Origin of the sequence: Desulfopila inferna (assembly GCF_016919005.1) — a bacterium.
Taxonomy (GTDB): domain Bacteria; phylum Desulfobacterota; class Desulfobulbia; order Desulfobulbales; family Desulfocapsaceae; genus Desulfopila_A; species Desulfopila_A inferna.
Genome location: NZ_JAFFQE010000010.1, coordinates 1 through 115343 on the forward strand (window position 1 = coordinate 1; position 115343 = coordinate 115343).

The following is a 115343-nucleotide window of genomic DNA, read 5'->3' on the forward strand; positions in this document are numbered from 1 at the left end:
GATTAATTTCCCCGGGGTCACTCAGCCCAATATTCTGGTGTGCCTGACCCAGGAGGCCTACAACTCCTTTTCGCCGATCATCAGGCCGGGCGGCACCCTGCTCACCGACTCCCGCTACGTGCAGCAGACCAAAAAGGTCGACGCCAAGCAGCTCGAGCTGCCGATGTACGAGCAGGTCATGGAGCAGATCGGCAAGCCGATTGTCTTCAACATCTGCGTACTCGGGGCTCTGATCGGCCTGACCGGCCTGCTCAGGCCGGCATCCCTGCTGGCCACCATCAAGGATCGGGTACCTCCCGGCTTTATCGACATGAACACCCGGGCCTTTGAACTGGGCATGGATATGGGTGCCGAATATTCGATGCGCTGATGACTCATAAACAATTAAAGCATGTACAAATCCCATACGGCAGCAGGACGTTTGAGGCCCTATTGCCGTATACTGCCACCGTACTCGATATTATCGAGCCGGAACAGCGCATGTCGATTAAATATTTTGCCGGAGCTCTCAGGGATCAGCTGCAGTATAATACTCTCGAGCTCGACGATACCATCATTATCGTTGCCGACAAAACACGGACATGCGGCTATTCAACCTACCTGCCGGTGCTTATCGGCGTCCTCAAGGAATATGGCATGCGGGGCGATCGACTGCGCTTCATCATTGCCTACGGCACCCACCCGAGGCAGAGCGATGCCGAGTGCCGGGCAAGTTATGGCGAAACCTACAGCAAATACCCCTTCATCCACCACGACTGTACCGCCAGCAATACCTTTGCCGATTATGGAGTAACCTCGCGAGGAGTACCGATACGGCTGCGCCGGGACATCGTGCAGGCTGGCTGCGTCATAACCATGGGGCCCATATGTCATCATTATTTTGCGGGTTACGGCGGAGGCAGAAAACTGATTTTTCCCGGTTGCGGAGAACGTGAGGCTATTTACGCCAATCACAGTCTCTACCTCGACAAGCCGAACAATCGTCTTTCTCCGGGATGCCGGCCGGGGGTTCTCGCCGACAACCCACTGGCCGACGATCTTTTCGAGATTGCGCAGAAAAAGGAGGCGGACCTGGCTATCCACGCCATCATGAATTCCCGAGGCGAGGTCTGTGATATCCGTCTCGGCTCAGACAGAACAAGCTACCTGGAAGCATGCGAAATCCATGGCAGGCTCTGTGAATCATCCTCCGCCCCCTTTGCCGTGGTGGTAGCTTCCTGCGGCGGCTATCCCAAAGATATCAATTTCATCCAGAGCCATAAAGCCATACACAACGCCGCGATGTTCGTCCGCGACGGCGGCACGCTTCTGCTTTTCGCCGAATGCCGGGATGGTATAGGTTCAAAAACCTTTTTACCGTGGTATGAGAAGGGCGGATTCGACGAAGCCTTCCGGCATCTCTGCCGCGACTATGAGGGAAATGGCGGAACCGCTCTGGCCATGATGGCCAAGACCCGACGCATCCGAATTGCAGTGGTCACCGAACTGGAAGAGGAAATCTGTATCAAAATAGATGTTGAAAAGTGGAGCAGCAGCCAGGCTCTGAGCTTCATACATGATCTCGAAGAACCGGCAGGCTTCATTGCCAATGCCGGACTGCTTGTGCGTAAGGTGCAGTAGATAATCTTGAAAAACAGAAGCTGTCCGAGAACCCTTTCGGAGTCTTCGCTTACCACCTATCTCTCCGTTATTCCATAAAAAATAATACTCACAGATAAGCGCAGACTCCGATATCAAATATATGGCTGTGCTTTTTTTATGAAATGCCTCGGAGTCTCACAATTTCGCTTACCTGACCTGAGAAAAAATGACTATTCTCGGACAACCTTCTCAGGTCAGCCCCTTTTCCGCCTGGGCCTGAATGGCGGTGATGGCGATGGTATTGACGATATCCGTTATCTGACAGCCGCGGCTAAGATCATTTACCGGCTTGTTGAGTCCCTGCATAATCGGACCGATGGCTACGGCCCCGGCGGAACGCTGCACGGCCTTATAGGTATTGTTGCCGGTATTCAAATCCGGAAAGATAAACACTGTAGCCTTACCGGCGACCCTGCTCTCGGGCATTTTCGTCTTCGCCACCGCCGCATCGACGGCGGCATCGTATTGGATCGGACCTTCAAGCAGCAGATTTGGAGCTTTTTGCTGGGCAATGATAGTGGCCCGTTTCACTTTTTCTACTTCTTCGCCGATACCCGACTCACCTGAAGAATAGGACAGCATCGCCACCAGTGGCTGGATCCCGAAAAGCTCCGCGGTTCGGGCAGATTCAATGGCTATTTCAGCGAGCTGCTCGGCACTTGGCCGCGGATTGACCGCACAATCGCCATAGACCAGCACCCTGTCCCCGAGACACATGAAAATGACCGATGACATGATGGTGCTATCCGGCTTGGTCTTGACGAACTCAAGAGAAGGACGGACGGTATTGAGGGTGGAATGAATGGCCCCTGATACCATGCCATCTGCATGCCCTTTGTACACCATCATCGTGCCGAAATAATTCACCCCGGACATCACATCCCTGGCATTATCCGGGGTAATGCCTTTGTGCTTGCGCAGCTGGAAGTAGGTTTCGGCATAGTCATCGAAACGCTCCGAGTGCTCGGGTTCTATTATGCGAACATTATCAAGAGCAAGTCCCAGGGCGCCGATCTTTTTTTTGATCATTTCTTCTCTGCCCAGCAGAATAATCTCCGCGGCATCACGATGAATGACTATCTCCGCAGCCTGGAGAATGCGGTCTTCCTCACCCTCCGGCAGGACAATGACCTGTTTATGCATCCGGGCCCGCTTAATCAGGCCGAACTCAAACATTTTGGGAGAGGTGAAGAGCATCTTGTGACGAATAATCCGTCTTCGCAATTCCGTCGTATCGACGTTTGATTCAAAAAGCCCCAGCGCCGCAGCAACCTTACGTTTCGATTCCGGGGATATACTGTTGTCGATACCCTGTATTTTGGTGGCTGTGGTAAAGGTATCCTCCTCCACCTTGATTATCGGGACCAGATCCTGGATTCCGTGAAGAAGGTTGCGCAGCAGTTCATCCGGTTCCAGATACCCGGTGAGGACAAATCCGCCGATATTCGGCATATTGCTGGAGCGATAGGCGGCCAGGGTCCCCAGAATGATATCCAGACGATCAATGGGCGTTATCACCAGATTGTCATCGCTCAGTCTGGGCAGATAATTTCTCAGATTCATGGCCGCAACCACAAACCGGGAAATCGGCCGGTTGAGCTGTTTTGTGCCATAGATGACTTTGGCGTCCAGGGCCTTGACGATTTCCGCCATGGTCAACCTGTCGAGTGTCTGCTCATAGGGAATGGAATAGATCAGATCCACTTTGTCCCGCAGATTTTCCCGAAGCGCCTGCAGAACCTGAGCTTGCAGCTCCTCAGGTGTCTTATTGACAATGACCGAAAAAACATTGCTGCCTCTCTCCCCAAAGGACTCCACGGCGAAGCGACAGCTTCTCACCACACTGTCCACGGAACCATTATGGCCATTGGATATTACCAGGACGGGGCAGGAAAGATTATTGGCAATCTCGACATTGAGTTCAAATTCCAGAGCAGACGAGTCACTCTCAAGATCCGTTCCCAGGCAGAGCACAAAATCATGCTCGTTTTCCAGTTCCTTATACCGGTCGAGTACCCCCTCAAGCAACTTGTCGTGTTTTCCCTCAGAGACCAAAAGCTTAGCCTCATCCACCGTATAGGCGTACATCGATCTATAGGGTGTTTCGAGATTGTAATGAATCGAGATGAGATCGATGATTTTATCTTTTCCGTCGACCGTATTTTCATCACTGATCAGCGGACGGAAGAATGCAACCTTGTCCAGATTACGTACCAGAAATTCCATGACCCCCAATGCAATCAAGGATTTTCCGCTTTTGTGTCCCAGGGCGGTTATATAGAGATTCTTAGACATACGAAAAGCGCCTCGTTGCTGATTATTGATGGACTTGTCCATCCTGGTGAGACGGACTCAGACATATCCTGCGGGACAAACTCAGGGCCACCGGTAAAATTCAGTTCTCTCCCGCCAAAGCCTCTTTTATGAGGTCCAGGATATGAACGGCCTTCACTTTAAGACCGGCATGATTGATGCTGTCCTGGAGTTGCATGATACACCCCGGGCAGGCTGTGGCTATCATTTCCGCACCGCTGTCCTTTAATCCCGGGATCTTTTTGGCGCCGATGGCCTTGCTGCTCTCATAGTGGTGAACGGAAAAGGTACCACCCAGACCGCAGCAGAGCGCACTGTTTTCCATCTCAACAAAATCGACATTAGGCAAGGCCCGGAGCAAGCTCCTTGGCTCCGCAGTAATGCCCTGATTCTTCAGGTGACAGGGATCATGATAGGTCACCCTGCGACGTTTCTCCCACCGTTTTCTCCCGGCAAGTTCTTCAATCATGCCGGTTTCTTTGAGAAAGACGGTAAAGTCAACTACCTTATCGGTAAACCCCTGATCATTGCCCTCCATGGTGGCATAATATTCGCCGATGCCGCCGTAGCAAGAGGCACAGGCGGTGATGATACTCACCTCGTCATATTTACCGAAAGCCGCTGTATTGGCGGCGGCTAGCTCTTCAACTACCGTGCCGGCACCAGAGGATAGAGCAGGTATGCCGCAGCACTGCTGGGATCTTGGGGTATGAATGGAATATCCAATTTCTTTAAGGATGGTGATCATGGAGACCCCTATATCGGGATAGATATAGGTGATGGAGCAGCCTGCAAAAAACCCGATAACCGGCTTGTCGTCATCGCCCCGGATAAACTCGGGGACTCTGTCGAAAAGATTGCGAACGGGAAGATGCGGCAGGGTGCGCTCCTTCATTAAAGGAAAGGGAAAGCGAAGCCGCAGACCACTTGAGCCCGGAACTTTTTTCAGCATCAAGGGGGACAGCAGGGCGCCGCCCCGGGCAAGGGCCTTCATCAGGGCTTTCGAGCTGATCACGGTCGAGACCGATTTCCCGAGACGCGAAAGCCCCTTATTATCGGTTATCTCCCGGCGCATAGCTCCGACAATCTCAGCCGTCGGTACCTTGTTCGGGCATTTCGCCGTACAGGAACCACACATCAGACACATGCTGATATCCTCTTGAAGTCGCTCTTCCAGAGTTATTTTGCCATCCAGAAGAGATGCTGCCAGGGCTATCTTGCCCCGGGCCACATCGCCTTCCTTGCGGTTCTCTCTATATGCAGGACAATGGGCCTGGCAGACGCCGCACTTGACACACTGGTTAATCTGTTCCTCAAGGTCCTGAAGTTTCTTATTTGTGCTCATCCTGCCTTTCCTGGATCGGTAATAACTCCGGTTCGATGAAGATTTTCCCGGGATTCAAAATATTGTTTGGATCAAAGGCATGTTTCACTGCACGCATATAGGCAATGGTTGACGGGTCAAGCTCCATGCCGAGATAGCGGGCCTTTGATGTTCCTATTCCATGTTCCCCACTGAGCGAGCCTTTCAAGGCAACTGCCGCAGCAAAAATATGCTCCATCACCTCGTGAACTTTCTCTTCCATGCCCGTTTCACGTAAATCCACCATTACATTCACATGAATATTGCCGTCTCCTGCATGCCCGAAATTTACAATGGGGACAGCATAATCCTGTGAAATCTTCTCCAGCGCACGTATCATCTCGGGAACCTTGGAACGCGGCACCACAATATCCTCATTAAATTTATCCGGATTGATCTTGCGCAAACTGGGACTGACATTGCGGCGAACCTGCCATATCTCCTCCGCCTCTTCCCTGGTGGCAGCCACTCTGACATCAACAACACCGAGAGGACGTACTACCTCGAGGATCTTTGCGGCCTGCTTCTCAATCAGGTCGGGATCTCCGTCAACCTCGATAATCAACAGAGCGCTGCATTGCAGCGGCAACGGTATGGGGGAAATATCGCGGATGCAGCTGACGGTGGCGCCATCAAGAAACTCCAGGGTCGTGGGCACAATTTTTGCGCGTATTATTGCCGAAACCGCCTGTGCCGCTCCCTCAATGGTCTCGAACTGAACCAGCATGGTTTTATCGGCTTCAGGTTTCGGCAAAAGCTTCAGGGTTATTTCAGTGACGATACCCAGGGTGCCTTCGGAGCCGACCATGAGTTTGGTAAGATCATACCCCACTACATTTTTGAGGGTTTGCCCGCCGGTACGAATAACGTCGCCCTGCGCGGTGACGACCTCCAGACCTAAGACAAAATCCTTGGTCACCCCGTACTTAACGCATCTGGGTCCGCCTGCACACTCGGCGATATTACCCCCCAGAGTAGAAAACTCTTTGGAAGCCGGATCGGGAGGATAGAACAGCCCCTGCTTTTCCACCGCTCTCTGCAGATCGGCGGTGACCACGCCGGGCTCCACCACGGCAATCAGGTTGTCACTGTCAATCAGGCGGATTGTATTCATTCTGGTGAGTACCAGAACAATACCGCCGCGAATGGGAAGGCTGCCCCCGGTAAATCCCGAGCCCGCCCCCCGGGGCAGGATAGGCAATCTGTGGGTATTGGCCAGTAGGGCGATTTTCCTGACCTGTTCGGTGTTTTCTGCATAGACGACCACGTCCGGCAGAAACTCTTCCATGGTGGCATCGTAGGAATGGGTTATCCTGTCGCTTTCCGCCTTGGATACATTCGAGCTGCCGACGATATTTTTCAGCTCTGCGACTATTGCCTCGGTAATCATTCTTTGCAATGCCCTTTTTAATTGATGGCCCGTAAAAAGTTTTATAACAAAATTAACACATACCCAGCCCGAATATTCCAAACAAGGTGAAACAGAACAAACAAATATATATCTGATTCCGGTTTTTGCAACTGGTCCCGCCCCGGCCTGTCATTATACCGTATGCTGTATATCTTTTTTTCAGAACATACCATTTGACCATTCCCGCAATCTCCGGTACACTGATTTCGTGAGGTGTCGCCTCAACTCCGATATCAAAATAATCGGAGCGCGACCTAAAAGGGAATTCCGTGCAAATCGGAAACGGGCCCGCCGCTGTGACCGGGGACAGACCCTGCATATGCCACTGACATTAAGGTTGGGAAGGCGCAGGCAAAGGATGATCCGGAAGTCAGAAGACCTGCCGCACACTTACTGAACGGCCTCCGAGGATATGGGGCCGCACTGTTGCATCTGTGGAGAAAAAGGGACCCCGGATCAATGTACATTGGTTCGGGTTTTGTGCACTCCCGGACCTTCACTTTAAGCAACTGGAGGATGTGTATGCCGAAGAATGAAATCGCCTTTACCAAACAGGCACTTCTGGCCACCAGGGACTGGGATACTTTCCAGGCCCTTTTACGAAAATGCCTTACGAACCGCAAGACTCCCATAACTAGTTCCCATCCAGAAACGCCCCCCTAACTCTTCGTTGCACTAGCGGATTTAATCCTCGCAGGTAAGCGAAGACTCCGATATTAAGTATATGCTTCCGGTTAAATTTGCCAGTGCGCCTCGATTTAGTACAGAATACCTCGTTTCTGGGTGGACACTGAATAAAAAAACACTAAGCACAGGTATGCTCCCGGTCACAGCTCGACCGGGAGCGTCTTATCCTGACGGATTTCCCGGTCGTGGATGCCGATGAGGTACAGCAGACCGTCCAACCCTACACTGGAAATCGTACTGCCGGCCTTTTCCCTGACCATCGGTTTGGCATGAAAGGCCACTCCCAGGCCAGCCAGACTGATCATCGGCAGATCATTTGCACCATCTCCCACCGCTATGGTCTGCTCAAGGTTGATGTTTTCTTTTTCAGCTATCATTTTGAGGAGATCAGCCTTTTTCTCGCCATCAATAATTTCTCCGACTACCTCTCCGGTGACCCTGCCGTCGACAATATCAAGAGTGTTGGCATAAACATAATCAAAGCCCAGCTTTTTCTTGAGGTATTCTCCCACGAAAGTAAATCCGCCGGATAAAATACCCAGCTTGTACCCAAGGCCCTTGAGAGTTTGAGTTACTATTGCAGCACCTTCAGCCAGGGGCAACGATTCGGTTATGGAGGCAAGCTTCCCCTGCTCCAGTCCCTTGAGAAGAGCTACTCTTTGCCTGAAGCTCTCTTTGAAGTCGATTTCGCCGCGCATAGCCGAAGCGGTAATAGCCGAGACTTCCCTGCCTTTTCCGGCAAGAGCGGCCAGCTCATCTATGACTTCCACGGTGATCAGGGTAGAATCCATATCGAAAACCACCAACTTTCTGTTGCGTGTGTAGATATTGTCAACGTGAAAAGAAATATCAATGCCTGTTTCCTGGGATATTTCCATAAATCTGCGCCGCATATCCTGGACATCTTTAGGGGTGCCGCTGGCACTCAGCTGAATGCTCGCCCGGGGGTTTTCCTGGGGACAGGCCAGAGAAATCCGACCGGTCAGGCGGTAAATGGAATCAATATTAAGATCATTTTCATGGATCACGGAGGTCACTCCGGCAATCTGCTGAGCCGTCAGTTTCTTTCCGAGCAAGGTTATCTTGCGCCTCTCCTGCCCCTGTGCCCTGACCCAGGATTCATAGCGATCATGGTCGACGGACTGAATATCAACTGATAGTCCGAGATTATGCCCCTCATAGAGCATATCCTTATAGAGTGCGGGAAAATCATGTGATTCAGGAATTTCAACAAGAACTCCCAGTGAGATATGTTCATGGATCACCGACTGGCCGATGTCCAGCACATTCACATCATATTGCGCCAGAATCGAAGTGAATTTAGAATTGAGACCCTTCCGGTCTTTTCCGGTAATATTTATCAGTATTATTTCGCTCATATAACACTATCCTCAAACAGCTCTCTGCCGTTGGCAATTGTGGATAAAAAGTCGCCATCTCAATCTCAGACGGCTATCGAAAGTTCAATGCACAAAAATACACAGGGAGATCAGATTATTTCGGTACCGGCAAATGTTTATGGTTCTGTCGATGATCATTGCCAAGGAGCAATATTTGCTTACTTTTCTCTTTTTCGCAACATCCATCTGAGTCATCCCGGGAAGACGTGTAAAGCTGTCTGGCTTTTTCTCAACCTGGATCCATGCACGGCCCTGTTGGATACAGGGAAGGAGCGTATACGCAATTGCGATGCCGGCTTATACACCTACATCCTTTTTTAACTCTGTCTTTGGCTTACAGCTGACTCGAGCAGACTGAACATTTTTTTGCTCCCGCAAATATAACAGACTACTGAGTGCCACAATGTAACACCCTGCAAACGCTGAGTTTTTCCGACATTCCGACTTTTGGATCAATTTTCATTATCTATTTATTCAATATTTATGGTGTTTTCTTTTCGTATTTTCACTGTAGAAAGATGTTATCACTTCAGGAATTTCAGGGAAGTTGCAGAGTTTTAGCTCTTTTTCCAGCCCTGTTTAACCAAAAGTGATTATACTACAACGTAGAGCTTCCATAGGGAACTGTTCAAGCTCCACATCTCTGTCATATCAACAGGGCAATGGGGCGATGGAGGCGAATAGAACATTCCAGGATGGGAATAAGCGATATTCCCTTACCTGAGTACATTAATTAAGGAGCGGATTGTGAAGCGCAATTTTAATGATGACATTTCGACACCGGACAAATTTGTCGTGACCCTCGAACTGGTGCCAGGTCGGGAGATAACCGGCAGCAAAATCGACAAAATCAAAAATATCGCCAGAGATGCCTGCTCCGATGATCGCATCACGGCTGTATCGATAACCGATAATCCCGGTGGCAATCCGGCCCTCAGTCCCGACGCGCTGGGCCACGAAATGCAGAGTTACGGCATGGACGTAATCGTCCACTTCACCTGCAGGGACAGCAACAGAGTGGGCATGGAAAGCCGGGCATTGCAGCTTGCTCACATGGGTATGAAAAATATCCTGGCGCTGACCGGAGATTATTCCGGCAAGGGCTTCGGAGGCAGGGGCACTCCGGTTTTTGATTTTGATTCCGTCATCCTGACTTCCATGCTGAACGATCTCAACAACAGATTGATCAAGACAGGTCATTCGGAAATCTTCAAAACCGGCTGCGCCGTCTCTCCTTTCAAATTCACCGAAGGCGAGACCATGGTGCAGTACAGCAAACTCAAGAGAAAGATTGAAGCCGGGGCAACCTACGCCATTACTCAACTCGGCTATGATATCGATAAATACGAGGAGCTCCTGCTGTACAAGCGGGAGCACAATTTAGATATTCCCGTCCTCGCCTCCCTCTATCTGCTCGGCAAAGGACCCGCCCGCCCAATGAATGCCGGCAAGGTTCCCGGCGTTCATGTTTCCGACCGGTTGCTGCACAAGGTATTACAGGAGTACGAAAGCGGTGAAGGCAAAAAACAGGCAATGGAAAGGATCGCCAGATTAGGCGTGGTACTCAAGGGAATCGGCTACAACGGCATCCATATCGGCGGTATTCATGACAGCTATGAAACCGTGGCGCAGGTTCTCGACCGCATGGACGAGATTGAACATAACTGGCAGGACTACAGAGAAGAATTCCAGGAGAATGATCCCAACTGCTTCTATCTTTACAAACAACAGGGTCAGCCTGAAACGGTCAGGCCATACAAGGAGAAGATCAAGCTCAACGTCGGAGACAACTGCCATTATCTGTTCCTGCGTACTGCCCATGATTGGTTTTTCGATAAAAATGCTACCCTTGCTCCGGTCTATAAAAAGATTTCCAACTCTCTGGATAAATCCAAGACATCCTGGGCCTTGAAGCTTTTCCTGGAAGATCCCTTCAAAAAGCTGATGCTCTCCTGCCAAAGCTGCGGAGACTGCGGTATTCAGCATGTCGGCTTTCTCTGTCCGGAGTCGGGATGTCCTAAGCATACCAGAAACGGACCCTGCGGTGGAAGCAATCGCGGCTACTGCGAAGTCAATGAAGACAAATTATGCGTCTGGGTAAGAGCTTTTTATCGTATGAAGAGATACGGCGAAACCGACGAGCTCACCGGAGAATTCGTACCACCTCGTCTCTGGGAGCTCAAAGACACCTCGTCCTGGATCAATTTTCACCTCGACCGCGATCATCAGTCCAACAAGGCCGCCTGACCCTGTCTTCTTCGACAACACCTGCTCCCCTGGTTGCTCTGCCATATTTCCAACCAACCGGGGGAGATACTTTTCCTCGGCCAATCTGCTCACACCTACTACTCCAAGCATCAAGTATCAAGAATCACAAAAAAAAAGCCCCGCCTGAAAAGGCGGGGCTTTCTATCAGAATAGATTCAGATATCAGCTTTTAACGACATTCTCCGCTGCCGGGCCTTTGGCGCCTTCGACAACATTGAAAGTTACTCGTTCACCCTCCTCAAGAGTCTTGAACCCCTGAGCCTGGATAGCTGTATGATGTACAAAAACATCACTTCCGCCGTCCTGTTCGATGAAACCAAAACCTTTAGCATCGTTAAACCACTTTACTGTACCTTCAACCATAATGTTACTCCTTGTTCTTGTGCGTTTTTGTTCGCACGGTAGTGTTGGCCCTGAAATAGAACCTTTTGTAATTCGCTGATTATTAATCTAACCCAGCTGAGCCGTATTAATAAGTCAGCCATTCATATAAATGCAGGAAGCCTTATTTGCATCGTGCATTTAATCCAAAAACAGGGGCAGACGCCGAGGATCTGCTGGTACGTTTTCCTCTGCCTGACCTGTTGTTATTTGTTTTTGCCGAAGACGGCTCCCGCCTCTTTTGTACATAGGCAGGCCTTTCGATATCCTGGTGCAATTCAGAGTGCGGCAGTAAAACCGACTGCTTTTGCAGCTTTTTATTCATGGATTTTTCGATCATGCTGATGATCTTGCCATCCTCTGCAGTGGCAAAAAGAAAAGCCTCACCACTCAGAGTGGCTCTGCCGGTCCGGCCGGTTCGATGAATATATGCTTCCGCCGTATCCGGAGCATCGAAATTGATGACATGAGAGATACCGGCTACATCGATGCCACGAGCGGCTATATCGGTTGCTACCAGTATATTGAAGGTGCCGTCCTTAAAACCGGCAAGCGCCTCCTGTCTCCTGTTCTGCGAAAGATTACCCTGCAGCGAAGTGGCCTTAAACCCTGATTTTGCCAGTTTTGCGGCCAGATTTTTTGCTTTGTATTTCGTCCTGGTGAACACCAGCGCAGTACCGATACCACTCTCATTCTGCTTGAGCAAATGGAGAAGCAGTGCGGTTTTCTGGTTTTGCTGAACACTGTACAATGTATGGGCAACTGTATCCGCAGGTTGTATTCTGCTGATCTGCACGGCCACAGGCTTATGTAAAATCTCCTCCGCCAGCTTGCGGATCTCCCCGGGCATCGTTGCGGAAAAAACCAGAGTCTGTCGCTTGCGCGGCAAAAATCCGAGTATTCTTCTGATGTCGGGCAGGAAGCCCTGGTCGAACATATGATCGGCCTCATCAAGAATAAGGTGTTCAACACGATCCAGATTCATAGCGGAGTCCCGCAGAATATCCAGCAGACGCCCCGGACAGGCCACCACGATATCGACACCCTCTCTCAGTTTCCTGATCTGAGCCGGCTTGCTGACACCGCCGTATATAGCCATACTGCGCAGATGCGTGTTTTCAATCACTTCCTCTGCATAATCATGTATCTGTTCCGCCAGTTCTCTGGTTGGAGCGATAATCAAGGTACGTATATGTTTCTCTTTTTTTGCCAGCAGATGCTGCACCATCGGCAGAATAAATGCGGCGGTCTTGCCGGTACCTGTTTGTGCCAGTCCCAAAAGATCATGTCCTTCGAGAATTGGTCCCATTGCCTGTGCCTGAATAGGCGTCGGCTCAAGATAGCCGCTCTTTTTTACTGCACCCAGAATATGCGGGCCAAATTGAAAATCGTTAAAACTCATTAAAACTCCTGGAGATCATGACGGTTGAGATTGACGCGGCCCTGACTATTATCTGTTGCTCACAAAGGGCAGTGGAAAAAACTGTCTGATCTCGTAAAATTCACATAACTGTCGTTATTTGACAGGAATCATATATCCCTCAAGCCCATCGACTGCAGGGCAGTACGGTGTCTTGGTGACGGGATTGTATATAATTCAGTATTTGAGGAAAACCGAAGGCTGCAACAGGTCCTCGTCTTCCCCGGGTGTTCGTCGCACGACGGACACATAAAAAATAATTCAAAGCAAAAAAACTTCTAAGCCTGATATGGTTCCTGTATTGATGGGAAGTTTTAACAAGATTCAACAATTAAAGGTCTCACAGGTGTCATCATGAAATAATAGCGAGAGGTTTCCGGGGAAATCAAAGTGTCGAATAAGTCAGAAGATGTGGTGAAAAAAGACACGATACCAATAAAAAGTTTCAATACAGTTCTTATACAGCAAGCAACAACTTTTTAGGTATCGGTTCTAATGAATGATCACAGAGGATATCATGAAAAGATGCTTCAATTAATACAACAAAAGCTATTATAAGCGATCTGCCATCGTATTGCAAGGTGTTATTTGCGTATTCTACAATTATTTATCGCAACGGCCGGGAAATGGATATGGCCGCTGCGGATTTCCCCCGATCCCTTCTCTATGTGCCTGGGATCAGGGGGGAAAATTTCAGGTAGGCTCTTTCTCGACATTCACCGCACAGACCTTTGCCTCCATTATCTTGGAAATCGGATCGAGGGCATCACTTGTCAAAATATTTGCCGCCGCTTCCTTGTAGTGAAACGGAATAAAGACAACCTTTGGCGGAACAATATCGGATACCCTGGCCTTCAGCGATATTGATCCCCGGCGCGACGAGACGGTAAGCCTTTCTTTATCCTCGACGCCAAGCCGATGGGCATCCTCGGGATTGAGTTCGACGAAGGGTTCGGGCGCTACGGCATCAAGCCCGACGGAGCGTCTGGTCATGGTGCCCGTGTGATAATGGAAAAGCTGTCTTCCGGTGGTGAGAATGTAAGGGTACTGCTCGTCCGGCAGCTCATGGGAGAGCACATGCGGCACCTTGGTAAACAGAGCCCTTCCTCCTTTCCGGCTGAAACCATCCTTAAAGAGGTAGGGAGTTCCCGGATGATCCGCCGACGGGCAAGGCCACTGCAGGCTTTCCCGCTGCAGTCGCTCATAACTCATTCCCGCAAGTGCCGGCCAGAGCGAGGCCAATTCGGCAAAGACCTCATCGGCTTTCAGGCTTGGCCCGGGAACCGTGCTGATGCGCCGGTAGATTTCCTGAAATATATGAAGATCCTCCCGGGCCTGTCCAGGGGGATCGATAGCCTGACGGATCGGCTGCACTCGGCGCTCGGAAGAGGTAAAGGTTCCGGTTTTCTCGGCAAAGGATGCGCTGGGCAGCACCACATCGGCAAGCTCCGCCGTCTCGTTCATGAAAATATCCTGGACCACAAGAAAATCGAGACTCTCAAACCCCTTGATGGCATGAGTGGAATTGGGGTCAGAAGCTGCCGGATTCTCGCCGAAGATATACATCCCCCGCAATTTTCTGGAGATCATGGCGCCTGCCATCTCCGAGGCCGCGAGTCCCGGCTTGTCGGAAAGCGGTACTCCCCAGGCCTGCTCAAACTTCTCCCTGACCTGTTTATCGTCAACCTTCTGATAGCCTGGATACACATTGGGCAAACAGCCCATATCACAACAGCCCTGAACATTATTCTGCCCGCGCAGTGGATTGACACCGGCTGAGGGCTTACCGAGATTGCCGGTGAGCATGGCCAGATTGCCGACGGCATGCACGTTATGGGTGCCGAAAACATGTTGGGTTATACCCATGGCATAATATATACCGGCGCTGCCGGCGCTCCCGTAAATACGTGCCGCCCGGACAATATCCTGCGCCGGTACTCCGGTGACCTTTTCTGCGAATTCGGGGGTAAACTCATCCAGAGTGGCGCTGAATTCTTCGAAGCCTTCCGTACGATTGCTGATAAATTCCTTATCCTCCAACCCCTCCTTGAGGATCACATGCATAATGGCATTAAGCAGGACGGAGTCCGTTCCCGGTTTATGCCGCAGCCAGAGGGTGGCGAACTTCACCAGGGGAATCCGGCGGGGATCGGCAACGATCAACTGTGCACCATTGCGGACAGCCTCTTTCATCTTCAAAGCGATTATCGGATGGTTTTCCGTGGTATTGGAGCCGATAACAAACAGTGCCTCGGCACCGGCTATCTCGTCAACGGAGTTACTCATTGCACCAGAACCGAATTTTGCGGCCAGCCCGGCCACGGTTGCACTGTGTCAGTAGCGGGCACAGTGATCGAGGTTATTGGTGCCGAAACCGGCCCGGAAGAGTTTCTGGAATATATAGTTCTCTTCATTGGTACACCTGGCCGAGGCCAGGCCTGCCAGTGCATCGGCACCGTATTTTTCCTTGATTCCGCTGAATTTTGCAACTATCAGATCAAGAGCCTCGTCCCAGGAGGCAGTCTGCAGTTCCCCCCCCTTCTCCCTGCGAATCAGCGGCGTAGTCAACCTGTCGGGACTGTTTATGAATTCATAGCCGAAGCGTCCTTTGACGCAAAGCCAGCCACGATTATGATTGTCTGGGCGCGAGGTTATCCGGGACACCTCGTTGCCATGAGTATGGAGGGTAATATTGCAGCCGCAGCCACAATAGCCACAGGTCGTTTCCGTCTTCTCTACACCCTCATGGCGCGGACGACCAGCCCAGGCTTTACCGGAAAGCGCGCCAGTGGGACAGACGGAGATACACTGGCCGCAAAATTCACAGTCAAGATCGCGCTCGAAGGGAGAGCAGACTTTGGTTTCAAAACCACGACCGGCAAAACCAATAGCTCCAACTCCCTGGATTTCATCACAGACACGAACACAGAGGCCGCACATCACACATTTATTCTGCTCGCGCATAACAAAAGGATTTTCGTCGATTCGGTCATGATCACGCATTTCTCCCTTATATTTGCTTTCACGAATATTGTAGGTATAGGCGAGTTCCTGCAGCGTACAGTCCCCGGCACGGATACAGACCATGCAGTCGTTGGGATGATCGGAGAGCAGCAGTTCCACCACCCCCTTGCGCAAACGATAAAGCTTTTCACTCTCGGTGGAGACGTTCATGCCATCGACCGCCGGGGTGGTGCAGGAGGTCACCGGTTTGGGCATTCCTTCGATTTCAACGAGACAGAGTCTGCAGCCACCGTGCGGTTTCAAGCGGGGATCGTAACAAAGGGTCGGCACCTTCACCTTCAGCTTATGGGCGGCCTCGAGAATTGTCGTGCCCTCGGGGACTTCCACCGGATTATTGTTAATTGTCAGATTTACCATGGTTACTACTCCTTGAGCACCGCGTTGAACTTACACGCGTCAAAACACGACCCGCACTGGATGCACAGTTTATTATCTATCTTGTGCGCTTTCTTCTTTTCTCCGCTGATGGCATCGACCGGACAGGCCCGCAGGCACATACCGCAGCCGACGCAATGATCCTCCCGGATAAAAAAGGTTAACAGGGCACTGCACACTCCTGCCGGGCATTTCTTCTGGTTTATGTGCGCTTCATATTCATGGCGAAAATACTTCAAGGTGCTGATCACCGGATTTGGCGCCGACATGCCAAGGCCACAGAGACTCGAATCCCTGACGTCTTCGGCCAGAGTCTGGAGCAGCTCCAGATCCTCTTTTTTCCCCTCGCCCTCGGTAATCCGGGTGAGAATCTCGAGCAGTCTCTTGGTACCGACCCGGCATGGAGTGCACTTACCGCAGGATTCCTCCTTGGTGAATTGAAGAAAGAACTTGGCTATATTGACCATGCAGTCGGTCTCATCGAGCACGACCATGCCGCCGGAACCCATCATCGAACCAACGGAATGCAGTCCTTCATAGTCCACCGGCAAATCGATATGCTGCTGTGGAATGCAGCCTCCGGAGGGCCCCCCGGTCTGTACGGCCTTAAAAAGCCTGTCCTCTTCAATGCCGCCGCCAATGTCATAGACGATTTCCTTGAGAGTCATACCCATGGGAATCTCGATCAAACCGGTGTTGCGGATTTTGCCGGTCAAGGCAATTACCTTGGTTCCCTTGCTGGTTTCGGTGCCGATCCCAGCAAACCACTCCGGGCCCTTGTTGATTATCGGCGCAATCGTTGCCAGGGTCTCGACGTTGTTGATAATGGTTGGTTTTCCCCACAGCCCCTTATTGGCGGGAAAGGGCGGTTTGGCTCGCGGCATGCCGCGCTCTCCCTCGATAGAGGCGATCAGCGCGGTTTCCTCGCCGCAGACAAAAGCCCCCGCGCCGAGCTTGATTTTGAGTTCGAATTCAAAACCTGAACCGCAAATATTACTGCCCAGATAACCCTTCTCCTTCGCCTGGCTGATTGCTGTTTTCAAACGCTGTACCGCCAGGGGATATTCCGCCCGGATATAGATATATCCAAGGGTGGCGCCGATCGCATAGGCACCGATGATCATGCCTTCAATTACCGCATGCGGATTGCCTTCGATGATGGAGCGGTCCATAAAAGCCCCAGGATCACCTTCATCGGCGTTGCAGATGATATATTTCTGTTCGCTCTGGTTTGCGGCACAGAAACCCCATTTTACTCCGGTAAGAAAACCTGCCCCGCCTCTGCCCCGCAGACCGGCATCCCTGATAGTGTCGATAACACTCTGGGGCTGCATGGAACCAAGTACCTTTTTCAGTGCCTCATAGCCGTCAACCTGGAGATAGTCCTCGATTGATTCAGGATCGATTTTGCCGAGATCTGCCAGGACAATCTTTTCCTGTTTCTCATGAAAGGTATGGTAATCTTCACCGACAAGCCACTCCTCCACCGGTTTAGCTGCCAGGATATGCTCTGCCACCAGCCGCTTCACCATTTTTTCTTCGATATATTGGTAGGTGGAGGTCTGCTCACCGATGGTGATATCGACCAGCACATCCCTGGCGCAGAATCCGCGGCAGCCGACCTTATGGAGCTTGCAGTTTTTTTCTACCCTGGCATCGGCTATTCCCGCAGCCGAGAGCTCCTCCCGAAAGGCTTCCATTACCTGAACACCACCGGCTGCGATACCGCCGGTGCCCATGCATACATTGACGGTAATATTGCTGCTCACTTTGTTATTCCTTATATTTTTTGATGTTTTTTATCATTTTATCCGGAGACTGCTTACCGTAGACCTTCTCATTAACAAGCACCACCGGAGCAATACTGCAGGCTCCGACGCAGTTGACGTTTTCCACGCTGAACAGCATATCCTTAGTGGTCTGATCATCCCCCTTGAGCCTAAGTTCACTTTTCAGTTTTTCGATGATCCTCGGCGCCCCCTTGACATGACACACCGTACCGGAGCAGACAGTAACTATATTTTTGCCGCGGGGGTTGAGGTGAAACTGCGAATAAAAGGTGATCACCCCGTAGAATTTTGCGGCCGGAATATTAGAGCGTTTGGCAAACCACTCGACAGATTCCTCCTGGACATAGCCGAACTCATTTTGAATATCCTGCAGTATCGTTATTATATTATCTCCGCCGACGACTGATTTTTGATAAATAGACTCCAGCTTTTCTTCCTGTTTCTTCTCCATTGAAGATGTCTCCGTGCATGCGCTTGTCGTTACTTTGATTCATAGGCCGGTATATTCCCACCCGATTGGCAAAAGACACCCGAACCCATCATTTTTTATTATTTCCAGGAAAAAAGATAACAACGTTGCTCTCTGGTGTCATTAAAAAAACCACCACAGAGTGGTAGTTCCAAACATCATGCCTTTTCCGCATCCCTGAAATTCTCCTCTGTCCCGGATGAACCCCAATAAGAGCGAAGAATTGCGCAATTTATCTTTTTTTATTGTATATTGATGTGCACCCCGAACTGCAGGCAGACGCAGATCTGCCTGGCAACTTGCATCACCTCAGATAAGCAGACTGCACTTTCCCCTGGGGAACGGATAAGGTTGTAAGAAATGTCTGGAACAAATCGAATGTTCTCATTCTCCTGCAGAAATTTGATCCTTTTCTACCTTTAAAACTTGTGGACTGCGCCGCAAATCTCCGTTAAAAATTTCACTGTCTCCGGTGCTGCTGAAACGAACTCGACCCCATGAAAATTTTCATTGGAATTTTTTACCCTTACCTTCTCCTTCATGCTGAAATTTCTTCCCACCCGGCAACTAATAACCAGCAGATCATCGACGGCTATCTGCTGGTTTCCATATATTTTCAGACCTCCGCTAGCCAGATCGACAACAGTAACGATACCGGTTTTCATGGTGTTGGCGTTATAGCAATGTCCAATGATATTTTCGTCGAGAACCCGGTCGTGGCGAATCCGCTTATGCTGGCGCCTGTCGATTTCAGTGCTGTCAAAATCTTCAAACCTGTCAATGGGAAAGCTGATCCCTTCCGATTTTTTCTTTTTCAGTGTAGGAATATCACACTCTTTGATATGTTTAAGTAGCCAGTTCTCCAGAAATTCTCCGGGATCCACCTCAACCGCTCTATTATTTCTAAAGTCAACGGCGTATTCATGAAGCTGCTTGAGAAGTTGATAATGGAAATAACAGTGAGTGGAAAAACTGCTCTCCTCGCGAATCAAGTTTTCTTCGGTCTCAAAATGTTTAAAGGCATAGCTCATGATTACAGCAAACAAAGTATCGATAACCTGTTTGCTCATTCCCATATTCAAGGCGTTGTTCAGATCATTGGCTAGATCGAATAAGATCTTATGCTGGTCGTCGATAATTTCCACGTCAACATTCAGGTTTCTGTCCCATTTCATTGCTTTTTTCATCGTCTTTCCCAAGCGGTAAATTATATTTTGATCCTTCGTATCACTTTTTGTCATTAATAATCATTAACATCAAGAACACCACTCTTTTTCCAAACCCAGCTTAGCTGGGTAATGAACTTCAACAGACTATTTCAACAACATTAGGTTTTCTGACTGTCAGCTGTCCAATGCTCCACGAACGGCTTTGATAAAAGCTTCTTTCCCAAACGGCTTCTGCAGAAGTTCATGAATGTTATTCGGCCCTTCATCCAAAGGTCTGCCCTCCTGAGCTAATCCGGAACATAAAATCACAGGAATACCAGGACAAAGGTGCTCTGCTTCAGCAGCAAGTTCTTTTCCCGTCAAACCCGGCATGGCCAGATCAGTAACGATTGCATCAAACACACAGGGAGATTGCCGCATTACGGCAAGCGCATCCCTTGGGTGCTCGTATGCGGATACCCGATAACCATAGTGCTCGAGATAATGCTGCATCAGCTTGAGAACAGCAACTTCATCATCCACCACCATGATCTTTTCATTTCCCTCCAGAGAAGTAAGCTCTTCCAGGTCGTCCTGTTCCTGAAACTCCTCCTTGTATTCCGGGAAAAAGAGATCAAAGCGGGTGCCCTTGCCGGGCGTACTTTTTACTTTAATTTCTCCACCGACAGCCTTGACGATACCGTAGACCACCGAAAGCCCAAGCCCGGTTCCTCTATCCAATTCCTTGGTGGTAAAGTAAGGATCAAAAATTTTATCAATATGAGCAGGATTGATCCCGCTGCCATTATCGGTAACGGTCAAGCGAAGATAATCTCCCGGAGGCAGAGCAACATCGACATATTCCTGTTCTTTTTCTGTTATCTTGTGTGCAGCAAGAATTACTCGTATTTCTCCACCGCTATCCAGCATGGACTGATAAGAATTTGCACATAGATTCATTATGATGCGATGCATTTGACTGGGGTCGATTTCAATAAATTTATCAGTTTGGATGTCCTGATATATCTCGATGTGCGGAGGAATGGAGGAACGCAGCATTTTCACAGCTTCCTTGGCCACAAAAGAGACCTGAATAGGCTGTTTTTTCTCGTCTTTCTTGCGGCTGAAAGTAAGTATCTGGTTTACCAGATCATTAGCTCTTTCTCCCGCAGCGATGACCATCTTCAAATTTTCATATTCCCGGGATCCAGGCGGCAACTCTTCCATGGTTAGCTGACTGTATCCCAGGATAGCAGAAAGCAGGTTATTGAAGTCATGAGCGATACCACCAGCCAGCGTGCCGATGGACTCCATTCTCTGGGCCTGAAACACATGGGCCTCCATTTCCTTGTTGATTTGCTGTAATCTATTTTGTTCAGTTACATCCGTAACCAGTACCATCACAGCAGGTTTATCGTTCCAGTCAAGCATCACCGCATTTATCCGCAACCAGCGCACCTCCCTGTCCCGGTTGAGGATCCGCAGTTCCTTATCCCTGGGGAATTCTTTCCCTTCAGATAAAAGCGAAAAAAGAGATTTTATTGTGGCCTTGTCATCTTCATACACATTATCGAGATATGCGGTACTACGAATTTCGTCTTTACCATAGCCGGTTATCGCCAAAAGCTGAGAATTGCCGTAAACTATGCGTTCGTCTTGTATGACGGCGACGCCTTCATTGGCATTTTCCAAAAGGCTCCTATATTTTTCTTCTGATTTCTGAAGCTTGTTTTTGACCCGCTCCAGATCAGTTACATCAAATGCTGAAATCAGCACCCTGTCACAGATATCTTGGTGATCGGATAGAACCAGCCACCTGAGCACTAAAGCCCCCTTCCGCTCACGGCTTTGGAAGAAACTCAGCTGCATCTCAAATTGAGCCTTACCCTTGACGATGGCAATTATTTCCTGTTTCATAAAGGCAAAGGGATCAACAAACAGTTGGGACAAAGAGCCGTGCATTTCTTCCCGGTCCTGCAACCCCAGGACATTGAGAGCTGCTATATTGATTTCCAGAGTAACAACTCTGGTGAGACATGCCTGAATACATTCAGGATGAATTTCCAAATATTCTTCTATATCATCGACATTAAACAGGTCTGAATTATGCAAATACTCTTTAACGCGAGTGAGATCCTCTTCCCATAAGGGTCCGGGTGAGTTATGAAATGCGGTGCGATATCGTTTTTCACTCTCTTCTTTTCTGTCAACCGCATCCTGGATTTTCTGACAGTCGATTTTCAGAACGAAATAGAGCAATGTTGCTGTTACAGCAACAAATATCAGTCCTTTAAGGGTTTGCGCATAATCAGGAGAGAGACTAAAGACCACAAAAGAATCAATGGCCCGATCGGTGACTAGAATCCAGATACTCCCGAAAAGAAGGTATTTCACAACTACTTTTTTTGGATAATATCTTGTTATTTCAGACATAGTTCCTTAACCAGTATTATAACATTCGCTGAAGTAGATAAATCGCTTCAGCAGACCAAAATACATGTCTCGCCCCTCGAGAACAATCTGCTGCGGCGTACAGAGTTAACTTTTATGAAGATATCGACACATTCTAGCACTTCCAAAAAGAAATATCTAACCGGCTTCTGAAGAGTGCATTTTATCTGTTGGGGATTTTCACAGCACCGTCAATACCAGGATCTCTTGAAAATCATCGAAGTCCTTAAGATGAGCTCTGCGATAAGCGCAGGCGTCGAGAAAGTTCGATGGTCGGCGAAGTGTCTGAGATGGCAGGCAGTACATGTGTGGTACGGCGGATCGCCGCTTTCAGACGGAGATTAATCTCTTTACAAGTCCATGTAGGTCTTGGATGTCCTGCCTGAGAGGACCAAAGTCTTACACGACAGGACTATTGGACACTTTCTGGAAAGATTTCAATAGCGACGGCCCCATCGGGAGTACCCCGTTTATTCTGTCTCTTCCTGAATATTGAGGCTTGTTTCCTTATTGGACAGCTCATATTTTTTGAGGAGATCATACAGTCTGGAGCGGGAAAGACCTGCCGTCTGACAACAGAGTTTGATGTCGCCGTCGGTCAGTTCAAGCAACTGCTGCAGATACTTTCGTTCCTCTAGCTGAATCGCGCGGTCTCTGGCTTCCTTTATTGTTGGAATATTGGAGATTTCGACGATTTCGTTTTCCGCCTCAGCGGTTTCTGTTAAAGGTTTTTTCCCTCTATTGAGTTTCTTTTTTGTAACCGCCAGCCTGATGTTTAAGGGAAGATGGGTGGGATCAAGAATGGTACTGTCCTGGGCATCAGTTATGGAGCGCTCTACTGCCTGAAAAAGCTCCCGGACATTCCCTGGCCAGTCATACTGATTGAGAATCATTAAATAGTCAGGGGAGAGCTTTTTATTTTTCAGCTTATTCCGCTTGCAAAAAAGGGTGCGGTAATGATAGGCAAGTTCAGTGACATCTGTTGTCCTCCGACGTAATGATGGAAGTTCAAGCTGAAAGGTTTTGAGCCGGAAGAAGAGATCTTCCCGGAATGTTCCTTCCTCCACCATTAATTCAAGGTTTCTATTTGTTGCCGCGATCAGCCGAAAATTGCTCTCGATTTCCGTATTGCTGCCGACTGGGAGAAACTTACGTTCCTGAATAACCCGCAGTAATTTTTTCTGTATTTCAAGAGGCATCTCCCCGATTTCGTCAAGAAAAAGGGTCCCGCCATCGGCCTGTTTAATCAATCCCGTCTGGCTTTTATCCGCTCCGGTAAAGGACCCCTTGGCATGACCGAAAAGGATGCTTTCAACGAGCGTGGAAGGTAGGGCCGCACAATCCACAGTCGTCATATTCTTCCTTGCCCGGGGGCTGATATTGTGGATCGCTGAAGCAAAAAGCTCCTTCCCCGTGCCGGTTTCACCGGTGATGAGAACACTTGCGTCGGATTGAGCTACGCGCACCGTCAAGTTCACGCAGTTGCGGATAGCTTTGCTTCTGCCGATAATGCCGGTATCTTCTAACTGCTGCTGGATCTCCCGTTGCTTATCGACCGCATTTTGTCCTTTGTTGCGGCGATACCGCAGAACCCGCTTTAACAGGTCCGGTAACTTTTTGTGCGGAGAAGGGTCTATGATATAGTCCCACACCCCACCTTTGAGGGCATGCTCGGCATGTTCAGGATCGCCTACTGCAGTGTAGATGAGAATTTCAGGAGAGGGGTGCAGCGACTGATAATCTTCAATGGCATAACAGGAAGCACCATCGGGGAGGATATCCCTCATCAGAACAACAGCAAATCCTTCATTGCCTTTTGCCTGTATACCTTCCTGAAGAGTGGAGGCATTCCGGACCACTATACCAAGCTGATCCGAGACTTTACGCAGGGCTTCAGCTACTGTAGTTTCATTGTCGATTACAAGAACTTTCAGGTTTGTATCCGGCATAGTTATGAGTACCTTTACTGACTGATGTCTTGTGTTTTTTCGCAAGAAAACAAGACACCTGTAGCTCTTATACCCCTCAAGGGGGTACTGCAAAAAGTCCAGCTCAACTGGGTTAGAATAACAACGATAGGTTTACTTAAGCAGAAAGACAACTTTTCCTCCCAAACGTATTATGTAATATTTAATTAAAGAATATCAAGGCAGAAGAGTCGAAGGTGAAAGATATACGAACAGAGAGTTTGTTATTTATAGAAATCGATACGTTGCCGCCGAACGAAAGAAAGGGCGAAGAGCAAGGCATAACAAATTATCCGATATTCTATTTTACAGGAGCTTACTCTATATGTCGCTCATAGTTGGTGTCTACCCGGGAATTAGCAATTTCGATCTACGCACTTACTTACCTGGGGGCTCGATTGATTAACCGCAAGCATGTTTTTGATATCGGTGCCTTGCGCCTTTCCCCGGTAATTTAAATTTTGAAGGCAACCGGTAAACGATATCATGGGACTCCGACAAGTTAGGCCCAAGTGCCATTTTATTTGAATAGATTATTTTATAGCACAATACAGAAAAATAGTACAGTTCAACAAAATCAGCCTGGAAATTTTCTTTACTTTATGTTTGAGTATGAAATTTGCAGATAGACAGTCAACTCCAAGAGATATCAAACCAACACTTATTCACATTGGCACGGCTTATGGGCAAGATTAACATTCTCATTGTGGAAGATAATCCGGCGGATGTTCTCCTGATAAAAGAGTATCTGTCCGAAAACAAACACATTCGCCAGGATCTAGCAGAAGCTGAGACCCTTGAGTCTGCACTCGGTCTTCTATCTCATTATAATTTTGATGCAGTGCTGCTGGACCTGCGCCTTCCTGATTCCTCAGGTCTGGATACGGTCCGGAAAATAATTACACCGTATCCCGATACCGCTGTGATTGTTCTCTCGGGATTGCAGGATGAGGAACTGGCTCTTCAGGCGGTGCGCTTCGGAGCCCAGGATTTTCTTGAGAAACAGCACCTTTCCCCTGCCTCCCTGAGCAAATCGCTGCTCTATTCCATTGAGCGCAAGAAGGCGATGCAGGAAAAAGAGGATCTCCTTCATGACCTCACCCTGGCCTTGAAGAAAATAGAATCACTTGAAGGGATTCTGCCGATTTGTCTGAGCTGCAAAAAGATTCTCACCGAAAATAATCAATGGCAGCGCATCGAAGAGTATATACGTGACCACTCCGAAGCAAGAACAGTTAATATGATATGCCCAGACTGCAAAAACGATCTTGAAGAAAGCTACTGATACATTCCTGCCTTTTTCCTTATCGCAAGCCGTTGTTGAAAAAAATCCTGTTTGATGACGTCATAACCTACTTTTTGTCCTGCCATATGAAACTATTGGAAAATCACCGAGAAGTTTCATTGATGAGCGCACCGACAGACAGCATCCCTTCTGACCATAAGAGATATACACGTTGAAAAGTCTGGAAAGAAAACTCAAAGTAAGCAGAGACAGACTCCATTTGATTACGGATTCGATGCCTGCCCTCATAGCTTATTTGAGCAATGAGGAGAAATTTGTCTTCTGCAATGCCGAACATTATAAATGGTTCGGTATCTCACCTAAAGAAGCCATCGGCATGACCCCTGCCGACATATTCGACAATCATGTGCTCCAGGAAATCCAGCCTTATCTCGAAAGGGTCCTCGAAGGAGAGCAGGTTACTTTCGAAATCCAAATCCCCCATCGTCTCAAAGGTCTCCGCATCTGCAATATGACCCTTATTCCCCATGCCGTGGAAGACCGCACTATCGTCGGATTCTGTGTGCTGGCTACGGATGTCACAGAGTCAAAAAGGGCGGAAGCCATTGAAGAAGAAAAAAATCAGCAGTTGAGCAGGGCTTTGAAAAAAGTTAAGGCTTCCAACAGGGAACTGGAACAGTTTGCCTCGGTTTGTTCACACGACCTGCAGGAGCCCCTGCGCATGATCAAGGCATATGCCGATCTCCTCGAGAGGCGATATGGAGAAAACTTTGACGAGACGGCAACCACCTATTTCCAGTATATTGCCAAGGGCGCTCACCGCATGCAGCTCATGGTTGACAGCCTGCTCGATTATGCCAGGCTGGGGGCTGCCGACCAACCCCTAAGTAGAGTGGACATGGAACAAGTGCTGCAGCAGGCCCTGGACAATATCGACCCCTTCATCCGCAAGAACGGTGCAGAGATCACCTCTGATCCTCTTCCTGAAATATACGGCCACCCTATCCATCTCCTCCGCCTGATGCAGAATCTTTTGAGCAATGCCATAAAATTTCGCAGCAGAGAAATTCCCATGATTCATATAAGTGCAGAATCCCGCAATGGAGAGTGGGTTTTCAGCATTCGCGACAACGGGATCGGCATTGACCCCAGCCACGGTAATATGATTTTTGATCTTTTCCAGCGTATTGAACCTTCAGAAGATATTGCAGGCACTGGAATGGGACTCGCCCTGTGCCAGAAAATTGTCGAAAACCATGAAGGGAAACTCTGGTATGAAAGTGAAATCGGAAAAGGGACTACATTTTTTTTCACTCTTGTGAAGTATAACGATATTTAAAGAGAGAAAAGTGCTTTCCAGGCCCCTCGAATTAGTATCCGGGCTGAAACTACTCAAAGAGGCCGGACCGAGATGATCGGCCCGACAATTCCAGTGTACACACATTGAAATATTTCCGCCGCCTCCAATAAGCCGTCAAAACTGCTGTCCCTCTATGTTTTTTCTGAGCTGTGCTATTTCCAGACCCAGGGAAGTGCACTTGTTCCCCTCCATACAATCATCGGCATCAGGTATTTCAAGATGATGCTTGAGTTCCCTTGAATCTTTTACTAAATCGACAATCCACACGTTTTTATCTGCATCAAATTCAACATCTATATCAATGCCGCATTCACCTATTTCAGGATATAATTCAGTAATTTTTTTGCATAGTTCTTCTCTGTTGTACATATTTCCCTCCTGTCATCGCTATTTTCCCATCCGACTGATCCGGTAAGACCGGACACGATACTTATCAGTTTGATATTTCATCCTGCCTAACTTACCATGGAATCTCCTCGCCATCGTAACTGAAAAATTTTCCCGTCTGCTCCATGGTAAATCCCTCGATAATCTGCCGCATTCCGCTCACACTTTCCCTGGTGGAAATACCTTTCAACGGCCCTATACGTGTCATCACCGCACCGGGATGCAGAAGCAATACTCCTATTTCCTGCTCCTTCATCTCTGCGGAGATCCCCTGCATGGCCGCATTTAATGCCGACTTACTGGAACGATAGTAAAAACTGTCCCCTTCGTTGATTTCGGCAATACGCTCCATATGACTACTGAGAACAACAATCAACCTGACGGTTGTGCTCTCTGCAATATTTCCAAGAAGCGCTTCGGTGATACGAACAGGCCCCAGGGTATTTACTTCAAAGGTCCTCCGCCAATTGTCATAATGGATGCAGTCAATTCCCACACTTCGTTTTCTGAAGTAGACTCCAGCGTTATTTATCAAAATATTGATAGGAACTTCCATGAGTTCCTGACATAAGCTATTGATATCCTCCTGCTGGGTGATGTCAAGCCTGTGAATAGTGAGACGGCTGTGGAGTTCGAGGAGCATGTGCAGTGATTGCGCTTCGGTCGGCCTGCGGCAGGTGGCATACACATGCCAGCCACTCTCCAGATATTGGCGGGTAAATTCCAACCCTATACCGCGATTGCTGCCGGTGATCAATACCCTCTTCACAGCAACCACCGTTTGATTTTCCACCAGCCTGAGTCATGGGCATAGAGGGGCGCAACTGGTCGACGCAGCATCTCCAAGCTGCGCCCGCTTTCAGCTTGCCTAATGTATCTGTTATTAATCGGCATTCCCATTTCAACAGTTCCTTTAGATCGCCTCATTCCTGCAAAGGCTTTGGGCTTTCAGGCCAACTATTTCTCTGTGGATTTTTCGGGGATAATAAGTACTGGAACGGTGGATTGGCGAACCGTCTTCTCGGCAACCGACCCCAACATAAAATGACTGAGTCCGGTGCGGCCATGCGTGGCCATCACAATCATTCCGACGTCGTTTTCTTTTGCAAAGTCAGCTATCACATCGGCAGGTATACCGATTTTCACATGGCTCTCAACCTCTACACCCTCGGCCACCTTTCCCTCTACCACCTGGTGAAGTTCCTTTTCAGCAGTCTTCAGTAGTTCCTGCTCATAAAGAGGAACATCAAAACCTTTCATGGCTACAGGCGCAAAACCAGAACCGGTAACGGTAGGCACCTGATGAACTACCTGGAGTGCATATAATTTTACCTGAAATTTCTGAGCAAGCTCTATTGCCGCATCCAGTGCATTCAAGGCGGGATGGCTTCCGTCAGTCGGCCAAAGTATCGATGTGATCGGTAGCATTACCTCCTCCGTTTGTAGGTTATAAAATTCAGATAATGGCTATATTTCAACGCTACCAAAGCAGAACATGCACCGCTCACTGGAAATAAACTATTCATTTTTTTCATTATTTTCCTCACCTGCTGTGCATTTCCAGGAATCATGCTGCTTCGAATTGCGTTCCCCATCAAAAACATTGCGGCCATTCCCTTCCCGATTTCGCCTTTCTTCACCTTTTTCATCCACCATTTCTTCAAGATGTTTAAAGGTTTTTTTTAGTATCTGCTCTGCAGTCAGGTTTTTCATTTTTTCTATCCATTAATAAGTAGGACTACTACGTTTCTTACCAAGTCCCTCGAGAACCACTGCTCCATGGCCCCACCTGTTCCTCCGCCCTGCAATGAAACGGCAAAAGAAATGAGGCGTCGACAACGAGGAATACTCAGCGATATCAACAGACCCCGATGGTTATCCCCGATAGCAGAATGGCCCTCACGCCAAAAAGCGTTGCCAGGATTCCACGGATCAGAAATGACCACCAATTTTTCCATACAGACTATCAATTGCCTCATATCATTGAATACCGCAGTTCGGGCTGCGAAATCCTTCAAGTTCATATTAATTGGTGGATGCAATTCCTTTGCCTGTTTGTATTCTAAAATAATGCCTAGAGGAAATGTGCATACAGAAGGCAGCTGAAAATGATACAGGAAACGGGTGAAATACGATTTTTCGGATTACTGGCGCTTAAGCCAAAGAGTAGCCTTTTCTCCTGGTAATAGCGTTCATTATCCCATATATCGGGTTTCCCGTCCGACTGCAGAGGACCCAGTCCTATGCCATAAGATTTCGCACAGGTCGATTAAACAGCAGAAAATAATTTCTGATGAGCCCGCCAAAGCCTGGGCTACATCTTAGGCAGGCCTCCGACGATACAGATATGTCAGAGGCCTGCCAAAAACCAGCATTGCGGGAACCCGGTGTTTTCGAGGCCATCATGACAACCCGGATCTTGAACCCTGCACCGTAGCCCAGTGGCATACATTTTGCTTGCTTTTGATAGAACACGAGAGTCAAAAAAGGTTGAAAAAATCAAAAGAGGCAGACGAATGGTACGCCAAAGCACAGTAGATATGAAACGTTTATGGGAGCTTGCCCAGGAAGGCAAAGATGCTCAGGAGATAATGAAAGAGTTGAATATTTCTGATATGGCCACACTCAAGAATGCTTTGCAGAACCTGGTCGACCAGAAGGGGAAGTCGGTCAATGTACCAGGTTTGATCGGCAAGGGTTCTGTAAATCAAAGCTATACAGATAGCGGGGTACGGGTTCCTCCGGGCATGTCCAGGGATAAATCGTAAACCTAAGAACCTATCGGTAGACCTGCCGTTATTATTGAGCAGCAGCGAAACTTTTAATCACAACAGATGTGAACATAGAGGATAATAATGACAACTAAACGAGAAGTCATCAGACGGCCGGCGAGTCTGCCCCAGCGAATGTACGAAATACATACCCTCTTCCATCAATTTCTAAACGAGTTGCAATCCAGATCCCCGGCGATAGAGCTTCCAGGTTATTGGATTCCGAATATTGATATTTACGAAACAAATGCTGCTGTGGTGCTTGAAATAGAGGTTCCGGGAATAACGCCTAAAGATTTTGATTTTACAATAGATGGCGACCTGATACGGATAAAGGGAGAAAAACGGCAGGAAATTCAGGAGGAAGGAAGCAGCTTCAGACGACTTGAAAGACGCTATGGCATGTTCGAAAGAATTTTGAGACTGCCGGCAGAGGTATCTGAACATAAAGTCGGGGCAATCTATCAGGACGGCATCCTGAAAATCACGCTGCCCAAAAAAGCAAGCGAGGAGCAGCTTTTCTGAAACAAAAGTCAAGATGGATAATAGACTGAAGAAAAACGATATGAGCACATCCACCTGAACCTTGGCTTTTCCTGAAAGGCAGGATGAGTCCGCCGGCATTGGACATCATGCGCCACTTCACTAATGGTGTGAGAATGCAGGGAGCAGGAATTGGTTCACTTTTTCGAATTCTTTGATGGAGAGGAAAACATGAGTGATGATCATCGAATCGTGACCCTTACCATCAATCCCAGTCTCGATATTAGTGCCGACGTGGATACCCTGGAGCCTACCACAAAGATGCGCTGCCGCAATGTCATGATTGATCCCGGGGGCGGCGGAATCAACGTCAGCAGGGCCATCACCCTGCTCGGCGGTACTACTACTGCCGTATTTCCAGCGGGAGGCAGCACAGGCAGAAGCATTAACTCCATGCTGAGCGATGAAGGAGTCAGGAGCGAAGCTGTTTCGATGGAAGGCACCAACAGGCAAAACTTCGCCATCCGGGAGAAGGAAAGCGGACGACAATATCGGTTCGCTCTGCCGGGTCCGCAAATCCGTGAAGAGGAGTGGCGTCAGTCATTGCACAAGACAGGCAAACTGGGCGAGGCGGCAGATTTTGTAGTTGCCTCGGGAAGCCTGCCTCCGGGAGCACCTGATGATTTTTACGGAAGAGTCGTAAAGCTGTTCAATGGCAGCCCAACCAAGGTCATTGTGGATACATCGGGAGATGCTCTCAAGCACGCTCTGCAGCAGGAAATTTATCTCATTAAACCGAACCGGCAGGAACTCGAATATATCTGCGGCTGCTCTCTGGTCCAGGAGAAGGATCAGGAGAAAATGTGCCGCGACATGGTTGACCGTGGCAAGTGTGAAGTTCTGGTACTTACTCTGGGTAAGGATGGCGCATTGCTTACTTCTGCAGAAGAGCAGGTCCGCATCCCTGCGCTGAAGGTCAGGGAGGTCAGTTCTATTGGTGCCGGCGACAGCTTCGTCGGCGCCATGGTCCTGGCACTGCAGAGAGGAGAGGAATTGGCTGATGCCCTGCTCTACGGCATGGCGGCCGGAACGGCAGCTTTGACCACCGAGGCGACACAACTGTGCCGTAAAGAAGATACCGATAGACTATTCGAAGAATATCGGGAGATCCACCGCGCTCAGCGATGATACATTCTGCGGCAATAAGGAAATATTAATGAGATTTTTCATCGTTTCCACGTTGACATCTTTCAATTAATAGAGAGATTAATTTTTTTCCATACAGGCAACAGAAGCAGGATGGTACTCCAGGCTGATCCCCCCGCATTTACTGCAACGGTTGTTATGATAACCACCTATGATTCCATTCGGAGATAATACCACCTGCCAGACCTGCATGTTTCTGGCACGAAAGCCTCCCGCGGTGGCGAGAAGATAATAGCACCACATCCGATAGAAACGTTGACTATACCTGTCGCGCAGATTTTTCCAGTTTTTCCTGAAATTTCCATACCAGGCCAGCAAAGTCCTGTCATAATCGGCACCGATATTATGCCAGTCCTCCATGACGAATTTTTGCTCCAGAGCTGCTCCGAGCTGAGAAATAGAGGGCAGCATGCCGTTGGGGAAGATATATTTGTCAAACCAGCTGTCGCAGTTGCGTTTTGATTCATTCGAGGCAATGGTGTGCAGGAGAAAGAGACCGTCCTCCTTGAGACAGCGGCGGACAACTCTCATGAAAGAGTTGTAATTTTTATATCCCACATGTTCAAACATGCCGACAGAGACTATGGCGTCGAATGTTCCTTTGGTATTCCGGTAATCTTCAAGTTTGAATTCCACAGGCAGGCCGGCATATCGTTGCCTGGCAAACTCGAACTGTTCCTTGGAAATGGTCAGACCAACAGCAGAAACACCATATTTTTCAGCGGCATAACCGGCAAGACCGCCCCAGCCGCAGCCGATATCGAGCAGCCTCATTCCAGGTTCGAGCTGAAGCTTGGTGCATATCATCTCCAGTTTATTCTGCTGAGCCGCCTCAAGATCCGCTGCCTTTTTCCAGTAGCCGCAGCTGTAATTCATCCGGAAATCGAGCATTTGAGCAAACAGATCATTGCCGGCATCATAATGCTTTTCCCCTACTTCATAAGCCTTGCGCCTGTTCTGTCGGTTAAAGAGGGTAGCCTTGACGGCATTGGCAATAACAATGGGTGAAGTCCGCACCTTTTCATTGATTTTATGGTAGAGAAGCTTGAAGAAAAACTGATCAAGAGCTCGGCATTCCCACCAGCCATCCATGTAAGCTTCTCCCAATCCCAGAGATCCCTCTTTGGAAATGCGATCAAAAAAGCCTCTGTTTTTGATCTGAATGTCCCATGGCCGGCTCCCATCCGTTCTGATATCGGCTTCCGCCAGAAGATTAGAAAGATACTGTTCAGTAGAATTCTGAATAAATCCGATCATGACAATCCTCCATTCTTTATTCCACGATATGCAACGACCTTCCTATTTACATGATACTGCAACACCTTGAATTGAAAGATTTCCTATATAAAAAACTATAGCCTCTTTTTGCTTTTAACGCGAATGACGGAGCAAAAATATCCAACAGTAGAGGTGCTATTTTTCAGATCTCAATATGTATGCCAACGCTGGCTTGAGAGTCGAGCCTCGCTATACAAGCAAACGATCCGGCTTTTTCCTGGGATTCCATAAGTATAGGCGCGGGGATCCTCTTTACGGCCAAGGCTGTGGGATATGTGTTTTACGATAATATTCAGCCAGTCCCGCCTTGATCAGCCCGATCCGGGGAAGAGAATTCTGTTGGAATTACTGATATCGACGGTTTTTCGGCTGACCGCATCTTCCTAAATTTTCCTTAAAAAATAACATACTACCATTCAGCATATCATTTTTTCAATCTCTTCTCAACCCATTCACCTGACAATATATTTACCTCGGATATTCCTCGCTCCCGGCGGAGTAAAATCGAATCCCCGGAAGAAATGCTCCACTAATAACAGGGAGCACACTCATTGCCAGAATGAGAGTCCACCCTTTCCAGCCTGGATTTACGACCTGGAGAAGGGAAGCGAGTGGCTGCCAATAGACGGCAATAAGTAGAAGGCTGAGACAGATCCCCCAGGCAGCCCACATCCATCTGTTCTTTAACACATCGTTTTTCCATGGGGAAGTACCCCGATCACGCAGATTAATGACAAACCAGAGCTTGGTGAAGGCCAGAGTCAGAAACGAGATAGTGACAGCGTGTTTTTCCTCGAAACCAAATTGCATCAGGGCAATGGTCAACGCTCCAAGAACTATCGCTCCGATGAACAGGCTCCAGCCACCGATCATGCGCCAATGGTGCCACGTCAAAACGGCCTCATCGGCAGCTCGAGGCGGACGCTTCATAACCTCGACGGCACCTGCGCCAACCCCCAGAGCCAACGCGGGGAAAACATCGGTCAAGACATTGAGATAAAGAATCTGCAGGGGTTTCAGCGGCAGGGGAGCCTGTACCAGAGAAGCCAGGGCAACAGTCAAGACCTCGGCAATATTGGTACAAAGCATAAAGATAACGGATTTGCGAATGTTGGCGAAGATGATCCTGCCTTCGCGGATGGCCGCGACAATGGTGGAAAAATTATCGTCACGCAGCACCATGTCAGCTACCTGTTTGGCGGCATCGGTTCCCCGCTGTCCCATGGCAACACCAATATCCGCCTGCTTCAAGGCCGGGGTGTCGTTGACGCCGTCTCCGGTCATGGCGCAGATGTGACCGGCGGACTGGTAGTGTTTCACCAGATTAAATTTCTGTTCCGGCGTCACCCGGGCAAAGATGCCGGAATCCAGGATCTTGCGATGCTCCGCCTTGGAAAGCTCATCAGGGCTGCTCAGATCACTGCCGTGGAAGGGCTTTTCTTCATCGCTTAATCCTACTTTTTTACCGATGGAAGCACCGGTGTCAGGCCTGTCTCCGGTCACCATCACTACCTTTATTCCGGCATTCTGACAATCTCGAATCGCCTCTCTAACCTCGGATCGCGGCGGATCTTCCATACCGGCGATGCCCACCAGCCGAAGATTCCGGTAAGGCTCCTCGGCACTATCCCCGGCCTCCTTGTCGGCGAAGGCGAGAAGACGCAAGCCCTTGCCGGCAAGCTCGTCGACACGTTCATGCCATTGCTGCTTTTGCTCCTTACTCAGTTGAGCCGCCCCCTCCTCCTGCCACACCTTGTTGCATACCTCGAGGATCTTGCCCGGTGCACCCTTTACCGCTACATAACATGCACCGCCTTCTTTGTCCTTTTCAAGGCGGTGAAAAGTCGCCATCATCATAACTTCCGAATCAAAGGGAACTTCCCGCTCCTCAGGCATCTCCTCGAGCAAGCCGCTCCTGGTCAAACCCGCTTTGGCGGCTGCCTCCAGCAGGGCGACTTCGGTGGGGTCGCCGCTGAATCCTTCGCTCTCCTTAGCCAGCTTGGCGTTTGAACAAAGTAACCCTATGCGAAGCAGACGCTCGACCAGACTTTTTTCCGCCGCCGCCTCGAGATGACCGCCCCCAGGGGCTCCCTCCTCTTCTTTCTGCTGGCCGAAGGTATATGAGGCATCGGCAGTAATCACATCGACTACAGTCATCCTGTTTTCGGTGAGCGTGCCGGTTTTATCGGTAAAAATCACACTGGTTGCGCCTAGTGTTTCCACGGCGGTAAGGCGATTTATCAGAGCATTGCGCTGCGCCATCAGCCACATGCCGCGGGCCAGGGCAATAGTGGCCACGATCGGCAACCCTTCAGGAATAGCGGCTACTCCGAGAGCGATGGCGGTCTCGATCATAATGATGGTCTCACGCCCCGATGCCAGTCCCGCCGCACCGACAAGCACTGCGACAGCAATGGTTATCCAGGCAAGTTTTCGACCCAGGTGATCGAGACGCTCCTGAAGAGGGGCTGCGGTTTCCTCTGCTGCCGAGACAAGTCTGGAAATACGGCCGAGTTCCGTTGCCGGTCCCGTAGCGGCAACTACTCCTTCAGCAGTCCCTTCAACGACACTCGTTCCCTTATAGAGCATGCTGGTCCGGGCATGCAGGGGAGCGTCCTGCTCGACAGGGTCGATGGATTTATCGACCGGCATGGACTCTCCGGTAAGAGCCGCTTCATTGACCCTGATATCTTCAGATGTAATTATTCGCACATCCGCAGGAACAAGTTCCTCATCGTGGAGTAGAACAATATCTCCGGGGACAAGTTCCTCGGCGGCCACCTCGCTTTTCCTGCCGTCCCGTCTGACCCGCGCCACTTTCCTGCCGAGTTCACGAAGAGATTCCATCGATCGTATGGCTTTCCATTCCGTGAAGAAGCCTATGGCGGTATTGACGGCTATAACGGTAACCAGGGCAATTCCTTCCGGTAGGCGGGCAGTGGCAAAGGCCAGGACAGCTGCAATTGCCAAAATAATGATAACGATGCTTTTGAACTGGTCGAGCAGAATGGCCCAACCACTGCGCTGCTTTTCCTCCTCTAGCTGATTGAGGCCGTATTTTTCCTGCCTTGCGACGACCTCATCACGGGAAAGTCCATCACGGCCGACATTCAGCGCAGTGAGGGTATCTTCGACACTTTTCGCATGATATGCTGCACTTCCCTGGCGTTCTTGCTCATCACTTTCTTTCAAACAATTCTCCTTTCAACGAGTACCTATATCTCTAGCTCTTCCCGGGTGCAGCCTCTTTTCCTTCCGCTTCGGCCAGATACCGCATAACCCGGATCACCGAATCAGGATTCAGGGAGATCGAATCAATGCCGGCATTGACCAGGAATTCTGCAAAATCAGGGTAATCACTCGGTGCCTGACCGCAAATACCGACCTTCTTCCCATTCTTGTGTGCCACTTCAATGAGATTCCCGATCACTATTTTTACTGCTTCATTGCGTTCATCAAAAAGTTCCGAGAGTTCGGCAAGATCACGATCCACACCAAGCATAAGTTGAGTCAGGTCATTGGAACCTATTGAAAATCCGTCAAACCTCCGGCCAAATTGTTCCGCCAGTACTACATTGGAGGGGATCTCACACATGACATAGATCTCCAATCCGTCCCTCCCCCGTTCAAGCCCGTTTGATTCCATAACCTCAAGCACCTTGTCCGCCTCTTCCGGAGTCCGGCAGAAGGGAATCATCACGACAATATTCTCAAAGCCGAGTCTCCTGCGGGCACGATCGATAGCTGCACATTCCAGACCGAATCCGGCCCGATAGCGGTCGCTATAATAGCGGGATGCTCCACGAAACCCCAGCATGGGGTTCTCCTCATGCGGTTCAAAAAAAGAGCCTCCTATGAGATTGGCATATTCATTGGTTTTAAAATCACTCATTCGTACAATTACCGGATCGGGATATTGCGAGGCGGCTATTCGGGCGATGCCCCGGGATAGATGATCGACAAAATACTCTTCCTTGTCCGGATACCCTTTAGTCAGCGTATCTATGGACTTACGTACCTTTTTATCTTCAACTTTCTCCGGATGAATAAGGGCCATCGGATGAATCTTGATGATGTTATTGATAATAAATTCCATCCTGGCCAGACCGATTCCATGAACAGGGAGCCGCCACCAGCGCATAGCCGCTTCAGGGCTGGCGATATTTATCATTATCTGTGTTGATGTTGTGGGAAGGGCCCCCAGATCAATTTCTTCCTCCTCGTATTCCAATTCTCCCTCATATACTTTTCCCGTATCCCCTTCCGCACAGGAAACGGTAACTATCTTAGCTCCATCGAGTGCCGCCATGGCCTTTTCCGCACCAACCACGGCCGGTATGCCCAACTCCCGGCTGACGATGGCAGCATGGCTGGTCCGCCCGCCATGTTCGGTAACGATGGCCGCCGCCCGTTTCATTATAGGCCCCCAGTCCGGATCGGTCATTTCAGTCACCAGAATCCCGCCATCCTCAAATTGATCGCTTTCATCAATATCGTGCAGTACTTTTGCTTTTCCCGAAGCTATGGCATCGCCAATAGCCAGTCCCTTTACCAGAACTTCACCTCTGTCCCGAAGGTGATAGCGCGTGAACGAACCGCTCTGCTTCTGCGACTGTACCGTTTCGGGACGGGCCTGAACGATATACAGCTCTCCACTGTCACCGTCCTTGGCCCATTCCATATCCATAGGCTTATCGTAATGGTCTTCGATAACGCAGGCCCATCGGGCTAATTGCACAATCTCTTCATCGGTGAGGACAAACTGCTCTCTTTTTCTTCGCGGGGTATTCTTGTTTTTCACCGTTGCAGAACCTCCTCTGGCATACACCATGGTCTTCTCCTTCTCGCCGAGCCGTTTCTCGATGATCGGGGAAGTATCCCGGTTCTGCAGCAAAGGCTTGAAAACCCTGTAACCATCGGGATTGACTGTTCCCTGTACAACATTCTCGCCCAATCCCCACACCGCATCGATCAGGACAACATCCGGAAAGCCCGATTCCGTATCGATCGAAAACATTACTCCTGATCCCGCCTTATCGGAGCGCACCATTTTCTGAACGCCCACCGACAGGGCAATTTTATCGTGACCGAACTGTCTCTCTTCCCGGTAGGAGATGGCCCTGTCGGTAAAGAGCGAGGCAAAACATTTGCGGCAGGCATCGAGAAGATCCTTGTCGCCCGAGATATTGAGAAAGGTTTCCTGCTGCCCGGCAAAGCTGGCTTCGGGAAGATCTTCGGCAGTGGCGCTGCTGCGCACCGCTACATCGACATCGCCGTGGCTGTCTCTGGCCGGCGAATCATAGCGCTGACTGAGTTCCCCATAGGCTTCCTTAATGGCCGAGGCGATATCATCGGGAAACTCACCGTCGAGAAAGAGCTTTCGCACGGCTTTGCCTGTCTGTTCTATCGACTGCTCATCGTTACGCAACTTCGCTAAAAGTTTTTTAAGCGTATCATCGATATTATTGCTCTTGAGATAGCGGGTGTAGGCCTCGACGGTAGTGGCAAAGCCATCGGGAACGCGCACATCTTTCTCAGCCAGGGACTTGATCATCTCACCAAGTGAAGCATTTTTTCCGCCGACAATGGCGGTATCTTCCTTATTTGTATCCTCAAACCACTGTATGTATTTATTTTTCATGATACCTCCAGTGTGGGGTTATGGAAATTTTTCGCATCTTCCTGCACATTCTTTTACAAATACCATGCCGGGTTTTCTCCTTTCTAACCCAGTTGAGCCGGACAAGAACTTTGAGAAAACAAGAAGTCAGCGCGAAGATTCAAACCTCTTGTTTTTTTAGCTTGTTTTAACAGAAAGATTGTAGTTGACGGAATTGGAACAGGTCTTCAGGCAAACATTTTGCACTAATAATCTCTGGGAGGAGCTGACTCCCGAAGCAATGATTGAAGTTAAAACCTGAGGAGGAAACTATGTCTTCTATCGAATGGCTGAGCCGTGAGGGATATGTTCTTGATTCCGCCCAGCTCACACATAAACCAATCCTGCTTGATTTTTTCAATCCTGAATGAATCGGCTGTCAACAGATGGATACAGTTACGTATCCGACAAATGAAGTAGTTGATTTCGTACAGGAATATCTGATCCCTTTCAGGATAAATATCAGTACCACATCGATGCATGAAAAATACCACACCTTCTGGACACCGACCACGGCGGTGCTGGGCATCAAGGGCATGGAGGCCCATGGAAAACAGGAAGTCCAGCGGAGGATCGGTTTTTTTGAGGCCGATGAATTCATCGCCACCTTGCATCTCGGCATTGCCAAGGTCCGCATTAATCAGAAAGAATTTGATACTGCCCTGGTCCATCTCGATCGTCTGTTGAAGGTCTATCCGGAAAGCGAAGTGGTTCCTGAAGCACTATATTTCAGGGGGGTTAGTCTCTACAAGCAAAACGATGACCCCAGCCAGCTCAAAAAGGCCTATGAACATCTACTGAGCGACTATCCGAAAAGTCCATGGGTTAAACGCGCACATCCCTACCGTTTGCTCTAGGTCCGGATGACCAGACGGAACTGGAGCGAGAAAAGAAGGTGTCCGCCAGGCCCTCCGACAGCAGGACGGGAGAAGTTGTCCGATAATATCGGACGATGTCCTGTAACGTAAGACGTATCCGATATTTAAAGGCATCTAAGATCTCATAATATGTCATCGAAGCTGCCGAGATGGACCCCGGAAAAGCTGGCGATGCCACTGCGCAGTCTCTCCGATTTTCCAATCTGGCACGAAGTGTGCTCTACAGAAGGCCAAGGAGGTTGAATTTACTGTAAGAAAATAGACTGCAGTACAGTTGGATCAAATAATCACCAATCGTATACCTCGATTTTTCAAGGGTATAAATCAGGAGGAAAAACATGATTCCTAAAAGGACATATGTCGAAAAAATGAAAGATCAGCTCAATAACTGGCAACTGGATATAGATTCACTTAGGGTCAGGGCCGATAGCATAGAAGAACCAAAACGTGCCGACCATCATCAAAAAATAGCTTTTCTGGAAAAACAAAAGCAAGAGACGGAAAAAAGGCTCCAGGAAATCGATAAAGCAGACGAAGGAAGCTGGGAGGCACTCAAGGAAGGATACGAAAAACTGCGTGAAGACATGCAGGAATCCATTAAGAATGCTCAAACCGAACTTTGATTGATTTGCCTAGGATTCTTTGAAAAAGCTGAATTAATGGCAAATTCAGTGTCAGCTCTACTAAGCCCTCAAATAAGTTCGAAAAATAACTATAACCATGACGATGTGGCAAATTTCAGTAATCATCGTCTTCACCCGGCGATCTCCGCCGCCACCCTGTCTTTCTTTCTTCAATCCTGTATCGGTTTATTTTTACCGACTGATGTTATAGAATATTTGTTATGATTAATCGCTGGATTCCATGGAAATTCTTGATCAAGCGTGCAGCCAAGGCCTACGGGATACTCGACCCGCTTACCTTTCTCGCCCGCATCCGTCAATTCTCTCAGCCTTCTGAGGTTCAGGAGCCGATTGAGCTGGTAAGGGCCGGCATTATTTTCCACACCCGGGGACTGATCAACACCAAGGCAATACAGCATAACCTGGATTGGATATGGCCCTACTGGGTGGAGAGACAATTCAATCCCAATGACAACTCTTTTATCCCCAGGGCGTTTTCCTTCAGTCACGTCAACCTGACTCACCGCAACTGGACGGCGGTCGGTCACCCGGAAATTCCGCTTTATCCGATTATAGATCCCAGAGGATTGACAACACCGCTGTATGACGGCTGGTCCCTTGATTTCTGGGTTCTTTCCCATAGTGGAGAGATGCTGCTGCCTTCAAAAATGGAGGATATAGAACAGGAATGGATCCTCTCCCCCAACCTTGCAGTAAAAACCTCATGCAGCTTCGCCGAAATGGCGCTTGAGGTACATGCTTATCTCGAAATTGAGGACGATCTCCCTGTTCTGGTGATTGATGCGGCTGCCACCTGCGCCGAAGGAGGCTGGCTGGTGCTCGCCTTGCGGCCCTACAATCCTGAAGGTATCCAGTTTATCGAGACGATAGAGGCAACGGAGAAGCATCCGGGCTGGCTGGTTAATGAAAGCACTGCTATCCGTTTCAGCCGCACTCCGGAAAAGATTTCATTCTCCAACTATACGGAAGGTGATGTCATTCATAAACTGGACAACGACCAACACAATAGAACAGAGATATCCTGTTCTGTCGGTATGGCCACCGGCGCCGCTTTATTTGAGATATCGGCGAATAAAGAGCAATCAGTGCAAACAACCATTCCGCTTGAAGAGGATCTTACGCCGCACAATTTCTTCCCTGCGAAAAAGCATCATCCACAACCTGTGGATGATTCCTGGGAAAGGGTGATCGCCAAGGTGGCCGACCTGCAGGTGAACGATAAAAAAATACAGTTCCTCTATGATGCCGCTATTCGCACGCTGGTGCTGCTCTCAGCAGAAGACGTCGTCCCGGGTCCTTACACCTACCGGCGTTTCTGGTTTCGGGATGCCTGTCTGATGTTGAACGCTCTGATGGCAGTGGGCCTCACAGATCGGGTATTTGCCCTGCTGGATACCTTCCCGGCCCGCCAGAAACTGTCCGGGTATTTTCAGTCTCAGGAAGGAGAGTGGGACTCCAACGGCCAGGTTCTCTGGGCCATGGGTCGTTATCAGCAGACAACCAATCATACCTTCGACCAAAGCTGGAAAAATGCGATAATAAAAGGTGCAAACTGGATTCAGCGAAAACGTCTGCGCAAAAAAGGGGTTCCCCACTCGGGACTTCTGCCCGCGGGATTCAGCGCGGAACATCTCGGCCCCAATGACTACTATTATTGGGATGCTTTCTGGAGCCTGGCAGGACTTCGAAGCACCGCCAGACTGGCAGGTCTGTTTATTTCCCATGAGATGCAGGAGAAATATGAACGGGAAGCCCTTGATCTGGAAAAATGCATCCAGGCCAGTATCGATACCATCCCCAGGTTTCGTGCCAGAGGAGGAATTCCGGCTTCGCCTTACCGACGTATGGATGCCGGCGCGATCGGCTCCATGGTTGCCGATTATCCGCTGCAGATCACCCCGCCCGGGGATGAATGTATCGGCTGTACCCTTGAATTTCTGATGGAATACTGTTTTCATAAGGGAGCTTTCTTTCAGGATATGATTCATTCAGGGACCAACATCTACCTGACCCTCGACCTAGCCCAGACGCTGCTTCGCAATGGCGATTTGCGCTATCGCCAACTGCTCCAAACCGTGGCGGAATTGGCCACCTCAACCGGTCAGTGGCCGGAGGCGATTCATCCCCTCACTCATGGCGGCTGCATGGGAGACGGCCAGCATGGCTGGGCGGCGGCGGAATGGGTAATGATGATTCGCAATCTCTTCGTGCGGGAAGAAGGGGATTCGCTCATTCTCGGATCGGGAATTTTTCCTGAGTGGATGACCAATAATCACCCCCTCCGCTTCGGGCCGACGCACACACTCTTCGGCACCATTGAAATCAACTTTCGTAAGACAGCAGAGAAAACTGCGCTTGAAGTGATCTCTGATTATTCTGGAGCAGCAACTCAGCCGGCATCCATCATCATTGATTTTCCCGGTTATCATAGAATTACCACAACGGAAATCAGCAAGAGAGAATTTCTCCTGCGGGAGTTATGAGTATGAAAATCTGCATGTTTACAAATACCTATTTACCTCATGTCGGCGGTGTCGCCCGCTCCGTTCATTTCTTTGCCGAAGATCTGCGAAAACTTGGAAACGAGGTGCTGATAGTTGCTCCAACCTTTCCCGACCAGAAGGGTTTTCTCGAAGAGAAAAAGAACGTCCTGCGGGTGCCGGCCATACAGAATTTCAACGGCAGCGATTTTTCCGTCCGGATTCCAATGCCCTTTATCATCGATGAGCACATTGATGAATTCCAGCCCGATGTAATTCACAGCCACCACCCTTTCCTGCTCGGTGATGCCGCCATAAGGGCAGCCTATCGCCGGGACCTGCCCCTGGTCTTTACCCACCATACCCTATATGAGGAATACACCCATTACGTCTCTCCCGACTCACCGATGATGAGGCGGCTTGCCATCAGCCTTTCCACTGAATATGCCAATCTCTGTACCTGCATTATTGCCCCCAGCGAGAGCATAGCCTCCCTGATCACCGGCCGGGGGGTTAATAAACCCATCGAGGTCATCCCCACAGGAGTTGACGTCGCTCAATTCCAAAAGGGAGACGGAGTTGCCTTCCGCCGTGCTCACGGGGTCCCTGATCAGGCCACCGTCATCGGGCATCTCGGCCGGCTGGCTCCGGAAAAGAACCTGGAGTATCTCTGCGATGCAGTGATTGATGCCATGCGGAAAATGGATGAAAAAACATTTTTTTTAGTGGTGGGGTCAGGCTCAAGTGAATCCCGAATCGTGGAGAAGTTCGGCAAGGCTCATCTTGACAACAGGCTGATCATGGCTGGCAGGAAAAGCGGCTCCGACCTGATTGATGCATATGCCGCCATGGATCTTTTTGTGTTTTCATCAAAATCGGAAACCCAGGGAATGGTCCTGGTCGAGGCCATGGCAGCCGGGTTGCCGGTAATTGCCCTTAATGCTTCCGGCGTGCGGGAGGTGGTTGAAGATGCCTTTAACGGCAGACTCCTGCCTGCCGACGCTTCACCTCACGAGTTTGCCGAAAGCATTATTGCCTATTTTTCCCATGAGGATACAGCAGCAAGCTGGCGCCGGCAAGCATATCGCACAGCCAATCGCTTCTCTCGAGAAAAAACGGCGCAGAAGTTGGCAGACCTTTATCTTTCCCTGCAGAAAGAAAAAGAGTCCATGATCGATACCGAAATACTCGATCCCCTGGATGAACTGCTTAAGTCATTAAAAATAGAATGGGAAATATTGGCTGAAAAAACTCATGCACTGCTTAGTGCCGTCCGGGATGACAGCCCCGAAAAATGATATTCACCTGTATTCATTCCTACATCATATAGAAGCTGCTCAAGTGAAAGCCGGAAATAGAAATATCCTCACCATCTCATCTTTAGCTGTTTTGGCGGCCTTGCTTGCCGGCGGTGTATTTTTTGCTTACCAGCAGGGATACATACACGATATAATCGAGACTGTCAGGTCTGATATTTCACCGTTGCTCTTTATAATCCTGATGATCATATTACCACTGGTGGGTTTTCCCATTAGTGCTTTTCTGATCATTGCCGGCATCAAGTTCGGTATTCTCCTCACCTTTGCACTCTGGATCTGTGTTCTGCCTCTCCATACCACAATCACCTATACAGTTGCTAAATATTTACGCCCCCTACTGTTGAAATTGCTTCACCACACCTTTGGTTACAAAATTCCAGCCATACCGAAAAAAAACCAAGCCATGTACAGTTTCCTGTTTCTGGCTATCCCGGGTATACCATATGCCGCCAAAAATTATCTTCTCCCCTTTGCCGGAGTCTCTTTTCGTTATTGTATTGTAATGAACAGCATAATCCAGAGCATCCTCGGTCTGCCTTTTATTGTGCTGGGGAAATCCGGAGCGGATCAGGACCCGACGCTCTTCTATGCAGCCATCCTGTCTCTGGTTGTTCTTTTCATTATTCTTCGCTTGCTGAAACGGAAATATTCCAACTCGTAAATTCCTGAAAAAGAGAATTCTGCAGGAACGATCCGAACGCCCGATTATCCTTTTCTATGAAAGGCCGCAACGTCATTTGAGATAACATGTTGGTAATCTGAATATTCACAGGATGCCTGCATCAATAAGTTATTTACCAGGATGTGGTATGTTTTTTGAAACATCTGGAAAACAAAAGCTTCTTTTGCCAGGGGTTCCTTTCCGGGCAGGCACAAATAAAAGGAGATGCCATGAATTCTTTATGGAAGAAACGGTTTTTCATCTTTTCCGCCCTGCTGGTGACAGGAATAATCATAGGACTTGGCCTCTCCATCAATTTCGATACCCAGACACCATCACTCGCCGAAAAAAGTCCGATTCCTCTGGATACCAGGAATGAACTGGATAGAATAAGTACCGCGCTTTCCCAGGTAGCTGCCGCGGTGAGCCCTTCGGTTGTCAACATTTCCACAAGCAAAAAAGTGCAGACTCTGCCATTAAACGAATTATATGACCATCCTCTTTTCAGAAAATTTTTCGGCGAACCTCCGGGGTCTGATCAGGAGGGTATGCAGACGTCGATGCTTGGCTCCGGCGTTATTGTCTCCAGCAACGGCCATATCCTCACCAACAATCATGTTATAGAAGGGGCTGAGGAGATTGTCATTACCCTGAATGACGAACGGGAGTTTGAAGCTGAGCTGGTGGGAGCTGATCCCAGAAGTGAACTGGCTCTTGTAAAAATCGATGCTGAAAATCTTTCCCCATTAGTAATGAATGAGAATTATGAACTGAAGGTCGGTGAGCTCGTTATTGCCGTGGGAATACAGTTCGGATTGAGCAATACGGTAACTATGGGCATCATCAGCGCCTTAGGGCGATCTGATATAGGTATAGTCGATTATGAGAATTTCATCCAGACCGATGCGGCAATCAACCCCGGCAATTCCGGCGGAGCTCTGGTTAACAGCGGAGGAGAACTCATCGGCATTAACACTGCCATTTTTTCAACCAGCGGCGGCAATATGGGGGTCGGGTTTGCCATACCGGTGAAAATGGCAAAACCCGTGATGGAAAGTCTGCTCGAGCACGGCAAAGTTATACGCGGCTGGCTGGGCGTAAACATCCAGCCGATAACCCCGGAGCTGGCTGAATATTTTAATCTTACAGGTACCTCTGGAGCACTTATAAGCGAAGTAATGCCCGAAGGTCCGGCTGCTCAAGCCGGGCTGCAGCAGGGTGATATCGTCCTCGAATTTGCGGGCACCACTATCAATGAGGCTAACACCCTGAAAGACAAGGTGGCCCAAACCTCTCCCGGCAGCACGGCAACCATAAAGGTGATTCGGGATGATAATACAAAAGAAGTCGAAGTAACTATTGAAGAATATCCGGAAATACAACAACAGTAGAATAACAACTTGAAGGTATTCAGATTTTTATGAAAGTGAGGTTATTAATGACGAGGTGATTTTGAGGAGTTCGCCAAGGCCCGGCACGTTCAAGAGATATTTCAGTGAAAGGTTTATTCAAAAAAATCGCGGCGCAGCAGCAGCTTTGCAACCTCACGGGTAAATTGCTCAGCATCGTTATAATTCAGATGAGAACCATCCATGCACTTGAAGTCCGAGAGCCGGGCATAATCTTCAAAATGTAGAAAATATGCTGAAACCCGTTCTGCGAATATATCCCAATAGTGCTCTCGCGGTACAGTCTTCTCCTCTATTTCACGAACGCTGCCGCAGGAGGGGAAACGGATAAAGGCGACCTTGCCGCCGCGGTCCTGAATTTTTTCGACATAGAGTCGGATCCGCTCTATTCTGCTCTCAAAGGCACCGGGTTGCAGAATCTCCAGTTGTCGATGCAACTCTCTGGTGCGTTGCACCCGTGAGGCTCTCAAAGAAGCGAGGTCTGTTCTGGAATAATCGGCTTTGCGGTACCTGTCCGGCCTCATTGGAGCGTATGGCGGCAGTATTGGTTCATCCAGATACCATTTTGACCATATCTGTTGAGGAGAAAGCCCGCTGGAACGAAAGACCAGATGGGATTGCACAAATTTCAACAACCGGGTTTCTATCCTGGAAGAAAGAGGCTGGGCACTGTATTTCCGTAGCCACTTCAACGTCCTATCCTCCCCTGTTGTACTGCTGCCGGCCAGCCAATAGGGGGGTAGTGAGCAGATCACCTTTCCTATGAAATTTGGGTCTTCGGCCAGATGCTGCAGTACCGGCAGGGGATTGCTGCCGTCAATTGCCAGCATGAAAACATCCGTCTTCGTCATTTCCTCCAGCACTTCAGGTTCCATCCCCACCATGATTCGGGAAGATCCCACCAGAGCCACAGCAGTGCCGCTCTTATTGGCCGCCCGTCTAATCTCGCTCCAGACAGGCCAGTCATCGGTTATATTCGGCTCAAAGCCGAATATACGCCAGCCAGCCTCCCAGGAGGCGACAAACACCAGAAAAAACACGACAACAGCAAGCCAGAAGATTTTCCAGCGCTCATTAAGAAATTTGGCCGCCCTGTCATTAGAATTGGAAGTAGATGAAGGCACGGTCTCCTCCTCTATGCAGGCTTAAGGTAACCAGGGCTCCAGCTATCAGTACCACCCGGACGGCTGGAGGAACAGCCGTGGCAAGAGCCTCCAGACTGCTGTCCCGAAGCAGCCATTGTCCGACCAACAGCAGACCCAGGGTTACGGCAACCTGCAGTGACTGTGAAAAGGAAAGAAGCTGCAGCTCACCTGTCGAAAACATTAGCGTGAGTAAATGAAAGGCATCGGGAAAATCCTGCGCTCTAAAGAACACATAGGTAATTGAAACCAGGATAAACGTCAGTAGACCCAGCATACCTTGAACAATGCGCTTTCGAAAAAATTCAACATCCCCTAAATGCTTCAACAAATATCTCTCGACGCTCAGATACAGCCCATGGAGTCCTCCCCAGGCCACAAACGTCCACGCCGCACCATGCCATAAGCCGCCGAGCAGCATGGTTATCATCAGATTGATATACGTTCGCAATTCTCCTTTGCGGTTTCCACCCAGTGGAATATAAAGATAATCCCGCAACCAGCTGGACAAAGAGATATGCCACCTTCTCCAGAAATCGGAAAATCCCACGGCGGCATAGGGAAAACGAAAGTTGTCGGGCAGGACGAAGCCAAGAGACAAGGCAGCTCCGATTGCACACAATGAATACCCAGAGAAATCAAAGAACACCTGCCCGGAGAAGGCAAATACACCAAGCCAGGCATCCGCTGTTCCCGATAAGTCGCTGTTGCTGAAGACCATATCTGCAACCGGTGCCATGATAGTATCGGCGAGAATCACCTTTTCAAACAATCCCAGGACCAGCAAAGTCAGTCCCCAACCCATCTGGTAAGAGGTGGCACGACGAGAAACGCGGCACTGAGGCAGGAAATCAGCAGCCCGAACGATCGGTCCGGCGACCAGTTGAGGAAAAAATGTCACAAAAAAGGCAAAATCGGTGAATTTTGGCCATGGTTTTAGTTTTCCTCTATAAATATCAAGAGAATAGGAAAGTGACTGGAAGGTATAGAAGGAGATCCCGACAGGAAGAACAATATGGGAGACTGCCGGCTGATAATGTATACCTACTGCCTCCGACAGCGACACAAACGATTCAAGTAAAAAAGTTCCGTATTTGAAGTAGCCCAGCAAGCCCAGATTTGTGGCAAGGCTGATGAGAAGAAGAATTCGTTTTTTGTGTCTGCTGGAGGTTCGGGCAATATTCTTGCCGGCAAACCAGTCTATCAGGGTGGAAATCCAGAGGAGCAATACAAAAGGAGGGTTCCAGGCGGCATAGAAGATATAGCTTGAAAGCCACAGGTGAATTTTTCGCTTTTCCCAGGAAAGAGGCAAGGCATAAACAAGATGTACTATTATAAAAAAGCAGATAAAAGTCAGTGAATTAAAAATCATATATACGTTTCTCTGCTAATTTTCGAAGCTCACATTCTATCTGCTTAATTGGCAACTCCGCACCTTTATTGATAATCTCATAAAAAGTCATCGAAGTCGCCGGGAGGGCCCTGCGATAAGCACCACTGCCGGCATAAACTCCGACTTCGAAAAGCTCGACATAGTATCTGAAACGGTGTTTTGTCAGGACATGCGGTCCGGCAACCAGCCGTTTCAGATCTACAACGACCTAGATGGAGCTTTTTACGAGTCCATCTTTATGCAATTCTATCAACTACATCAAATCTTGCCAAACAAAAGTCCGAGGTAATTTCCCTCTATCCTACATTATCGGACAAAGAGAACGGCCGGACCTCCCAATCTCTCGGCACTATTGGAAATTCGACCGGGAACACTACTTGCATCCAGTATGAATATAGAGAGAAGATTTGCCAACACCTCTTGTAAAATGTGATAATCTCTCGTCAAAAAGTGTCATGAAACTTTAATATGGCTCGATAAAGGTCTGATCTCGCAAGGCCATCACAGATCAAAAAGGCAATGCACAGGATACCGCGGCAACCTGGTACCCCGGAGGTAAATTTCAACACAATAAGAGGAGATCAACATGCAACGACAAAAAAAGATGGAAGAATCATTTCTCGGCGCACATCGGGATTTCATGAAGAATCTGGATTCTTCAATAAAAGTTCTTGAAAGTGATATCGATGAAGCTAATGAGATGCAGCAGATCTGCACAGATGAGTGGTGCAAAGCAACTGAAAGCTATCTTGATGAACTAGCTAAAATGGTTTACTCAATCAGTGAGCCCAGATGGCAGTCTGAGGAAGATTCCAAGAGGATAAGAGATCTTCGCCGAAGAATTCATGATCTGTATGCTCGTTATAGGGCGACGGCTAGCACCTAAAGGTCATATAATCGCCATTCCTGCTTACCCAAATCCTCAGCTCAAGGCCGGGACTGCTCTTTTTCACAGGTCTCTGCAGCCCGGACGGCTGCAGCGGAGCCCCCGTGGTCCGGTTTATGGCGTCCCGATGAAAAGAGTGGTTCCTGACCTGGGCCAGAAAATTCTGAGTTTCAGCGGTACTCAGCTTCCCATTTTCGGATGACCAAGGATTCGATTAAACGATTGCTGATATTTCAAAAAAGCAGGAGGTCACCGCAAAAGCGACCTCCTCTAACATTTTCAAGAAAAGAGAACCATTGAGGAAATAGTTCAGGATTTTATCCGGGACAACTCTGTTGAAATCCAGTCCGGTTCCGCAGGATTATTCTTCTTTTTCAGGACAGCTTATTACCTCCAGGCAATTATAGCCTCAAGGGGGTACTGTAAAGAGTCAGAATCAGTTGGGCTAGTACTCTTCTCTTTCCCACCCCAACGGTTGATCAGACAGCGGATCCGATGCAGATTCCTCCCCGCTACGCCCACCGGAGGCATCGACAACCATGACGGATGAAGCCTGCAGCCCTTCATCGCCGAGTTCGGCTGTGAAATTAACTCCGTCTCCTGGTTTTAACTGATCGAAATCATAATTGAGGATGCTGTTGCGGTGAAAATAGACTTCCTCTCCATCGGTTGAACGTAAAAACCCATATCCTTCATCGGAAAATATTTTGGTGATCAGGGCGATTGTCTCCTGCTGGGGATGAACCTTCCGCACCCCCTGTTGCTTTTCAATTTGCTGCTTCAAGCGACGTTGCGCTGACTTGAAGGCGTTTTTGATTACAGTCGGCAGATCTTCCGTGTCTTCCTTTAAACCCGATTTATGGTTGACGACAAGATCATGCCCCGGTGGAAAACGCATTTCAATGCGTACTCGATAGGGGTTGGATGTTTTGCGGCTTTTCTGCTCCAGTACAATTCCAACCCGGCAGCTGATGAGGTTATCGCTCAATTTTTCGAGTTTGGCTATATCGTTGTAAATCAGATTTTCAAGATACTCGCTTCGATCCAATCCATGAAAGGAAATTTCAGGGGGTATACGCATATTCGGTCCACCTCCATAGTGCTAATTTGACGGTTTATTTTCCGTTGGTGCATTATAAACTGTATATCATCTTCTGGCTAAATCAACATATTAGAGATGCTGTTCTATTTGTATTGAGCTCCTTCTCAGACTGAGGTATAGCCTTGAAAAGACATATAGCGGATATTAAAATGTAAATATGTGAATTAAACTCAGCCATAGATTTTCTTTTTGACAACGGTTCAGGAATACGAGAAGATGTATCCAGCACACACTAATCCCGCCCTAAAGACGGTAAAGCAGGCTTTTCCACCCCGGCAACTTCGATGATTATTTTTCGAGATCATCATTGGCAATAAGTGATCCCTCTCATGAATGATCAAGCAGCAAGGGCAGAAAGCGCCCTTTCCCGAAATCAGACTGAGGACAAATGGAACCTTGAAACCATATTGGACCCCAGGAAAATAAGGAAGGGCCACACCAGGTGGAATCAGTTTCATGCCGCCCTGCTTCAAATGAACTGCAAGGATCTTGCCGGTCCGATTCTCGATTTCGGTTTTGGAATCGGCTATTTTGTTCTTGAAGGCCTGCGTCGCCAAAAGAATATCTGGGGTGTCGATCTCCTCCCGGGCAAAATCGAGCGTTACCAAAGGCTTATTGATTATACTGAAAGTCCGGAAGAATGGAAAAAACGCTGTGTAATCGCTGACGGCGAGGAATTGCCTTTTCACTCCGAGTCGTTTTCGGCAATCAGCTCCTGGTATGTCTTTGAGCATATCCCCTTTCCATCCCTGGTACTTCGGGAACTGGTACGCATTACCAGAAAAGACGGGGTTATCGCCATCCGCGCCCAAGATGCCCGTAACGGCTGGGAAGGCCATTGCAAGATTCCCTGGGTGCCATTTCTCTCCGGAAGAATGGCTGAAGCCTGGATTGAAGAGTTTGGAAAATCTCCGGCATTACGCCGGGGCGTATACGACATAACCCAGCCCCAGGTAATTTCGATACTCGAGGAGCTTGGCTGTACAATCGTCAAACAGGCTCCCAGTCCTCTTCTCTTAATAAAGGATCACTGGAAACTCTCCTCGGAAAAGGAGGTACGCAGCCGGGCGCGCCAGGTAAGGCAGGAATTCGAAAAAGGAGAATGGCAGCCGCAACCGGAAAATCTCTACATTTATGCCTGCAAAAGATAACCGCATATCAAATCAGCCCGACTGCTGAACTGGGTCAGTGGTTTGGCGGCCATTAAAGCTATTGGCCTCAACGTATTTTCCGTTTTCCTGCTTTTTTGGGCAGACTACCCAGAGCAAGACACTCAAGATTCATTGCGCGATGAGCAAAAAATAAAATCTGATTACCCCTGAAACTCCGTAACTCCTTGCCCAGACGCGGACTGAAGATTAGTACCTCACAGATTGTTTTCTTGTTTTTTTGCAATAAAATAATCTCTCTAAAGGTTCTTTCCGGATCAGCTGGATTAGGGGTAGCCAGGAAACAAAAATTCCAAATTCACATTTTCTTCTTTTTATCGCCTTTCTCTTTGAAATGTTGACGGATGTCCTCAAACTCTGGACTCCGCTACAGCACGGATACGATTTTTTTCAAGAACTACTCCATTTTTTTAAGGAGATGATTTCAATTTTTGTTATACTCATAAGGATTGAGCCTGGTTGCAAGCCTTTCATATGTAAGGGTTCGCGGCCTTTCAGGGTGTCCTGGGTCAGTGGATATTTTTGGTACAACAATCTCGACATACCATTTGTATAGTCGGGAGCTCACCGAAAATACCAGGAATGGTACCCTGACCTCTCGGTACATCGATCTTTTTACCTCACTATCTGTAAAGTTGTTGTTTCTTGCTGTTAAGCTTTTAACATTTTGCATAATTCTATATTGAAGAATAACAAAATTATGATTCGAATCCTTACCATATTGCTCTTTTTCGTCATTGTTCCCTGCACAGTTTTCGCCCAGAACGATCAATATGATATAGCGTATATCTGGGACACCAGCCTGGAGAATGTTATTGATTACCAGCGGCAATTAGAAAAGGTCTTGGATCCGCAGGAAATAGATCGCCTGAACATTGTCCGCCGTGATCCCGGAGATTACGGACTAATCTACAATCTCGGCGGCACCGCCCTGACTTCCGCGCAATTGATGATTCAGCATAGTGAAGCACTTCGCCAGGCTGGTCTTTCCGAATGCTCTGCAATGAAGAATGATGGCTATTATCAACTCTATAATGTCAGCTATGGGGTGGGACCAAACATTGAGGCACTGAAGAAGGTCCATGAAAAAATCAGCCATTATCTCGGTGAGGAGGTGGAGAAAAATCTCTTTATTGTGGAGACGGGTTCTGAGAATTACGCCCTTATCTATCGACGCATGGGAGATCGTGCCTCAACTTACGCTGTAGCCCAAAAACACCGAAACCTGCTCAAAGCACAACGTATCTCAACAGCAATTTTACCGGAATTCAACAACCGTGTGGTATTTGGCACATCGCCCGAGGGTGCTGCAACAGAACCAATATCGACTCCGGTCACCGAGGTGGTCACTGTCATACCGGATGCCTCCCCTGCCCTGCCCAAGGAAGAGCAACCTGTAATTACCTTGACGCCAGATTTGGTTAAACGGATTGTCAGAGAGGCCCCTTCCGGCAATCCGCAATTTGAAAAACATATTGAGGAATTCATAGGTGAACTGCGCCGCAAAGGAGAACTGAGAAGCAATGAGAGAACCAGTTGGATGGTATATGACCTGACCAAGAACGAGCCTCTTGTCAATATCAATTCAGATCAGATTTTTCAAGCTGCCAGTATGATCAAGCCCTTCATATCGTTGGCCTTCTTTCACCAGGTAAAAGAAGGCGGCCTGGTATATGGCCCCAAAAGCAGAAGAAATATGGAAGCTATGATCCAGCACAGCAACAATGCTTCCACCAACTGGATAATGCGGATGGCAGGCGGACCTGCGCATGTCGAAGGCTTACTGCGAAAGCACTACGGTCATATATTTAAAAACACCCTGATCAAAGAATATATACCAGCCGGAGGCAGAACCTATAAGAACAGTGCTCTGCCTTCCGATTATGTCAGGTTTCTTTTGGCTCTGTGGAATGATGAGCTGCCGTACAGCAAAGAGATCCGCCGCCTGATGTCCCTTCCCGGACGTGACCGCCTCTATGACGGCACCCCGATTCCCCGAGGCACCAAAGTCTATAACAAAACCGGTTCGACCGCCTACCTCTGCGGTGACATGGGTATCCTTGTCCTGCACGATAAAACGGGTCAGCCTTATCCCTATGTTATCGTCGGTATTATTGAACAAAACAGCCGTCCCAAAAATTACGGGCACTGGATGCGCACCCGGGGTGATGTGATCAGAAAAGTTTCTACTCTGGTTTACGAACAGATTAAAGACCAGTATAAGCTTTAACGAAAAAGTTTCGTTTCACTTGCCTGAGCCGCTGTCCTTAAAAAATCAAAAAAGTGAGTGATGCCATGAAAATAGCGGGTTATGGGGTGTTTGGCACTCCCACAGTGGTTATCGACGGTGAGGTGAAATCCGTTGGCAAGATTCCCACCAAAGAGGATGTTGTTGGTTGGCTTAAAAAATAACAGAGGATGCCGACAACTGCCCCAAAATGGTGAGATGCACCGGTACCTCTTGTCCTGGAGCTGAACCCCCAACCATACCATCCCGGAGTAAAAATTGATAAAAATACAACCTAGATGGACACTGATTATCGCTGCCATTCTCATTGCTGTCGCAGGAACATACAGCCTGCTGTCGGCACGATCTTCACCAAGTGAGGGCAAGGAGAATTTGCAGGCGGCCACTGCGCCTGCTCCCGGTTTGGTCACAATGATCGACCTGGGTGCCTCCGAATGTATTCCGTGCAAGATGATGGCACCTATTCTCGAAGAGCTCAAAGAGGAATATCAAGGCAAGGCGGATATTATCTTTATCGATGTGTGGCAGAAACCTGATCAGGCAAAAAAGTATGGCATCCGGGCAATCCCAACACAGATTTTCTTTGATGCCGACGGCAGGGAAGTGCAGCGGCACGTTGGTTTTCTTGATAAAAAGCAGATCATTAAAATTTTGAGAGAACTCGGAGTCTCCTGATGTTTCAACAGGAGTTGCTGTACCTGAGACTGAGGTGAACATGTTCGATCACTTCCTGCTTGCCGTGAACCAGTGGATGAACAGCGGGTTGGCTCTGGCCGCAACAGGAGCTTTTCTCTGGGGCCTGGTCAGTGTCTTGTTCAGTCCCTGTCACCTGGCTTCCATCCCTCTCGTCGTCGCCTATGTGGGCGGTCAGGAAACCGCAGTTCAGCCACGCAAGGCCGGATGGTATGCCTGCTCCTTCACACTGGGGCTGTTTATCACCATTGCCGGGCTGGGTATTGTCTGCTCCCTGTTGGGCCGCATGCTTGGTGATGTGGGCATCTGGTGGCAGATTCCGGTCGGCGCTGTTCTTATCTGGGTAGCCCTGGGCATGCTTGGCGTGCAGGCCTGTTCCATGAACGGTTCACTGCTGTATCGCCTCAGGCTGAAAGGCATATCCGGAGCATTCGGTCTTGGGTTGACTTATGGAATACTCTCCGGCACCTGCACCTTCGGTTTCATCGCTCCCATACTCGCCATTGTAACGGTGCAGCAAAAAGTTCTTACAGGCTCGGTGATGATGCTCCTTTTTGCCCTTGGCCATTGTCTGCCGATAGTCATCGCCGGCAGCTCCACTGCGTTGATTCGTAAGCTTATGGAAAATAGCGCCTACCAGGGTGCAGGGCTATGGTTCCGACGCGGCGCCGGGACGGTGATTGCCGGACTGGGATGCTATTTTATTGCAGGTCCCTTTATCGGCAGCGCCTGAACCTTGCCCCCGGGAAGTTGTTAATTTTCTCACTCAGCTGGGCTGAGAACCTTTAGACGGATTGTTTTCTTGCAATGAAAAACACGAACACTCAAAAACGGGAGGCCTGTTTTATGAACTTGCAGAAAATCTATGAGTATGCACTTCAGAGAGAAGAGGAAGGATATCAGTTTTTCAAACGTAATGCCGAAGAGGCAAGCCATGGAGCAGCGATAGAGATCTTTGAGAAGCTTGCAAATGAAGAACTGAAACATATCCAATACATAAAGGAGCTTATCAATACTCCCGAAGAAGAAGCAGGTCCTACCAACACTCCTCTTGAAAAAGATAGCTGGTTTGAAGATCGTGCAGGCCGGGAGCTGTTGGACCAGAGCTTGATTGAGTCAATGATTCCCGATATCGCTGTCTTAAGGACAGCATATTTGATTGAACACGACCTTTCTGAGTTTTATGAGATGGCCGCCAAAAATTCCTCAGGTGTTGCCCAGCTGGCCTTCTCTCAGCTGGCCGCATGGGAACGTGGGCATGAAGCCTTCTTCAAGGAACTACACGACAGAATCTTTCAGGAGTATACCGAAATGCCATGGGGCGGATGAAATAACATCCCGGCCTAAAAATGGCCGGGATGTGTAGATCTACCCAACTGAGCTCGGTATTAATTAGTTGGTTAAGCGGCTTTTTTGACAATATTAACGGCGCAGACCTTCAGCTCCGGAATCTTACAGATCGGATCGTAGGCCGAGTTTGTCAATATATTGGCACAGCTTTCTATAAAATGGAAGGGCATAAAGGCGGATCCTTTTTCGATACGTTTGGTCACAAGGGCCTTGGTATCGACGCTGCCCCGTCTCGATGAGACGGTGACGACTTCCCCATTGATGACCCCCAATCTTTCGGCATCGGCAATACTCAGCTCAATGAAACCTTCTTTGATTTCAGCATCGAGAGTGGGTGAATTCCTGGTCATGGTGCCGGTGTGGTAATGGGCAAAGACCCTTCCTGTGGAGAACCAGAAAGGATAATCATCATCCACATTTTCAGCAGGAACCTGAAAGCCAATACCGTGAAACAGCCCTTTGCCGCGGGCAATCCTGCCCTTGTGAAGATAACGGGTTCCGGGATGATCCGGAGCAGGACAAGGCCACTGCAGGCCGTCGCCCTCCAGCCGTTCATAGGATATTCCGGCATAGGAAGGAGTTAACTTAGCCATCTCGTCGAAGATTTCCTCGGGTGAGGAATAGCTCATCGGGTAGCCGAAGCGGCTGGAGATATCCTGAATTATCTGCCAGTCCTGCCGCGCCTCGCCGCGCGGTTCAATGGCCTGACGTACCCTGCTGACCCGCCTTTCGGTATTGGAAAAAGTACCGTCTTTTTCGGCAAAAGAGACGCCCGGTAAAACGACATCCGCCATTTCCGCGGTAGCTGTGAGGAAAATATCCTGCACCACCAGAAACTCGGCCTTCTCTAGAGCTTTTTTTACATGGGTGACATCCGGGTCACTGACCACCGGGTTCTCCCCCATGATATAAAGTGCCTTAACACTGTCATTATCCAGACCTTCGAGCATTGCGGGAATGGTAAGCCCAACCTTGTCGGAGAGAGAATCAACCTGCCAGGCTTTGGCGAACTTCTCGATCACACCTGCAGAGGTTACCGGCTGATAGGCCGTAAAGACGTTAGGAAGACCGCCCATGTCACAGGCTCCCTGCACATTATTCTGGCCGCGTAACGGATTCACACCTGAGGATTCCTTGCCCAGGCTGCCGGTAAGCATGGCCAGATTGGCAAGCGATTTGACATTGTCCACTCCGGTGGTATGCTGGGTGATTCCCATGCAGTATATGATCGAAGCCTTATCGGCAGTCCCGTAACATTCGGCGATCCGCTCGATGTCTGCAGCCGGTACGCCGCATATTGCCGAGGCCTTATCCGGAGTAAAGCCCTCGATTACCTTCCGGCAGGCCTCGAAGTCCTCGGTCTGTTCATCAATAAAGGCTTGATCGTGCCAGCCTTTTGCCAGGATCACATTCATAATACCGTTGATCAGAGCGACATCGGTTCCCATTGTATGGTTGACGTGAATATCGGCAATTTCGGAGATATGGACCTTGCGCGGATCGGCGACAATGATCTTGGCACCGTTCTTCTTGGCCCGATAAATGCGGGTGGCTACCAGAGGATGAGCAACCGTGGTGTTTGAACCGATGATGAAAATGCAGTCGGCGTCTTCAAACTCCTCGATGGAATTCGTCATCGCGCCACTTCCAAAAGCTGCGGCAAGACCTGCCACGGTGGAAGAGTGTCAGAGACGGGCGCAATGATCTATGTTGTTGGTCTTCACCGCCGCACGGGCAAACTTCTGCAGCAGGTAGTTTTCCTCGTTGGTAACCTTAGCGGAAGTTAAAAAACCTATGCTGTCCGGTCCGCTCTCTGCCGCAATCTCCTTCAGTCTCGAAGCCGTGTAGTCAAGAGCCTCATCCCAGGAGACCTCTTCAAGCTTATCGTTTTTACGGATAAGCGGCTGGGTCAAGCGATGTTTATTGCGGATGAATTCATGGACATTCCAGCCTTTAATGCAGAGTTTTCCTTCATTAACCGGGCTTGTTTTGCAGGGTATGGTGCCAATCGGGTCGCCATCCAGCACTTCCAGAAAAAAGTTGCAGCCACAACCACAGTATGTACATGTTGTCAGTACTGTCCTGTAATCCATAATAGTACCTTTCCTATTCTTTACCCTGTACAGGCTCTATAGTATTTAGCGGAGATCTCCGGCGGTTCATGCCTGTTTTAAAATCAAATTGCTCATCCATGACGGCATTGACTTTCTTATACAGGGTCCGCAGAGGGATATGTGAAGGACAGGCTTCCTCGCATAGCCCGCAGTCTATACAGCGCCCAACCATATGCATTGCCCTGGTGTGATGAAACGCAGGAATTTCGGGAGGTAGTTCACCTTTCTTTATCAGGTCATCGCACTTGAGGCTGCATTCACTGCAGAAACACATGGGACAGATATTAGAGCAGCCGTAGCATTTGATGCATTTGACAAACTCCTCCATCCAGTAGGAGAACCGCTCGGTCAATCCCAGTGCATCGATTTCAGCAACCGATTTTGAGGCCCCCGCCTGGACGGCTTCCCCCGCCATGATCTCCTTCGGATAGGGCTGCGAACATTCGCAGGCATCAGCCAGTTCCTGCGGACAGGCAATACCAACCGGCACAACCTTCTTGGGATCAAGCTGGTTCCAGGTATAGAGCGTTTGCAGTCCCCTGTCGTCACATCCCCTGACCAGCACACCGAAAACTTCCCCGGGGTAAGCCCGGTACAGATTTATCAGATATTTGTTGAGAGGATATCTGGAATCACCAGCTTTTTTGGTATCGCCCAAAACCATGTTCTCCATATCGTCGCCCTTCCGGTACAAATGAGGAGCGACATGGCCATGTTTCAGGGCAAGGCCCATGAATCCTGCAATCTCATCTGATTCCAGGAGGTCTTTTACTTTTTTCTTGATAGTGTCAATCATAAAAACACCCTACCTGTCTTAGGCCAATTCTTTTCTGTAATCATTCTTCAAAGGGGACGGCCCCAGCCTGCGCAGCTCGTCGATGAACGTATTAAATTCATGAACCAGCTCCGGTGCTTCAGCTGAAGAAACCCAGCTCGCCTTGAGACGCTCCTCTTCGATTCCGCTGAACTTGAGCATCTCCCTGAGAACGGTTACACGCTTCCTGGTGGAATAATTACCATACAGGTAATTGCATTCGCCGAGGTGTCAGCCGCCGACAAATACACCATCCACCCCACGTTGAAACGCCAAAAGAATATGGTGCGGTGACACACTCCCACTACACATTACCCGGACCGTGCGAACATTCGCCGGGTACTGCAAACGACTGACCCCAGCCAGGTCAGCAGCGGCGTATGCTCACCAGGTACACAGAAAACAGACGATCTTGGGTTCGAAAATGTCGTCACTCATTATCAGTTCCTTTTTAAATTTTTAAAACTACAAAACGTATATCGCTTTTCGTACTGGATAATGCCAGGCACTAGATTGCCCGTATCTGCGCCAACAATTGCTCCGGTTTATACCCTCTCAGAATGGCGCTGTGAGAGGGACATGTCGCGGCACAGTTACCGCAGCCCTTGCAGAGAATCTCCTTGACCTCACACACTCTAGTTTCCCTGTTGTAGCTGATGGCATCATAGGGACAGACATTGAGACATCCCATGCAGCCTACACAGGATTCTGCATCAATCTGTGCGACAATCGCACTTTTCACCAACATGTCCTTGAAAAGGATGGCGCCGATCCGTGAAGCAACGCCCATGCCCTGGGTCCGCGCCTCAACCGAAGTACTCGGATAGCGGGCACTGCCGCAGACGAATATGCCATCCGCTGCAAAATCAAGGGGACGAAGTTTGGCATGGGCCTCCAGAAAGAAACCGTTCTTATCGGTGGGAACCCTCATCAGCCCGGCGATCTCGGAGGCGTCTGCCCTGGCGACAAGAGGTGTGGAAAGCACAACAAGATCAGTATCGATCTCCTTGGTCACTCCCAGCACTGACTGATGAAAGACCACTTTGCCTTCATTGACCTGCGGCTCTCTCTCCGGATCATAGACATCGAAGCTTATTCCCATCCCCCTGGCATCCCAGAGCATTTGCTCCTTTTCATCACCGTACATCTGCATGTCGCGGTAGAGAATATGGACATTTGCCAGCGGATATTTACGCTTGATGATCATAGCGTTTTTTACCGCGGTGGCACAGCAGATTCGCGAACAGTATTCCCGTTCCGCATTGCGTGCTCCGGCGCACTGGATCATCACTATTTTAGAACCCTTGAACGATCCTTCCTTGAGCCTTTTTTCGAGCTCCATCTGGGTAATGACCGTTTCACCGTTGTAGCCGAACAAACCTTCACCGGTAAGAGGGACACCACCGGAAGCCACCACGATGCAGCCTACGGTTTCTTCTTTTTTCTCTCCCCCTGCTATCTGGTATGCGACCTTGTAGTTGCCGATATAACCGGTTATCTCGGTCACCCGTGTGTCTGCCAGTGCGGTGATATTAGATATGGCGCCGACCTTTTCGGCCAGCCCGGCAATCCGCTCTGCTGCGGAAGTGCCGTTTTCGAGAAGATGAAGATCCCGCATCACGCCACCGAATTCTTTTTCTTTCTCAACCAGCAGGACTTCAAGTCCCATGCCGGCCAGAGCTTCAGCCGCGGAAAGTCCGGCGATGCCACCGCCGATCACGAGAATTTTGCGAATCAGGGAGGATTCAATGTCCAACTGAGGTTCGAGCATCGTACTTTTGGCGACCCCCATGCGCACCAGATCCATAGCCTTTGCGGTGGCGGTATCCCGTTTGCCCATATGCACCCATGAACACTGGTCCCGGATATTCACCATTTCAAAAAGATAGGGATTGAGCCCGGCCTGGGCACAGGAACTGGAGAAGAGCGGTGCATGCGTCCGGGGGGAACACGAGGCAACTACAACCCGGTTGAGATCGTTTTGCCTGATGGCGTTCTGGATCTCGCCGATTCCGGATTCCGAACAGGTATAGAGATTTTCCTTGGTATAGACAACCCCAGGCAGAGTGGCGGCGTATTCCGTGACTGATTTGCAGTCGAGATGACCGGCAATATTGGATCCGCAATCGCAAATAAATACGCCAACCCGTAATTCCTCAGTATTTTCATTACCCTTATTTTTCATTTCTCAGAAACCTTTTAAGATACCTTGAGTAATTCTTGGGGAGAGACGGTGACTGTCTGCACTGCCCGCGAAGCCGCACTGCTTGCCTGGGCAACCGATTCTGGGATGTCCATTGGGCTGTGGGCGCAACCGCACACGAAAATACCCTCTTTCGTCGTATCAAGCGGGTTTTCCGGGCTGGTTTTAAAAAAGCCGAACCTGTTAATTTCAATTCCCAGGATTTCTGCTAAATCCTTGACACCGTCTGCAGGAGCGCAGGCCGTCGCCAGAACGACCAGATCAAATTCCTCGCGCTGCACCACCTGCTTCTGAGTATCCTCATACACCAGCACCGGCCTGTCGTCCGGTCCGTTCTGAATTTCGGCAACTCTGCTGCGTCTGTAGGTAATATTCGAATTATTATTACCCCTGACCTTGTATTCATCAAAGCCTTTGCCGACGGCACGGATGTCCATGCCGAAGATCACCGAGGTGGTCTCATTGTCGTGCTCATGGGCAATGATGGCCTCTTTTATTGAGTGCATGCAGCAAAAACCGGAGCAGAAGGGATAAAAGCGAAGATCTCTGGAACCGACACACTGGATAAAGGCAAGTTTCCTGGCGGTGGTAAAACTTTCCGCCTTTTGCTTCAACTCTTCAAGCCTTGAGCGCAGTGGCAGATATTCCTCGTACTTTGCGGCCCACTGTTTTTGGCTATCATCCGCCTCAGCTTCTCCGGAGGAATATCTCTTGTAGAACTCTGCGCTTTTCTCCCCATATTTCTCTTCGAGCCGGGCAAGTCCCTTGGCTGCTTTGTTTTCCTGCTTTTCCAGCGTCTCGATCTCATGCAGAACGGCGACATCGGAAGGACGGTCTATGTGCCCATGGGTGGGGCCGCTGGCACTAAGAAAACGTTCAAACTCCATGGCCGTAACCACATTGGGCAATTCGTTGTATCTGTACTCGTGAATCTTTCCGGGATTGAAGACAGTGTAGCCGCTGGCAGCTATAATTGAACCGATTTCCAGCTCGACAACTTCATCTTTCTGTTCAAAATCAACCGCATTTGCCTCGCATTTTTTCTGGCAGATACCACACTTCTTGCCCTGAAAAACCCGGCAATGTTCTGTATCGATAGCGTGGGTGGAAGGAATACCCTGGGCAAACCAGCTGTAAATGGCCTTTCGCTTGCTGTGACCCTCGTTGTACAGGTCCGTCACCAGCGTCGGGCAGGATTCCGCACAGGCTCCGCAACCGGTGCATTTGGCCTGATCGACATAACGGGCCTTTTTACGCACCTGTACCTTGAAGCAACCGGCACTTCCCTCAACCTTCTCAACTTCGCTGTATGCCATCAATTCAATATTGGGATGTCGACCGACATCCAGCATTTTCGGCGAGAGTATTCAGATGGCACAATCATTGGTGGGAAAGGTCTTGTCGAGCTGGGCCATCTTCCCGCCTATGCTGGGCAGCCGTTCCACCAGATAGACCTTGAATCCCATCTCCGCAAGATCCAGAGATGACTGAATCCCTGCAATACCACCACCAATAACAAGCATGTCCCTATTCACAATTACCTCCCGTTAAGGCAGTTAACATAATCAAGCTCAAGCGGCTTCTTTGATTTTCAGAGGCCCTAAAGATTGTATTTCTTCTGTAAACTCTGCAGCAACCTCGGCAAATTTGGTTCCTTCAGCAGAAGATATCCATTCAAGCCGCACTCTGCCCGGTTCAATACCCAGGATCTGCACCAGTTCTTTTGTGGTCTGAAAAACTTTTTCACACTTTACATTACCATCCAGGTAATGACAGTCGCCAATGTGTCAGCCGGCGACAAGGACACCGTCCGCCCCGTTTTCAAACCCTTTTAAAATAAAATTAGGATTGATGCGGCCAGAGCACATGACCCGGATGATGCGCAGATTCGGAGGATACTGAAATCTGCTGACACCGGCCAGATCCGCCGCCGAATACGCACACCAGTTGCAGGCAAACGCTACTATTTTTGGCTTGAATTCCCCGGACATTTTCTCTTCCTTAGTAATAGGTATTTTACCTGAAATATTTCACTTAAAAACAGAAACCTAACTCAATATTGACCAATAACTGGTGTGCAGTGCATCATATGTGTGCAAGCGGGTTGGTCAGCTATATTAGTCATATGCTGGACAATCCGATCGTACATAGATGAGGTGTTTCACACACCGGAATCACTATCCTACCAACAAACTGGTGCGCAGTGCATCATATGTGTGCAAGCGGGTTGGTCAGCTATATTAGTCATATGCTGGACAATCCGATCGTACACAGATGAGGTGCTGCCCACCGGTTTAGGCTTTTTCGAAGGCGGATTCCACCATAGTCAGCACTTCCTCATTACTATAATGATGCACCGAAGCCGCCCCTGTTGGACAGGCAACCGCGCACATCCCGCAACCCTTGCAGAGAGCCTCCTGCACGGCAGCTATCTTCACACCCTCTTCCCTGACTTCCACGGCAATGGCATTGAACGGGCACACCTTTTCGCACTCGCCGCATCCTCTGCACATGAAATCCTGAACATTGGAAACAATACCCTCGACGGTGATATTTTCCTTGGAAAGGGTCACTGCGGCACGCGAAGCTGCTGCGGCAGCCTGGGCAATGCTTTCCTCGATGGGTTTGGGATAGTGGGCCATGCCTGCCAGGAAAATTCCTCCGGTGGCGAATTCCACGGGCCGCAGCTTGGCGTGAGCCTCATTGAAAAAGTTATCGCCATTGCGTGACAGCTTGTACATCTGGGCCAGAGCTTCATTGTCACGGGGGACAATGGCCGAGGCCAGAACAAGCAAATCGGCATGGATATCGATATCCATATCGAGCACATGGTCCCGCACCGAAATCCACAGCCCGTCTGGCTCTTTCCTGACGACCGGCTTCCTTTCACTGTCGTAGCGTATGAAAACAACGCCCTTTTCGCGGGCTTCTTTATAGAGGGATTCCCGCTGTCCATAGGTGCGGATATCCCGATAAATCACAAAGACGTTAATATCCGGATTATTCTTTTTGAAATTGACGGCCGATTTGATGGAATGTGTGCAGCAGACCTTGGAGCAGTATGGCCTATCCTGCTCACGCGACCCCACACATTGAATGAAAACAACAGATTCTGCTGTTGCAACTCGTTTGTCCTCTGCGGCAATGGCCTTATCCAACTCCAGATGGGTAAGTACCCTGTTGTCCTGACCATAAAGATATTCCGTGGGAACATGCTCTTTGGCCCCGGTAGCCACAATCACGGCACCATGTCTGAGCAGAGTTTCACCTTTCTTCCCGGAAACAACAGTTTCAAAGTTGCCGATGAATCCGGAAGCATTCTTAACCTCCGATTCGGAATAGACATCGATCAGAGAATGGTTTGACACTCTCTCCGTCAATTCGTCTAGTTTTTCACCGATATTCTGCCCCTGCCAAGTAGCGAGAAGGGAGCGGGCATTACCGCCGAGCTGCGCCTCTTTTTCCACCAGATGCACGGCAAATCCCTGATCGGCAAGGCCCAGCGCCGTAGTCATACCGGCAATGCCGCCACCAATCACCAGGGCACTGCTGTCCACGGAAATGGTGGGCTGCGCCAGCGACTGGATGAGTCTGGTCCTGGAAACCGCCATGCGCACCAGATCCTTGGCCTTGGCCGTGGCCGCTTCTTTTTCCTTACTATGCACCCAGGAACACTGGTTGCGGATATTGGCCATTTCGAACAGGTATTTGTTCAGGCCGGCATCTTTCAGAGTTTCCTGAAAAAGCTCCTCGTGGGTCCGGGGAGTACAGGCCGCAACCACAACCCTATTCAATCTTTCTTTTATGACAATTTCCTTGATCTTCTCCTGACTGTCCTGACTGCAGGTAAAAAGGTTTTCCTCTACATAAACAACATCGGGTAATGATCGGGCCATTTCCGCCACCGCCGGAACATCGACAATGGAGCCGATATTGGTACCGCAGTTACAGACGAATACACCTATCCGCGGCTCTTCCGCTGAGACCTGCCGCTCATCGGGAAAAATCTTGGTCCTGGTGAGGCTGCCGCGGGCTTCGGCGAGATCGCCTTCAGCCGAACAGGCTGCAGCACTGGCCTCCATCACTGAATAGGGGATATCCTTTGGTTCCTGAAAAGCACCGCAGACATAGATCCCATCCCGGGTGGTCTTTACCGGAGAAAAATTTTCCGTTTTGGCAAAATTATCGGAATTGAGCTCGATCCCCAGGGTTCCGGCGAGTTCCACCAGGTTTTTGGGTGTTTCCATGCCGACGGAGAGCACAACCATATCGAAGGTTTCCTCCAGGGCCTTACCGGATTCATCGACATATCTGAGCTGAAGGTCTCCGGAATTGCGGTCTTCGACTATGGAATGCACACGGGTGCGGACAAAGCGGACACCCTGCTCATCCTTGGCGCGCTGGTAATAGCTTTCAAATTCCTTGCCGTAGGTACGCATGTCCATGTAAAAAATGGCGGCATCAAGATCGGAACCCGCGTGTTCCTTGGCAATAACCGCCTCCTTCACCGCATACATACAGCAGACAGAAGAGCAGTAGCTATGCCCGCATTTATTTATATCCCGGGAACCGATGCACTGCAGCCAGGCTATTTTTTTGGGCTCCCTGTGGTCCGAGGGACGCACCAGGTGTCCCTGAAACGGGCCGGTCGCACTGAGAATTCGCTCCATTTCCAAGGAGGTGATGACATTGGGATAGTGGCTGTATTGGTAGGTATCAAAATCGGTTGGGTCGAAGGCCGAGAATCCGGGAGCAACTATGACGGATCCCACCTGAAGGGAGATTTTCTCCTCCTTCTGGTCAAAATCGATGGCGTCCGCCGGACAAACCTTCTTACAGAATCCGCACTTACCGTTTTTGAAGTAGATGCAATTATCCGCATCGATAGCGTACTTGAGCGGCACGGCTTGAGGGTAATCGACATAGATCGCCTTTCTTTTCTCAAGCCCGGCATTGAAGGTATCCGTTACCTTCTTGGGACACTTGGCGGCGCATTCTCCGCAGGCGATACACTTCTCCATATCCACGTAGCGGGGATGCCGAAGCAGTTCAACCGTGAAATTACCGGCTGAGCCGCCGATCGACTGTACTTCACAAAGGGTTTTGAGTTCAATATTCAGGTGCCGGCCGACCTCGACCAGTTTCGGTGAGATTACTCACATCGCACAGTCGTTGGTCGGAAAGGTCTTATCCAGCTGGGCCATCACCCCTCCAATGGAGGGAGATTTTTCCACCAGGTAGACGTAAAACCCCGAGTCTGCAAGATCCAGTGCTGTCTGCATTCCCGCAATACCACTGCCGACAACCATGACCGAACCCTGAATTTTCTGAGAATTTTCTGATTTCATCAACGTTCTCCGATACTCAAAAATGATATATAAGCTATTTCATTTATACGTTTTTCAATGAATCTGACCCCACTGAACCGCACTAAAGCCTTTCCGACAAGTAGGTATAGAGATCCTTCACCTCAACATCCAGGTCGGCATTCGATGTGGCGCAGGTCAGGTGTATCCGGCATTTCGGACAGGCGGTGATGATGGTCCGGGCTCCGGCTTCCTTGGCCTCCATTAACCTTTTTATCTGCATGGTCTTAGAGCAGGACGAGCATTCCATCCAGGCCGTCGTACCGCAGCAGACCGCATTTTCCCTGTTGTTCTGCATCTCTTTCAACTCTGCATCGGGCACCATGCCGATCAATTGCCTTGGCTGCTCATACATTCCCGACCTTCTGCCCAGCCGGCAGGGATCATGGAAAGTCACAGCACCATCGGCAGTTCCTCTGAATGTCGTTTCGGTTTCTTTCAATTTTTCGACCAGAATTTCAGAAATATGGACAACCTCGAAGGGAAGCTCACCAACAATCGCCGGATAGTTTTCCTTGAAGTTGGAATATCCCTCGGGGCAACCGAAGATGACGGTCTTTGCTCCGGAGGCCTTGATGGTCTCGACATTTTTTTTGGCCAGGCGGGCAAAAAGCTCTTCGTCGCCGCTCCAGAAGGCATCGTGCCCGCAGCATCTCTCCTCATTGCTCACCACCGGCTCAATGCCCACCTTGTTGAGCAGCGTAAGAATGCTTTTCGCCGTGTCGATCATATTGAGATCAAGGTATTGAAAGACCGCGTTATGAAAGGGGGCACAGCCGACAAAATAGAAATAGTCGCCCTTTTCTCTGATTTTCCCCGAAGCTTTAGCCCAGTCGATGCGGTTCTGCTGCAGAGCACCCGACTGCAGAGTGGTAATCGTCTGGAAGATACCGTGATGGCTTTTGCGCGGAAGGTTGCCGACGGCGATGGCCTTTTCCCGGTAGGAGCGTATAAACTCGGGAAAGTCGATGCCCACGGGGCAGCGGTCACTGCACCGGGAACAGCTCAGGCAGGCCCAGACGTCATCGGACTCAACGACGCTGTTGTCAGCTTCGACCAGGGTACGCTTTATCATCTGTCTGGGAGAAAAACCGGGACGCTCATGGCTGATGGGGCAACTTCCGGTGCATACCCCACACTCCATGCAATAATCAATTTGCTGTTTTGTAAGCTGCATAGTCAGACCTGGTTCAGTTATAAATATCGAAGCACATCAGAATGCCGTTTCCGGATGGAAGACATTGACATCCCTGAGATCATCGCCTAAATACGTCCGCTCATTCGGTCCCAGCACGCCAAGAGCAAGAGCGAGAATAGTCCAGAAATGGACAACCTGGTAGTTCCCTCCATAGTGGTGGGAGAGCTCGTGGATCTGAGCGTGGCAGTTATGGCACCCGGCAATACAGTAGGTCGCACCGCTGGCTTTGATTTGATCATCTTTAATTTTGCCATAGGCCAGGCGTTGCTCTTTAAACCCGGACTGGAGAAAGCCACCGCCGCCGCCGCAGCAGTAGTTGTTGGACTTATTGGGCGACATCTCGGCAATATTTTCTTCGCCTACCGCCTGAGCAATGGCATATCTGAAATCATCGGCAATCTTGTCGCCATAACTCTTGCGTACTATCTGGCAGGGATCCTGGACGGTGAACTTAATCTTCAAATCCTTATTCCAGTCGGAGTTGGGCTTCAGCCTTCCTTCCCTTATCCATTTGGCATAGTATTCGTAAATGTTCTTGACTTCGAAGCTGTGCTGTATATTGAATTTTTTCAGTCCGGCCCGGACTGCAAAGGTGACGTGGCCTCACTCCGTATTGAGGTATGTCTTGCATTTCAACTCCTCGGTCATTCTGGCTTTGGCCCGGACGAGGTGCTCCCAGTTTTCATTGTCGGCAAGAAAAAGGCAGTAATTCTCAGCTGCCCATGCCTTGCTGCCGTAGGTCCAGTCGACACCGGCAAGGTGCAGAATTTTCCAGAGAGGAACCATCTCGTCGGGTTCCGTCATCGGCTCACGGGAGTTCTGGTTGATGAAAAACTCGGCTCCAACCTTGTCGATCGGCGCCTCCATCTCGGCAAACTCAGGCTGCGACTCCCGGTATTCCTCCAAAACATCGTTGACGACAAACTTAAAGTCTTCAACCGGTGTTCCCATGGCGCTACAGGTCTCACTCTGAACCGCCATATCGCAGGAACCGCGAATCCCCGAGGGTCTTTCATCCCGCGGACGGGCAGCCCGAACATTAAAAACGAGCTGAGGAATATCGATTTTCATGGGACAGACATAGACGCAGCGTTGGCACATGGTGCACATCCAGGGCCAGTCGGACTTGAGCACCTCTTCATCCAGGCCCAGGACGAGCATGCGCAAAAACTTCCTGGGGTCCATATTTTCAAGGCCGGTCGCAGGACATCCCGAAGAGCAAAGACCGCAGGTAAGACAAAGACTGAGATTGCCGTCAGGCAAAATTTCTTTGATATCATCCAGAAAGGAGTGTCTGGCTTTTCCTTCAAGCTTTATTGCCACTTCAGCCATAATCATTCTTCCTTCTCAAAATATTTATAAGGTGATATGCCGGCCGATTTCAACTGATTTTTAGGCATGGCTAACAAAACGGCCACCCGAAATACCTCGGCAGACAGGTCTGACAATCTCACATCAAACACCCTTAAACTAGCCCATATTTTCACACTTATCAAGGGATATCGCTCAAAACTATCTCCCTCAGCAAAAGTGAGCGGAGGCTCCGCATGATCGGCAGGCTTTCCTTAAAATATAACAGTACCTTAGCAAGGTATAGGGAGTACGCTGAATTCCGCATGAAAATAGTTCATTCCCAGAAATATACTCGCTTATGCATTGCCGATTTACATGCCCTCTTGCTGCGCTTGTTCCGGAATCAGAGCCAAGGGCATCGACCATCCTAAAGAAATCTATGCAGATCTGTCGATAAAAGGAGATATTGCCGGAGCGATCGACCGACAATTAGAATTTTTAATAACCCCTGAAACTCAGCATCTTCGGGCCCCGACCTAGAACCGAGGCTTTAGGAGTAGTCAGGTTAGCATAACCCTCAGCAAACTTGGATTACATTATATACCACCACGGCAACAGTTCCAGCCGTAAGCACAAAAGCGAACAGTGCCACCAGGCCGTCGCGGGAGATCAGCGAAAGACCGAAGGCAGTAAGGATCAAGCCTGCTGCGTTGGCGCTGAAGGGGACCACCTCCATCAACGGCATCATAACGGCGACGAGGAGACATACCAGAGCTATAGCATATACAGCAGCGCCCTCGATGAAGATTGACAGGCGCGGCTGCAACAGACGGTCAATAAAATGAGCCGGTCGCCGGGACCATTGCAAACCTGTATCCAGCTTTTCAGTTGCCACTGATCGCTTCAGCAACCAGTGCGGCAGCCATAGATGCTTGCGCCCGATCAGCAACTGAGAGGCGATCAAGAGGACGATTACTCCGATAAATGTCGGTACTCCGGGGATATCACCGATTATCGGCGCAAGAGTGACAAGACCAGCGACAAGCAGCAGGGGCCCAAAGGATGTGTGGCCTAATTCTTCAAAAATTGCTCCCCAGGATATTTGCTCGTTGTCCCGCGCAGCCTTGCTGATCCGGCGGAGCAACTGTTCCAGGTTTTTAAGACCTTTGTTCTTACTCATGCTCAGAATATAATCATAGTAGACGATGGTGCCGTTGTAATTTCCATCAGAGAGAAGGAGCCTCATGGCACGACAGTACTCAAGTGCAATTACACAAATAATCTTATCGAAGGTATCAAAAAAACTTGATTAAACAGGAGCAATAAGATACTAATTCATTAGTGGTCATGCCAGGAAGGGATCTTCAAAATTCCCTGACATACAATGTGCGTACACACTTGTCATACTTTTTACAAATCCCTTCAAATTCTACAAGTGCAGCCTGAATTTTTTGTACTGCTGATATTTACGTTGATCCTTTACCGGAAAACGGTTGTAGTTCCTAACTTCCAGCCAATAACTTGCCGTGAACAGTTCAACGGTTATCAGCATAGGTGATACACGGCACATACCATTCAGATGCGTATGTCATTCCCAAGGGAATGTTGAAACTGAGTTTCGATCCATCATCGTTACACCACATCAAAAAAGGAGGTTCACATGTTCGACAGAAAATTATTTTCAGTCATAGCCGCTACACTGTTTGTCACGGCACTCTTTTTTTCCGGCGATGTTGTTCAATCAGCCACAACCCGTCTGGCATTCTCCGGAGGTCCTGACGGCGGCACTTTTCAGTATTTCTCCAACGCTATCTCATCCCGACTGTCGCGAACGCAAAAAGATCTCGAGGTCTCCAACATGGCTTCAGCCGGTTCTGTCGAAAATCTGCGCCGGGTCAACTCCGGTGATGCAGATTTCGGAATCACCTACTCCGGCGATCTCTTTCTCGGCAGGAATGGTCAACTGACCAACGATACTAAAGAGTACACGGACACCTATGCCATGGCCTATCTTTATGGCGCTCCCGCACATCTGGTTGTCCTTAAGGACAGCGGGATAGACACAGCTATGGACCTTGAAGGCAAGCGTGTGGCCGTCGGCCCTGCGGGCTCAGGAGCGGCTGCTTCGGCTCAGCGCTTTTTCACCAGCCTTGGCCTGTGGGATAAATTCACCCCCGAGTTCATCGGTTACACTCAGGGAGCTTCCGCCCTTGGCGATCGGCTTGTCGATGCCGTATGGGTCTTTGCCGGATTTCCCAACTCCTCGGTAATCCAGGCTGCTGCCAGCAACGACATCAAACTGCTCGATCTTGTTGAAATTGGAAAAGAAAAAGGCTTTTTCAAGGACAACCCATATTACGCCGAAGTCACCATCCCCGCAGGAACCTACCAGGGAGTCGATAAAGGAACCGTCACTTTCCAGGATTCCGCCCTGTGGATTGCCGGAAAACATGTATCTGCGGATCATGTTTCCACCGCTCTGGATAATATCTACTCCGAAGAAGGCCTGGCATTCATGGTCAGTGTCACCAAAACTGCCAAGGCAATGACTGTTGAAGATGGTCTTCGCGGTATCGTGACCCCGGTGCACGAGGGGGCTGCAGATTTCTGGAAAGAGAAAGGATTAAGCCCGACTGAAGAACAAAAGCCACAATAAGCCCTGAGAGGATTGACGCCCTTGGGTGTATGTTCATTTGCCGGCTTCTAAGAGCTTTCAGTTTTTCTGTTCTCTACGGCGGATTCCCTGAAATACATCACTAATGTCTGCAGGTGAATTGCCGACACCGGAAGCCGGGACAGTATACCGGCTCCCGGTGCCGGTCTAACTCCTTACCCGCTTTTTTTTGATGGAGTTGCAATGTCTGAACGTTCTGACAATGAATTTGATGATCTTGATCCGAAAGACCAGGAAAAACTAAAAAAGATCATCGCCAAGGATTCAAAATTTCTTCGTGATCCCAAAGGCCTATGGGGCGTTGTGGTCTCTCTGCTTGGCGCCACGCTGGTATTATTCTATTTTTATGCCGCTGGCATTGCCTCCGTCGGCACCCAGTTCCATCTTGGAATCTATGTACTGATCACCTATGTGCTGGTCTTCTTGCTGTATCCGGTCCCCAGAGCAGGTATTCGTCTTGGATTGAACCTGTTGCTTGCCTGGATATTAGTCAGTGGCGCCACCATCCTGTTTGTTTACGACTCTCACCTCACCTACTATGAGCAGTTAATGAGCATTGCCGAGTTAGGTGAAAAAGAAGGCTGGACTGCTGGCCTGCAACAGGCTCTTTCCCTGTGGCCGCTGGTTCTGGCCTCCATCATTCTGGCGGCCCTGCTCCAATATGCCGACAGCATTTCATTAAGGTACTGGAAAAACACACCTGCGCCGTCCGATATTCTCTTTGCCGCCGTAGCTGCCGGCGTGATCTATTACTGGCTAAGCCAGTTTGAGGCTCTTAACTGGCGGGCCGGGGCGGAAAACGAACTTGATTCGCTGATCAGCATTACCGGTATTCTCATTTCCTTTGAAGTTTGTCGCCGGGTCCTCGGCTGGTCCATGACCATCATCGGGGTACTGATGATAGCCTTTGCTTATTTCGGCCCATATCTCCCGGACATCCTTGCCCATCGCGGCTTCGACTTCGAGCGAATATGCACTGCCTTGTTCCTGACCACCAATGGAGTCTTTGGAGTCATGGCCAACGTGCTGGCAACATATGTGATTCTGTTCATCTTTTTTGGCGCATTCCTGCATAAATCAGGGGCAGGTCGTTTCTTTATCGACTTACCTTTGGCTCTTGCCGGCCGCAGTACAGGCGGACCAGCCAAGGTCGCGGTTATCGCCTCGGCCCTGTTCGGTTCCGTTTCCGGAAGCGCGATCGCCAACACCGTCTCTACCGGGTCCTTCACCATCCCCCTGATGAAACGGGCCGGATTCCGTCCTCATGTCGCGGGTGCCATAGAACCTGCCGCTTCCATCGGCGGTATGTTCCTGCCTCCGATCATGGGAGCGGGCGGATTCCTGATGGCTGAGCTCACTGGTTTGCCGTATTCCTATATCATGATTATCTCGGTCGGACCTGCTCTGCTTTATTTTTTCTCGGTTTTCTGCATGATTCACTTTGAGGCGAAGAAACTCAAGATTGTCGGCATCCAGGACGACGAATTTCCGCACTGGAAAATCGTCCTCAAAAATGGCTGGTACTATGCATTGCCGCTGGTTATCATCACCGTGCTGATGCTCATGGGACGTTCACCCGGCTATGCCGCCTTCTGGGCTACCATTTCCTGTATAGCCGTCAGCTGGCTGCACCGGGAAACCCGCATGGGACCGGTACAGATCTGGGAAGCCATCCAGACAGGCGCCCGCAACACTCTGATCATTGGAGCAACAGTCGGAGTTATCGGCGTCATTGTTGGTGTTATCTCCCTGACCGGCATGGGCTTGAAATTCTCTGACCTGATCATTGCCCTGGCCGGCAACAGTCTCCTGCTCGCCATCATCCTTATCGCGCTGGCCTCTCTGGTCCTCGGCATGGGGGTTCCCGTTACCGCCTCATACCTTATCGTCGCCGTACTGGCCGTCCCGGCACTGGGAGCTTTCGGAGTTGCCGCCATTGTCGCTCACCAGATCGTTTACTGGCTCAGCCAGGACTCGAACATCACTCCACCTGTCTGCGTGGCCGCCTACGCCGGTGCCGCAATTGCCGGATCAGATCCCTGGAAAACCGGCTGGACGGCGTTTAAGTTTGCCAAAATGCTCTATGTCATGCCGCTGCTTTTCGCCTTCACACCCTCGATTCTTTTTCAGGGCAAAGTTCTTGAGACCAAGGTGCCGGAATTCGACACTCCTTTCGCCACTGTTCTCCAGGTCAATGTCCATGAAAATGAGGATTTTGTCAGAGGCGATGTGGTAGCCGTTCTTAATGTAGGCGGTGAAACCACAGAGGTCAAAGCCAAAAAAGACGCCACGGTGATCCAGGTCTTTTCTCCCCCGGGAAGCATGGTCAGCCCGGGTGACGTCCTTCTGCGCAATGAAATCAAACCCACACCGTTCCGGATATTTTCCTCGTTCTTTTCCGCTTTTCTCGGGACAATCGCCTTTTCCAGCCTGATGATGGGTTTCTGGCTCTGCCGTACCAGCATTCTTGAATGGCTGCTGATGGCGCCCGCGACCCTCTTGCTCTTCTGGCCGACTTTTATTACAGACGGAGCAGGTTTAATCATCATGGCGGTAATATTCTTTCTACAGAAGAGGAGAATCAATAAGCTCAAAAAGACATAAGATATCATCATCATAAGATTTTTTTTACATGACCAGAAAAACCGACATACTGGTGATTTTTACGCTAATGGTGGTGGGGCCGCCTTTGATTGGTATATACCTGTCGGGCCGGTCTGTTGAACTCTTCGCCTCTTTCCCGCCATTAACCGTAACCGCTGAACATTCTTCCTTTTCATGGCCGGTGTTCCTACTGTATCTTGTGCCGACGGTCGGTATTTTGGGCTTGATTATCATCGGCTTTCGACAGCAACCGCAGAAATCCCCGGATTCAGTTGAAATACAAAGGGGAATCCCCTGGTGGGGCTGGGTTGCCCTGACAATCCTGATTGCCTCCTGGTTTATCGCCTGGACCCGATTTTCCTGGTTTGCGCCATATCAGCGCCTCACCTTCATTCCCCTGTGGTTTTCATACATCGTCTGCGCCAATGCTTTATGTGTTCGTCAATCCGGCAGCTGCCCGCTGCTGCATGAGTCTTTGTTTTTTGCCGGTTTATTCCCGCTCAGCGCGGTTTTCTGGTGGTTTTTCGAATACCTTAATCAATTTGTCCTGAACTGGTTCTATACCGGAGTGGATTATGGTCCGCTGGGATACAGCATTCATGCAACCATCTCTTTTTCTACCGTTTTGCCTGCGGTGTATACAACCAGAGAATTGCTCTTCAGAATGGCATGGTTCAGAAACAGATTCCACGGTTTCCCCTCATTTGGAAAATCTATTCCCGGATTCGTAAACTGGCTGGTCCTGCTGATCTCCGCGGCAGGATTGACAGGTATAGGACTATGGCCTGAAGAGCTTTTCTTTCTTCTATGGGTCTCGCCCCTGCTCATCCTGACAACCCTGCGGCATATTGCCCGACAGCCCACCCTTTTATCGGTCATGGCGGCCGGGGACTGGCGCCCGGCTATGTCGGCCGCACTGGCAGCCCTGGTCTGTGGCGTTTTCTGGGAAATGTGGAATTTCTACAGCCTCGCCAAATGGATATATAGTATTCCTTATGTCCATCGCTTCAAGATTTTCGAAATGCCGATTCTGGGCTATATGGGATACCTGCCTTTCGGCCTGTTATGCATTGAAATTGTGGATTTTTTTAAGCCGGAGAAAAAAATACATTAGTAGTTTTAAAAAATGTCTGTCCGCCAATCACAACATGCAGGTGTTTAGATATTTTCCCTTGCCGGACACCATTGTCCAAGGTACTTTTTCAAGCCTGGACAAATTCCCTGGGAATATATTCAGTAAAACCAAAAGCGGAAGTTGAGATACTGTATTTGTTACAGAAATAATCTCCCGCTGGCAGCATTTAAACCGCGAACCCCAGCAGAAAAATGTCGTTATATGAAAATATGGATCGATGCCGATGCCTGTCCTGCGGTCATTAAGGAGATATTGTACAAAGCCTCACTTCGCAAAAAAATGCAGCTCATCCTGGTTGCCAACACTCCCCTGCGCATTCCTCATTCACCATATATACACAAGATGTTAGTCGGCGCCGGTCCCGATGTTGCCGATAAAAAGATAGTGGAAAATATAGCAGCCGGCGATCTGGTGATTACCGCTGATATTCCCCTGGCGGCCGAGGTTATTGCCAAAGGTGGCCATGCTCTGAGCCCGCGCGGTGAGATGTTCTCCGCAGAAAGCATCGGCGGCAGACTCAGCATGAGAGATTTTCTTGATGATCTACGTTCAAATGGTATTAACACAGGCGGTCCCGCACCGCTGAGCAACAGTGACCGGCAGAAGTTTGCAGGCCAGCTGGATAAATTGCTGACTGAAAAAGCAGGAAACACCGCTGGAAATCAGGACCAGTGAAACACTCCACCCTCGCGTTTACGCCTCCTCAGCAATGCCGTCATCTCTTCTTTGGATAAAGGAAGACTGTAGATATTTCCCTGGATAATATCGCAGCCGAAGCCGCGCAACAGCTTCACATGTTCCTCCCGATCGACTCCTTCGGCTATCACCTCCAGATTGAGCGAATGCGCCAGGTTAATGATGGTTGAGACAATAGCACGGCTACTGGAACGTTCAGTCATGTCCAGGATGAAGGAGCGGTCGATCTTCAGGGCTGTTACCGGCAGCCGGCTGAGATAACTGAGAGAGGAGTAGCCGGTACCGAAATCATCGATGGCGACGCCGAAACCTGATTCCCTTATCGCCCGGAGCTTGGAAACATTTTCCTCTGCGTCCTCCATGAGAGCACCTTCGGTGATTTCGATATCCAGACCATGATCCTCCGTATCGCCCACCATCTGCATCAAAGAGCGGACAAAGTTTGGCTGCCGTAACTGATAGGGTGAGACATTGACCGCAATTCTCGGCGGGTCAAGCTGTAACTGGCGCCACCGCAGCAGATCATCGACAGCATGCCGTATTACCCAGTTTCCAATCTCTATTATCATATCGGTCCCTTCCATCAGGGGGATGAAACGACCAGGGAAAACCAGACCCTCTTCAGGATCATCATAGCGCACCAGAACCTCCATGCCGGCAATGCTCTCATCGGCAGTGAAGATTTTTGGTTGATAGCTCAGAACCAGCCTGCCTCTGACGATGGCGTTACGCAGTTTGGCCTCCATAGTAACTGATTGAACTATCCGATCATTCATGGCCGGGTTGTAGAGCAGGTATGTTACTCCTTGACTATGCGCTTTTTTAAGTGCCATTTCTCCATATTTATATAATGCATCCGGATCGGTGCCATCGGAAGGGAACAATGCGATGCCGACACGAACTCTGACATGGATCTCCTCATCATGGATTTTGAATGGTTCATTAAAATTATTGAGCACCTCCTGTTCCAGTCTGTGGGCAACCTGGTCGGTGTTCATCAGACCGGCCAGTGAAACTGCAAAACCATGGGCCCCAACCCTGGCGACAGTTTCCTGGTTACCGGTGGCATCGCAAAGACGCCGTCCAACCTGTTTCAACAGCTGATCACCCACATGCCGGCCATAGGTGTTATTGATACCGGAGAAATGCAGGAGATCGATTATCAGCAGGGCCACCATGTTGTCGGCCCGCGTGGCCACCCTGAACTGCAGCGGCAGGTGTTCCATGAGGAAGTTGCGGTTAAAGAGCCCGGTCAAGGCATCGTGATAGGCGAGATAGTTAAGCTGCTTCTCTTTACTGATATGATCGAGGGCGAAGGAGAGATCTCCCGCCAGTTCCACAAGCAGCTGCATTTCTGCATCGTTGAAATCCTCCGGGTTCCGGGAAAAAAAGGCAAACACGCCGACGGTCTTTTCCTCAAGCTGCAAAGGCAGTAGGGCATAGGCGGCGTACTCGACGGCGGCGCCGGCTTTGGCGATGATACTCTCCCGCCGCCGATGACGAACCACCGGTTCGCCATCGCGATACAGCTTATCAAGATCCTCATCGACTTCATTCGAGATGGTTTTGATGGGTGTAACCTGACAGGCCGACCCATCATCGGTCAAGCGACAACAGGTATTGGCCGCAGACTGCTCATCCTCTCCTTCCACGCTGATCCAGGCCATCTGATAGCCTCCGTCCTCGACGGCTATCCTGCATGCCTCCCTAAACAGTTCTCCACAGTCCTGCCGCCGGACAATGGTTGAATTGATGCTGCTGAGAATACGATAGAGCCGGGCAAGATCTGCTGTCTTGCTTTCACTCTCACGGAGATCACGAGTCCTTTTCTCCACCCGCTGCTCCAAAGTGGCATTTATCTCCTGGAGCTGGCTGATGGTCTCATTGAAGCTGCGATGCATCATTTCAAAGGGTGCCATTACCTCTGCCAGAAACTCCTGGCCCCGGGTGAGGTATTCTCTGAGATGTGATGCGGCACCTTCTGTCGGCACCGCTTCCCTGAGGACCTCTTGGTGCATGGCTATCAGTTCAAGAATATTAATGTTTTTGTCGACCGCACTCCTGCCTAGATCATAGGCCTGCATTAATGATTCTTCACTGGTTTCACCAGTGACGTACGCCATCAAGGCCTGCCGATATACGACGGCAAATGCTGCGGGGAGATCGCCCTGGGGAAGATTATTCACTTCAAATCATCCTCCTGTCGTCCAGCCTGAGGACACCAGCATGCCACCAGCACCAGGGCGTCATCAGTGGATTTGGCATAATTGTTGAGAATCGAGGCTGAGAGCCTCTCCGGATCTCGACCGGCGATCATCTGAACGAAATCGCTGTTTATACCATCGGTTGCCATGACCAGAAGGTCCCCGTCGTCAAGATTGACAAACGTCGGCTGCAGATTGGGCAGACGGTAGCCCACGATGCCGCCGCGCATGGTGATATATTCGGCAAAAAGCCGCTCCCCCTGAATCCGATGCACTACTCCCTCCACGTTACCGATGCCGATCCAACCCAGCAGACATTGCCGGCTGTCGATGGCGGCCAGGGCACAGGCGCAACCGCGAGTACCTTTCAGTGCTTCGTGACCGAACCGGACAAGTTGGACCAAATCCACCTCCACGTGGTCGACAAAGGTTGAGATCAAGGCACTGCCGGCTGCAGCCGCTTCAGGGCCGTGACCCAGTCCATCCACCACCGCCAGAAGCCAGCCTGTCGGTGTACGGACAACAAGATAATTATCCCCGGACAGTTCTTCACCAGGCATCGGTCGCCCGGCAACACTCCACTGCAGCTCCCCGTAATCAGAAGTGATCATTGGCTTCGTTCCCATTTAACCATCCGGACGATGGTTCCCTTACCCGTTTCGGAGATGATCTCGAAGTCGTCCATGAGCCTCTTCGCTCCGGGAAGTCCCATTCCCATGCCCCTTGAAGTAGTAAAGCCATCCTGCATCGCCTGTTCGATATCATCTATGCCGGGTCCCTGATCACGCGCAATGACAGCCAGACCACGTCTGCCGCTCACAACCACACTGCTGAACTCTATCTCGCCGGAGCCCGCGTACTGCACGATGTTGCGGGCAACTTCGGAAATTGCGGTGGCCAAAAGAGTCAGATCACTGCCGGAGATGCCGATTTTACCAGCCAGCTGGCGCGCCTTGAGGCGAGCGGACATCACGTCCACATCGGCGGAGATAGTTATAATTTCAGGGTCCATGACCGCTTGTTCCGTTTTTTGGTTCAGCTTTCCTGAGCATGGCAAGACCATCTTCCAGATCAAGGCTGGTCATACTTCCCTGCAGAGTCAATCCCAGTTGAACCATGGAAAAAGCGATTTCCGGCTGGATGCCGACAATCACCACTTTGGCACCTAAAAGACGGACCATCGCAGTTATGGTACGCAGAATCCGGACCGCAAACGAATCCATGATGTCAAGTGCCGTCACATCGATAACCACGCCCCTGGACCGGTGGCGGCGAACCTCTCGAATAAGTTTTTCCTGTAGACTTCTGAGATCGGCATCGGTCAATGCGCCCTGTATCGAGGCAATCAGAAAATGTCCCTGTTTTAAGATCGGAACCTCCATGACTTCTCATCCTCATCGTAGTTGTCATCACTCTCCCTATATTTTTTGACCTGATATCCAAGCAGCCGCTCCGCATGTTCTATGCCATTTTGCAGATCGCCGACGGTATGGACCGTCCCCAGGTCGATACCTATGGTCACCATGGTCAAAGCAATCTCAGGAGAAATGCCGGAGATCACCACTTCGGCACCCATCAGGCGTGCCGCTTCAACCGTCTGCAGCAGATGATTGGCCACCCGGGAATCGACGCTGGCCACACCGGTAATATCGATGACAATCACCTTGGCCCGATTGGCACGGATTGATTCCAACAGGTCTTCGGTCAACTGCCGGGCGCGCTGAGAATCAATCTGGCCGATAATAGGCAAGAGCAGCATGCCTTCACGAAAAGGTAAAACCGGAGTCGACAATTCCCGTATAGCTTCACGCTGCAGTGTCTTAATGGTACGCTCACGCGAGTCAATATAGGTGTCAATGGCCAGAGAGATATCCAGGAAGGTGAGTTTTACCAGTGAGAAGAAAGCTGCAGTCGCGCTTTCCGATTCACTGCTTTTGCTTTCAAAAATGAGTTTTCCGGCTGTTCGCAAATAGAAATTGTACATGGCCAGGTAGTGGTTGACTGGTAGGTCTATCTGCTCGTGAATAGCGCCTATCCGGAGCCGGTCTTCGGCATAAGTCAGGTCGTAATCTCCCTGCATCAGACGGACGAAGTAGGCTTTCTGTTTGGCCTTCACCCTGTCAAGGGTGGCTGAATCAGGGAAAAACGCCTTCATCTCATCAAACTGCAAAAGGTGTTTGTAGAATGCCCCGATGATCTGGTCGGCTTTGTTTTCGGCAAGAGAAGCAAGCTCTCTCAATCGCTGTTCGTCTTCACTTCCGAACTCGAGGAATTTTTTGCGCTGCTCCAGGTCCTGTTCGGTGATACCCATCATCTCGGCAAGGCTCAGGAATTTTTCCGTAAGCTGGCTTGAGAGCGGGGACATAATAAACCTCCATCTCTATAAAAGACAATCACCCTGGTCCCAGTCCCGGGCAGCGAGTGACTGCTGTTGTGGCGGAAAGCGCTTCCGGGGTGCAGGCCTGCAGCAGGCACCGTCATTCTCACATATGTCTACGTATCGTAAGAAAGGCTCTGCATCCTCTTTAATAGTAATAATAATAGTTCTCAAGCTGCCGTCAAGATGGGTCACACCGGGAACGGAATTCTGAATTGCAAGTGAAGCAATGGCAGACAATGAAAGACCGACATAGTTTCTCTATGGTACTTAGAGAAAAGTTCCACCATTGCACTTGGTTTCTATGCTGGCTCTATATATGTTAGGTTAAAGTTTGCTGAAACACCTGGTGGTAATGAGAAATCTCCGTTTCTCCTTGATAATACGTAAGACGGATGTCTCGATTTATTCTCCCCGGTATGAAAATGAAATCAGCAATAATGATATTTTTTTTACCTGAACCTGTCGATAGACAAGGAACGGACTGGTGTTTCTGGTATATTTTGCTAAAGTGTTGTGGTATTGCCCTACAAAAAGAAAAGGGCAGCAGACAATCAGAATCGGTGAGCACGCTGTTTCCCCTCTAACCAACAGGACCGGAACAGAATTGCCGGCTACAACAATGAAAGTATGGATCTTCGGCATGCTTTACATCAGGAAACCAACACTTTCCGGTAAAAATGCTAAATGAGAATGTGTGTTACCATGAACATTTTGAAAAGAGTTCAGATATCTCTGTTGGTGTTGGTTCTCCCTGCCGCTTTTGTCTCTGCAGCGCAGGCCCAAGGCCCGTCACTTGCCGAAGAAATGACTCGGTTTCTGGAATGTTATCCGGTTGAGCTGGTCGTCCGCGACCAGCAGAATCACGCCATCCGCCAAAAAGATGTTTGCCTGGCAACGATTTACCATGAAACCGGGGCTCAGCCCCTCTGGGTAACGGCCGACGGACCTGGTACGCGGGCCGCCGTTATCCTGAAATACCTGAAAAATGCCGCAGAGGAAGGGCTGGATGCCGGCAGTTATGAGGTAGAAGAAATCGAGGCCCTCTGGCATGATCCTTCTCTGTCATCCCTGGCGCGGCTTGACACGCTGCTCACCTTCAATGCTGTAAAGTATATCCATAATGTCAACCAAGGAGAATTTGAACCCTATGTTGTCGACCCTGAACTCTTCGCAGAGGCCGGAAAACAACAATTTACCCCGGTTGACATTGTTGAGAGGATGATCGCCGCTACGGATCTTGATCGATTTTTTCGGCAAATGCCTCCGCAAAATATGCACTATCGCGCTTTGAAAGCAGGGCTTGCCGTCTACCGCAACATGGAGCAGTCGACTGCCCTGGAGGAGATTGAGCGGAATACTACCATTCACCCTGGAGATAATGATGGCAGAATCCCCCTGATCAGGGGACGTCTGGCTCTCTTTGCCGGCCGAGTTCCTAATCAGGATGAGAGGACACTCTATGACGACCACCTTGAGGAGCAAATACTGCTCTTTCAGGAATTGCATGGACTGCAAAGAGATGGACTTATCGGGCCCCAAACCATTGCTGCACTCAACATTTCTCCCGCGGAGCGGGTTGAACAGATTCGAGTCAACATGGCGCGCTGGCGCTGGCAGGATCACGATATCGGTGAGGAATATGTCCTTGTCAATATAGCAAATTTCAGACTGTACGCCTATCGTGGGGGAGAGCTTCAGCTCAATATCCCGGTAATCGTCGGGCAGTTTCAGCATCAGACCCCTGTTTTTTCGGATCAGATAAAATATCTCGAAATCAATCCTTTCTGGAATATCCCACCTAGCATTGCTGTTAATGAGAAGCTATCAGAATTACGTGAGAATCCCCATTCTCTGGTGGAGAAAAATATACGCCTTTTTTCAAGCTGGCAGGAAGACGGGATCGAACTCGACTCCACAGCAATCGATTGGGCCGGGGTAACACCTGGACAGATGGCCCGCTACAAACTCCGTCAAGACCCTGGGCCAAGTAACGCTCTAGGCCAGCTCAAGTTTGTTTTCCCTAATCATTATTCCGTTTATCTCCATGATACCCCAACAAAAAATCTATTTACTAAAGAGAGGCGGTACTTCAGCCATGGCTGCATCCGGGTCTCCACCCCTGTTCAGCTGGCGGTATTCATGCTCGAGGAGAATGAACAGAGCTGGAATGAGGCCAAAATAAGAGAGCTGATTGCGTCTCAGAAGAGAAAGGTGCTGCGCATAAGCCCGCCCTTGCCGGTGCATCTGACCTACCAGACGGCATGGGTAGACAAAAATGGCAGAATCCATTTTAATGAGGACATTTACGCCCGTGACAAAAAGCTACTTAAGGCACTGAATATAAAATGAATATAGAAAAATACACCAGAGGAGGACAAAGCATAGTGGATACTCAAAGATCCATGAGCAGGCGTTCCTTTCTTTCCGCTTCGCTGTGCACTGCCGCCGGTCTGTTCCTGCCCGATGGCGTGCTGGCGATGAAAAAGGAATCGAAAAGGCTGCGATTTTATCACACCCACACCGGTCGGAACCTGGAAATCAAATACAGTCCGGGAGGCTATCGTTCTGTGCGTCAAGCTTTGGAAGACTTTCTTTGCGATTTTCGCACCGGTGAAAAACATCCTCTCGATCCCCGTCTCTTTGACAGCCTCTATGCCATCCAGAACCGATGCGCTCAGCAGGCCTCCTTTGAGATAATATCCGGATATCGTTCACCGAAGACCAACGCCAGTTTGCGCAAAAACAGCTCCGGAGTGGCTCGGAAAAGCTTACATATGCAGGGAAGAGCCCTTGATATCAGGGCCTCAGAGCTGTCCACCCGCACACTTCGAGATCTGGCAATGCAGCTCCATGACGGCGGTGTCGGCTATTATCCCGCATCGGATTTTATCCATATAGATACAGGCCGCAAAAGAAGCTGGTAGCACGCTCTCTTTACAACCATATCCTGAGACCGGCGACCAGGGACAGCGTATCGGTATCCTCACCCTCCGCCTCGGCCAGATCCTCCGCTTCAAATAGCTTGCGGTTCCATGAAACGCCGATATAGGGAGCGAACTCCCTGGTGAAGTGATACCGCAGCCGCAGTCCCATCTCAATGAAGTTGATTCCCTGACCGACACCGTATTCTTCAACTTCCTGCAAGGCCACAAGGGTTTCGAAGCGCGGCTGGAGGACCAGACGCTGGGAGAGAAGCATGTCATACTCAACTTCGACAACAGCGGAAAGATCGCCGTCTTCACTGAGGTAAGCGGTGGCCTCGCTCTCGAACCAGTATGGTGCGAGTCCCTGGATACCGAAGGCGGCAAAGGTCCTGTCCGGATCAGGCTTGAAGTCGTGGCGAATACCCAATTGCAAATCCCAGAATGACGAGATGTTACGGCTGTAGAGCAACTCCGTCTCAGCCTCCTCCACCTTTTCCTCATCCACCAGCCAGGAACCCTCACTTTTGAACCAGAGCTTGTTGTAGTCGAAACCGGCCCAGGCCTGCACATCCCACAACAGCGCCGCATCACCCTCCCTGCTCTGGTATTCGATACGGTCGCCGATGAAACGAGTAAAAAGCTCGTTGTCATGCACGAACTGCACATCGAAATTCTGCTGCGCCCCCTGCTGGGCATCCTGCACGTGCTTTTGTACACGCTGGCCGACCTCGGGATCTGTCTCGACCTCGCTATAATCGGCTGGGAAGTCACGTTCTTCGGGATCGGTATACGATCCCTCGGCACAAAAACCTCCTGCCGGCAGAGAAATGACAGCGCATATCATCATGGTGAATAGGTGTCGCATCAGCAAATCCTCCTTTTCAGGCTACGCGGACCACCTGGGCCATCCCGGCTTCCATGTGGTAGAGCAGGTGGCAGTGAAAAGCCCAGTCTCCTTTTTCAATGGGCGTGATTAATACCGACAGCACCTCGCCGGGTTTAGTAAGTATGGTATGTTTGAAGGGCAGCTTTTCCGCACCATTTTCCAGCTGCATCCACATTCCATGCAAGTGAATGGGATGTTCCATCATGGTGTGGTTGACGAGAAAGAGACGCAGCCGTTCATTGTGCCGGAAGAGATAGGGGCCGGGATGTTCGCTGAACTTTTTGCCGTCGAAGCTGAACATGTAGCGTTCCATATTGGCGGTGATGTTGACGGTCATTTCCCTGTCGACGATATCGGAATACTTCTGCGGCTCCGTGGAGATGAGGTCGTCGTAGGTCAGCACCCGCCAGCCGTCGTCTCCAAGGCCGATGCCGGTCTCGTCAAGCCGGTATTTGGGATTCATGATCACCATGACCACGTTGGCGTTGGATTTCTCCGGCTTAAACGGAGTCGGTCCATTCGGTCCAGGTATGCGCGGGTCGTGGCGCGGAGGCTGACCTTTATTGCTATGCTGCATCTTGCCATGCGGCATCTTCTCTTCCCTGCTCATGCCGAAAAAGGTCTTGTCCATACCGCCCATGCCGATATCCTCCAGACGTCGGACGGGTCTCGGCCGCAGCTGGGGAACCGGCGCCGAAAGGCCCGGCTCGGGAGAGAGGGTGCCGCGCGTGTAGCCGCTGCGATCCAGCGATTCGGCGAAGATGGTGAAGGGCTTGTCCTGTCTCGGCCTGACCAGCACGTCGTAGGTTTCGGCCACACCGATGCGGAACTCGTGTACTGGAACCGGACGCACAGCCTTGCCGTCTGCCATGACCACCTCCATGTCCATGCCCGGGATGCGAATGTCGAAATTGGTCATGGTGGAAGCGTTGATGAAGCGCAGGCGGATAATCTCTCCGGGGTTAAACAGCGCCGTCCAGTTCATGTTGGGCGAGTGGCCGTTCATCAGATAGGTATAGGTGTAGGCGGTGACATCGAGCAAGTCGACGGGGCTCATGCGCATTCTGCCCCAGGCCATGCGATCCTTGACCGTCTTTGCCAGGCCCCGCTCCCGGGCGTCTTCAAAAAATTCCCAAATGGTACGCCGTTGGAAGTTATAGTAGTGGCCTTCGAGGTTGATATGCCGGAAGATTGTCTCCGGATCCTCGAAGGACCAGTCGGAAAGGACAATGGGATAATCCCGGTCGTACTTGAAGGGCTCGCCGTCCCTGGGATCGATGATCAGCGGTCCGTAGGTGCCCGTCTGCTCCTGAAACCTTGAGTGGCTGTGGTACCAGTAGGTGCCTGCCTGCTTCACCCTGTAATGGTACTCATAGGTTTCGCCAGGTTGGATACCGTCAAAATTGACACCAGGAACTCCATCCATGCGAAAGGGCACCAGGATGCCGTGCCAGTGGATGGACGAATGCTCGGTATCCATGAGCATATTGGTGACGTTGAGCCTGATCTCATCGCCTTCCCGCAGGTGGATCAACGGCCCCGGAACGGTGCCGTTGATGACGGTGGCGCGTCCTTCGCGGCCGTTGACAAAGAAGGGCGCATATTTGATAGTCAGGTCATAGCGACTCCGCGGTCCGGTCGGAATGAGATCCGGTCTTCCGGAGGCGGCCCATGCCGGCAACGGCACGGAGAACGGCAGTCCGGCAAGGAAAATGGCGGCACCGCCAGCCTTGAGGATCTCTCGCCTACTGAAGCCTTGGGCGTGGTCCATGAAATTTCCTCCATCTCAGTATTTACGGGATTCCAGACAAAATTATCGAATAATAGAAATATTGACTCCCCTGGAGGGTTCGATTGGCTTCCTCCCAGGCCGCTCCCCGCCAGTTGGATATCGTTCTTAGCTTTTTGGCAAGCTATAATGCAACTTGTATGCCATCTACGTTTCGTTTTCTAAAAGCATTAGAAGTTTCATGGTCTGAGCCTAACACTAACACTCTCTTTTTCAGATTGGCTGGACAGCATAACAAATCTATCCGGAACGGCTGGACTGCATAGCGTGCATGCCATAGTCGCGGTACCGTAAAAAATCCGCTCTTTCTCGCCGCTGGCGTGGATCGCACCTCGCGGCATCCTGGCGGCGGCCACGGCAGGGATTTTCGGTCCGGCGCTGGTCGCTGCCGGCTACCAGGACGCCGAGGCGCTTCTGCCGATCGTCTTTCTGATCATTATTGTAACCGTGCTGGTGCATGGACTCTCCCTGGGGCCGCTGGCGCGAAAGATATCCCTGGCGGCAGAAGAAGAAAACGGTCTGCTAAGCGTAGGGGCCTCTCCCTGGACAAAGGCCCTGGCGCAAACACTGAAAAAACTTGAGGTGGACGTGGTTGTAGCCGATGGGTCCTATCAGCGCCTTAAGCCGCTCCGTATGGACGGCATCAAGGTTTTGAGCTATTATTACCTTTATGGCTGGAGCCATTCGCATGATTTTCCATATTGAACCGAAGGCCATGAGAAGGTTTAAAACAATAAGCAGCCAGGCTCCGATTTTTACTGATTGTGCAAGTTTCATAACTAAAGCTCTTTGTCAATTTTGGAATGGCTGACTCTCTTGAGACAAGTTTAGCAAATGAAAAGCAAAAAAGGGACATAGGCCTCCAATTGGTGACTGTAAGGATGACCACAGGGAATGACACTCTACATTAATCCGCGCTTGCGATAGACGGCATAGATAATGCGATCGATCAGGGCAAAGAGAATGATCGGCACAATAAGAAAGATCAGGGTTAACAGCGAGGCCACGCTCTTATCGGATGAGTTGAGCAGAGGAAAAATATAACCGGAATAGGAAGGCACCGTGCCGCCGCCAATGAGGAAAACCAGAAAATATTCGGAAAAGGAAACCAGAAAGACAATGATGGCTCCGGCGACAATAGCCGGCAGCAGCAGCGGCAGCTCTATGGTGATCAGGATACGCAGGGATGAAGCGCCTATATTGCGGGCACAGATGGCGAAACCTTCACCATGGGTTTGATAGCCGGCGGTCAATGCCCGCAGCATATAGGGATAGCTGTAGAGGCCGAGTATGATGACGACCCCCATGAAGGTATCGGCTATGCCGAGATGAATAAAAAAATAATGCGCCCCCATGGCAAACGCCATGGGCGGGATAAGCGCGGGGGCAAGAAAGAGGCCCTCGAGAAATGCTTTCCCGGTAAAGGAGGTTCGGGCAAAAAGTTTTGCCGGCAGCACGGTCAGCACCAATGTCAGCAGAACCGTGGCGAAGGAATAGGCACAGGAAATAAATAAACTGAGGATAATGTCTTCCTTGTGGGCCAGCAGATAAGAGATGCTCCTCAAGTCAAAGTCGGTGGGGTTAATCTGCGGAAACATCCAGGCCGATGAAACAGCATAGAGGAGCAGGACGATCAGTGGAGAGACAAACACCGCAAAAAAGAGGGTCAGCAGCAGCATGAACCTGATCATAATTTCCGCACCCCCTTCTCCAGACGTGAAGAAAATTTGAGATAGGAGAGGATAAAGATCAGAGAGAAGCAGAAAACCAGGGTAAGCATGGCCATGGCCACCGGCCGCATCGTTAAGTCCTTCTGGAAGAAATAGTCATAGATCCGTATCGATATCATGCCGGGATAGCTGTCGCCGAGTACAAAGGGTAAATCAAAGCCACCGAAGGAAAAAACAAAGAGAATAATAAAGGTGGTATTGATCACCGGCATGATAAAGGGCAGAATCAGGGTAAAAAAGATGCGCAGCTGCGAGGCTCCGAGCATGCCCGCCGTTTCCATAATGCGGCGGTCAAAGCGGCTGAGGATGGCATAGACCATGACCATCACGAAAGGTGTTTCCTTATAGATGTAGGCGGCGATAAGAGCAAATCCGGATCGGGTATAGAGCAGATTGGGAAAGGCCTCAAACGAATCGATCAGGCCCAGCTGATAGGCGATGGAGGCCATGATGCCGGTTTTCGAGAGGAGGATAATACCGATAAAACCGACGGCGATATGCGGCAGAATCAATGGAATCTTATAGACGACGGTCCAGCTGTGATACCTGCCCGGCAGCCTCCACAGCAGATAGGAAAAGAGTGTACCGATGATTATGGAAATCAGTGTTGCCGTAAGAGCGACATAGAGCGAAAAAAGAGCCGATTGCAGAAACCAGGTATCTCCAAACAGCTCCTTGTAGGCAAAGAACATATCCTCGTAGGTATAGGAATACATCATCAACCCGAAAGACTGTAATCCGGTAACCAGGAGCCCGCCTCCGATGACGGCCAGAAAGGGGATAAGCAGGGGAAGCAGGCTGAGGAGAATGAAGGAGCGCCGCATCTATCCTACCGGCCGCGCAATACCAGCTTTTCCCAGTCACGCTCGAGAAGTTCCAGATAGGCCGAAGGTATTTCAGGAACAGCGGCAGATGCCAGAGAGGAGAGCGGCAGAGTTGCCTCGCCAAGTTCAAGTTCCTCAAAACGGGTGCGCATCTCCTCATCCAGACGATTTAGCTCAAGTACCGTAAAATCTCCCCAGTTGCGGGGTTCATTCTTGTGCAGCTGCGCTTCGGCAGAGAGCAGGAAGTCGGCAACGACCAGTGCCCCGGCACGATTGGCTGCATTATAGGGCACGGCGGTGTAATGGGTGTTGTAGAGCGATCCCTCCTTCATAACAAAGGTGCGGACACTCTCGGGATAACGCCCCTGAAGAATCCTGCTCTGGGCGTTGGCCTGATGATAGCTCATATTCAATAACACCTCTCTCCTCTCGAACAAGGTATCGAGAGCACCGATATCCCGGGGATAGGTCCTGCCCTGCTGCCAGAGATACGGCTTGAGGTCATTGAGATACTCCCAGAGCTTCGGCGCGTTTTTCCTGTAGAGTTCCTCATCGAGCCCTTCCATATATTGACTGTGGCCTCCGGTGAGGGCATAGAATGCCTGGCGAATAAATGCCGATCCGGTAAAATCAGGCGGCTTGGGATACGTGAATTTACCTGGATTTTCCTTCACCCATTCCTTGAGCGCGGCAAAGGAATCCGGGGGCACAGGAACCGTTGCCGTATCATATTCGAAGACAAACTGGGCTCTGCCGAAAGGGGCTTCGTACCCCTGCACCGGAAAGCCGAAATCATAGGCCACGGAGGCAGGATCCACCAATGAAAAATTCGGCAGCACCTTGGTTATCGGCCCATACAGCAATTCATTTTCCTTGGCGTTTTTAAAATTTTCTCCATTGACCCAGAGAAGATCCATGGTGCCCTTTTCTCTTCCCGCCTGTTTTTCGGTGAGCAGCTTATTGATGAAAATCGCCGCATCGGCCGGGATTCGTTTCAATTTGATATCATAGCGTTTTTTTACTTCAGCGACAACATAGGTGTCGACCCAGGAATTTATGGTGGGTGAGCCGCCCCACATAAACCATTTCACCTCCGTACCCTTTGCCTCCCGGACCAGCAGCTCGAAGGAGTCCGCTGCCGTAGCCCGGGATATCCCGGATATGGATATGCTGAGTAGAGAAATTATTATTGCCGCTAGCCGGAATAATCGCATGGTCGGTCCTCCATAGGAATGAATTGCTTGATGTAAATCCTTACCCGATCACCTTCGGCAAAATCAGGATTAAAACTGTAGGCTGTGAGGACAATATCATCCAGATGCACTCGATATATTATAAAGTGCCCGGCAAAAAGAATATTGGTGACAAGACCATGACCGTTGCTGTCCTTTTCCATTCCAATGGCTTCGGCCCGGACCCTGATATCCCCCGCCGGTTTTTCTTCCTCAAGGCCAACGGCAGCAAGGCAGCGTGCCGGAATGATATTGACATGCCCCAGGAAATCGGCGACCCGGGTAGAGACCGGATGGTTGTAAACTGTCCTGACATCGTCATACTGGCACAGTCGGCCATCCAGCATGATGCCGATCTTGTCGGACATCATAAAGGCCTCCTGGAGATCGTGGGTGACACTGAGAGTGGTGATGGTATATTCTCGCTGAAAATTACGGATAAACTCAGCGGTTTCCGCTTTGAGATTGCGGTCGAGATTGGCAAAGGGTTCATCGAGAAGCAGAATCGAGGGACTGACCACCATCGCTCTGGCCAGGGCCACGCGTTGCTGCTGACCGGCCGAAAGCTGGTTGGGGTAAAACTTCTGTTTATCGGCTATCTGGAAGTAATCAAGCATATCCAGCACCCTCCGTCTGATTTCACTTCCCTCGGTTTTGCGGCAGCGCAGGCCGAAAGCAACATTGTCAAAGATGGTCATGGTGGGGAAAAGGAGATAATCCTGAAAGACCAGAATAGCCGGATTATACTGCAGATCGGCTGTAGAGGTTACCAAACCGCGGTCAGCCTCCTCCAGCCCGGCAATAATTTTCAGCAGAGTTGTCTTTCCGGCCCCCGATGGACCGATGATGGAAACCAGCTCACCCTCATTGACCTGAAAAGAGACCCTTTTAAGGACGCGGAGATTCCCGTAGCTTTTCTCGACAGCGTCTATATCAAGAAACATTCGGCTTCATCCAGATACGAGGTAATTACCGCAAAGGTAGCATCATGCGCCAGTGCTCTGTCCGCCGAAGTATATTCATGATGGGCCATGAAACACCAGCTCAGGGCTCTCAGAAGGATCACCCGCTCCATCAGTCGGGTCTTTTCATAGACTTCATCGAGCAGCAGTCCGCTCTCACCTGCCTCCAGATAGTTCTTGAGAAACTGCCGCTTCCCCTCCTCTGAAAATCGAAACGAGCTTTTCCAGAGGGTGGTCGTGGGAATAAGGAAATGTGCCAGGTCCTGATATCTGTAGGACACCACCGCTTTTTCCCAGTCAACCAGACAGGAACGAGGTTCATTGATGATGAAATTGCCGGAATTGACCTCGGTGTTGACCATACAGTAGCTCTCGTTGGCATACAGCGAGGCCATGGCTTCGGCTCCCTCCAGTATATAATCATGATAGTCAAGCAGACGGGAACGCACCTCAGGATAATGCGGGCCGGGGTACCTGTTCAGCAGATCGTAGGATTCGGCGGCAATATCACGCGCCGGATTGGCCTGAACAATAAGCTTCTCATCGGGCACTAATGCATGTATCCGGCCGAAAATCCGGGCTGCCTTCGGTAGATCGGCAGAAAAGTCAAAGGCGGTGCCGGGCATATATTCCATCAACAGCACGCCGTTTCCCAACCCTTCGGCCTCAAGATCATACTGATAGGGTATCGGTGTGACTCCGGATGGGCAAACCGCCTTGAGCACATTAAATTCATATTCGATCTGATTATCGATTCCAAGTTGAGTACCGTGATTGATTCTGAAGACCAGACGCTTGTCACCGTCTGAGACCAGATAATTCTCGTTATACTCACCCGCAGCCAGGAACGTGCAGGAGATATCGCCGGAGAGCCAGGAGCTGTTTCGGAGATATTCTATGACTCGTCTTTCTTTATCAGCCATTTTCCTCTGCCATTGCAATAAAAGTGCAGCAACTTCAGCTCAAAACAACACCTGCTTTTCCAGCGGTGACCTCGCCCACCCTGACGGCCGCGGTAACACCCGCTCGGTGAAGAGAGGTGATCAGGTCGTCGGCCTGGGCGGCAGGAAGAGCCAGCAACAGCCCTCCGGAAGTCTGCGGATCAAAAATCAAACCCCTGTCCCGATTCCGCAGCTCACGGCGGAGGCTGAACCTTTTGCCCTCCACCATCTGCTGATTAGCCTTGTTGCTGCCGGTGGTTTCACCTTTGTCATACATTTCAAGGCTATCGGCATAGACCGGCAGTCTGGAATATTCGATCAGCAGTTCACAGCCGCTGCCATAACTCATCTCCACGGCATGCCCAAGAATTCCGAAACCGGTAATGTCGGTGGCTGCATGGAGATCCAATTTCAGCGCTTCCTCCATGGCCGGCCCGTTAAGGGCGGCGACTGCAGGCAGCACCTTCTCTTCTATCTCCCGGAAGGGCAGCCGGCCCGAGCGTACTGCATTAAAGAGGACCCCGGTGCCGAGCGGTTTGGTCAGCACCAGGGCATCACCCGGTTGTGCCCCCGAATTGGTGATGATTCTATCCGGATGGACGACTCCATTGACACAGAGCCCATATTTGGGCTCCTCGTCATCGACGCTGTGTCCGCCAACCAGGCAAGCGCCCGCTTCGACAACTTTGTCATGTCCGCCGCGCAATATCTCCTTGAGAACATCCATATCGAGATATTTTGAGGGAAACATGACCAGATTGAGTGCGGTCAGCGGACGCCCTCCCATGGAGTAGACATCCGAAATGGAGTTGGCCGCCGCTATCTGGCCGAACCAGTAGGGATCATCGACAGGAGGGGTAATAAAATCAACGGTGTTGATCATCGCGGCCTCGTCGGAGAGACGATAAACCGCGGCATCATCGGATGTTTCATACCCTACCAGAAGATTGCGGTCTTCGGGCGCCTTGAGTCCCTGCAGTGCGTCCGACAATACAGTCGGACCAATTTTTGCCGCTCAGCCGCAGGTACGCGCCAGGCGGGTCAATGTCTTTTTTCTAAACAGGTTAAGTATATTCATTGTTGATGATCCCGTAAAAAATGTTGAGGCGATGCTTTTCTCTACAAAATTTCTGTTTCCTTATTCACCAAACATCGCTATATATGCTATAGGATTTTCAGATAACACTTCCTAAGTACCACTTTTGAAAGGATTCTGAAACAATTTTAAGACAGGAGAGTATAAATAGAAACTCGACACCTGAAAATATTCGCCGCGGTTTACAGGAACAGGAGCTTCACCAAGGCCGCCGAGCAGCTCTTCACCAGTCAGCCTACCATCAGCGAACATATACGCAACCTGGAAAGCCGTCTTGACTGTAAGTTATTCGACCGGCTGGGGCGCTCAATCATTCCCACACTGGAAGCGGAACTCCTCTATCCGCGCGCTCTGGCGATATTGGAAGATCTGAAGAAACTCAAAGATGATCTGACTGCGGTGGGCAAAGACATTTCAGGGCAGATAATCATGAAGGCCAGCACCATACCAAGTGCCTTTATCCTTCCGCAATTTGCCGCTGATTTCAAGAAAGTCCATCAGAATATTTCTTTTGAAATACGGACCTCCGATTCAGCAGATGTAGTCGATTCGGTGCTCAATAACGAAATACTCCTGGGCTTCACCGGAGCGCGAACCGAGGAAAAAAAGCTGCATTTTTATCCCTTCAGGGAGGATCAACTGGTCCTGGCCGCTTCAACGAAGATGATCATCAATAAGCGCGTCACCACCCGGTCACTGCTCGAACTGCCATTTATCCTAAGGGAAGAAGGTTCCGGCACGCGAAAGAGTATGGAGCGTTTTCTGGCTGAAAAGAATATTGGTATTGACCAGCTCAACATCTGTGCGGTCCTGGGCTCGAGCACCGCGGTCACCGAGGCGATAAAATACAACATGGGGGTTTCCATCATCTCGCGACATGCAGTCAATGACGGGGTCGAGCATGGCCGGATTCAGATTATCGATATTCTCAATCTTGAGATGAAACGGTCGTTTTATGCAGTCACGGCGGAAAAACGGAGCCTGCCTCACCATTATCAGGCCTTCCTTAAATATCTTCTGGCCTGAAAAAGATAGAGGTTGGAATAAACGGCCTCTAGGAGTGTGTCGGAGAATTGCAATTTTTCCTCAGATTAAGGCGTTTTTAGGAAATCAAGCACAGCCATATACTTAATATCGGAGTCTGCGCTTACCTGCGAGCATTGATTTTCCGAAAACAACGCCAAGATGGGCCGGTAAGCGAAGGCTCCGAGAAGTGCTTTCTCCGACAGGCTCCTAGCTCATGCATAAAGCTTCTTGAGATAAGAAAACATCAATTCGATATATTTTTCGATATCCCCTATCACACGACTTTCCTCATCACGATTGACCGCGCCGGATTTGACATGCAGAATATTTACCTTAGCGCGGATATTGGCCCTGTAGCTTTTAAAAAAGCTGAGCAGCCTGCGGCTTTTGGCATCGTCCTTCAGCTCCATGGTATGAAGATATCTTTGATAAAATCGCTCTCCCATTTCCTGTTTATCGTAAAAATCAAATTCGGTGCCCAGGAATGCCACTTCATTCAAGATATCGATATGCCTGAAAGAATCGTTAAACTCGATGCAATCGAATATCACCGGATTATCGTAGAGAAATATATTGTGTGAACTCAGGTCGCCATGGCAGTCTTTTCTCAACCCCGCGGCGTTCCTTTCTTCCAGATACTTTTGGCTTTCTTCGAGAAATACTTTTGCTTTCCTGACACTGTATTCTATTTTTTCCAGCCACTTGGGACCCAGCTTTTGCCTTACGAAATCACGGTGCTCCACAAGTTCGGCAAAATTTTTCTGGAATCGGCTGATATCGACCTTCTCTCTGACTACAGCAGTGTTCCGATGAAACTGCGCGATCTTATCGGCCAGCTTATCGACATCGGCGCCGGTGACCTGGTCCTTATGCAGCAAATCACCCATTTCTTTTCGATTATCCATTTTTGTCATCATCACGGCATAATCGATGACACCATCGCCGCCATTGTCGCCTGTCACCATATTTTCTGTAATGGCAATAACCTTCAGGTACATTCGCGGAGCCAGCCTGGCGTTTAATTCAATCTCTCGTTCGCAGAAATATTTTCTTTTTTCAAGGGAGGAAAAGTCCAGAAATGGCAGCTTCACAGGACGTTTGATCTTAAAGGCATAATGATCGGTGAGAATGATCCAGGAAATATGGGTTTTCCGCAATTCAATGGCTGTACAACTGTCCGGCAGGCTGCACTTTTCGATCAAGGTATTTATCTGATTATTATCCATAAATATAGTGCCGTGCCTGCTCTGTCATAGCCTCAAGAGCGTCCCGGTCCGATTCCAGCTGCAAATGCGGTATCTCGAGAGGTTCAAACCTGTTGAGTATCATCTTATATACCGAATAATCTGCCTCGCTGTATTCGCGTTTTTGCTCTACTCGCTCCTTTACTGTTTCCTCACGGGATTGCATCTCGATAAAAAATACGGGCTGCCCCAGTTCGCGGGCCTTTCCGTTGAACTGATCTCTTCTTCTCTTTTCATGAAAGGTGCCGTCGATAATCACATTTTCACCTTTCTTTAGATGTTCCGACATCATTTCCTCCAACCGGTCATAAACCAGCTGTTTGTCTTCCTCATCATAACGGCCCTGCTTTTTCATATGAAGACGCACCTCGTCGGTACTCAGATAGACAGCATCTATTTCCTGACTCAGGTGCCTGGCAAAGTACGATTTCCCTGTGCCCGGCAGCCCAAATATGATTATTACCATCATATCCCTTATTTTTAATGCTGGCGTCGCAAGAATCCCAATCTCCCGCGTTGCCGGTTTTTGGCTGGCCATCTGACATCGTGGCGGATTCTGCTGGCAGCGGAGAGCAAACTCGCCGCCATCGCCATGGCTCGCCTCAACAAATGAATCAACCACTACCTCCCGGTACTTTTGCCGTATCCGGCAACGGCAAGAAGAAGTTTCCCTGAACAGATAAAATTAATTCATTTCCTGCCCAATGGGACATTTTCCGGTTATGCCGGACAACAGGTTTTCGAAAATATCTATTATTTCTTGGCAATTATCCAGATGGCATGAATAATCCCCGGAATATACCCAAGGAGCGTCAAGAGAATATTAATCCAGAAATGTAACCCCAGGCCGACCTGGAGGAACACACCCAATGGGGGAAGCAGGATTGCAAGTATTATTCTGACGACATCCATATTTTTTCTCCTGTTATTAATTTTTTTTGCGGTTCAATCAGTTCCGCCGGCCTCATTGTTCAGCAGAGAAATTCTTTTTCCTCAAGCCGTTGGGTCGGCTATTGATGTACTGCCGGCTCAACCTCCATGCAGGGCAGTAATCACTCGAAAAAGAAGTAAAAATCCCAGATACGCCAAGGCTATGATACCCGCAAAGAGGATAACGAGGATAATGATAACCGTGACCTTGAGACGATGCTCCGGGCTGGTTTGCGGGGGCGCGGAATTAAGTTGTTTTTCCATCAGGTCCATATTTTTCTCGTTTGCCTTCCAGACAAAGTCAAATAAGTCGCCAACAAAGGGAATAATGCCGATAATGCTCTCAAGTAAAACGTTAAAAACCATACGAAGCAGGGTAGTGGTGGTGGCTCCGAGCCGCGCGGATTCTATAATAATATAACTTGAAGCCACTCCACCGGCAACATCCCCAATTCCGGGAATCAGGCCGACAAGGCCGTCAAGACCGATACGATAGCCGCCTGGAAGAGGAATAGCGCTGTCCAGTAATTTGCTGAGCGACCGCAGTCGCTTCATTCTCGACGATGTCGAAGATGTCATTGATTCCCTTTCCTTATAACATGATCAATCACATGGCGTCGCGATAAGTGCTGACTTCAAGAAAGCCCGATCTCCCGCGTTCCAGGTTTTTGGCTGGCCCTCAACATACTCCTGTATAATGGGAAACCTGCCAAAAACTCGCGCCTTGTATTGAACCCAAGATGGCTTATTGGCAACGTCAAGAGATTATCAAGGTTCTTTCAGTCTCTTCTATTCCTTTCTTTTTATTCTATCCCCTTCTTCTTGAGATATGCACAAAGCAGGCCATCTTTGATATGCAAATCATTCGCCAGACGGCTGGCGCAAAATTTGCACCCCAAACGTACAGGGGCTGGGCTGTTCTGCTCTTATCTGGAATAATACTGCAGAATCGGCATTTTCAAAAGCGATGACCACCAATTTTACTTAAACGGACCTGCAGCTCGACAATCTGCCGGTCCACTCCACGGAGAACACTGTGTTTGGTAAAAATATTACCCTGTTCAGGATCCTCGGTTTTAATATCCGTGTAAACATCAGCTGGATTTTTATTGCCATACTTATTACCTGGTCATTATCCACTGGCTTCCTGCCGTATTATTATGAAGGGCTTTCCACGACCTGGTACTGGATTATGGGCACATTCGGCGCCATCGGCTTTTTTGCCTCCATTCTTTTTCATGAGTTCTGGCATTGCCTTGTCGCCCGGCATTACGGCATGCCTATCTCCAATATAACTCTGTTTCTTTTAGGCGGGGTCTCCGAAATGGATGAAGAGCCCGAATCTCCAAAAATCGAGTTTCTCATGGCTATAGCCGGACCTGTAAGCAGCCTGATTCTAGGCTTTCTGCTCTATGCAATAGCTCGTGGCGCTTCAACGGTAGGAGTATTTGAGCCGGCAATCATTATCATCAGCTATCTGGCATTCATCAACTGGATCCTGGCGGTATTCAACATGCTGCCAGCCTTCCCTCTGGATGGGGGACGCGTGCTCAGATCCGCCCTGTGGCAATTCAAAGGGGATTTGCGCTGGGCCACGAGCATCGCCTCCAAAGCAGGCTCCTTTTTCGGCATCGTACTGATGATCCTGGGAGTTTTGAACCTGTTCACCGGAAATCCGATTGGTGGGGTGTGGTATATCATTATCGGCATGTTTTTAAACAGCTCCGCTCAACTGTCCTACCAGCAGGTCCTGGTCAAACAAAACCTTAAGGGAAAAAACGTCGCCTCGCTTATGCGTACCGAACCAATCAATGTCAATCCCGACATCTCTGTCCATGATCTCGTGGAAAACTATATCTACCGACATCACTTCAAGATGTATCCGGTGGTTGAAAACGGGCGTCTTGTCGGCTGCATCCACATGAACAGAGTCAAGGAGATCAGCCAGGATTTATGGCCGCAACGCCAGGTAAGAGAACTGGCTCAGGACTGCTCCGAGGAAAATACAATATCTCCGCAGGAAGATGTAACCGAGGCAATGATGCGGATGAACAAAAGCGGTAATTCACGCCTCATGGTAGTTGAAAATGGTCAGCTTAAAGGAATTATCTCCCAGAAGGACATAATTGGATATATTTCGACCCGTATGGAGCTGGAGGGCTCTGCGCCGTCTTCCGCTTGATTTAGATCTGCATACAAACGAGCTGTTTACCTTGATCCGCTCGCACCGCCCTCGGTTCTCATAAAAGAATATGTGCAGAGCAGAATCGCCGGGGATGTTCACAAAGTGATTGAAGCCAATAAAATCTGAGCCAGACTGTCGTTCTTTAACGGTAGGAGCAGGAGCCTCCTTCACAAAGAAAGCCTCGATATGCTCGGCGAGAGCATCTTCTTCGGTAGTGCGATATTCCTCCGACACAAAGCCTGCAGAGTCCACAGGCAGACGTATCATAACACCTTGAGGCACGGCTAAGGCCTCGAGCCTCACCACGCTTCCCTCAGCTTTTGAAATATACAATCGACCATCGCAATTTTTGAAACTTCTCAACTCCGGCCGGGTAAGAAGAGTAGAGGCAAACGCTACTTCAGCGTCGGCTATCAGCCCTTTTATGTTATCTTTTTGCTTTCTATCATCTTCTTCATGATGTAATGCTGTCGTGCCAGCTTCGAACAGACTTGTCAAAAAAATGATATGGTGTAAGTAAATGAAAAGCTGAGAATCAATATGTTCCTTGGTCGTTTGCAGCGAGGCGGGCTTTAATAATTATTGAAGAAACAACCACTGAAGGAGTACTGAATGAAAAAAATAGTTGCAGTTGTTTTGCTGATCCTGATTATTGCCGCGGGAGCACCCTTTATCAACGGGCTGCTGCTTGAGAAAACCATACGTAATGTCTTTGAAGAAGCTAATTCCATGTATACCGAGAGCGGATTCGACTACTCTCTGGAAATTATCGACTATGACAGAAATTTTCTAACATCGGACATTGAATGGAAGATCAATTTCGGCTCACTCAAGGCATTGTACGGCATCGAGGAAATGATCTTCACTGAGCACGCCAGACACGGCTATATTAAAGTCGTCTCCAACACAAGCTTTGAGAAAAACGAGTGGTTTCAGCGTTTCATCGAAAATAAGCTGCAGGGAGAAAATCCCTTCACCATCACCACCTCCTACACCCTTTTTGGTGATATTGAATCGGTGGTCCGCTCAGAACCATTTTCGATCACCGTGGAAGATGAAGTTGTTGATATACATGCGGGTGAATTTTCCATTGCCACCGACAGCGATTTAAAACATTTTACCTCCTCGGGAAACTGGCAGGGTTTAGACGCCGCGGGGCAGGTATCTGTGGGTGAGATTGGTGTTGATTCGGAGCTGGAGATGATTTCCACCTTTATCTGGGAGGGCTACTTGAACTTTTCCGCCCGTGACTTCGTAGTACAGGCTGCAGAGGAAGACTTCTCATATACCAGGATGGACGGAAAATATGTCCTTGATCATGACAGCGACGCGAACACCTTATCCGCACAGACACATGTCTCCATGGATGATCTCAAAGCAGGACAGCACAGGATTAAAAAGACTTCTGCCCAGTTTGCCGTAAATAACATGAACACTCAGGGGTATGAGGACTTCATGACGGCCTATACCGAAATATTGTCTGAAGTTCTGGAAAATCTTGCCGCTCTCAAGGACGATCCCGGCAAGGCCGGAGAGTTTGTGGAAGAACAGATGGGAACCATCGGTATCCAGCTCATCGCTGCCTACGAGAAATTACTGAAAAAAGACCTCGAGCTTAAGATATCGGACCTTCATGTCGTTCTCCCTCAGGGAGATGTCAAGGCGGATATTACCCTGCGGTTGCTCAGGGACATGACCCTGATGCAATTCGCCCCGGTCATCGGACAGCCGGATCTGGCCTTGGAAATTTTCTATCTGAATTCAGACATCAAACTGCCGATCGAACTTGTCGGCGAACCGCCGCTCCTGCTGTCCCCTTCCTACCCGGGAATGCAGACCGGTCTCTTTGTCAAAGAAGGCGATATTCTCCATCACAGTGCAGAGACACGGGATAACAAACTGTTCCTCAACGGCAAGGAGTTTGACCTGTCTCAACCTTGATCCGACTTGCCTGAAATAACCCGCCGTCGTTCCAGCCAAGAGCTGGATTCCGGAATGACGGCAGTAGTATTTTCCCAGCTTTTTTTCCAGGTTGCTCCAGAAAAGCCGGGGAATGAGGCGGACGGAAAACGGTACTTTTCAAATCGTCTTTGCCGCCCGTAATGAATCGGCAAGAATCTCGACCACGAAGCGGACATTCTCTTCCCGATCATGCTGTTTCAGGTTGTCGGCAATATGCATGACACAGGTCGGACAGGCGGTGGCGACCATATCGACGCCGGCATCACCTATGTCTTTGATCTTGTGATTATTGATCTTGATCGCGGTATCGTAATGGGTGATGCAGTAACTTCCTGCCGAACCGCAGCAGGTATCGGCGTTTTTCATCTCGGTAAACTCCACCCCCGGTATCATTTTCAAAATATCCCGAGGCTGATCACGAATCCCCTGACCACGAGCCATATGACAGGGATCATGATACGTAACCTTGTAGGGTATGCGACCGAGATGCTCGGGCCGTATCTCCACGTTCTTCACGATGAACTCATTTATATCGTAGACCTTTCCCGTAAACTCACTGAGCTCCGGACTATCGTCGAGGAACACCTTGATTTCCTTCTTCAGCGCCATGCCGCAGGATGAGCAGGAAACCACGATGGCATCGAGTTCATACTTGCGGAACAGAGCAAAATTATGTTCCATCAGTCGCTTGGCGCCTTCGTAGTCACCGTTGGCGAGCACGGGGGTACCATTGCATTTCTGTTTTTTTGGGATAACCACCTCATAGCCGTAGTCGGTCAGAATATCGACCACCGACCTGGCCACATTGGTATAGATCAGATTGCCGGCGCAGCCGGTAAAATAACCGACGCGCATCTTCGCTGTTCCGCTTTTCGGCGGATTGATCTCGGCCAGCTGCGACTGCGCGCTGCGAATTGCAAGCTGGGGAAAATTCCTTCTCTTGGAGAAGCCGAACAGCGGAAACAGGTGGCGTACCGGATTCTTCGGTCCGATGCCGAAAAGCATCTTCTGGGTAATGCCGACGATAGCGCAGCCCAAGGTAATCGGCCACTTACGCCAGAGCAGTTGGCGGAAGATGAGTGCCTTGAAAAAGTGCAGCCCTTTTTGCGTGGTAATATACCAGCGCAGCCGCAGAACCACATGCTCCGGGCTCACTCCGGCGGGACAGTTTGCCGAACAGGTCTTGCAGTTGAGGCACTGATTAATGGCATCCTCCACCCGGTCGGTTATCTCGAGATCGCCCGAGACAATCTTTTCCGCCAGTTTATTCTTGCCGCGGGCCACATAGAGTTCATTGCCCATTTCTTTAAAAACAGGGCAGACACTGCGGCACTTGCCGCACTGCATGCATTTCTGGAATTCCTTCGCCGCTTCAAGAAGGTGGGCCTCAGCTTCCCTGCCCACAGATGATTTCACATTCATTATATTTTTAACCTCACTTTGCCGAAGTGCCGGGCATATCGAACATTTTTCCAGGATTCAACAGGTTTTTGGGATCGAGTGTCTTTTTGATATCCTGCAGCAGGCCAATGCCGGCGGAGCCTATCTGATCCATCAGGTAGGGCTTTTTCTCAAGACCGATGCCATGCTCCCCTGAAATGGTGCCTTCCAGATCGATGGCCAGTTGAAAAAGCTCCTTGACCGCTTTTTCAGTTCGTTCCATTTCGTCCTTATCTTTCATATCCAAGAGAAAGGTCGGATGGAGGTTACCGTCGCCGGCATGCCCGAAAATACCGACTTTAACCTGATGCCGCCTGGCGATGTCGGTTATGCCGCGTACCATTTCGGGCAACCGGCTGCGCATTACCGTGGCATCCTCGAGAATGAGATTGGGCCTGACACCGGCCAGGGCATTGAGCGCCACCCGCCTTCCGGCAAATAGATCGTCTCTTTCGCCGCTGCTCTTTGCTATGGCAAACTCTTTGGCGTTATTAGTTTTGACGACCTCCTCAACCTTGATCATCTCTGCCTTGGCCGAATTGGTTTCACCATCGGTTTCGATCAAAAGAACGGCCTGGGCATCCCGGGGCAGGCCGCAATTCTTGAAATTCTGAATGGCGTTGATGGTTTCATGGTCCATGAATTCCATGGTCGAAGGGGTTACCCCGGCTGCAATAATATCAGCAACCGTCCTTGCGGCATCATCCAGGGTATCAAAGACCGCCAGCGCAGATTCGCGATGCTCGGGAATCGGCAGCAGCGCAAGCGTCACTTCGGTCATGATTCCCAGAAGACCCTCACTGCCGACAAAAATAGCCTCTGTGTTAAAACCGGCAACATGCTTGACGCACTTTGACCCCAGAGTAACAATATCTCCTTTGGGCAGAACCACCTTGAGCATCTTCACATAATCCTTGGTAACCCCATACTTCAGGCCGCGGAGGCCGCCGGCGTTTTCGGCAATGTTGCCGCCGATCGTAGAGAAGGTTACGCTACCTGGGTCCGGAGGATAAAAGAGATTGGCCTCCGCTGCTATAACATCAATATCCGAGGTGGTCATACCTGTCTGGATAGTAATCAATCGGTTTGCGGGATCAAAGTCAATGACCTTCTTCATTCTGTCCATGACCAGCACTATACCCTGCTGCAGAGGTACCGAACCGCCGGATAGGCCGCTGCCCTGGCCCCGTGGAGTGACCGGTATATCCTCTCTGTAGGCAAGCTTCATCAATCGGCTGATCTGCTCGGTGGTGGCGGCAAAAACAACGGCTTCCGGCTTGACCTCGACATGGGCGGCATCATAGCTATAGGCAATCATGTCTTCATTGGCGGTCAACACATTCTCTTTTCCAAAGGTGGCGACCAGCTCATCGATAATACTTTTATCCATTGGCTTCTACTCCGTGGTATAATAAAAAAATAACAAGTCGTAACTCCGCATGCTGATTATTGGTACTACCAATATTACAAGATCTATCTTTGATGTCAACATTCTAAGTATCATTTATCCTTTAGGGGTATTATATCGAGGCATTACCTCTTAAATTTCATAGAAAATGAAAATCGCTCTTTTCCCTTTTTCACGCATTAATTAAAATTGGTATTACCTAAAACTGCCTGAACCTCATTCTGCTGAGCTGCAGTTAATTTCTCCGGGATATTTCATCCCGGTTGATAAATCCCCCGGGTGTATTATTATTTGCACGATTTAAATAAACTATTCAACCATGTTGTATCCCTTAAGAACAAGGACAACATTTGCCTGGAGTTTTTTTCCAGTTTACGCAGGGCGGAGAGACTGTCACTTGAGTGAAGTGAACACCAACAAAAGGAAACAACAAGGGCATGAACACCCGTAATCAAGAGAAAACACACAGCAAGATCAAGCAACTCGAAGTTGCTGAAAAGATACGATGTCTGATCGTCGGTTCAGGACCGTCCGGATACACTGCGGCAATCTATGCGGCCAGGGCCCATCTCAGCCCTGTCATGTATCAGGGGCTTCAACCCGGTGGCCAGCTTACGACAACCAGAGACGTGGAAAATTTTCCGGGATACCCCGAAGGTATTACCGGAGAGCAGTTAATGAAAGATCTGCGAAAGCAGGCTGAACATTTCGGAACGGATGTGCGCTATGGCACTGTGACCGATGTCGATTTTTCAGGTGATGTCCATAAGATTCTGATTGACAATGAAAGACTAATCGAAGCAGAGACGGTGATCATTTCAACCGGCGCTACTGCAAAGTATCTCGGTCTGGAATCAGAGGACAGATTTAAGGCGGGCGGGGTATCGGCCTGCGCCACCTGCGATGGCTTCTTCTATAAAGGCCTTGATGTCGCCGTGGTGGGTGGCGGAGACACCGCAGCGGAAGAAGCACTCTATCTTTCCTCCCTCTGTCGCAAAGTGTATTTGATTGTCAGAAAAGACCACCTGCGCGCCTCTCCGGTCATGCAGGCCCGGGTGATGAAGAACAATAGAATAGAAGTGCTCTTTAAACGCAACACCAAGAAACTTCTTGGCGATACCGTTCTAAGAGAAGCGGTTCTTATAAAAAACATGGGCGAGGAGGGCGAGGAAGAGGAACGGATCTCTATCGATGGCTTTTTCCTTGGCATAGGCCATACACCGAATTCATATCCTTTCAGCAAATACGTGAAAACCAATACCGGTGGTTATATCATCACGCTCGGCAGAAGCACCAGGACAAATATTCCCGGAGTGTTTGCCTGTGGTGATGTTCAGGACTTCACCTATCGCCAGGCCATCACTGCAGCCGGAACCGGCTGCATGGCTGCTATGGATGCAGAGAAGTACCTGGGAGAAAAGGAGTAGGACTCCGGAGGTATTTAGTGCCCTACCTCCGAAAGACCGCCTTAAAAAACGAAATAATTTCGATCTATGAATTGGCTCCTCTCGCCAAACCACTTACATCTTCTGTTCCACTTCTTCAAAACAGGGAATACAGAGCGTTCTCCCGTCGAAGCGGCGTGTTCTTGATTCCATGGTTTCTTCCCCACAGGAACTGCAGGGGATCGAGGTTAGAATACGGGCTCGACGGGGCGGCCGCTCCTCCAGACGAGTGAGGTGAAACAGGGCAGAAAGCGGCTTTTCCATCAGGATCCGAATCATTTCCGAGCGATCCGCAGCCTGTCCCCCCTCTCCTTCCTTGGCGTCGGGCCGCAGCACCAACCGGATGGTTTTGCCGCTGTTGCGATCAAAAAAGGAGAATGCCGCTTTTCCATAATCCAGGTGGACGAGATTACCTTTTCCAAAAGTGCATTGGGTCAGATATTGTATACCGTCGACAGCGCACATATCGGTTTCGGTAATGCAGACAAGATCTTCGTCATTTGATTTCTCAAACTCCTGCAGAGCATATTCAGCGGCGCGGATGCCTATGGAAAGCCCGGGGCAGTTATGTCCGTGAAAATGAATAACCTCTTCGATTAATTCTTTTGAAAATTGACATGTCATAGTTTCTTCCTTTTTTTCTTACGATGCCTGTCACCTGCTTATCAGTACAAGTCCGGCAACCCAGCTTACTTCTTCAGAACCGTCTTCCTCACTCAGGGGCTTGCAGGCTTCCCATCCTGCCGCCTTCATCATCATACCGACATTAATGCCAAATCCCGACATGGAGGGGCGGGCATGGAGAGGATTCCGGCAAATCCCTTTTTCGGAGAGACGCAGACATTCACCATGATCACGGCAGAAGATGTGCTTGCAGGAACCTCCGGCAAAACTTCTCGACCCGGGATAGTTAAGGCTGATCGCAGTCAACTCAACACTTGCAACAACTTCATGGAGCATCTTCATAACCCCGTATCGCTCTTCTGAACGAAGAATCGAGACAGGGACATCTATCCTGATGGCAAGTGCAGACTCAGCCAGATCACGCCACCTTCTCAAGGCTTCGGGACCTTCAACATGGGGAGGACAACTGGCAGAATGTCCATAGTTGCGGCACTGCGGAGTGCTGCACATGCTCGCCAGCTTATCATCGATGACCAGCTCTTTGAGTCCGAAAAAACAGGCATCCGATGCGCCCCCTGCCGTAGCTATCTTAATTAGTTTCTGCAGATGATTCTTCATTTCCATTATTCCTCCCTTGTTGCTGCTGTGGGAACGGTGGATCACACTAGGCAGGATGCCGGATATATGTCCGAAGAGCCGCTTCCAGCGAAACCATTTTCGCACTGAAAAAATGATCACCACCATCAATAACCAGCAGTTGCGCTGCTGAATTCCATGCAGTGATGCTCTCCTTGATCTGCTCAGGCGGCCCGATATCATCGTCCTCGGCGGCGATCACCGCCTTCAATTTGGGTATGCATGAAACGGTGCCGTAATCCATAAGGGCGACCGGTGGAGCTATATGAACCTGCGCTACAACCTCCTCCGGCACATCTCCCATTCCGCCAAGAACCAAGGCGCCAAAAGAATATCCAACCAATTCGATTGAATGGATGCCGGCTCCCAATAGATGTCCTATTGCCCCCGAAACGTCGTCTCTTTCACCGCGACCATTATCAAATGTTCCTTCGCTGCCGCCGACACCTCGGAAATTAAAGCGGAGGGTTGAAAATCCTTCTTCACCATAGACCCGGGTGATGGTTTCAACAACCGGATTATGCATGTTACCACCATACAGGGAATGCGGATGAGTAATGACAACACCTTTGTCACCTGGAATCCTGCTAAGCAAACCTTGCAGGGCAATCTTACCCGCACGAAATGTAACCGCTGTTTCCTTCATTCGGTTCTCCTTTCATGACCTACATAGTCAGCAGCACACTTGTCGATGCTACTTTTCACCCTGCAGCAGTTCAGGATCGTCACACTCCACATCGACTGAACAGGCTTCATCCTGCGGAGGAAGATAGTCAAAAGAAGAGGATTGCGAAAAATCGCTGCTTTCATTCACCGCCTGCTCTTCCTGCGGGACACGGCAATGCTCATCCAGATATTCCCGGATTGGAGCGCTGCCGTTTATTATCTGAAACCCTGAATCGTTTAAAACAAGCAACACAGGAATCTGGTTCAGCCCCAGCGACTGCAGCACGGCGCGATTGACGGCAGGATCATAGTTTCCAGGTCTTTCGACATCATCGAGAGCGAATTCATCGATTTCGTCGATAGGGTTGAAGCGGATTGTACATGTGTCATCTTGAAGCGATGATATAACCTCTTCACAATAATTACAGGTGGAGGAAAAGAAGAGATAATGCTTTTCTGTTTCGGATCCCTCCAGCACGGCAAATGTTCCGGAATCCAGTCTCTCTAGAGATAGGGAGCTTCCTGAAAACTGGAGAACTGTAAAACTGAGGAAAATTGCAGCAAAAATGGCTGTTCCGCTGATAAACTGACGTGCTCCCGCCAGAACGTTGAGTAAAACGACAAGAGCTAAAATAATGAGACAGTAGGAACAAAATGTCTGGGCGACAACATGCTGAAAGGACAGCAGAACCCCCTCTGCCGCCAGAGCTGCAAGCAGGACGATGTTGACGAACCGCAGGTCTTTCCGATTTTTCCCTGCATACCATATTCCCCAGAAGATGGTCTGAAAAAACAGAAAGCCGCCGACACTGAACAGGATCGGCGGAACTGTGGTAAGACTGTCGACGACCTCACAGCCGTCATTTAAACAGATTCCATCTTTCTCATTACCAAGAAGGACAATCTGTACCAGAGTGATGATACTGCCAAGCAAGGCGATAATGCGGCTTGCTTTCATTGAAAATGTCATTTGCTGCATCGATATTCTAAGGACCGAAATGTATAAATAAAAAAAAAATCAGCACACTCATTCCAAGCTGTCCGGCAAGATGCCATAGAGCTGAAACGCCTACCTTCATGCTGTTTCCAAAGTTGCACTATATTTTATCTTTTCTCCATTTACAACAGCCTCTCGACAACAACAAGGTATTTTGCCGGAGAGGCTCATTAGGGGAAACAAGCACAGCAGCAACAAGGAAAATAATTTTCACATGATATTAATTCCTACTTTCAATAAAGGAACAAATATGCTACTCTGTAGGAAGGAATCGTGTTACATTGTACTAACCTTTGACAAGGAGGCTTGCTCAATCGAAGTGGCCCAGGTTGCGGGGGGATACAGGGTTAAACATGTTTCAGACACATGATCGAATACAGAATTGGTGATTCGTGTATTCAGACGGAAGTTGTCGAGATGGTTTGAATAATTCACCCAACACAAGGAGAAGACCATGAGAGGCAACCAAGAGGCATATGTACTGGTGAAAGTCAAGGACGGTCGAAAATTTGTTTGTGCAATAAATAAGCTGAAGCCCACCAGGAAAGATAACCAGTCACAGAGCAGCGCGACGATAGACCTTGAAAGAGATGTTATCTGGCAATAAGATGATGCGGTACATGGATCGTACGATCCGTTCATAACGTAAGTTGTTGTCACAACGCTCATTCTTCATCACCACGCACATTAGTTAGTGGTGTACGATATCAACCTGAGGAGGAGATGCTCTTTTACGCATCTCCTCTCTTCTTTTCCGATCAGATCAATCCGCTGCACACCAACAAGTCCCCCCTAAAGACAATCAGTGCATCATGGTTTCCGATGCTCTACGCTCCTCTCATATGTCCGGTAATGACGATGGCCGAAACTTCAAAAAGCCAGAGAAAATTGAGGCCGGCGATGGATTAGACACTGACGAGTGATCCATCAGCATCCCCAGCAGCCAGGGCGAGGGCTGCGGTCGAGAAGATCATACAGGCAGTGTAGACTGAGCGGATTGCACCGAGGTAGCGGGTGCCGGTGACTAACAATCGAATAAGACCGGATGAACTCGTAAAAAGCTTGCTCTCCCGGAGCCCATCTCGGCAACTTCGATGAATTTTTACGATCTGCAAAATTCGCCGCTGCATACCACCGGATACTTTTCCTCTTTGCAAGCCGGCGATGTCGATGCTCCTTGACTAATCGTCTGTTAATTGAAATATTATTGTATATTTTGCGCATCGTATGAAATCGAGAAGGCATAAAAAAAGCGATACTTGAGCGGCTTTACAGTTCAAAGGGAAAAATAATTACAATCGGAGGTTTTTAAGTGTTACGTATTGTTTTGTTTTTGGGAACCAATCTGGCAATACTCGTACTATTGGGTATTGTCATGAGTATTCTCGGAGTTGATTCACGCTCAACTTCCGGACTACTGGTAATGGCGGCGATATTTGGGATGGGAGGTTCATTCATCTCCCTGGCCATGTCAAAATGGATAGCAAAGAAATCCACCAGGGCCCGTGTAATCGAACAACCGGCCAACCAAACCGAGCAGTGGCTGGTGGGTACTGTTCGCAGGATGGCGGAGAAGGCGGAAATCGGCATGCCCGAGGTGGCAATTTATAATTCCCCTGATATGAACGCCTTTGCCACAGGTATGAAAAAAGACAGCGCCTTGGTAGCTGTTTCCACCGGGTTGCTGCAAAACATGTCCAAGGATGAAGCCGAAGCCGTTATTGCCCATGAAATCACGCACGTGGCCTGCGGCGACATGGTGACGATGTCCCTGATTCAGGGGGTACTGAACACCTTTGTCATCTTCCTCTCCCGCCTGGCGGCCAGTGTCATCGACAATTTTTTAAGCGGCGATGAAGAAGGCGGTGGTTTAGGCTTTATGGGATATATAGCGGTCACTATTTTCCTTGATATGGTTCTGGGTCTCTTTGCTTCCTTAATTGTCATGTGGTTTTCAAGAAAGCGGGAATTTACTGCCGACAGAGGCGCCGCCTACTTAACCAGTAAAGAAAAAATGGCCAGTGCCCTCAGGCGACTGCAGGCTCATCATGAGCCTTCACATCTGCCAGACCAGGTGGCGGCTTTTGGCATCAGACCGAAAAAAGGCGGCATGGCGGGATTTTTCAGAAGCCATCCTCCCATAGAGGACCGAATCGCGGCCCTTGAGAAGCTGTAGCAACCTATTATCTGCAGTTTTATCCGTTGTGTTCCCCTGTGGTGGCAACCCCGGGGGAATACACCAGCCTCGCCCCTAGAAATAATTTTTCCCTCAAGTTTTCACTATGAATGTTCCGATCTATTACTCGGGGGTTAATTTTCTTCCACTAAAAAGGCAACATATTCAAGTATGGATCGCGCCCATCTATCATAAGTTTTAGGCGTGAGCATGATTCCGTCTTTCTCAAAAATATCGGCATCTTGTTCCGCTAGACCGGCAAAATTGCCTAGATAGCAGCAACCGGTTTGCCTGGTCATCTTGTTGATATCGGCATTAAGATGATAGATGGCTCTATCCACCAGAAAGGATATTCTGATATTGGGCAGACTGTTAACTATTATTTCAGCGTCAGGATAAGTGTTACTGAGCCGTATGACGATTCTGCGAATCTGGTCGACAAAGGTGTAATCCTCAGCAATGACATTGTTGATACCTGTCATGATGAGAATGATGTCGGGTGTGGCCACACGTTCTTCAATTTGCTGCAGTCTTTTCAGTAACCCCTGTACCTCTTCCCGGGGAACACCATAGCTGTGGACCTGAAAGAAAGGCATCCGCTTTTGCCAGTCGAAGTCGACTATGAAATTGTCTCCCAAAAAGAGGAAAGTACCTTGGGCCCGATGACGAGTAGTCTCTTTACAGGACCTGCCTAACATTTCCACAAATTCCCCCCTATCTTATTAATCACAAGGAACTTAATTCTTTTCACCGCTCTGCGGGACTGTTTATCATAACGGGCATATCGGGCATTCTGAAAGTCGGAGTTTATGCCCGTACGGGTGCCTATCGTGATGCCATCACTCTTGATCAAGAAGGATTTCTTCGACATGAAGGTGCCTGTTTTTTTCAGCCGAAAGCTTCAGCACATACTGGTCTTCCGCCATTATTACGCTCCCGTTCTTATCATGGGTGATGTTTACCTCCGATCTTTCCACCGTCTGTCCTGTCGATATCACAATACCAGATGTTCCATCCGATATCCGGACCTTGTTGCCCGGTGGATAGAGGCCGATTGCATTAATAAAAGACGCCAGAAGAGAGGGATGGAACCCACCCTTGTCAGTCAACATAATACTGTAGGCCATATGCGGGGAGAGGATCGGCTTGTAAGGCCGCACTGCCGTCAGAGCCTCGAAGGCATCGCATATCTGGATCAACGACGTGAGCGGGTGCCGGACGGCCCATTCAGGCTGTTCCGGATAGCCGGACCCATCATTTCTGATATGATGTCCCCATGCAGCTGCTATATCGAGAGGCGTAGTGTTTTTCTGGCCAAGGAGAATCTCGGCCCCTATTTGCGAATGATGCATTATGGCATCATACTCTTCCTTACTGAGCTTACCCGGTTTATAGAGTATTTCTTCTGCTATGCGGCTTTTACCAATGTCATGAAGCAGTGCCGCAGTTCCTATGGCGAGCAAGACCTCCTCTTCCCATTTAAAAGAGTGGGCCAAAAATACGGCAAGGGCCGCTACACGAACCGAGTGGCCGACGGTATAGCCGTCATAGTCGGGGTAATACACGTGCTGCATTAGATCCGAGAACTGTGCCCGGGTGAAATGAAGCATATATTCGCTGACCGAACGAGTATTGTCGATGTCGATATCATTGCCGCCGGCAACATCTCCGTGAGCTTGCGCCACGGCATCGAAGAGCGCCTGGTAGATAAGAGTGGGAGAGTGAATAAAATCACCGTTGTCCTGACCCTGCCAGGCCTGCTGATCGCGGCCCAAAGTCCCTGACGGTCCTGTGTAGTGCCCCGCTATCTCAATGTTGTGGATATTTTTGGCGGCAAGCAGCTGACGAGATAGCTTAAGGCTATCCGTGGACTGTTTTAGATCGGTTGTTAAATCAAGCAGAGCGCTAAATTCCGCGACCGTAGTTTTGTCGGTAAAGGAAAAGCCTCCACAATGAAGTTTTTCCGCAAAAAGAATCAGCTGCCGGCCTACGATGCTGGGGCCGACGAGATTTTTTCCCTCAAAGACCAGATTTTTTTCAATTATACCGATAAACAGTTTTTCAATGCGGGCTTCCCGGCAAAAACCAATCAGCTTTTCGATAAAATCATTTGAGAGTGCTTTAACTTTGGGATGGTCTGTGAAATAGAGCCTTCTCGTGGAAATGGTTCTGCAGAGAAGAATCAGCAGATTATTTAGATTATCATACATGATAGACAGTTTTCAACGACTCCGGGTTGCCTTCAGGGCATTCTGGGCTGCCGTTCGGCACGCACCTGGCCATTCCGGGATAAAGAGTAGCTTCTTGCCACCTGATATCTGCCTGAGTACTTTAACGGTTTTTTCGTCGGGAAGCCGGGCCATTGCTTCAATGGTGTCAATAACCCAGTTCTCATTTCTTCTACTCTGGAGAAGAAGAGGCAAAGAGGCTGCGATTATCGCTCCAGCTGTTTTACTCAGTGGACCTGTTAGCCTTTTCTGCGCCGCCTGACGCAGGTAAGAGTAAAGAAAGATTTTGTCCTGCTGCCGGGAAAGATCGAGAAGCGGAGCTACTGCTTTAATCAGCCAGTCTCTGGGATTACGGCGCAACCCGCTGAGGACACGCTCCCCCACATAGCGTTCAATTTCCGTTTTGAGAAGGAAGGCGAACAAAGGATAGCAGGCGGGACTTACCGCATTAAATATATCCGAGGCTATATTTTTCTCCTGAAAGGCCTCGAGGGAACGAAGCCGGGGCAGGCCCGCCGTCATCTCATCGTTTGTCAGGCGTGCAGCACGAAGGCACAGCGTGTGATAACTCAACGTATCTTTACTGCTTCCTTCCACCAGGATTTCGTTGACCAAGTACGGCCAAAGAAAGATACTGTCTTTATTATCGCAAACCTTCAAGGTTTGCTGAAAGAGGTGAAGGGTATTGCCGTAAGCTGAGCGGCGGAGGGGTTCGGTTAGAAGACGGATGGTGGAAGCGAGCCTGGCATGGTTTCCTGTCCCGGCAACGGATCGGAGCCCATTACTGAGGATTTCCCAAATTTTGTCTGAAAGTGTCGCTGAGAGTATTTCCCTGAAAAGCTGTTGCATCCTGATTTGGTTGGGGAGCGTTTGGTCAAAGGAAGCAAGCTGCATTAGTATCGACAGTGTCTCATTCGTCTGCCGGGATTCCGGGATCTTGGCTAGGATTTTGGGATCGAGCCTCTGTCCTGTGGTAAATTCCTGAACCTGAGCGACGCTGATGACTGGCTTGTCGGGGAATTGTTTACGGATAATTTTTTCATCAACAGCAGCGACATCAGTTGTTTCAGCAAGTGGCTTCTTTATAATGGAAACCAGCATGTTGATCGCTTCTCGAGACTTTTCATCGTGAGTTTCCAGTTCCAGCTTTTTCAATATCGCCGCAAGAGCATTAATATTGGCATGCGATTTTGAGGTTATCAGTTCTCTCGTATCCCCGCTGTCTTTCCCTTTTACTGTGCGAATCAGAAGATTGGCAACATCATCCCAGGATGCACTGGGAAGTTCCCCTGTATCGATGCCGCTTGCGGTCAATTGTTGTGGAAGGGTATCAAGCAGAGTTCTGCATTGTTCTATTTGCGTTTGACTCAGTCCATACTTTAAAAGAGATTCGACAAATGAATTGAGATTCTCAGCCGAGTCAGGATCATCTTCTCCAGATAAAGATCGCCCCGTCCGGGCAAGAAATACTTTTTGCTCTATCTCGATCGAGTGAGGCAGATCTGTAATTTCGACCGGCGTAAATTGTTTTGCTCTGAGAATCTTTGCCTTGTAGGCAGAGATCAACCTCACGAACTTATGGATCTCTTCCATGGAGGCGTACCGGCTGATCGAAACAGCAGATATTCCGAGAGGAGAAAACAGCGCATTGAAGTCTTTCACAAAGAGTTCATCCCCGTTCAACTCAACACCTTCAAATATGATGGTGTTGTGATAAATGCAGAGCGTCACCGAAGGATTTTCTCCTGCCAGCTGATTGAGCAATTCCATGAAACGTATGGTTGCTTTGTCGAGGATGACGTGACCAGTGGGGTAATAGATAGCAATTTTAAAAATCCTCTGCAGTGAATGCAAGAATTCATTGAGAGTGACCAGGCTTGTGCCTGAATCAGATGGAGGAGGTCTTGTCATCTTAGTTGTTAACAAACAGGCTAGGGTCAGGCCATAAACTCTTTCTTAACTTACTCAAGTCCTAACAACCTATCCTATTTTTGCCGACTTTCCTATAATATTTTTACCCCTACAGACATATTCACAAAAACATAATTATAACAAATTGTTAATTGATTCCAGCCGAATCATATTAAGCTCTGATTTTAACCAAGGTGATAACAGACCCGAGGGGTCATTCGCCGGCCAGCTCTCATCGTGGGCCTGGAAGGAAAAATAGCTGTTTTTTGCTGGTGGTTGCACTTTATTAGGGACCTGATCCGACCAAACGATAGCCAAGTTCTGCAACAAGATGATGCTGCTTGACATAGGTTTACTATAGCCTTTTCAAGATCATACCGAGCCCTTCCGTAAGAATTTCAATCTGCTCAAGAGTGAGGTCACGTGAAATTTCATTAGTGAATTGTTGATGCAATTTATGGTGTTCCTCATACAACTTTTTCCTTCCCCTGCAGGGTCTGCTCCGAGTAGGGCTGCCAGGATACCCCCGGTGATATCGATTCACCCGATTATTAAAACCACTTAGGAGTCAATCATGCTCAAAATCCATTTTTTCCTGAATGAGCCAAATGGAAGGCCGTGAAAGCATTTCAAACAGATTATGCCCAGGCTGGGCGAAAAATATCCGGTTGAAATTGAAGTAACCACAAAACCAAACTCCGAATATGAAACAGACGAGTACTTCGAACTCGATTTGCCGGTGGCGCCGGCAGTCATGGTCGGCGAAGAGATTGTCGTGGAAGGAACAGATGTGTCGGACCACGAGTTGGAAGTATGTATCTGTCGTCAACTTGGTCTGCCGGAGCCTCAGAAAAAAGGCCTTCTGAGCCGCATTTTAAAAAATTCTTAAGGTGCAAATGAAAAAACTGCGCGTATTTCTCAATATACCAAAAGGCAAGACCTGAGAAAGTTACATGAGCATGCTTCCCTGGTTGGGAGAGAAATACAAGTTAGAGATCGAAACGATTTGTAAAACCAGAGATACATACCGGTCGGCGGAATATCAGGCAAGCGGCCTGATATTCCGCCGACCGGTCCGGCTCTGATGTTGGCCGATGAAGTCGTCCAGGGTAAACCCATAAGCGAGACAGCTTTGGAAGAGGCAATCCGCCGCCACTTGGCATAATGATCACGACGATCACGCGAACATAAAGCTGTGCAGAAGGCGTTCATTATGCAAATAGATCAACAAGATTTATTGAACCACCACAACAACAAAAGGCGTAGCGCGTTATTGAAGATGGCTGTCCTGCTCATATTCATGGGGGCAGCCATCTATCTGGTCCGTTTTTCTCCAGTTAGTCAATACCTCACTTCACAACAGCTTGGACTGTTTCTGGAATCGGCCGGTTTCTGGGCGCCGTTAATGTTTATTGTTATATATATGGTAGGAGTTTGTCTTTTTCTTCCGGGCACTCTTTTGACAGCTATAGGAGCAGCCATCTTCTGCTCATACTGGGGCTTTCTCTACGTCTGGACAGGGGCGATC

General features: G+C 49.6%; 97 protein-coding genes, 1 pseudogene and 1 riboswitch (1 of these 99 running past the window's edge). Of the genes and pseudogenes, 39 read left to right on the plus strand and 59 right to left on the minus strand.

The genetic code is table 11. From position 1 onward, the window contains the following. Positions 1-370, plus strand: a 370-nt coding sequence (locus JWG88_RS19630) for a 2-oxoacid:acceptor oxidoreductase family protein (RefSeq protein ID WP_205235507.1), incomplete at its 5' end; no start/stop codon positions are given. Continuing rightward, positions 370-1620 (plus strand): lactate racemase domain-containing protein, encoded by a 1251-nt coding sequence (locus JWG88_RS19635; protein ID WP_205235508.1) that lies wholly within the window; start codon positions 370-372, stop codon positions 1618-1620. The genes JWG88_RS19630 and JWG88_RS19635, both read left to right, overlap by 1 nt. A gap of 210 nt (positions 1621-1830) precedes the next feature. Here JWG88_RS19635 and pta read toward each other — a convergent pair whose 3' ends face one another. The 3 genes from pta to JWG88_RS19650 form a co-directional block, all read right to left on the minus strand. Next, positions 1831-3936, minus strand: coding sequence for a phosphate acetyltransferase (gene pta, locus JWG88_RS19640; RefSeq protein ID WP_205235509.1), 2106 nt, complete (start codon positions 3934-3936; stop codon positions 1831-1833). Positions 3937-4036: 100 nt separating this feature from the next. Next, positions 4037-5299, minus strand: a complete 1263-nt coding sequence (locus JWG88_RS19645) for a (Fe-S)-binding protein (RefSeq protein ID WP_205235510.1) — start codon at positions 5297-5299, stop codon at positions 4037-4039. Further along, entirely contained in the window at positions 5286-6707 is a 1422-nt protein-coding gene (locus tag JWG88_RS19650; RefSeq protein WP_205235511.1) for an FAD-binding oxidoreductase, read from the minus strand. The genes JWG88_RS19645 and JWG88_RS19650 overlap by 14 nt, the downstream gene beginning before the upstream one ends. A 215-nt stretch (positions 6708-6922) precedes the next feature. Continuing rightward, a riboswitch (cobalamin riboswitch) is annotated at positions 6923-7129 on the plus strand. Positions 7130-7250: 121 nt separating this feature from the next. Between JWG88_RS19650 and JWG88_RS19655 the strand changes: the two genes are divergently transcribed. Beyond that, positions 7251-7391, plus strand: a complete 141-nt coding sequence (locus tag JWG88_RS19655) for a hypothetical protein (RefSeq protein WP_205235512.1) — start codon at positions 7251-7253, stop codon at positions 7389-7391. Positions 7392-7555: 164 nt separating this feature from the next. Here the strand turns inward: JWG88_RS19655 and serB are convergent, their stop codons facing one another. Beyond that, entirely contained in the window at positions 7556-8794 is a 1239-nt protein-coding gene (serB, locus tag JWG88_RS19660; protein WP_205235513.1) for a phosphoserine phosphatase SerB, read from the minus strand. Positions 8795-8881: 87 nt separating this feature from the next. On the opposite strand from serB, the gene JWG88_RS19665 reads away from it, so the two are divergent. Together JWG88_RS19665 and JWG88_RS19670 are read left to right on the plus strand one after the other, a co-directional pair. Then, positions 8882-9136 carry a hypothetical protein gene (locus tag JWG88_RS19665; RefSeq protein WP_205235514.1) on the plus strand — a complete coding sequence of 85 codons (255 nt, stop codon included), beginning with the start codon at positions 8882-8884 and terminating at the stop codon, positions 9134-9136. A 426-nt stretch (positions 9137-9562) separates the two neighbouring features. Then, positions 9563-11062, plus strand: coding sequence for a methylenetetrahydrofolate reductase C-terminal domain-containing protein (locus JWG88_RS19670; RefSeq protein WP_205235515.1), 1500 nt, complete (start codon positions 9563-9565; stop codon positions 11060-11062). Positions 11063-11245: 183 nt separating this feature from the next. Here JWG88_RS19670 and JWG88_RS19675 read toward each other — a convergent pair whose 3' ends face one another. The 8 genes from JWG88_RS19675 to JWG88_RS19720 all read right to left on the minus strand — a co-directional run bounded on the left by JWG88_RS19675 (position 11246) and on the right by JWG88_RS19720 (position 24090). Then, entirely contained in the window at positions 11246-11446 is a 201-nt protein-coding gene (locus JWG88_RS19675) for a cold-shock protein (RefSeq protein ID WP_205235516.1), read from the minus strand. A 142-nt stretch (positions 11447-11588) separates the two neighbouring features. Beyond that, entirely contained in the window at positions 11589-12866 is a 1278-nt protein-coding gene (locus JWG88_RS19680; protein ID WP_205235517.1) for a DEAD/DEAH box helicase, read from the minus strand. 711 nt (positions 12867-13577) lie between these two features. Next, complete coding sequence (gene fdhF / locus JWG88_RS19685) at positions 13578-16265, minus strand: formate dehydrogenase subunit alpha (protein ID WP_240194635.1); 2688 nt, start codon at positions 16263-16265, stop codon at positions 13578-13580. 5 nt (positions 16266-16270) lie between these two features. Next, the gene (gene nuoF / locus JWG88_RS19700; protein WP_337833147.1) at positions 16271-18052 is read right to left on the minus strand and encodes an NADH-quinone oxidoreductase subunit NuoF; all 1782 of its coding nucleotides are present in this window, start codon (positions 18050-18052) and stop codon (positions 16271-16273) included. 4 nt (positions 18053-18056) lie between these two features. Continuing rightward, entirely contained in the window at positions 18057-18524 is a 468-nt protein-coding gene (locus JWG88_RS19705) for an NADH-quinone oxidoreductase subunit NuoE family protein (protein WP_205235518.1), read from the minus strand. A 437-nt stretch (positions 18525-18961) separates the two neighbouring features. Then, a complete protein-coding gene (locus tag JWG88_RS19710; protein WP_205235519.1) occupies positions 18962-19729 on the minus strand; it encodes a bacteriohemerythrin in 768 nt (255 codons plus the stop codon). A gap of 156 nt (positions 19730-19885) precedes the next feature. Then, the gene (locus JWG88_RS19715) at positions 19886-22123 is read right to left on the minus strand and encodes a hybrid sensor histidine kinase/response regulator (protein ID WP_205235520.1); all 2238 of its coding nucleotides are present in this window, start codon (positions 22121-22123) and stop codon (positions 19886-19888) included. Between the two features lie 488 nt (positions 22124-22611). Beyond that, the gene (locus JWG88_RS19720) at positions 22612-24090 is read right to left on the minus strand and encodes a sigma-54-dependent transcriptional regulator (RefSeq protein WP_205235521.1); all 1479 of its coding nucleotides are present in this window, start codon (positions 24088-24090) and stop codon (positions 22612-22614) included. 700 nt (positions 24091-24790) lie between these two features. On the opposite strand from JWG88_RS19720, the gene JWG88_RS19725 reads away from it, so the two are divergent. Together JWG88_RS19725 and JWG88_RS19730 are read left to right on the plus strand one after the other, a co-directional pair. After that, entirely contained in the window at positions 24791-25393 is a 603-nt protein-coding gene (locus JWG88_RS19725; RefSeq protein ID WP_205235522.1) for a response regulator, read from the plus strand. Positions 25394-25565: 172 nt separating this feature from the next. Then, positions 25566-26693, plus strand: a complete 1128-nt coding sequence (locus JWG88_RS19730; RefSeq protein ID WP_205235523.1) for a sensor histidine kinase — start codon at positions 25566-25568, stop codon at positions 26691-26693. 135 nt (positions 26694-26828) lie between these two features. On the opposite strand, the gene JWG88_RS19735 is transcribed toward JWG88_RS19730, so the two are convergent. From JWG88_RS19735 to JWG88_RS19750, 4 genes are all read right to left on the minus strand, one after another. Then, entirely contained in the window at positions 26829-27083 is a 255-nt protein-coding gene (locus JWG88_RS19735) for a hypothetical protein (RefSeq protein WP_205235524.1), read from the minus strand. A 91-nt stretch (positions 27084-27174) separates the two neighbouring features. Then, positions 27175-27870 (minus strand): SDR family oxidoreductase, encoded by a 696-nt coding sequence (locus JWG88_RS19740; RefSeq protein WP_205235525.1) that lies wholly within the window; start codon positions 27868-27870, stop codon positions 27175-27177. Between the two features lie 188 nt (positions 27871-28058). Beyond that, a complete protein-coding gene (locus JWG88_RS19745) occupies positions 28059-28529 on the minus strand; it encodes a universal stress protein (protein WP_205235526.1) in 471 nt (156 codons plus the stop codon). 90 nt (positions 28530-28619) lie between these two features. After that, the gene (locus JWG88_RS19750) at positions 28620-28814 is read right to left on the minus strand and encodes a hypothetical protein (RefSeq protein WP_205235527.1); all 195 of its coding nucleotides are present in this window, start codon (positions 28812-28814) and stop codon (positions 28620-28622) included. Between the two features lie 803 nt (positions 28815-29617). On the opposite strand from JWG88_RS19750, the gene JWG88_RS19755 reads away from it, so the two are divergent. From JWG88_RS19755 to JWG88_RS19765, 3 genes are all read left to right on the plus strand, one after another. Next, positions 29618-29869 carry a hypothetical protein gene (locus tag JWG88_RS19755; protein WP_205235528.1) on the plus strand — a complete coding sequence of 84 codons (252 nt, stop codon included), beginning with the start codon at positions 29618-29620 and terminating at the stop codon, positions 29867-29869. An 87-nt stretch (positions 29870-29956) separates the two neighbouring features. Continuing rightward, complete coding sequence (locus JWG88_RS19760) at positions 29957-30397, plus strand: Hsp20/alpha crystallin family protein (protein WP_205235529.1); 441 nt, start codon at positions 29957-29959, stop codon at positions 30395-30397. A gap of 189 nt (positions 30398-30586) precedes the next feature. Next, on the plus strand, positions 30587-31543 hold the full coding sequence (locus JWG88_RS19765) for a 1-phosphofructokinase family hexose kinase (RefSeq protein WP_205235530.1): 957 nt from the start codon (positions 30587-30589) through the stop codon (positions 31541-31543). Between the two features lie 78 nt (positions 31544-31621). Here JWG88_RS19765 and cfa read toward each other — a convergent pair whose 3' ends face one another. The 3 genes from cfa to ppsA form a co-directional block, all read right to left on the minus strand. Further along, a complete protein-coding gene (cfa, locus tag JWG88_RS19770; RefSeq protein WP_205235531.1) occupies positions 31622-32818 on the minus strand; it encodes a cyclopropane fatty acyl phospholipid synthase in 1197 nt (398 codons plus the stop codon). A 489-nt stretch (positions 32819-33307) separates the two neighbouring features. Next, complete coding sequence (locus tag JWG88_RS19775) at positions 33308-36031, minus strand: cation-translocating P-type ATPase (RefSeq protein WP_205235532.1); 2724 nt, start codon at positions 36029-36031, stop codon at positions 33308-33310. Between the two features lie 31 nt (positions 36032-36062). Continuing rightward, complete coding sequence (ppsA, locus tag JWG88_RS19780; protein WP_205235533.1) at positions 36063-38480, minus strand: phosphoenolpyruvate synthase; 2418 nt, start codon at positions 38478-38480, stop codon at positions 36063-36065. Positions 38481-38884: 404 nt separating this feature from the next. Here ppsA and JWG88_RS19785 point away from each other — a divergent pair, with 404 nt between their 5' ends. From JWG88_RS19785 to JWG88_RS19810, 6 genes are all read left to right on the plus strand, one after another. Beyond that, positions 38885-39355, plus strand: coding sequence for a tetratricopeptide repeat protein (locus JWG88_RS19785; protein WP_205235534.1), 471 nt, complete (start codon positions 38885-38887; stop codon positions 39353-39355). A 359-nt stretch (positions 39356-39714) separates the two neighbouring features. After that, positions 39715-39999, plus strand: coding sequence for a sll1863 family stress response protein (locus tag JWG88_RS19790; protein WP_205235535.1), 285 nt, complete (start codon positions 39715-39717; stop codon positions 39997-39999). Between the two features lie 221 nt (positions 40000-40220). Continuing rightward, positions 40221-42503 (plus strand): hypothetical protein, encoded by a 2283-nt coding sequence (locus tag JWG88_RS19795; RefSeq protein WP_205235536.1) that lies wholly within the window; start codon positions 40221-40223, stop codon positions 42501-42503. A 2-nt stretch (positions 42504-42505) separates the two neighbouring features. Then, positions 42506-43798, plus strand: coding sequence for a glycosyltransferase (locus JWG88_RS19800; protein WP_205235537.1), 1293 nt, complete (start codon positions 42506-42508; stop codon positions 43796-43798). Between the two features lie 43 nt (positions 43799-43841). Next, the gene (locus JWG88_RS19805; protein WP_205235538.1) at positions 43842-44480 is read left to right on the plus strand and encodes a TVP38/TMEM64 family protein; all 639 of its coding nucleotides are present in this window, start codon (positions 43842-43844) and stop codon (positions 44478-44480) included. Between the two features lie 230 nt (positions 44481-44710). After that, positions 44711-45871: a Do family serine endopeptidase gene (locus JWG88_RS19810; protein WP_205235539.1), complete on the plus strand. Its 1161-nt coding sequence runs from the start codon at positions 44711-44713 to the stop codon at positions 45869-45871. 113 nt (positions 45872-45984) lie between these two features. On the opposite strand, the gene JWG88_RS19815 is transcribed toward JWG88_RS19810, so the two are convergent. Then, positions 45985-47013 carry a hypothetical protein gene (locus JWG88_RS19815; RefSeq protein ID WP_205235540.1) on the minus strand — a complete coding sequence of 343 codons (1029 nt, stop codon included), beginning with the start codon at positions 47011-47013 and terminating at the stop codon, positions 45985-45987. Continuing rightward, positions 46988-48403 carry an MBOAT family O-acyltransferase gene (locus JWG88_RS19820; protein WP_205235541.1) on the minus strand — a complete coding sequence of 472 codons (1416 nt, stop codon included), beginning with the start codon at positions 48401-48403 and terminating at the stop codon, positions 46988-46990. Before JWG88_RS19820 ends, JWG88_RS19815 begins: the two co-directional genes overlap by 26 nt. A gap of 607 nt (positions 48404-49010) precedes the next feature. Here JWG88_RS19820 and JWG88_RS19825 point away from each other — a divergent pair. Continuing rightward, the gene (locus JWG88_RS19825) at positions 49011-49310 is read left to right on the plus strand and encodes a hypothetical protein (RefSeq protein WP_205235542.1); all 300 of its coding nucleotides are present in this window, start codon (positions 49011-49013) and stop codon (positions 49308-49310) included. A 445-nt stretch (positions 49311-49755) separates the two neighbouring features. On the opposite strand, the gene JWG88_RS19830 is transcribed toward JWG88_RS19825, so the two are convergent. Further along, positions 49756-50391, minus strand: a complete 636-nt coding sequence (locus tag JWG88_RS19830) for an HPF/RaiA family ribosome-associated protein (RefSeq protein ID WP_205235543.1) — start codon at positions 50389-50391, stop codon at positions 49756-49758. Positions 50392-50741: 350 nt separating this feature from the next. Between JWG88_RS19830 and JWG88_RS19835 the strand changes: the two genes are divergently transcribed. The 6 genes from JWG88_RS19835 (at position 50742) to JWG88_RS19860 (ending at position 55851) form a co-directional block, all read left to right on the plus strand. Next, entirely contained in the window at positions 50742-51563 is an 822-nt protein-coding gene (locus tag JWG88_RS19835; protein ID WP_205235544.1) for a class I SAM-dependent methyltransferase, read from the plus strand. A 718-nt stretch (positions 51564-52281) separates the two neighbouring features. Then, on the plus strand, positions 52282-53811 hold the full coding sequence (locus JWG88_RS19840) for a serine hydrolase (protein ID WP_205235545.1): 1530 nt from the start codon (positions 52282-52284) through the stop codon (positions 53809-53811). A gap of 53 nt (positions 53812-53864) precedes the next feature. Continuing rightward, complete coding sequence (locus tag JWG88_RS19845; RefSeq protein ID WP_337833148.1) at positions 53865-53993, plus strand: thioredoxin family protein; 129 nt, start codon at positions 53865-53867, stop codon at positions 53991-53993. Between the two features lie 94 nt (positions 53994-54087). Further along, complete coding sequence (locus JWG88_RS19850; protein WP_306793138.1) at positions 54088-54504, plus strand: thioredoxin family protein; 417 nt, start codon at positions 54088-54090, stop codon at positions 54502-54504. Positions 54505-54544: 40 nt separating this feature from the next. Next, on the plus strand, positions 54545-55255 hold the full coding sequence (locus JWG88_RS19855) for a cytochrome c biogenesis CcdA family protein (RefSeq protein ID WP_205235547.1): 711 nt from the start codon (positions 54545-54547) through the stop codon (positions 55253-55255). Positions 55256-55368: 113 nt separating this feature from the next. Further along, on the plus strand, positions 55369-55851 hold the full coding sequence (locus JWG88_RS19860) for a ferritin-like domain-containing protein (RefSeq protein WP_205235548.1): 483 nt from the start codon (positions 55369-55371) through the stop codon (positions 55849-55851). A gap of 71 nt (positions 55852-55922) precedes the next feature. Here JWG88_RS19860 and fdhF (JWG88_RS19865) read toward each other — a convergent pair whose 3' ends face one another. From fdhF (JWG88_RS19865) to JWG88_RS19915, 10 genes are all read right to left on the minus strand, one after another. Continuing rightward, positions 55923-57965, minus strand: a complete 2043-nt coding sequence (gene fdhF, locus JWG88_RS19865) for a formate dehydrogenase subunit alpha (protein ID WP_205235549.1) — start codon at positions 57963-57965, stop codon at positions 55923-55925. Between the two features lie 13 nt (positions 57966-57978). Then, positions 57979-58782 carry a 4Fe-4S binding protein gene (locus JWG88_RS19870; protein ID WP_205235550.1) on the minus strand — a complete coding sequence of 268 codons (804 nt, stop codon included), beginning with the start codon at positions 58780-58782 and terminating at the stop codon, positions 57979-57981. 18 nt (positions 58783-58800) lie between these two features. Then, positions 58801-59238 carry a hydrogenase iron-sulfur subunit gene (locus JWG88_RS19875; RefSeq protein ID WP_205235551.1) on the minus strand — a complete coding sequence of 146 codons (438 nt, stop codon included), beginning with the start codon at positions 59236-59238 and terminating at the stop codon, positions 58801-58803. A gap of 70 nt (positions 59239-59308) precedes the next feature. Then, positions 59309-60985: a CoB--CoM heterodisulfide reductase iron-sulfur subunit A family protein gene (locus tag JWG88_RS19880; RefSeq protein WP_205235552.1), complete on the minus strand. Its 1677-nt coding sequence runs from the start codon at positions 60983-60985 to the stop codon at positions 59309-59311. A 14-nt stretch (positions 60986-60999) separates the two neighbouring features. After that, positions 61000-62538, minus strand: a complete 1539-nt coding sequence (locus JWG88_RS19885; protein ID WP_443112644.1) for a 4Fe-4S binding protein — start codon at positions 62536-62538, stop codon at positions 61000-61002. 36 nt (positions 62539-62574) lie between these two features. Continuing rightward, positions 62575-62994: a hydrogenase iron-sulfur subunit gene (locus JWG88_RS19895; RefSeq protein ID WP_205235555.1), complete on the minus strand. Its 420-nt coding sequence runs from the start codon at positions 62992-62994 to the stop codon at positions 62575-62577. Between the two features lie 303 nt (positions 62995-63297). After that, on the minus strand, positions 63298-66351 hold the full coding sequence (locus JWG88_RS19900) for an FAD-dependent oxidoreductase (protein WP_205235556.1): 3054 nt from the start codon (positions 66349-66351) through the stop codon (positions 63298-63300). 82 nt (positions 66352-66433) lie between these two features. Then, positions 66434-67546 carry a (Fe-S)-binding protein gene (locus tag JWG88_RS19905; RefSeq protein ID WP_205235557.1) on the minus strand — a complete coding sequence of 371 codons (1113 nt, stop codon included), beginning with the start codon at positions 67544-67546 and terminating at the stop codon, positions 66434-66436. Between the two features lie 36 nt (positions 67547-67582). Then, positions 67583-68899, minus strand: a complete 1317-nt coding sequence (locus JWG88_RS19910; protein WP_205235558.1) for a (Fe-S)-binding protein — start codon at positions 68897-68899, stop codon at positions 67583-67585. A 538-nt stretch (positions 68900-69437) separates the two neighbouring features. Beyond that, positions 69438-70106: an exopolysaccharide biosynthesis protein gene (locus JWG88_RS19915; RefSeq protein ID WP_205235559.1), complete on the minus strand. Its 669-nt coding sequence runs from the start codon at positions 70104-70106 to the stop codon at positions 69438-69440. Between the two features lie 414 nt (positions 70107-70520). Between JWG88_RS19915 and JWG88_RS19920 the strand changes: the two genes are divergently transcribed. The 4 genes from JWG88_RS19920 to JWG88_RS19935 all read left to right on the plus strand — a co-directional run bounded on the left by JWG88_RS19920 (position 70521) and on the right by JWG88_RS19935 (position 75948). Further along, positions 70521-71516 carry a TAXI family TRAP transporter solute-binding subunit gene (locus tag JWG88_RS19920; protein WP_205235560.1) on the plus strand — a complete coding sequence of 332 codons (996 nt, stop codon included), beginning with the start codon at positions 70521-70523 and terminating at the stop codon, positions 71514-71516. Between the two features lie 201 nt (positions 71517-71717). Beyond that, complete coding sequence (locus JWG88_RS19925; RefSeq protein ID WP_240194636.1) at positions 71718-74138, plus strand: TRAP transporter fused permease subunit; 2421 nt, start codon at positions 71718-71720, stop codon at positions 74136-74138. A gap of 28 nt (positions 74139-74166) precedes the next feature. Then, positions 74167-75252, plus strand: a complete 1086-nt coding sequence (locus JWG88_RS19930) for a hypothetical protein (RefSeq protein ID WP_205235561.1) — start codon at positions 74167-74169, stop codon at positions 75250-75252. A gap of 222 nt (positions 75253-75474) precedes the next feature. Beyond that, the gene (locus tag JWG88_RS19935) at positions 75475-75948 is read left to right on the plus strand and encodes a YaiI/YqxD family protein (protein WP_205235562.1); all 474 of its coding nucleotides are present in this window, start codon (positions 75475-75477) and stop codon (positions 75946-75948) included. On the opposite strand, the gene JWG88_RS19940 is transcribed toward JWG88_RS19935, so the two are convergent. From JWG88_RS19940 to JWG88_RS19960, 5 genes are read right to left on the minus strand one after another with little or no spacing between them, the layout of a single operon-like run. After that, entirely contained in the window at positions 75936-78155 is a 2220-nt protein-coding gene (locus JWG88_RS19940) for an EAL domain-containing protein (protein WP_205235563.1), read from the minus strand. The two genes, JWG88_RS19935 and JWG88_RS19940, sit on opposite strands and share 13 nt — an antisense overlap. Further along, entirely contained in the window at positions 78152-78799 is a 648-nt protein-coding gene (locus JWG88_RS19945; RefSeq protein WP_205235564.1) for a SpoIIE family protein phosphatase, read from the minus strand. Before JWG88_RS19945 ends, JWG88_RS19940 begins: the two co-directional genes overlap by 4 nt. After that, on the minus strand, positions 78781-79185 hold the full coding sequence (locus JWG88_RS19950; protein ID WP_205235565.1) for an anti-sigma regulatory factor: 405 nt from the start codon (positions 79183-79185) through the stop codon (positions 78781-78783). Before JWG88_RS19950 ends, JWG88_RS19945 begins: the two co-directional genes overlap by 19 nt. Further along, positions 79175-79555 carry an STAS domain-containing protein gene (locus JWG88_RS19955; protein WP_205235566.1) on the minus strand — a complete coding sequence of 127 codons (381 nt, stop codon included), beginning with the start codon at positions 79553-79555 and terminating at the stop codon, positions 79175-79177. Before JWG88_RS19955 ends, JWG88_RS19950 begins: the two co-directional genes overlap by 11 nt. Further along, entirely contained in the window at positions 79537-80538 is a 1002-nt protein-coding gene (locus JWG88_RS19960; protein WP_205235567.1) for a protoglobin domain-containing protein, read from the minus strand. Before JWG88_RS19960 ends, JWG88_RS19955 begins: the two co-directional genes overlap by 19 nt. Positions 80539-81255: 717 nt before the next feature. On the opposite strand from JWG88_RS19960, the gene JWG88_RS19965 reads away from it, so the two are divergent. Next, the gene (locus tag JWG88_RS19965) at positions 81256-82902 is read left to right on the plus strand and encodes a L,D-transpeptidase family protein (protein WP_205235568.1); all 1647 of its coding nucleotides are present in this window, start codon (positions 81256-81258) and stop codon (positions 82900-82902) included. Between the two features lie 35 nt (positions 82903-82937). Then, on the plus strand, positions 82938-83477 hold the full coding sequence (locus tag JWG88_RS19970) for a YcbK family protein (RefSeq protein WP_337833149.1): 540 nt from the start codon (positions 82938-82940) through the stop codon (positions 83475-83477). Between the two features lie 10 nt (positions 83478-83487). Here the strand turns inward: JWG88_RS19970 and JWG88_RS19975 are convergent, their stop codons facing one another. The 3 genes from JWG88_RS19975 to JWG88_RS19985 form a co-directional block, all read right to left on the minus strand. Continuing rightward, positions 83488-84342, minus strand: coding sequence for a copper resistance protein B (locus JWG88_RS19975; RefSeq protein WP_205235570.1), 855 nt, complete (start codon positions 84340-84342; stop codon positions 83488-83490). 16 nt (positions 84343-84358) lie between these two features. Then, complete coding sequence (locus JWG88_RS19980; RefSeq protein ID WP_205235571.1) at positions 84359-86134, minus strand: copper resistance system multicopper oxidase; 1776 nt, start codon at positions 86132-86134, stop codon at positions 84359-84361. Between the two features lie 258 nt (positions 86135-86392). Then, the gene (locus tag JWG88_RS19985) at positions 86393-86611 is read right to left on the minus strand and encodes a hypothetical protein (protein ID WP_205235572.1); all 219 of its coding nucleotides are present in this window, start codon (positions 86609-86611) and stop codon (positions 86393-86395) included. Between JWG88_RS19985 and JWG88_RS19990 the strand changes: the two genes are divergently transcribed. Beyond that, on the plus strand, positions 86600-86857 hold the full coding sequence (locus JWG88_RS19990) for a hypothetical protein (RefSeq protein WP_205235573.1): 258 nt from the start codon (positions 86600-86602) through the stop codon (positions 86855-86857). The two genes, JWG88_RS19985 and JWG88_RS19990, sit on opposite strands and share 12 nt — an antisense overlap. Positions 86858-87054: 197 nt before the next feature. On the opposite strand, the gene JWG88_RS19995 is transcribed toward JWG88_RS19990, so the two are convergent. Genes JWG88_RS19995 through selD form a run of 6 tightly spaced genes read right to left on the minus strand, consistent with a single transcriptional unit; the run spans position 87055 to position 92919 of the window. Then, positions 87055-87843 (minus strand): ABC transporter permease, encoded by a 789-nt coding sequence (locus JWG88_RS19995; RefSeq protein ID WP_205235574.1) that lies wholly within the window; start codon positions 87841-87843, stop codon positions 87055-87057. Then, the gene (locus tag JWG88_RS20000) at positions 87840-88706 is read right to left on the minus strand and encodes an ABC transporter permease (RefSeq protein WP_205235575.1); all 867 of its coding nucleotides are present in this window, start codon (positions 88704-88706) and stop codon (positions 87840-87842) included. The genes JWG88_RS19995 and JWG88_RS20000 overlap by 4 nt, the downstream gene beginning before the upstream one ends. A gap of 5 nt (positions 88707-88711) precedes the next feature. Continuing rightward, positions 88712-89920 carry an ABC transporter substrate-binding protein gene (locus tag JWG88_RS20005; RefSeq protein WP_205235576.1) on the minus strand — a complete coding sequence of 403 codons (1209 nt, stop codon included), beginning with the start codon at positions 89918-89920 and terminating at the stop codon, positions 88712-88714. After that, positions 89902-90882: an ABC transporter ATP-binding protein gene (locus JWG88_RS20010; protein WP_205235577.1), complete on the minus strand. Its 981-nt coding sequence runs from the start codon at positions 90880-90882 to the stop codon at positions 89902-89904. The genes JWG88_RS20005 and JWG88_RS20010 overlap by 19 nt, the downstream gene beginning before the upstream one ends. After that, on the minus strand, positions 90867-91823 hold the full coding sequence (locus JWG88_RS20015; protein ID WP_205235578.1) for an aminoglycoside phosphotransferase family protein: 957 nt from the start codon (positions 91821-91823) through the stop codon (positions 90867-90869). The genes JWG88_RS20010 and JWG88_RS20015 overlap by 16 nt, the downstream gene beginning before the upstream one ends. 34 nt (positions 91824-91857) lie before the next feature. Further along, positions 91858-92919, minus strand: coding sequence for a selenide, water dikinase SelD (selD, locus tag JWG88_RS20020; protein ID WP_306793139.1), 1062 nt, complete (start codon positions 92917-92919; stop codon positions 91858-91860). 180 nt (positions 92920-93099) lie between these two features. Here selD and JWG88_RS20030 point away from each other — a divergent pair, with 180 nt between their 5' ends. Beyond that, entirely contained in the window at positions 93100-93963 is an 864-nt protein-coding gene (locus tag JWG88_RS20030) for a selenium metabolism-associated LysR family transcriptional regulator (RefSeq protein ID WP_306793144.1), read from the plus strand. A 212-nt stretch (positions 93964-94175) separates the two neighbouring features. Here JWG88_RS20030 and JWG88_RS20035 read toward each other — a convergent pair whose 3' ends face one another. From JWG88_RS20035 to JWG88_RS20050, 4 genes are all read right to left on the minus strand, one after another. Next, positions 94176-95189, minus strand: a complete 1014-nt coding sequence (locus JWG88_RS20035; protein ID WP_205235581.1) for a hypothetical protein — start codon at positions 95187-95189, stop codon at positions 94176-94178. Continuing rightward, positions 95182-95829 carry an AAA family ATPase gene (locus tag JWG88_RS20040; RefSeq protein WP_205235582.1) on the minus strand — a complete coding sequence of 216 codons (648 nt, stop codon included), beginning with the start codon at positions 95827-95829 and terminating at the stop codon, positions 95182-95184. Before JWG88_RS20040 ends, JWG88_RS20035 begins: the two co-directional genes overlap by 8 nt. Before the next feature lie 131 nt (positions 95830-95960). Next, a complete protein-coding gene (locus JWG88_RS20045) occupies positions 95961-96119 on the minus strand; it encodes a YqaE/Pmp3 family membrane protein (protein WP_205235583.1) in 159 nt (52 codons plus the stop codon). Between the two features lie 117 nt (positions 96120-96236). Then, a complete protein-coding gene (locus JWG88_RS20050; protein ID WP_205235584.1) occupies positions 96237-96716 on the minus strand; it encodes a DUF4112 domain-containing protein in 480 nt (159 codons plus the stop codon). A gap of 457 nt (positions 96717-97173) precedes the next feature. Here JWG88_RS20050 and JWG88_RS20055 point away from each other — a divergent pair, with 457 nt between their 5' ends. Further along, positions 97174-98319: a site-2 protease family protein gene (locus JWG88_RS20055; protein ID WP_205235585.1), complete on the plus strand. Its 1146-nt coding sequence runs from the start codon at positions 97174-97176 to the stop codon at positions 98317-98319. Positions 98320-98934: 615 nt separating this feature from the next. Further along, positions 98935-100263 carry a DUF945 family protein gene (locus tag JWG88_RS20060; protein ID WP_205235586.1) on the plus strand — a complete coding sequence of 443 codons (1329 nt, stop codon included), beginning with the start codon at positions 98935-98937 and terminating at the stop codon, positions 100261-100263. 138 nt (positions 100264-100401) lie between these two features. On the opposite strand, the gene JWG88_RS20065 is transcribed toward JWG88_RS20060, so the two are convergent. Both JWG88_RS20065 and JWG88_RS20070 read right to left on the minus strand, forming a co-directional pair. Continuing rightward, the gene (locus JWG88_RS20065; protein ID WP_205235587.1) at positions 100402-101706 is read right to left on the minus strand and encodes a (Fe-S)-binding protein; all 1305 of its coding nucleotides are present in this window, start codon (positions 101704-101706) and stop codon (positions 100402-100404) included. A gap of 13 nt (positions 101707-101719) precedes the next feature. Further along, entirely contained in the window at positions 101720-103114 is a 1395-nt protein-coding gene (locus JWG88_RS20070; RefSeq protein ID WP_205235588.1) for an FAD-binding oxidoreductase, read from the minus strand. Between the two features lie 455 nt (positions 103115-103569). Here JWG88_RS20070 and trxB point away from each other — a divergent pair, with 455 nt between their 5' ends. Further along, complete coding sequence (gene trxB / locus JWG88_RS20075; RefSeq protein ID WP_205235589.1) at positions 103570-104559, plus strand: thioredoxin-disulfide reductase; 990 nt, start codon at positions 103570-103572, stop codon at positions 104557-104559. 93 nt (positions 104560-104652) lie between these two features. Here trxB and JWG88_RS20080 read toward each other — a convergent pair whose 3' ends face one another. The 4 genes from JWG88_RS20080 to JWG88_RS20095 are packed head-to-tail and all read right to left on the minus strand — an operon-like array spanning position 104653 to position 107473. Continuing rightward, a complete protein-coding gene (locus tag JWG88_RS20080) occupies positions 104653-105201 on the minus strand; it encodes an FmdE family protein (protein ID WP_205235590.1) in 549 nt (182 codons plus the stop codon). A gap of 30 nt (positions 105202-105231) precedes the next feature. Continuing rightward, the gene (locus JWG88_RS20085) at positions 105232-105825 is read right to left on the minus strand and encodes a DUF2284 domain-containing protein (RefSeq protein WP_205235591.1); all 594 of its coding nucleotides are present in this window, start codon (positions 105823-105825) and stop codon (positions 105232-105234) included. A gap of 40 nt (positions 105826-105865) precedes the next feature. After that, the gene (locus JWG88_RS20090) at positions 105866-106483 is read right to left on the minus strand and encodes an alpha/beta hydrolase (RefSeq protein WP_205235592.1); all 618 of its coding nucleotides are present in this window, start codon (positions 106481-106483) and stop codon (positions 105866-105868) included. Positions 106484-106531: 48 nt separating this feature from the next. Continuing rightward, a complete protein-coding gene (locus JWG88_RS20095; RefSeq protein WP_205235593.1) occupies positions 106532-107473 on the minus strand; it encodes a hypothetical protein in 942 nt (313 codons plus the stop codon). A 481-nt stretch (positions 107474-107954) separates the two neighbouring features. Between JWG88_RS20095 and JWG88_RS20100 the strand changes: the two genes are divergently transcribed. Together JWG88_RS20100 and htpX are read left to right on the plus strand one after the other, a co-directional pair. Beyond that, positions 107955-108107, plus strand: a complete 153-nt coding sequence (locus JWG88_RS20100) for a hypothetical protein (RefSeq protein ID WP_205235594.1) — start codon at positions 107955-107957, stop codon at positions 108105-108107. Positions 108108-108812: 705 nt separating this feature from the next. Continuing rightward, complete coding sequence (htpX, locus tag JWG88_RS20105) at positions 108813-109676, plus strand: protease HtpX (RefSeq protein ID WP_205235595.1); 864 nt, start codon at positions 108813-108815, stop codon at positions 109674-109676. A gap of 134 nt (positions 109677-109810) precedes the next feature. Here htpX and JWG88_RS20110 read toward each other — a convergent pair whose 3' ends face one another. From JWG88_RS20110 to JWG88_RS20120, 3 genes are all read right to left on the minus strand, one after another. Next, a complete protein-coding gene (locus JWG88_RS20110; protein ID WP_205235596.1) occupies positions 109811-110380 on the minus strand; it encodes an SGNH/GDSL hydrolase family protein in 570 nt (189 codons plus the stop codon). A 135-nt stretch (positions 110381-110515) separates the two neighbouring features. Then, positions 110516-111886 carry an HD-GYP domain-containing protein gene (locus JWG88_RS20115; RefSeq protein WP_205235597.1) on the minus strand — a complete coding sequence of 457 codons (1371 nt, stop codon included), beginning with the start codon at positions 111884-111886 and terminating at the stop codon, positions 110516-110518. Between the two features lie 12 nt (positions 111887-111898). Then, entirely contained in the window at positions 111899-113815 is a 1917-nt protein-coding gene (locus JWG88_RS20120) for a hypothetical protein (protein ID WP_205235598.1), read from the minus strand. A 574-nt stretch (positions 113816-114389) separates the two neighbouring features. Here JWG88_RS20120 and tsoC (JWG88_RS20125) point away from each other — a divergent pair. The 3 genes and pseudogenes from tsoC (JWG88_RS20125) to JWG88_RS20130 form a co-directional block, all read left to right on the plus strand. Further along, the gene (gene tsoC / locus JWG88_RS20125; protein WP_332369972.1) at positions 114390-114704 is read left to right on the plus strand and encodes an NEPxGxxU motif selenoprotein TsoC; all 315 of its coding nucleotides are present in this window, start codon (positions 114390-114392) and stop codon (positions 114702-114704) included. A 7-nt stretch (positions 114705-114711) separates the two neighbouring features. Next, a pseudogene (gene tsoC, locus JWG88_RS22090) lies at positions 114712-114980 on the plus strand (NEPxGxxU motif selenoprotein TsoC). 48 nt (positions 114981-115028) lie between these two features. Beyond that, positions 115029-115343, plus strand: the beginning of a protein-coding gene (locus JWG88_RS20130) for a TVP38/TMEM64 family protein (RefSeq protein WP_205235599.1). It continues 411 nt past the right edge of the window; only the first 315 of its 726 coding nucleotides appear in the window; the start codon lies at positions 115029-115031; its stop codon lies off the right edge, out of view.

Excerpts from the sequence above, each read along its gene's own strand:
- JWG88_RS19705 (WP_205235518.1), bottom strand. The coding sequence starts at position 18,524 with ATGGAGAAGAAACAGGAAGAAAAGCTGGAGTCTATTTATCAAAAATCA.
- JWG88_RS20120 (WP_205235598.1), bottom strand. The coding sequence starts at position 113,815 with ATGACAAGACCTCCTCCATCTGATTCAGGCACAAGCCTGGTCACTCTC.
- JWG88_RS19760 (WP_205235529.1), top strand. The coding sequence starts at position 29,957 with ATGACAACTAAACGAGAAGTCATCAGACGGCCGGCGAGTCTGCCCCAG.
- JWG88_RS19995 (WP_205235574.1), bottom strand. The coding sequence starts at position 87,843 with ATGATCAGGTTCATGCTGCTGCTGACCCTCTTTTTTGCGGTGTTTGTC.
- JWG88_RS19785 (WP_205235534.1), top strand. The coding sequence starts at position 38,885 with ATGGATACAGTTACGTATCCGACAAATGAAGTAGTTGATTTCGTACAG.
- JWG88_RS19975 (WP_205235570.1), bottom strand. The coding sequence starts at position 84,342 with ATGCGACACCTATTCACCATGATGATATGCGCTGTCATTTCTCTGCCG.
- JWG88_RS19830 (WP_205235543.1), bottom strand. The coding sequence starts at position 50,391 with ATGCGTATACCCCCTGAAATTTCCTTTCATGGATTGGATCGAAGCGAG.
- JWG88_RS19925 (WP_240194636.1), top strand. The coding sequence starts at position 71,718 with ATGTCTGAACGTTCTGACAATGAATTTGATGATCTTGATCCGAAAGAC.
- JWG88_RS19800 (WP_205235537.1), top strand. The coding sequence starts at position 42,506 with ATGAAAATCTGCATGTTTACAAATACCTATTTACCTCATGTCGGCGGT.
- JWG88_RS20090 (WP_205235592.1), bottom strand. The coding sequence starts at position 106,483 with ATGAAGGAAACAGCGGTTACATTTCGTGCGGGTAAGATTGCCCTGCAA.
- serB (WP_205235513.1), bottom strand. The coding sequence starts at position 8,794 with ATGAGCGAAATAATACTGATAAATATTACCGGAAAAGACCGGAAGGGT.
- JWG88_RS19840 (WP_205235545.1), top strand. The coding sequence starts at position 52,282 with ATGATTCGAATCCTTACCATATTGCTCTTTTTCGTCATTGTTCCCTGC.
- JWG88_RS19985 (WP_205235572.1), bottom strand. The coding sequence starts at position 86,611 with ATGCACCAGCACGGTTACAATAATGATCAGAAAGACGATCGGCAGAAG.
- JWG88_RS19955 (WP_205235566.1), bottom strand. The coding sequence starts at position 79,555 with ATGGAGGTTCCGATCTTAAAACAGGGACATTTTCTGATTGCCTCGATA.
- JWG88_RS19905 (WP_205235557.1), bottom strand. The coding sequence starts at position 67,546 with ATGCAGCTTACAAAACAGCAAATTGATTATTGCATGGAGTGTGGGGTA.
- JWG88_RS19720 (WP_205235521.1), bottom strand. The coding sequence starts at position 24,090 with ATGCCGGATACAAACCTGAAAGTTCTTGTAATCGACAATGAAACTACA.
- JWG88_RS20000 (WP_205235575.1), bottom strand. The coding sequence starts at position 88,706 with ATGCGGCGCTCCTTCATTCTCCTCAGCCTGCTTCCCCTGCTTATCCCC.
- JWG88_RS19880 (WP_205235552.1), bottom strand. The coding sequence starts at position 60,985 with ATGAAAAATAAGGGTAATGAAAATACTGAGGAATTACGGGTTGGCGTA.
- trxB (WP_205235589.1), top strand. The coding sequence starts at position 103,570 with ATGAACACCCGTAATCAAGAGAAAACACACAGCAAGATCAAGCAACTC.
- JWG88_RS19935 (WP_205235562.1), top strand. The coding sequence starts at position 75,475 with ATGAAAATATGGATCGATGCCGATGCCTGTCCTGCGGTCATTAAGGAG.
- JWG88_RS19765 (WP_205235530.1), top strand. The coding sequence starts at position 30,587 with ATGAGTGATGATCATCGAATCGTGACCCTTACCATCAATCCCAGTCTC.
- JWG88_RS19945 (WP_205235564.1), bottom strand. The coding sequence starts at position 78,799 with ATGGGAACGAAGCCAATGATCACTTCTGATTACGGGGAGCTGCAGTGG.
- JWG88_RS20100 (WP_205235594.1), top strand. The coding sequence starts at position 107,955 with ATGAGAGGCAACCAAGAGGCATATGTACTGGTGAAAGTCAAGGACGGT.
- JWG88_RS19645 (WP_205235510.1), bottom strand. The coding sequence starts at position 5,299 with ATGAGCACAAATAAGAAACTTCAGGACCTTGAGGAACAGATTAACCAG.
- JWG88_RS19980 (WP_205235571.1), bottom strand. The coding sequence starts at position 86,134 with ATGGACCACGCCCAAGGCTTCAGTAGGCGAGAGATCCTCAAGGCTGGC.
- JWG88_RS19950 (WP_205235565.1), bottom strand. The coding sequence starts at position 79,185 with ATGGACCCTGAAATTATAACTATCTCCGCCGATGTGGACGTGATGTCC.
- JWG88_RS19665 (WP_205235514.1), top strand. The coding sequence starts at position 8,882 with ATGCACAAAAATACACAGGGAGATCAGATTATTTCGGTACCGGCAAAT.
- JWG88_RS19860 (WP_205235548.1), top strand. The coding sequence starts at position 55,369 with ATGAACTTGCAGAAAATCTATGAGTATGCACTTCAGAGAGAAGAGGAA.
- JWG88_RS19835 (WP_205235544.1), top strand. The coding sequence starts at position 50,742 with ATGAATGATCAAGCAGCAAGGGCAGAAAGCGCCCTTTCCCGAAATCAG.
- JWG88_RS20045 (WP_205235583.1), bottom strand. The coding sequence starts at position 96,119 with ATGGATGTCGTCAGAATAATACTTGCAATCCTGCTTCCCCCATTGGGT.
- JWG88_RS20085 (WP_205235591.1), bottom strand. The coding sequence starts at position 105,825 with ATGGAAATGAAGAATCATCTGCAGAAACTAATTAAGATAGCTACGGCA.
- JWG88_RS19855 (WP_205235547.1), top strand. The coding sequence starts at position 54,545 with ATGTTCGATCACTTCCTGCTTGCCGTGAACCAGTGGATGAACAGCGGG.
- JWG88_RS20010 (WP_205235577.1), bottom strand. The coding sequence starts at position 90,882 with ATGTTTCTTGATATAGACGCTGTCGAGAAAAGCTACGGGAATCTCCGC.
- JWG88_RS19870 (WP_205235550.1), bottom strand. The coding sequence starts at position 58,782 with ATGATTGACACTATCAAGAAAAAAGTAAAAGACCTCCTGGAATCAGAT.
- JWG88_RS19795 (WP_205235536.1), top strand. The coding sequence starts at position 40,221 with ATGATTAATCGCTGGATTCCATGGAAATTCTTGATCAAGCGTGCAGCC.
- JWG88_RS19655 (WP_205235512.1), top strand. The coding sequence starts at position 7,251 with ATGCCGAAGAATGAAATCGCCTTTACCAAACAGGCACTTCTGGCCACC.
- JWG88_RS19650 (WP_205235511.1), bottom strand. The coding sequence starts at position 6,707 with ATGATTACCGAGGCAATAGTCGCAGAGCTGAAAAATATCGTCGGCAGC.
- JWG88_RS19715 (WP_205235520.1), bottom strand. The coding sequence starts at position 22,123 with ATGTCTGAAATAACAAGATATTATCCAAAAAAAGTAGTTGTGAAATAC.
- JWG88_RS20065 (WP_205235587.1), bottom strand. The coding sequence starts at position 101,706 with ATGAATGTGAAATCATCTGTGGGCAGGGAAGCTGAGGCCCACCTTCTT.
- JWG88_RS19680 (WP_205235517.1), bottom strand. The coding sequence starts at position 12,866 with ATGAGTTTTAACGATTTTCAATTTGGCCCGCATATTCTGGGTGCAGTA.
- JWG88_RS19825 (WP_205235542.1), top strand. The coding sequence starts at position 49,011 with ATGCAACGACAAAAAAAGATGGAAGAATCATTTCTCGGCGCACATCGG.
- JWG88_RS20095 (WP_205235593.1), bottom strand. The coding sequence starts at position 107,473 with ATGACATTTTCAATGAAAGCAAGCCGCATTATCGCCTTGCTTGGCAGT.
- JWG88_RS19790 (WP_205235535.1), top strand. The coding sequence starts at position 39,715 with ATGATTCCTAAAAGGACATATGTCGAAAAAATGAAAGATCAGCTCAAT.
- JWG88_RS19755 (WP_205235528.1), top strand. The coding sequence starts at position 29,618 with ATGGTACGCCAAAGCACAGTAGATATGAAACGTTTATGGGAGCTTGCC.
- JWG88_RS19965 (WP_205235568.1), top strand. The coding sequence starts at position 81,256 with ATGAACATTTTGAAAAGAGTTCAGATATCTCTGTTGGTGTTGGTTCTC.
- JWG88_RS19710 (WP_205235519.1), bottom strand. The coding sequence starts at position 19,729 with ATGAAAAAAGCAATGAAATGGGACAGAAACCTGAATGTTGACGTGGAA.
- JWG88_RS19675 (WP_205235516.1), bottom strand. The coding sequence starts at position 11,446 with ATGGTTGAAGGTACAGTAAAGTGGTTTAACGATGCTAAAGGTTTTGGT.
- JWG88_RS20050 (WP_205235584.1), bottom strand. The coding sequence starts at position 96,716 with ATGACATCTTCGACATCGTCGAGAATGAAGCGACTGCGGTCGCTCAGC.
- JWG88_RS19725 (WP_205235522.1), top strand. The coding sequence starts at position 24,791 with ATGGGCAAGATTAACATTCTCATTGTGGAAGATAATCCGGCGGATGTT.
- JWG88_RS19745 (WP_205235526.1), bottom strand. The coding sequence starts at position 28,529 with ATGCTACCGATCACATCGATACTTTGGCCGACTGACGGAAGCCATCCC.
- JWG88_RS20115 (WP_205235597.1), bottom strand. The coding sequence starts at position 111,886 with ATGTATGATAATCTAAATAATCTGCTGATTCTTCTCTGCAGAACCATT.
- cfa (WP_205235531.1), bottom strand. The coding sequence starts at position 32,818 with ATGATCGGATTTATTCAGAATTCTACTGAACAGTATCTTTCTAATCTT.
- JWG88_RS20035 (WP_205235581.1), bottom strand. The coding sequence starts at position 95,189 with ATGGATAATAATCAGATAAATACCTTGATCGAAAAGTGCAGCCTGCCG.
- ppsA (WP_205235533.1), bottom strand. The coding sequence starts at position 38,480 with ATGAAAAATAAATACATACAGTGGTTTGAGGATACAAATAAGGAAGAT.
- JWG88_RS20015 (WP_205235578.1), bottom strand. The coding sequence starts at position 91,823 with ATGGCTGATAAAGAAAGACGAGTCATAGAATATCTCCGAAACAGCTCC.
- JWG88_RS20060 (WP_205235586.1), top strand. The coding sequence starts at position 98,935 with ATGAAAAAAATAGTTGCAGTTGTTTTGCTGATCCTGATTATTGCCGCG.
- pta (WP_205235509.1), bottom strand. The coding sequence starts at position 3,936 with ATGTCTAAGAATCTCTATATAACCGCCCTGGGACACAAAAGCGGAAAA.
- JWG88_RS20005 (WP_205235576.1), bottom strand. The coding sequence starts at position 89,920 with ATGCGATTATTCCGGCTAGCGGCAATAATAATTTCTCTACTCAGCATA.
- JWG88_RS19750 (WP_205235527.1), bottom strand. The coding sequence starts at position 28,814 with ATGAAAAACCTGACTGCAGAGCAGATACTAAAAAAAACCTTTAAACAT.
- JWG88_RS20080 (WP_205235590.1), bottom strand. The coding sequence starts at position 105,201 with ATGACATGTCAATTTTCAAAAGAATTAATCGAAGAGGTTATTCATTTT.
- JWG88_RS19930 (WP_205235561.1), top strand. The coding sequence starts at position 74,167 with ATGACCAGAAAAACCGACATACTGGTGATTTTTACGCTAATGGTGGTG.
- JWG88_RS19915 (WP_205235559.1), bottom strand. The coding sequence starts at position 70,106 with ATGAGGCTCCTTCTCTCTGATGGAAATTACAACGGCACCATCGTCTAC.
- JWG88_RS19735 (WP_205235524.1), bottom strand. The coding sequence starts at position 27,083 with ATGTACAACAGAGAAGAACTATGCAAAAAAATTACTGAATTATATCCT.
- JWG88_RS19635 (WP_205235508.1), top strand. The coding sequence starts at position 370 with ATGACTCATAAACAATTAAAGCATGTACAAATCCCATACGGCAGCAGG.
- JWG88_RS20070 (WP_205235588.1), bottom strand. The coding sequence starts at position 103,114 with ATGGATAAAAGTATTATCGATGAGCTGGTCGCCACCTTTGGAAAAGAG.
- JWG88_RS19810 (WP_205235539.1), top strand. The coding sequence starts at position 44,711 with ATGAATTCTTTATGGAAGAAACGGTTTTTCATCTTTTCCGCCCTGCTG.
- JWG88_RS19820 (WP_205235541.1), bottom strand. The coding sequence starts at position 48,403 with ATGATTTTTAATTCACTGACTTTTATCTGCTTTTTTATAATAGTACAT.
- JWG88_RS19920 (WP_205235560.1), top strand. The coding sequence starts at position 70,521 with ATGTTCGACAGAAAATTATTTTCAGTCATAGCCGCTACACTGTTTGTC.
- JWG88_RS19960 (WP_205235567.1), bottom strand. The coding sequence starts at position 80,538 with ATGTCCCCGCTCTCAAGCCAGCTTACGGAAAAATTCCTGAGCCTTGCC.